Source organism: Candidatus Eisenbacteria bacterium, assembly GCA_018831195.1.
Taxonomy (GTDB): Bacteria; Eisenbacteria; RBG-16-71-46; order CAIMUX01; family JAHJDP01; genus JAHJDP01.
In genome coordinates this window covers 1-115,343 of the sequence record JAHJDP010000018.1, presented here as the reverse complement: position 1 = coordinate 115,343, position 115,343 = coordinate 1, and the positions used below count along the sequence as shown (strand labels likewise).

General features: G+C 55.1%; 95 protein-coding genes (1 of these 95 running past the window's edge). 22 read left to right on the top strand and 73 right to left on the bottom strand.

Features of this window, described 5'->3' with window-relative positions; genetic code table 11:
• The 38 genes from KJ970_02850 to KJ970_02665 all read right to left on the bottom strand — a co-directional run.
• Positions 1-56, bottom strand: partial view of a DNA translocase FtsK gene (locus KJ970_02850; GenBank protein ID MBU2689839.1) — the 5' portion only. The gene continues 2,266 nt to the left of window position 1, outside the view; the window shows 56 of its 2,322 coding nt (coding positions 1-56); the start codon lies at positions 54-56; its stop codon lies beyond the left edge, outside the window.
• Positions 57-130: 74 nt separating this feature from the next.
• A complete protein-coding gene (gene ahcY, locus KJ970_02845; GenBank protein MBU2689838.1) occupies positions 131-1,387 on the bottom strand; it encodes an adenosylhomocysteinase in 1,257 nt (418 codons plus the stop codon).
• Positions 1,388-1,466: 79 nt separating this feature from the next.
• On the bottom strand, positions 1,467-2,615 hold the full coding sequence (metK, locus tag KJ970_02840) for a methionine adenosyltransferase (protein ID MBU2689837.1): 1,149 nt from the start codon (positions 2,613-2,615) through the stop codon (positions 1,467-1,469).
• Positions 2,616-2,753: 138 nt separating this feature from the next.
• Positions 2,754-3,749 (bottom strand): NTP transferase domain-containing protein, encoded by a 996-nt coding sequence (locus KJ970_02835; GenBank protein ID MBU2689836.1) that lies wholly within the window; start codon positions 3,747-3,749, stop codon positions 2,754-2,756.
• Positions 3,750-3,812: 63 nt separating this feature from the next.
• A complete protein-coding gene (locus KJ970_02830; protein MBU2689835.1) occupies positions 3,813-4,904 on the bottom strand; it encodes a hypothetical protein in 1,092 nt (363 codons plus the stop codon).
• Between the two features lie 39 nt (positions 4,905-4,943).
• Positions 4,944-6,752 (bottom strand): phosphoenolpyruvate--protein phosphotransferase, encoded by a 1,809-nt coding sequence (ptsP, locus tag KJ970_02825; protein ID MBU2689834.1) that lies wholly within the window; start codon positions 6,750-6,752, stop codon positions 4,944-4,946.
• Positions 6,718-7,023, bottom strand: a complete 306-nt coding sequence (locus KJ970_02820; GenBank protein MBU2689833.1) for an HPr family phosphocarrier protein — start codon at positions 7,021-7,023, stop codon at positions 6,718-6,720. The genes ptsP and KJ970_02820 overlap by 35 nt, the downstream gene beginning before the upstream one ends.
• Before the next feature lie 39 nt (positions 7,024-7,062).
• Complete coding sequence (locus KJ970_02815) at positions 7,063-7,788, bottom strand: hypothetical protein (protein MBU2689832.1); 726 nt, start codon at positions 7,786-7,788, stop codon at positions 7,063-7,065.
• Positions 7,785-8,549 (bottom strand): PTS sugar transporter subunit IIC, encoded by a 765-nt coding sequence (locus KJ970_02810; GenBank protein ID MBU2689831.1) that lies wholly within the window; start codon positions 8,547-8,549, stop codon positions 7,785-7,787. Before KJ970_02810 ends, KJ970_02815 begins: the two co-directional genes overlap by 4 nt.
• Complete coding sequence (locus tag KJ970_02805) at positions 8,539-9,045, bottom strand: PTS sugar transporter subunit IIB (GenBank protein ID MBU2689830.1); 507 nt, start codon at positions 9,043-9,045, stop codon at positions 8,539-8,541. Before KJ970_02805 ends, KJ970_02810 begins: the two co-directional genes overlap by 11 nt.
• Positions 9,018-9,431 (bottom strand): hypothetical protein, encoded by a 414-nt coding sequence (locus KJ970_02800; protein MBU2689829.1) that lies wholly within the window; start codon positions 9,429-9,431, stop codon positions 9,018-9,020. The genes KJ970_02805 and KJ970_02800 overlap by 28 nt, the downstream gene beginning before the upstream one ends.
• Positions 9,432-9,433: 2 nt before the next feature.
• The gene (gene hprK, locus KJ970_02795; protein ID MBU2689828.1) at positions 9,434-10,465 is read right to left on the bottom strand and encodes an HPr(Ser) kinase/phosphatase; all 1,032 of its coding nucleotides are present in this window, start codon (positions 10,463-10,465) and stop codon (positions 9,434-9,436) included.
• Positions 10,434-11,006, bottom strand: coding sequence for a ribosome-associated translation inhibitor RaiA (raiA, locus tag KJ970_02790; protein ID MBU2689827.1), 573 nt, complete (start codon positions 11,004-11,006; stop codon positions 10,434-10,436). Before raiA ends, hprK begins: the two co-directional genes overlap by 32 nt.
• A 40-nt stretch (positions 11,007-11,046) precedes the next feature.
• Positions 11,047-12,444: an RNA polymerase factor sigma-54 gene (gene rpoN, locus KJ970_02785; protein MBU2689826.1), complete on the bottom strand. Its 1,398-nt coding sequence runs from the start codon at positions 12,442-12,444 to the stop codon at positions 11,047-11,049.
• A gap of 18 nt (positions 12,445-12,462) precedes the next feature.
• A complete protein-coding gene (lptB, locus tag KJ970_02780) occupies positions 12,463-13,254 on the bottom strand; it encodes an LPS export ABC transporter ATP-binding protein (protein MBU2689825.1) in 792 nt (263 codons plus the stop codon).
• Positions 13,226-13,915, bottom strand: coding sequence for an LPS export ABC transporter periplasmic protein LptC (gene lptC, locus KJ970_02775; GenBank protein MBU2689824.1), 690 nt, complete (start codon positions 13,913-13,915; stop codon positions 13,226-13,228). The genes lptB and lptC overlap by 29 nt, the downstream gene beginning before the upstream one ends.
• Before the next feature lie 178 nt (positions 13,916-14,093).
• Positions 14,094-15,107, bottom strand: a complete 1,014-nt coding sequence (locus tag KJ970_02770) for a KpsF/GutQ family sugar-phosphate isomerase (protein MBU2689823.1) — start codon at positions 15,105-15,107, stop codon at positions 14,094-14,096.
• Complete coding sequence (gene kdsA / locus KJ970_02765; protein ID MBU2689822.1) at positions 15,104-15,904, bottom strand: 3-deoxy-8-phosphooctulonate synthase; 801 nt, start codon at positions 15,902-15,904, stop codon at positions 15,104-15,106. The genes KJ970_02770 and kdsA overlap by 4 nt, the downstream gene beginning before the upstream one ends.
• A gap of 46 nt (positions 15,905-15,950) precedes the next feature.
• Positions 15,951-17,588, bottom strand: a complete 1,638-nt coding sequence (locus KJ970_02760) for a CTP synthase (protein MBU2689821.1) — start codon at positions 17,586-17,588, stop codon at positions 15,951-15,953.
• A complete protein-coding gene (gene kdsB, locus KJ970_02755) occupies positions 17,581-18,363 on the bottom strand; it encodes a 3-deoxy-manno-octulosonate cytidylyltransferase (protein ID MBU2689820.1) in 783 nt (260 codons plus the stop codon). The genes KJ970_02760 and kdsB overlap by 8 nt, the downstream gene beginning before the upstream one ends.
• A 233-nt stretch (positions 18,364-18,596) precedes the next feature.
• The gene (rpmA, locus tag KJ970_02750) at positions 18,597-18,854 is read right to left on the bottom strand and encodes a 50S ribosomal protein L27 (protein MBU2689819.1); all 258 of its coding nucleotides are present in this window, start codon (positions 18,852-18,854) and stop codon (positions 18,597-18,599) included.
• A 1-nt stretch (position 18,855) separates the two neighbouring features.
• Positions 18,856-19,218, bottom strand: coding sequence for a 50S ribosomal protein L21 (gene rplU, locus KJ970_02745; protein ID MBU2689818.1), 363 nt, complete (start codon positions 19,216-19,218; stop codon positions 18,856-18,858).
• Between the two features lie 146 nt (positions 19,219-19,364).
• On the bottom strand, positions 19,365-20,906 hold the full coding sequence (locus tag KJ970_02740; protein ID MBU2689817.1) for an Rne/Rng family ribonuclease: 1,542 nt from the start codon (positions 20,904-20,906) through the stop codon (positions 19,365-19,367).
• Between the two features lie 275 nt (positions 20,907-21,181).
• Positions 21,182-21,685 (bottom strand): hydrogenase maturation protease, encoded by a 504-nt coding sequence (locus tag KJ970_02735; GenBank protein MBU2689816.1) that lies wholly within the window; start codon positions 21,683-21,685, stop codon positions 21,182-21,184.
• Between the two features lie 62 nt (positions 21,686-21,747).
• Positions 21,748-21,972: a sulfurtransferase TusA family protein gene (locus tag KJ970_02730; GenBank protein ID MBU2689815.1), complete on the bottom strand. Its 225-nt coding sequence runs from the start codon at positions 21,970-21,972 to the stop codon at positions 21,748-21,750.
• 2 nt (positions 21,973-21,974) lie between these two features.
• Positions 21,975-23,435 (bottom strand): Ni/Fe hydrogenase subunit alpha, encoded by a 1,461-nt coding sequence (locus tag KJ970_02725; protein ID MBU2689814.1) that lies wholly within the window; start codon positions 23,433-23,435, stop codon positions 21,975-21,977.
• Positions 23,432-24,448: an oxidoreductase gene (locus tag KJ970_02720; GenBank protein MBU2689813.1), complete on the bottom strand. Its 1,017-nt coding sequence runs from the start codon at positions 24,446-24,448 to the stop codon at positions 23,432-23,434. The genes KJ970_02725 and KJ970_02720 overlap by 4 nt, the downstream gene beginning before the upstream one ends.
• Positions 24,445-24,972 carry a hydrogenase iron-sulfur subunit gene (locus tag KJ970_02715; GenBank protein MBU2689812.1) on the bottom strand — a complete coding sequence of 176 codons (528 nt, stop codon included), beginning with the start codon at positions 24,970-24,972 and terminating at the stop codon, positions 24,445-24,447. Before KJ970_02715 ends, KJ970_02720 begins: the two co-directional genes overlap by 4 nt.
• The gene (locus tag KJ970_02710; protein ID MBU2689811.1) at positions 24,866-26,824 is read right to left on the bottom strand and encodes a CoB--CoM heterodisulfide reductase iron-sulfur subunit A family protein; all 1,959 of its coding nucleotides are present in this window, start codon (positions 26,822-26,824) and stop codon (positions 24,866-24,868) included. Before KJ970_02710 ends, KJ970_02715 begins: the two co-directional genes overlap by 107 nt.
• A gap of 9 nt (positions 26,825-26,833) precedes the next feature.
• Complete coding sequence (locus KJ970_02705; GenBank protein MBU2689810.1) at positions 26,834-27,001, bottom strand: hypothetical protein; 168 nt, start codon at positions 26,999-27,001, stop codon at positions 26,834-26,836.
• Positions 27,002-27,134: 133 nt separating this feature from the next.
• On the bottom strand, positions 27,135-27,956 hold the full coding sequence (locus KJ970_02700; protein ID MBU2689809.1) for a hypothetical protein: 822 nt from the start codon (positions 27,954-27,956) through the stop codon (positions 27,135-27,137).
• Positions 27,957-27,997: 41 nt separating this feature from the next.
• The gene (locus KJ970_02695; GenBank protein MBU2689808.1) at positions 27,998-28,873 is read right to left on the bottom strand and encodes a hypothetical protein; all 876 of its coding nucleotides are present in this window, start codon (positions 28,871-28,873) and stop codon (positions 27,998-28,000) included.
• A gap of 17 nt (positions 28,874-28,890) precedes the next feature.
• Positions 28,891-29,703, bottom strand: coding sequence for a prolipoprotein diacylglyceryl transferase (gene lgt / locus KJ970_02690; protein MBU2689807.1), 813 nt, complete (start codon positions 29,701-29,703; stop codon positions 28,891-28,893).
• 42 nt (positions 29,704-29,745) lie between these two features.
• Positions 29,746-30,966 (bottom strand): rod shape-determining protein RodA, encoded by a 1,221-nt coding sequence (rodA, locus tag KJ970_02685; GenBank protein MBU2689806.1) that lies wholly within the window; start codon positions 30,964-30,966, stop codon positions 29,746-29,748.
• On the bottom strand, positions 30,963-32,888 hold the full coding sequence (mrdA, locus tag KJ970_02680; GenBank protein MBU2689805.1) for a penicillin-binding protein 2: 1,926 nt from the start codon (positions 32,886-32,888) through the stop codon (positions 30,963-30,965). The genes rodA and mrdA overlap by 4 nt, the downstream gene beginning before the upstream one ends.
• On the bottom strand, positions 32,852-33,340 hold the full coding sequence (gene mreD, locus KJ970_02675; GenBank protein ID MBU2689804.1) for a rod shape-determining protein MreD: 489 nt from the start codon (positions 33,338-33,340) through the stop codon (positions 32,852-32,854). Before mreD ends, mrdA begins: the two co-directional genes overlap by 37 nt.
• Entirely contained in the window at positions 33,337-34,140 is an 804-nt protein-coding gene (gene mreC / locus KJ970_02670; GenBank protein ID MBU2689803.1) for a rod shape-determining protein MreC, read from the bottom strand. The genes mreD and mreC overlap by 4 nt, the downstream gene beginning before the upstream one ends.
• Positions 34,141-34,164: 24 nt before the next feature.
• Positions 34,165-35,199, bottom strand: a complete 1,035-nt coding sequence (locus tag KJ970_02665) for a rod shape-determining protein (protein MBU2689802.1) — start codon at positions 35,197-35,199, stop codon at positions 34,165-34,167.
• Between the two features lie 353 nt (positions 35,200-35,552).
• On the opposite strand from KJ970_02665, the gene KJ970_02660 reads away from it, so the two are divergent.
• The 7 genes from KJ970_02660 (at position 35,553) to thrS (ending at position 41,553) form a co-directional block, all read left to right on the top strand.
• Positions 35,553-36,065 carry a carboxypeptidase-like regulatory domain-containing protein gene (locus KJ970_02660; GenBank protein ID MBU2689801.1) on the top strand — a complete coding sequence of 171 codons (513 nt, stop codon included), beginning with the start codon at positions 35,553-35,555 and terminating at the stop codon, positions 36,063-36,065.
• Positions 36,066-36,146: 81 nt separating this feature from the next.
• The gene (locus tag KJ970_02655; GenBank protein MBU2689800.1) at positions 36,147-37,691 is read left to right on the top strand and encodes an SUMF1/EgtB/PvdO family nonheme iron enzyme; all 1,545 of its coding nucleotides are present in this window, start codon (positions 36,147-36,149) and stop codon (positions 37,689-37,691) included.
• A complete protein-coding gene (locus KJ970_02650; protein MBU2689799.1) occupies positions 37,688-37,879 on the top strand; it encodes a hypothetical protein in 192 nt (63 codons plus the stop codon). The genes KJ970_02655 and KJ970_02650 overlap by 4 nt, the downstream gene beginning before the upstream one ends.
• Positions 37,880-38,036: 157 nt before the next feature.
• Positions 38,037-38,639 carry a sigma-70 family RNA polymerase sigma factor gene (locus KJ970_02645; GenBank protein ID MBU2689798.1) on the top strand — a complete coding sequence of 201 codons (603 nt, stop codon included), beginning with the start codon at positions 38,037-38,039 and terminating at the stop codon, positions 38,637-38,639.
• Between the two features lie 5 nt (positions 38,640-38,644).
• Positions 38,645-39,091, top strand: coding sequence for a zf-HC2 domain-containing protein (locus KJ970_02640; protein ID MBU2689797.1), 447 nt, complete (start codon positions 38,645-38,647; stop codon positions 39,089-39,091).
• Positions 39,088-39,402, top strand: coding sequence for a YbjQ family protein (locus KJ970_02635; protein ID MBU2689796.1), 315 nt, complete (start codon positions 39,088-39,090; stop codon positions 39,400-39,402). The genes KJ970_02640 and KJ970_02635 overlap by 4 nt, the downstream gene beginning before the upstream one ends.
• 279 nt (positions 39,403-39,681) lie before the next feature.
• On the top strand, positions 39,682-41,553 hold the full coding sequence (thrS, locus tag KJ970_02630; GenBank protein ID MBU2689795.1) for a threonine--tRNA ligase: 1,872 nt from the start codon (positions 39,682-39,684) through the stop codon (positions 41,551-41,553).
• 10 nt (positions 41,554-41,563) lie between these two features.
• Here thrS and KJ970_02625 read toward each other — a convergent pair whose 3' ends face one another.
• The 3 genes from KJ970_02625 to KJ970_02615 form a co-directional block, all read right to left on the bottom strand.
• Positions 41,564-42,496, bottom strand: a complete 933-nt coding sequence (locus KJ970_02625; GenBank protein ID MBU2689794.1) for a C40 family peptidase — start codon at positions 42,494-42,496, stop codon at positions 41,564-41,566.
• A gap of 37 nt (positions 42,497-42,533) precedes the next feature.
• Positions 42,534-43,064: a GWxTD domain-containing protein gene (locus tag KJ970_02620; protein ID MBU2689793.1), complete on the bottom strand. Its 531-nt coding sequence runs from the start codon at positions 43,062-43,064 to the stop codon at positions 42,534-42,536.
• 867 nt (positions 43,065-43,931) lie between these two features.
• Positions 43,932-45,023 carry an ATP-dependent 6-phosphofructokinase gene (locus tag KJ970_02615; protein MBU2689792.1) on the bottom strand — a complete coding sequence of 364 codons (1,092 nt, stop codon included), beginning with the start codon at positions 45,021-45,023 and terminating at the stop codon, positions 43,932-43,934.
• Between the two features lie 206 nt (positions 45,024-45,229).
• Between KJ970_02615 and KJ970_02610 the strand changes: the two genes are divergently transcribed.
• A complete protein-coding gene (locus KJ970_02610) occupies positions 45,230-46,501 on the top strand; it encodes an AAA family ATPase (GenBank protein MBU2689791.1) in 1,272 nt (423 codons plus the stop codon).
• 139 nt (positions 46,502-46,640) lie between these two features.
• Here the strand turns inward: KJ970_02610 and hflC are convergent, their stop codons facing one another.
• The gene (hflC, locus tag KJ970_02605) at positions 46,641-47,588 is read right to left on the bottom strand and encodes a protease modulator HflC (protein MBU2689790.1); all 948 of its coding nucleotides are present in this window, start codon (positions 47,586-47,588) and stop codon (positions 46,641-46,643) included.
• Complete coding sequence (gene hflK / locus KJ970_02600; GenBank protein MBU2689789.1) at positions 47,585-48,583, bottom strand: FtsH protease activity modulator HflK; 999 nt, start codon at positions 48,581-48,583, stop codon at positions 47,585-47,587. Before hflK ends, hflC begins: the two co-directional genes overlap by 4 nt.
• Before the next feature lie 162 nt (positions 48,584-48,745).
• Between hflK and KJ970_02595 the strand changes: the two genes are divergently transcribed.
• A complete protein-coding gene (locus KJ970_02595; GenBank protein ID MBU2689788.1) occupies positions 48,746-50,683 on the top strand; it encodes a family 20 glycosylhydrolase in 1,938 nt (645 codons plus the stop codon).
• Positions 50,684-50,706: 23 nt separating this feature from the next.
• Here KJ970_02595 and KJ970_02590 read toward each other — a convergent pair whose 3' ends face one another.
• Positions 50,707-52,080, bottom strand: coding sequence for a right-handed parallel beta-helix repeat-containing protein (locus KJ970_02590; protein ID MBU2689787.1), 1,374 nt, complete (start codon positions 52,078-52,080; stop codon positions 50,707-50,709).
• Between the two features lie 254 nt (positions 52,081-52,334).
• Here KJ970_02590 and KJ970_02585 point away from each other — a divergent pair, with 254 nt between their 5' ends.
• From KJ970_02585 to KJ970_02575, 3 genes are all read left to right on the top strand, one after another.
• Positions 52,335-53,096, top strand: a complete 762-nt coding sequence (locus KJ970_02585; GenBank protein MBU2689786.1) for a hypothetical protein — start codon at positions 52,335-52,337, stop codon at positions 53,094-53,096.
• A 222-nt stretch (positions 53,097-53,318) separates the two neighbouring features.
• Positions 53,319-54,413 carry a class I SAM-dependent RNA methyltransferase gene (locus KJ970_02580; protein ID MBU2689785.1) on the top strand — a complete coding sequence of 365 codons (1,095 nt, stop codon included), beginning with the start codon at positions 53,319-53,321 and terminating at the stop codon, positions 54,411-54,413.
• Positions 54,414-54,736: 323 nt separating this feature from the next.
• Positions 54,737-57,067 (top strand): carbohydrate binding family 9 domain-containing protein, encoded by a 2,331-nt coding sequence (locus KJ970_02575; GenBank protein MBU2689784.1) that lies wholly within the window; start codon positions 54,737-54,739, stop codon positions 57,065-57,067.
• A gap of 39 nt (positions 57,068-57,106) precedes the next feature.
• Here the strand turns inward: KJ970_02575 and KJ970_02570 are convergent, their stop codons facing one another.
• Positions 57,107-57,394 carry a hypothetical protein gene (locus KJ970_02570; GenBank protein MBU2689783.1) on the bottom strand — a complete coding sequence of 96 codons (288 nt, stop codon included), beginning with the start codon at positions 57,392-57,394 and terminating at the stop codon, positions 57,107-57,109.
• Positions 57,378-58,688, bottom strand: coding sequence for a beta-lactamase family protein (locus KJ970_02565; protein ID MBU2689782.1), 1,311 nt, complete (start codon positions 58,686-58,688; stop codon positions 57,378-57,380). Before KJ970_02565 ends, KJ970_02570 begins: the two co-directional genes overlap by 17 nt.
• Before the next feature lie 298 nt (positions 58,689-58,986).
• On the opposite strand from KJ970_02565, the gene KJ970_02560 reads away from it, so the two are divergent.
• Positions 58,987-60,015, top strand: a complete 1,029-nt coding sequence (locus tag KJ970_02560) for a T9SS type A sorting domain-containing protein (protein ID MBU2689781.1) — start codon at positions 58,987-58,989, stop codon at positions 60,013-60,015.
• Between the two features lie 122 nt (positions 60,016-60,137).
• On the opposite strand, the gene KJ970_02555 is transcribed toward KJ970_02560, so the two are convergent.
• Complete coding sequence (locus KJ970_02555; GenBank protein MBU2689780.1) at positions 60,138-60,326, bottom strand: hypothetical protein; 189 nt, start codon at positions 60,324-60,326, stop codon at positions 60,138-60,140.
• A gap of 24 nt (positions 60,327-60,350) precedes the next feature.
• Here KJ970_02555 and KJ970_02550 point away from each other — a divergent pair, with 24 nt between their 5' ends.
• Positions 60,351-61,475 carry a S41 family peptidase gene (locus KJ970_02550; protein MBU2689779.1) on the top strand — a complete coding sequence of 375 codons (1,125 nt, stop codon included), beginning with the start codon at positions 60,351-60,353 and terminating at the stop codon, positions 61,473-61,475.
• A gap of 37 nt (positions 61,476-61,512) precedes the next feature.
• Here the strand turns inward: KJ970_02550 and KJ970_02545 are convergent, their stop codons facing one another.
• The 10 genes from KJ970_02545 to KJ970_02500 form a co-directional block, all read right to left on the bottom strand.
• Positions 61,513-63,486 carry a VCBS repeat-containing protein gene (locus tag KJ970_02545; protein MBU2689778.1) on the bottom strand — a complete coding sequence of 658 codons (1,974 nt, stop codon included), beginning with the start codon at positions 63,484-63,486 and terminating at the stop codon, positions 61,513-61,515.
• Positions 63,487-63,658: 172 nt separating this feature from the next.
• Positions 63,659-64,852, bottom strand: coding sequence for a hypothetical protein (locus tag KJ970_02540; GenBank protein MBU2689777.1), 1,194 nt, complete (start codon positions 64,850-64,852; stop codon positions 63,659-63,661).
• Positions 64,853-65,042: 190 nt separating this feature from the next.
• Positions 65,043-66,881 (bottom strand): VCBS repeat-containing protein, encoded by a 1,839-nt coding sequence (locus tag KJ970_02535; GenBank protein MBU2689776.1) that lies wholly within the window; start codon positions 66,879-66,881, stop codon positions 65,043-65,045.
• A gap of 161 nt (positions 66,882-67,042) precedes the next feature.
• Positions 67,043-68,461: an efflux transporter outer membrane subunit gene (locus KJ970_02530; GenBank protein ID MBU2689775.1), complete on the bottom strand. Its 1,419-nt coding sequence runs from the start codon at positions 68,459-68,461 to the stop codon at positions 67,043-67,045.
• Complete coding sequence (locus KJ970_02525; GenBank protein MBU2689774.1) at positions 68,458-71,637, bottom strand: efflux RND transporter permease subunit; 3,180 nt, start codon at positions 71,635-71,637, stop codon at positions 68,458-68,460. Before KJ970_02525 ends, KJ970_02530 begins: the two co-directional genes overlap by 4 nt.
• Positions 71,638-71,649: 12 nt before the next feature.
• A complete protein-coding gene (locus KJ970_02520) occupies positions 71,650-72,855 on the bottom strand; it encodes an efflux RND transporter periplasmic adaptor subunit (protein MBU2689773.1) in 1,206 nt (401 codons plus the stop codon).
• A 112-nt stretch (positions 72,856-72,967) separates the two neighbouring features.
• On the bottom strand, positions 72,968-73,606 hold the full coding sequence (locus KJ970_02515) for a TetR/AcrR family transcriptional regulator (GenBank protein MBU2689772.1): 639 nt from the start codon (positions 73,604-73,606) through the stop codon (positions 72,968-72,970).
• A 133-nt stretch (positions 73,607-73,739) separates the two neighbouring features.
• Positions 73,740-76,247 (bottom strand): glycoside hydrolase family 3 C-terminal domain-containing protein, encoded by a 2,508-nt coding sequence (locus KJ970_02510; protein MBU2689771.1) that lies wholly within the window; start codon positions 76,245-76,247, stop codon positions 73,740-73,742.
• Between the two features lie 148 nt (positions 76,248-76,395).
• A complete protein-coding gene (locus tag KJ970_02505; GenBank protein ID MBU2689770.1) occupies positions 76,396-78,642 on the bottom strand; it encodes a DUF4838 domain-containing protein in 2,247 nt (748 codons plus the stop codon).
• A 2-nt stretch (positions 78,643-78,644) separates the two neighbouring features.
• Positions 78,645-80,096 carry an alpha-L-fucosidase gene (locus KJ970_02500; GenBank protein MBU2689769.1) on the bottom strand — a complete coding sequence of 484 codons (1,452 nt, stop codon included), beginning with the start codon at positions 80,094-80,096 and terminating at the stop codon, positions 78,645-78,647.
• A 281-nt stretch (positions 80,097-80,377) separates the two neighbouring features.
• On the opposite strand from KJ970_02500, the gene KJ970_02495 reads away from it, so the two are divergent.
• The 3 genes from KJ970_02495 (at position 80,378) to KJ970_02485 (ending at position 87,010) form a co-directional block, all read left to right on the top strand.
• Complete coding sequence (locus KJ970_02495; GenBank protein MBU2689768.1) at positions 80,378-84,280, top strand: response regulator; 3,903 nt, start codon at positions 80,378-80,380, stop codon at positions 84,278-84,280.
• Positions 84,281-84,522: 242 nt separating this feature from the next.
• Positions 84,523-85,572: a DUF5123 domain-containing protein gene (locus KJ970_02490; GenBank protein MBU2689767.1), complete on the top strand. Its 1,050-nt coding sequence runs from the start codon at positions 84,523-84,525 to the stop codon at positions 85,570-85,572.
• A gap of 295 nt (positions 85,573-85,867) precedes the next feature.
• Positions 85,868-87,010 carry an AAA family ATPase gene (locus KJ970_02485; protein ID MBU2689766.1) on the top strand — a complete coding sequence of 381 codons (1,143 nt, stop codon included), beginning with the start codon at positions 85,868-85,870 and terminating at the stop codon, positions 87,008-87,010.
• 139 nt (positions 87,011-87,149) lie between these two features.
• On the opposite strand, the gene KJ970_02480 is transcribed toward KJ970_02485, so the two are convergent.
• Positions 87,150-89,702, bottom strand: coding sequence for an AsmA-like C-terminal region-containing protein (locus KJ970_02480; protein ID MBU2689765.1), 2,553 nt, complete (start codon positions 89,700-89,702; stop codon positions 87,150-87,152).
• A 370-nt stretch (positions 89,703-90,072) separates the two neighbouring features.
• Here KJ970_02480 and KJ970_02475 point away from each other — a divergent pair, with 370 nt between their 5' ends.
• The 3 genes from KJ970_02475 (at position 90,073) to KJ970_02465 (ending at position 91,973) form a co-directional block, all read left to right on the top strand.
• Entirely contained in the window at positions 90,073-90,291 is a 219-nt protein-coding gene (locus KJ970_02475; protein MBU2689764.1) for a hypothetical protein, read from the top strand.
• A gap of 46 nt (positions 90,292-90,337) precedes the next feature.
• Entirely contained in the window at positions 90,338-91,576 is a 1,239-nt protein-coding gene (locus KJ970_02470) for a hypothetical protein (GenBank protein MBU2689763.1), read from the top strand.
• A 172-nt stretch (positions 91,577-91,748) separates the two neighbouring features.
• Complete coding sequence (locus tag KJ970_02465) at positions 91,749-91,973, top strand: hypothetical protein (GenBank protein ID MBU2689762.1); 225 nt, start codon at positions 91,749-91,751, stop codon at positions 91,971-91,973.
• Between the two features lie 259 nt (positions 91,974-92,232).
• Here the strand turns inward: KJ970_02465 and KJ970_02460 are convergent, their stop codons facing one another.
• From KJ970_02460 to KJ970_02410, 11 genes are all read right to left on the bottom strand, one after another.
• A complete protein-coding gene (locus KJ970_02460) occupies positions 92,233-94,632 on the bottom strand; it encodes a hypothetical protein (GenBank protein MBU2689761.1) in 2,400 nt (799 codons plus the stop codon).
• Positions 94,633-95,244: 612 nt separating this feature from the next.
• Positions 95,245-99,192, bottom strand: a complete 3,948-nt coding sequence (locus KJ970_02455) for a T9SS type A sorting domain-containing protein (GenBank protein MBU2689760.1) — start codon at positions 99,190-99,192, stop codon at positions 95,245-95,247.
• Between the two features lie 540 nt (positions 99,193-99,732).
• Positions 99,733-100,779: a Fic family protein gene (locus KJ970_02450; protein MBU2689759.1), complete on the bottom strand. Its 1,047-nt coding sequence runs from the start codon at positions 100,777-100,779 to the stop codon at positions 99,733-99,735.
• A gap of 522 nt (positions 100,780-101,301) precedes the next feature.
• A complete protein-coding gene (locus KJ970_02445) occupies positions 101,302-101,718 on the bottom strand; it encodes a hypothetical protein (protein ID MBU2689758.1) in 417 nt (138 codons plus the stop codon).
• A gap of 64 nt (positions 101,719-101,782) precedes the next feature.
• Complete coding sequence (locus KJ970_02440) at positions 101,783-102,241, bottom strand: hypothetical protein (GenBank protein ID MBU2689757.1); 459 nt, start codon at positions 102,239-102,241, stop codon at positions 101,783-101,785.
• Between the two features lie 33 nt (positions 102,242-102,274).
• A complete protein-coding gene (locus KJ970_02435; GenBank protein MBU2689756.1) occupies positions 102,275-103,042 on the bottom strand; it encodes a hypothetical protein in 768 nt (255 codons plus the stop codon).
• 157 nt (positions 103,043-103,199) lie between these two features.
• Positions 103,200-103,862, bottom strand: coding sequence for a hypothetical protein (locus tag KJ970_02430; protein ID MBU2689755.1), 663 nt, complete (start codon positions 103,860-103,862; stop codon positions 103,200-103,202).
• 212 nt (positions 103,863-104,074) lie between these two features.
• Complete coding sequence (locus KJ970_02425) at positions 104,075-104,491, bottom strand: hypothetical protein (GenBank protein ID MBU2689754.1); 417 nt, start codon at positions 104,489-104,491, stop codon at positions 104,075-104,077.
• Between the two features lie 59 nt (positions 104,492-104,550).
• Positions 104,551-105,000, bottom strand: coding sequence for a hypothetical protein (locus KJ970_02420; protein MBU2689753.1), 450 nt, complete (start codon positions 104,998-105,000; stop codon positions 104,551-104,553).
• Positions 105,001-105,379: 379 nt separating this feature from the next.
• Positions 105,380-105,586 (bottom strand): hypothetical protein, encoded by a 207-nt coding sequence (locus tag KJ970_02415; GenBank protein ID MBU2689752.1) that lies wholly within the window; start codon positions 105,584-105,586, stop codon positions 105,380-105,382.
• On the bottom strand, positions 105,573-106,142 hold the full coding sequence (locus KJ970_02410; protein ID MBU2689751.1) for a hypothetical protein: 570 nt from the start codon (positions 106,140-106,142) through the stop codon (positions 105,573-105,575). The genes KJ970_02415 and KJ970_02410 overlap by 14 nt, the downstream gene beginning before the upstream one ends.
• Before the next feature lie 403 nt (positions 106,143-106,545).
• Here KJ970_02410 and KJ970_02405 point away from each other — a divergent pair, with 403 nt between their 5' ends.
• Positions 106,546-108,486: a serine/threonine protein kinase gene (locus KJ970_02405; GenBank protein MBU2689750.1), complete on the top strand. Its 1,941-nt coding sequence runs from the start codon at positions 106,546-106,548 to the stop codon at positions 108,484-108,486.
• A 228-nt stretch (positions 108,487-108,714) separates the two neighbouring features.
• Here the strand turns inward: KJ970_02405 and KJ970_02400 are convergent, their stop codons facing one another.
• The 4 genes from KJ970_02400 to KJ970_02385 all read right to left on the bottom strand — a co-directional run bounded on the left by KJ970_02400 (position 108,715) and on the right by KJ970_02385 (position 114,717).
• Positions 108,715-111,096 (bottom strand): DEAD/DEAH box helicase family protein, encoded by a 2,382-nt coding sequence (locus KJ970_02400; GenBank protein MBU2689749.1) that lies wholly within the window; start codon positions 111,094-111,096, stop codon positions 108,715-108,717.
• Positions 111,093-112,274: a restriction endonuclease subunit S gene (locus KJ970_02395; GenBank protein MBU2689748.1), complete on the bottom strand. Its 1,182-nt coding sequence runs from the start codon at positions 112,272-112,274 to the stop codon at positions 111,093-111,095. Before KJ970_02395 ends, KJ970_02400 begins: the two co-directional genes overlap by 4 nt.
• Positions 112,274-113,731, bottom strand: coding sequence for a type I restriction-modification system subunit M (locus KJ970_02390; GenBank protein MBU2689747.1), 1,458 nt, complete (start codon positions 113,729-113,731; stop codon positions 112,274-112,276). Before KJ970_02390 ends, KJ970_02395 begins: the two co-directional genes overlap by 1 nt.
• A 230-nt stretch (positions 113,732-113,961) precedes the next feature.
• Complete coding sequence (locus tag KJ970_02385; GenBank protein MBU2689746.1) at positions 113,962-114,717, bottom strand: hypothetical protein; 756 nt, start codon at positions 114,715-114,717, stop codon at positions 113,962-113,964.
• Between the two features lie 440 nt (positions 114,718-115,157).
• Here KJ970_02385 and KJ970_02380 point away from each other — a divergent pair.
• The coding region (locus KJ970_02380; protein ID MBU2689745.1) for a hypothetical protein at positions 115,158-115,343 on the top strand (186 nt) is incomplete at its 3' end.

Sequence of the window (115,343 nt, the reverse complement as noted above, 5' to 3'; positions counted from 1 at the left end):
GCCAATGTCAGACTGCGGCCCCTGTCCCCCTCTCTCTTGGCATTTGATCTGGCCATCCCGGCGTTCCCTCGCCCACGTGATATCATCCCCAGTCAAATCTCTCGGCGGCGATCGCCCGGTCGGGAGTGTATCAGGTTCCCATATCCCATGAGGAGAGATACTTTACCTGTTCCGGTGTCAGGGTGTCGATTTCTATCCCCAACGTCTCCAGCTTAAGACTGGCGATATACCGATCCATCTCCTTTGGGACAGGGTAAACCTTCCGCTCGAGTTTTTCGTGGTTTTTGATGATATATTCGGCGGACAGCGACTGATTAGCGAAACTCATATCCATGACGCAAGCAGGGTGTCCTTCCGCCGCAGACAGGTTGACCAACCGCCCCTCAGCAAGAACAAAGATCGTTCTTCCATTGGCAAGGGTCATTCCCTCAACAAGTGGACGAGCCATTTCTCTTTTTACCGCCATCTCGCCGAGTTGCACAAGATCAAGTTCAACATCGAAATGGCCTGAGTTGGCAACCACGGCGCCGTCTTTCATCATTTCAAAATGTTCTTTCCGGATAACAGAACAATCCCCGGTCACCGTGACAAAGAGATCCCCGATCGGCGCAGCCGCTTTCATCGGGAGAACGCGGAATCCGTCCATCGAGGCTTCCAAGGCCCGGAACGGATCGACCTCGGTGACGATAACATGCCCCCCCATCCCACGGGCTTTATAGGCCAAACCCCGTCCGCACCAGCCATATCCGGCCACGACCACCGTCGATCCGGCGATGAGCATATTAGTGGCCCGCAGGACGCCGTCGATTGTCGATTGCCCGGTGCCGTAACGATTGTCGAAGAAATGTTTGGTAATCGCATCATTCACGGCGATGATCGGGTACTTCAGAACGCTGTCCTTCTCCATGCTCCGAAGACGGATCACACCCGTTGTTGTCTCTTCGGTGCCCCCTAGAACCGACGCGGCATACTTGGCCCCGTCGCTGTGAAGTGTGCTGACGACATCCGCGCCGTCATCCATCGTGACATGACATCCCGCGGAAATAACCGATTGTATATGTTTATAATAGGTGTCTCGGTCTTCGCCTCGGATAGCAAATACTTCGATGCCATAATCCTCAACCAGACTCGCCGCGGTGGAATCCTGCGTGCTGAGGGGATTGCTGGCGCAAAGCAGAACCCTGGCGCCTCCCGCCTTCAATGTGCGCATGAGGTTGGCCGTCTCTGTCGTAACGTGGAGACAGGCGCCTATTGTATAACCATCGAGCGGCTTTTCTTTATCAAACCGTTCACGGATCCGTTTGAGAACGGGCATGTTACGGTCGGCCCAAAGAATACGCTGACGGCCTGCGGAGGCCAGTTTTGGATCATGGATATCACAATTCATGCTTATCTCCTGCAGAGTGATCGTAGCTTTCCATCAGTGGTTCAGCCGGGGATCTTTGATCCCCGGCGAGAGAAACGTTTCAACCTTTCAGGGCCTTGACCCGATCCAGCTTCTCCCAGGTAAACTCCGGTTCGTTGCGTCCGAAGTGCCCGTATGCCGCCGTCTTCCTATAAATCGGTCTTCTCAGCTTCAGATCGCGGATAATGCCGTAAGGCGTCAGATCCCAAACCTTGCGGATTTTCGACTCGATTTCTGATACGGGGATCGTCTCGGTGCCGAATGTCTCTACCCTAACGCTGACCGGTTCACAAATCCCGATGGCATAGGCCAGCTGGATTTCACAGCGGCTGGCCAATCCGGCGGCGACAACATTCTTTGCCACCCAGCGCGCGGCGTAGCTCGCGCTCCGGTCCACCTTCGAGGGATCTTTGCCGGAGAAGGCGCCGCCGCCATGGCGTCCGACACCGCCATAGGTATCAACAATGATCTTCCGGCCGGTCAAACCGGTATCGGCATGCGGACCGCCCAGAACAAAGCGTCCCGTCGGGTTGATATGGATCTTCATCTTGGCATCAACCAGCTTTTTGGGAAGAACAGGGTCGATCACGAGCGCTTTCATGTCCTTGCGCAGCTGCTTGATGGATACCGTCTCATTATGCTGGGTGGAGAGAACAACCGCCCCAATTCTCACCGGTTTAAAACCATCATAGATCACGGTGACCTGAGCCTTGCCGTCAGGCCGTAGATAATCGACCTTCTTCTGATTCCGGATCTCATTCAACTTGCGGATCAATGCATTGGAAAGAACGATGGGCAGAGGCATGAACTCTGGTGTTTCATCACATGCGAATCCGAACATCATCCCTTGGTCACCGGCGCCCTGTTTTGATTCATCTTTTTTGACAACGCCCATTGTGATATCCGGGCTCTGTTCATCGATGCTGATCAAGACACAACAGCTATCCGCCTCAAAGCGACAGAACGGATCGGTATACCCGATTTCAGCAATAGTCCTGCGAACAATCGCTCTGATATCCACCTGGGCGCGTGATGAGATCTCCCCGGAAACCAAAACCATTCCGGTCGTCACCATCACTTCACAGGCGACACGACTATGATCGTCTTGGGCGATATAGGCATCGAGAATCGCATCACTGATCTGATCGGCTACTTTATCGGGGTGGCCGGCGGCGACGGATTCACTCGTGAACAAGTTGTATTGCTTCATCAATTCCTCCTCCCAATTCTTACGACAGCCAGTTAATCAGCATACCGCGATAAGGAGGTTCGGTTCAAGGGGGTTGAAAATCCCTTTATCGGCCGGGAGGGACTTCTTCATTCCGCCGGGAAAAGAGTCAGAGGGGCCTCATGAGGGTCTGATCTCCGAGGAATCCCCCACATTGAGGCTCTGGCAGGTTCCTTGGACCACCGCATTTTCGCCGATGACGGAGTTCTCGAGAATGATATCTTCCACCGTCGCATTTTCGGTGACGATCGAATCACGGAGGATCGAGCCCCGGACGATGGCGCCGCGGGCCACCGAAACATAAGGACCCAGGATCGATTGCTCCACGACCGCTTTGCTATCCACAAAGACCGGGGGCACAAAGACAACGCCGGGGCGCGGAATCGGCGGGGTGACCCCCTCCAGCAGATGCCGGTTGGTCTGAAGCAGCGTCTCCGGCTTTCCGCAATCAAACCATCCGCTCACGAGTTGGACCGTCATCTTCGCCCCATCCTGCATCATCTTTTCGAGGGCATCGGTCAGTTGGAATTCACCCTTGGTCGTCTTTCCGTCCTCAATGAGCCCGCCCAGGGCCTTGAAGAGCCGGTCCGTGTGGCGGATTCCATAGATGCCGACGATGGCGAGGTTGCTCGTCGGCTGTTCGGGTTTCTCGACGAGGTGTTGGACATATCCGTCGGCGATTTCGACAATACCGAACCGCCGGGGGTCTTCCACCTCCTTCACGCCGATAACGATTTCATTGGGATTCAGATAGGCGGCGTAGTCCGTTTGTACAATCGTATCGCCCAAAACGATAAGCGACGGATGGGAGCCTACGATATCTTTTGTCATATAAATCGCATGCCCAAGACCCCTGCGGGTTTCCTGTTCCACAAATTCCACATCGATTTCGTAACGTTCATCAATATACTCGCGGATCCGATCACCCATATAACCGACAACCAGGACATAGCGTTTAATTCCCTGTTGGATCAGCGCATCCAGTATGTGAGCCAGGATGGGACGGCCCGCGACATTGATCAGCGCTTTGGGAAGAGTGTGTGTATGGGGCCTCAGTCGGGTTCCAATACCGGCCGCGGGAATAATCGCAATAAAATCCTTGGGTGCCAAACTCATCTTTGTTGAACCTCCATCAATGTTAAAGAGTGCCGCCCCCGGAAATGAACAGCGGCTCTTGCTCTATCTTTCCGCCTTCAGCCTTTCAATTGCGGGAACCGGTGTCGCGGCCACCCGCCGGCGGCGGGCCGACAAGACACTCACGGCGTCACCCAGCAAGACCTGGCGCAAGGAACGGGACAGCAGGGATCCGCCGGCGGCCGGGATGGACCAGGCTTCGATACCGGCCCCTTCCAGTTCCCGCCAGACACGATCCCACGGGGTGCCGGCCGCATCGACCACCGGCCGAGCCTCCGTGTCGATCCGCAAAAGGACCGGCGCCGGCCGCAGGGAACCCCATTCCTTCCACGCCACGATTTCGTTGTGGAGGAGTTCAGGAAGCCGGTGGGCATGCGACGGAACCTTCGCATTCTCAGCCATCTGGCACATCCAGCGATAGGCCACGGCCTCTCCCACCATTCCCCAACCGTAGAAGAGCGGGAAACGCGATACCAGCAAATCGGCCAAGAGGTGTGGATCACGCGGAAAGACCGGCCACGCGCCGCATTTTTCCGGCGGCGAGAGGCGGGATCGGCCCAGAAGATCCCAATCCACCATATCCTCCGCCATCTCCCGGCGCGTTTCCTCGATCTGGGATGAGAGCGAAGGGAGAAGATGGTGGAAGAGAGCGAGGAGCCCCGCTAAGGCGGCCAAGCTCATCGATCGTGGTGGCAGGCCGGGTTCGAGGGTATGGATGAGGGCTCCCGCTTCCCGCGCCTTGGCGGTTAATGATCCGCCAGAAGCCAGGCCCCGCCAAGGAAGCCCCAGGGCCTCGACTTCCTGTAGTGTCTTCAATGTTTCCCAGGTATTGCCGGAATAACTGACGGCGACCACCAGCCATCTCTCATCGAGATAGGCCGGGAGAAAGAGATCGCGTGACCAGATCAGGGGAACCGGGCATTCCTTCACCATGAGCGTTTGAAGAAGAAGACCCGAGATACCAGAACCGCCCATTCCCAATATAAGGAGTCCGGCAGGCCACTTCTCCAAAGACCAGCCCTTCAGGCCGGTTGCTTTATTGTAACTAAGGAGAAAATCATCCGGTGTACGTCTTACAAGGTCGATCATCGGTTCCTGCGGCGGGAGGCCGTTTGAACCGCGGGAATTTTCTACCACGACTTTCTCATTTCAACGGTTTCCTCATCCGGCCTCTTCTCATTTTTGAGGAGAGGGATCGTACAATCCGTTCGGTTTGCCCCAGGTCGCCGCCGCCGTATCCGGAAAGGCTTGAATCAGCGCCGTCCGCAACTCAGAGGGTGTGGCGCAGGTCAGCGCATCCTGCTCAATCACATGACGCAGGTGGCTGATGCTCGATGCCCGTATGATCTGCTTGACCGGTTTGATGCGCCAGGGAGCCACACTCAACTGGTCGATGCCCAAGCCGAGAAGCACCAACACGCCCATTGGATCCCCCGACATCTCACCGCAGGAAGAGACCGAAATGCCGGCCCGGTGCCCGCTTTGCACCGTTGTATAGATGGCCCGCAAGACAGCGGGATGGAAAGGATCATAGATATGCGCTACGTTTTCATTCCCTCGATCCGCCGCCAGTACATACTGAATGAGATCATTGGATCCGATACTGAGGAAATCAACTTCACGGCTCAAGAGATCGGAGAGGATCACCATGGAGGGAACTTCCACCATGACACCGAGCGCCAGCGATTGAACAGCCACCCCTTCCCGTTCCACTTCGCGGCGCACCGATCCAACCAGTTGCTTGGCCTCCCTGACCTCATCCAAATTGCTGACCATCGGCAAAAGAATGCGGACATTCCCTTGATCAGCCACACGCATGATCGCCCGCAGCTGGGTGCGGAAAATTTCGGGATGCATGAGTGAGAAACGGATCCCCCGGACACCGAGGAAGGGATTACTCTCACGGCCGATACCGCTGAGGGCCGCAAATTTATCACCCCCCACATCCATCGTGCGGATGATGACGGGACGTTTCCTCATCTTTCGAACCACACGGCGGTAGGCTCGAACCTGCTCCTCCTCCGAAGGCCATCCGGTATGCCGGGAGTAAAGAAACTCGGTTCGATAGAGGCCGATCCCCTCAGCCCCCTCTTTCAAGGCCAGCTCCGCATCATCTGGAGCTTCAATATTCGAGAAGAGGGGTATTCTCTGCAAATCAATCGTGTGGGAAGGCAGCCTGACTTGCTGCCCAAGGGCGGTCCGAATCCTCAATTCCCTGGTCTGTAATCTCTGAAACGCCTTTAACTCGGAACGGGCCGGGCGGAGGGTGACGCGGCCGTGGCTGCCGTCCAACAATATCATGTCGCCGGCTTGGACCCGGGTCGTAATGTTCACAAGCCCGAGAACGGCGGGAATCCCCCTGTTGCGGGCCATGATCGCCACATGGTTTGTCGCTCCCCCATGATCGGTGGCAACACCCAGGATCCGTTGCGGGTCGAGGCAAGCACTCTCGGACGGGCTCAATTCGGAAGCGACCAGGATCACACCTTGGGGGATGGCGGCCGCCGACCCGAGTTCCCAATCTTGAAGCTGTTGGAGGATCCGGTGCATGACATCCCGCATATCCTCACCGCGGGCGCGAAAATACTCGCCAGGGGTGCCCTCCATATGAGTGATATACTCCATGAAGATGCGATAAACGGCTCCATCGGCGGCGATTCTCTCATTTTTGATGGTGTCGATGATGCGCCCCTGCAGGGTGTGGTCTTCAACAATCAATCCATGGGCGTTGAGAAGCTGAAGGCCGGCGTCCTCGGGCGATTCAATACCATTGCAGATGGCGGTAATTTCTTCCCGGGCCAGGCGCAGGGCCTTGCGAAAATGGCGGACCTCGCCGGCGATTTCATGCGGTTCGAGCGATCTCTCTTTAACAATAATACGGCTGGGACCGTCCAGCAGATAAACAGGTCCGGCTACAAAACCGGGAGCCGCCGGAACACCGATCATATGCTCAGTCGGTGGCTTTGGTTCCGCCTTCCGGGGCATCCTCCATCTCCTCTCCAAAACCCGATGAAATCAGATCGACGACACCCTGAACAGCTTGCGATTCATCGGGTCCCACGGCGCGGACCTTCAATATCGTTCCGGTGACGGCGGCCAGCATCATGACACCCATAATCGACTTCGCATTAATCGTCAGATCGTTTGCCTCCAAGAAAATCTCGGAGGCGAAGCGCGCGGCATATTTGACTAATTCAGCCGCGGGCCGGGCGTGGATTCCTGGAATATTTGGTACGCGAACTTCCGATTCAAACACGAATGCGTTACCTCAACCTTACCGCTTTCCCCATGAGACTCAAGGAACCACACTTCCGGGTCCGATGAAAAGGCCGAATCCCAGAGCGAGGAACAGGGCCACAATCCCCCATCTCAATGGAGGAACCTTCCAAACGAGAACGAATATCAATCCCAGCACGGGGGCGGCATAGCGGTAGGGTTCCATCCCCGAGCCCTCGCCACCTGCGATCCAGTAACCCAGCACGGCGCCGACGGCGATCCGGCGGAGTCGGCCCATCCGTCGCTCCCAGATCGCCCAACGGGGAGATCCGATGAAGCCGATAAGCGCTTCCATTGGCCGCTGATCGGATTGGCGCCAACCCCACACCTGCCATCCTATCACGAAAACGATCCAGAGAATCGGCACCGCCAAAGGTGAACCCGATCCGCCCAAGAGCGCCAGCATCAGCGCCACCGAGAAAACGGCCGGTTGAACAGAGCCCCAGAGCAGACGGTCGGCCCGGGCGCTCAAAGTACTGGATAACGTCTCCACTGGGAAGGGGCCACCGCCCTTTTTCGGGCCCCCCATGAGATCTTTTCGCCACATCCCAAGAAGAAGCCCTGCAAAGGGGGGTGTGACATTGAGCCGAGCTGGAGCCTGCCGATTCGCATCACTCCAGGCGGCCCGCTCGATGGAGCCCTCCAGGATATAGAACCAACCCCGGCGCTGGCCGCTTTGATGATTGAAGAGGGCTTCCAGGGCCAGGAGTTTCCACAGCAAGATGAGGCGGTTCGGTTTTCTCATGAGAGAACCCAGCCTATGACCAATCCCCCCAGGATCCCCGCGGCGATCCATCCCCATCCCCTGGGCTGAGATCGAATCAAACGCCCCACTTCACCCCCCAAGCCGATCCCCAATAGAACCCATAGATAGATAGGAAGAAGGCCCCCTTCCATTGAAGGAAGGTCTGAAATGACGCTGACAGCAGGCTCCTTCCCTCCTATCAACAAGCGGATTAGGAGGATGGGGCCGACGGACCCGATCACAGCGAGAATCGCAGCAAGGCCGGGAAGAGCGAGACCGATGGCGGTGATTCGAAAGCCCGGGTGCCCGCGGGTACCGGAACGGTCCCCTTCCTCGTTTTCCAAACGCCAATTGATCTTTCGGATCTTTCCTTCGAGAAAGACTCCCAACACCGCGACCCACAGGATGATCAGGGGCAGCGGCGCCACCACCTTCAAGAGATCCAGGGGCGATCCGTCACCCAGCCAACCCGAGCCGGCGGGGAGTATGGTCCGGAGCCAAAGGATACCGGCACAGGCGGCCGGACCGGTCGCCAAGGGAATAACCCCACCGAGTGTTAAAGGTTGCAACCAAACGGCCTGAAGGGCGACCCCCATGAGGCATCCCATTTCCGGAAGACCGACGATAAGACCCGAGACGGTGCTTGCGATGAGAGGCTGATGAAGTTGGAAATTGCCAAAGGCTCGCCGGTCAACTCCGACCCAGAAAATCCAAAGGATGAGAAGAATCCAACGCAGGGTCTCCATCTGTTCAACCGGCACGGTTCGGCTTTCTATCTCTCAGGGCAACCCATCGATGGGAAGGCCGGCCGGGCAGTTCCTGCGCATAGAGCTGGGCGCCGGAGGCCGCCACCTCCTCCAATCCGTCCCAGTCTTCATGGCTTAAAAACAGGTAGGGCAACACTTCCGTGGCCCCCGCATGCCGGTGAATCCCGCCGAGATTGATCTCCGGCGGATGAAATCCGCCGCGGATGAGTGCGAGCAGAGCCGGGATATCCCGCAGAATGAGGATCGCCCGGTCCCAGACTGATTCCTTTCCCATCTCTTCAAGAAACGCCTTGGGTGAGAAAATGTGAACATGGGTTCCTTCGGGCGCCACGAGCCTAAAGAGTTCAGCTTCCATCGGGCTGAAGGCCAATTGGTCATCCACAATGAGATATTGCCGGGGCGCCAATTCGTTTCCCCAACCCAGGGTGACCTGGCCATGCATCAATCGGTCATCGACCCGAATCAGCAGGAATGTGGAAGTGAGAGACATTGGATTCCCTCGCGCCCTTTTCGTGCAACCTCCGCCGCCAATTCGACCGGCTCCAAAAGCCTCCGTTTATAAGCAAACTCGAGCAACATGGGTAGATTGACACCGGAGAAGATCACGGTCGAGGGATGTTCTTGACGAACCAGCTGGCAGACCTGGCTGCAGGAACCTCCGAGAAGATCCACAAAGATAAAGAGATCTTCTGCTTGTATGGACTCGATCTGCGTCCGGATCTTTCGGGTCAGACTCTCCATCGAGGTTCCGGTATTTGAAACAACGGCGATATCTTCTTGTGGACCCAAAATCGACTCCACGACGCGGATGAGCTCAGTGCCCAAAGCGCCGTGGGTCACCAGCAGACCGGCGATCTGTGCGGGGGAGTCCGCCACGGCTACTCCGGATCATCACGGGCCAATCTCTCCAGATTGGCTTTTCGGCGCAGCACCTCAAGGAGATTATCGCTGAAATGTTCAGCGGGATTGTACCCGTAGGCCTTTACCAAATAATTGAGCGCAATCGTTTCAGCGATCACGGAAATGTTCTTTCCTGGGATAATGGGAACGATCACCATGGGTATCTTCACACCGAGGATCATCGTTTCCTTCTCTTCCAGCCCAAGCCTCTCGAAATCTTTGGCGGCCTCCCACTCTTTGAGAACGACTTGAAGCTCGATCCGCTTCTGCGCGCGGATCGAGCGAATACCATACATCGCCTGCACATCGATGATGCCGATGCCGCGAATCTCCATGAAACTGCGGGCCAGCTCGACGCCCCGTCCGATCAATACGCTCTTATGGCGTTCTTTGACGTGAACAACATCATCCGCCACCAGGCGATGGCCCCTTTCGACAAGATCCAGACCGCATTCGCTCTTGCCGATTCCGGAACGTCCCGTAAAGAGGAGACCGACTCCATAAACATCAACCAGCGTCCCATGAACACTGGTAAAGGGAGAGAATTGCTCGTTGAGAATCGATGCCACGACCTGAATGAAATCGGTCGTGGGCAGCTCGCTTTGTAAAACAGGGATTTTGTTCGCTGTGGCCAGTTCCAAAAGATCATCCGGTGGATCCAAGGATCGGGAAAGGATGATGCAGGGAATGTCGAATCGACACAGATTCGCCAGAGCCTTCCGGCTCTCTTCTCGGCTGAGTGTCTTCAGATAGGAGACTTCCGCCTTCCCAAGGATTTGTATCCTGTCCTTTGGAAAGTGAGCGTCATAACCCATCAGTACGAAACTGGGACGGCTGATATCCGTTGTGCCGATATCCCGGTCGGTATCATCCAGAGGCGTCAGAGGATGCAACTTGAGCTCATCACGGGATTTCTCGTAGAAATCCCGGATCTTCAACCGCTCCTGTTGAACCCGTCCTTGTAACGACGACAGATTATCAGAGGGCTTCTGCGAATCCGACATTTCCATCGGGCCTCATATAGACAAGGCTTACAACGCCTGTTTTCTCATTGCGGAAAAGGAGGACATCTTCCTCTTGCAGACGCAATTCATCCACGGCTTTGGAAACCGTGGTCGGCTCCGTCCTGAAAATTTCCTGCCGCGGGACGACAACCGGAGGATAGGATTCATCTTCCTGGACCTCATCGACCGGCTCTTCCTCTTCGACAAAGCCGGGTTCGGCCGATGTCATCACGCGACGGGACGATTGGCGCCGCGCCTTGCCGCGATCCTTGAGACGCGCCCTGATTTTTTTGACCTGCCGCTCCACTCGATCCACGACACGATCAATCGATGTGAGGAGATCGCTCGATTCGTCGCTGCTGACAATATTTGTTCCTTTGGCCCTTAGGGTGACCTCTGCAACGTGCCGGTACTTCTCCTTGTTGATGATGAGATGCACTTCCTGGAGGTCGCTTACATAGCGCTCCAGCTTCCGGAGTCTCTTTTCTGCGTGTTCACGAATCTCCGGGGTCAACTCGGTATGCCGGGCAGTGGTAATGATATCCATTGATTTTCCTCCTCCTGATTACGGGGAATCCCCCGCTTGGCTAAACCCGACGTCTCATCCGGGCATTCAAGACGCCCATCTGATCCCGGTACTTGGCGACGGTCCGGCGCCTTATTTGAAACCCCTCATCGTTCAAAATGGCTCCAAGTTTGTCGTCGCTTAGCGGATGAAGCTTATCCTCTTGATCAATGAGCGTCTGAAGCCTGGCCTTGACGGCCTTTGAAGAGGCATCGCTGCCGGCATCCGTCTTGATTTTGGATGAGAAGAAATATTTTAAATGGAAAACACCACGCGGCGTTTGGACATACTTATGGCTCGTCACGCGGGCCACGGTGGCTTCGTGCACACCGACAATGGTCGCGACATCCTGAAGCACCATGGGCTTGAAATGCGATATCCCCTTATCGAAGAAATCCCGCTGCAGATCGACGATGGTCTTCATCACTTCGACCATCGTTTTCCTCCGCCGCTCAACGGCGAGAATAACCCACCTGGCGCTCGAGAGCTTCCTCTCGACATAGGTCCTGGTCTTGTCTCCCCGGTCTTTGTCCCCCCTGAGGATGTCCGCATATGCGGAGGAAATTCGCAGGCGGGGAACATTGCGATCATTGAGGAAGACTTCATAGTCGCCGTCCACTTTTTCAACAATCAGATCCGGATAGATATAGGGGGAATCCGCCACCGCCAGATCCCGTCCGGGATGGGGATCCAGGTGAGAGATGACATCCAATGCGTCTTGTACATTCTCAAGTGAAACGTGCAATTCACGGGCGATTTCGTTGATCCGCCTTTTCGCCAGATGATCGAATGTTTCCGCCACAATCCTATAGGGCAGTTTGCCCTCTCCGCCCCTTGCCCTCAGCTGAATCATCAGACATTCTTGGAGATTCCGGGCCCCAACGCCGGGAGGCTCAAGATTCTGGATCTTGCCGATGACAGACTTGACCTTTTCCGCATCTAGTTTCAGCAGTTCAGCCAATTCCTCGGCCTCAATGGTAAGCCTGCCGTTTTCATCGATCGATCCAATGATAAACTCTGCTATTCTACCTTCTTCAGCGTCCACCGTGACGAGCCGGACCTGATTGAGAAGGCTTTCATGCAGGGTCGGGGTACTAACGGGTGTCTTCTCTATTCGTTCCAGCTCCTCGCGCTCACGGCGAGGGCTTTCCCAGGAGTCGCGGTCATTGAGAAAGTCCGACCAGTCCGGGGCCTCCACCTCTTCTTCTTGTTTGTCGTTGGACGGCTCCTCAACCGCGGTCTGTTCGGTGAGTTCGACATCTTCCTCTTGTTCGAGAAGCGGGTTGCTTTCGAGGTATTGTCTCAGCTCGTGCTGAAGTTCCAGGGTCGGCAGCTGGAGAATCTTCAGCGCCTGCTGGATTTTCAGCGTGATGATCGGTTTCTGCTGCAACCTCGGCCCGAGATGTAATCCCTGTCTCATCTCCATCAACATCAATCCTCAAAGTCTGAAATTCTCTCCCAAATAAATCTTCCTCGCCCAGGCGTCATCGATGAGATCCTGAGCCCGGCCGCTGATGCGGATCTTTCCCTCATACATGAGATAGGCGCGATCCGTGGCGCTAAGGGTTTCGCGAACGCTGTGATCCGTGATCAGGATTCCCAAACCACGGGCCTTCAACCGGAGAATAATTTGTTGAATCTCCTGAACAGCGATCGGATCGATCCCGACAAAAGGTTCATCAAGAAGTATATAGGATGGATTCGTCACCAGCGCCCGGGTGATCTCAACACGGCGTCGTTCACCGCCGGAAAGATGATAACCCCGGCGATCAGCCAAGGGAGTGAGATCAAGCTCGCCCAGAAGTTCTTCACAGCGACTCTCCCGTTCCTTTCGGGAAAGCCCGCGGGTCTCAAGAATGCCCATGATATTTTCCCGCACCGTCAGCCGTCTAAAAATCGACGCCTCTTGTGCAAGATACCCGATCCCCAAACGCGCCCGCCGATAGAGGGGTTCATTCGTAATATCCTTTTCGCCGAAGTGGATACTTCCTGACTTGGGACGGAGCAGGCCGACGATCATATAGAAGGTTGTCGTCTTTCCCGCGCCGTTGGGACCGAGCAGCCCTACGACTTCCCCGGGCGCCACATCGAGAGAGACGTCATCGACAACCCTTAACTTTCCATAATATCGGACCAGATGACGGGCCTCAAGGACCGCTCCCTTGGGAGCCTGAATCCCGCCGGCCGTCTCGTGCGTTATCTCAGTTGAATTCGCGCTCAAGACTTCCATCCTTATCTCGAAGCGTTCCTTTGACATCCTTATGGATGACATACGAGTTGAGATCGATATCCGAAGTGATCCCAATGCCGGTTAAAACACTTTGCCCTTCCGTAATCTTCACCGGCGTCTCTGTATGGATCTTTCCCGATAGGCGATCCCATCTCAACTCGGGTGTCTCCAAACGTATGCTGTCAGCGGTCACAACAACAACATCGCCCTCAGCCAACAGGTCGCGCGTCTTCTCGTCGACCGTTCCACCCAAAGAGGTCAAAACGGATTTTTCCGTATGGTCCTTTTCATCGTAGAAAACGATGCGGACCCCCTCCAACTGGGTCGGTTTATTTTCGAACTTGAGAGCCCGATCGGCCCACAGGGTCCATCGCAGAGCGCCATTTTCCGTCTCCCGGAGGACCAGGCCCTCGATCACCTGATCGGGGAGGTTTTCGGGCCTGGGAATGACATCTTCCCTTTCCTTGGGGCCACAGGAAGTGAGAATTATAGCGACAAGGAAAGCCCCAAAAGGCAGGGCGCGGCTCCATCCATTCGAAAGGGCCATCACTCGTGGTAAACCATTGACCATAAGACTCGATTCCTTCATTTCTAACCGGTTCCCCGGCAAGAAGGTACGGAGACCCCGCAGCGCCCCGGCGGGACACGCAACGGGAGCCATTCCTATCAATCATGACGGTAATCGACCTATAGGAAGGAAGCAAGCAGGGCTCATGCCAATTCAACGATTCGTCTTCCCCGAGCGATCTCATACTCTTTCATCGGCACGTTGGTGGTCTATCTCTCGTGGGACCTTGCTCTTGGAGGAATAAATCCAGCCGGGAAGGGATCAAAGGTTCCTAAGACTCCTGATGCGGGGAGGTCCGGAGGATGTCATGGATATGAAGGATTCCGATGGGCCTCAGCTCGTCATCCACGACCACGAGGGATGTGATAGCGCCCTCCGGATTGTTCTCCATCCGGTTGAGGGCGGAAAGAAGAAGTTCATCATCACGGATCGTTTTGGGCTCCTTGGTCATGACCTCCGCTACCATGAGAGCCTTAATATCTCCATAGCGATGCAAAATCCGTTTGATATCTCCATCGGCGACAACTCCAGAGAGCCTGCCCGCCTCATCGACGACGCAGGTTAAACCGAGACGTTTTTCAATGATGACGACAAGGGCTTCCTTCAGGGAAGTCTCTTCAGTCACAAGGGGCATGGCGCTCCCCGAATGCATCACATCAGCGACTCTGAGGGTCGCCTGGCGCCCGATCACACCGCCGGGGTGCAGAAACCGAAGATCTTCGAGGGAGAGCCCACTGCGTTGAAAGATGAGAACAGTGAGAATGTCACCCAAGACCTGGAAGACGGTATTCGAGACGGTCGGGAATTCGCCCAACTCGGGAATCTCTTCCACATCTCCGAGCGGGAGATGGCAGTCGACCCGTTCGGCCAGAGAGTTTTCATTTCCGCAGGTCGCCGCAATAATCGGGATGCCGATCCGCCGGAGTGTCGGGATGAGAGCGAGCAGTTCCCCCGTTTCGCCGCTTCTTGACAGGAGTAATGCCACATCGGAGGAGGTCACGAGACCCAGGTCGCCATGAATCGCCTCAACCGGGTGCAGGAAAAAGGCCGGCCGGCCGGTGCTTCTCAAGCTTGCCGCGATGCGCTGCCCAATGATGCCCGGTTTTCCAACGCCTGAGACAATAACCCGTCCGCGGGACAGGCACAGCAGATCCACTGCAGCGCCGAGATCCGATTGCTCGAGCAAATGGCTCAGTTGTTCAATCGCCCGGATTTCCGTCCCCAGAATCGCAGTGACTTTCTCCATTTCGGAAAGATCCAGACCCTTTGAAAAGGACCGCGTCATTCTTCGTCCTCACTTTGGGTTTCTCTGTCCCACAAAAAGCGGCGGAGTTCCGCCATCTCATCGAGAAAGGCGGGAACAGATTCCAAGGGCAGCTGGGTCGTTTGGTCACTCAAGGCCTGTTCGGGATCGGGATGGACCTCCAGGAAGATTCCCTCGGCGCCGGCGGCCAGGGCGGCGCGGGTCAGCGGACGCGCGAATCGGCGATCCCCACCCACTCCGGGATGCTGCAAAGAATGGGTCGCATCATAGATAGTCAGCGCCGGCATTTGCCGGAGAAGGACGAGGCTTCTCATGTCGACGACAAGATTCCGGTAGCCGAAACTCGCCCCCCGCTCGGTCAGTAGAACCTCGGCGTCGGGCCGGATCCTGCGGATCTTTTCCACCGCTTCCAGCATATCTTCGGGGGCAAGAAATTGCCCCTTCTTGACGTTGATTGTCCGGCAAGCCCGGGCGCAAGCCTGCAACAAGGGAGTCTGCCGGCAGAGAAAAGCGGGAACCTGAAGTATTTGTACAACCTCAGCGGCGGCCGACGCCTCATCGGCGGAATGAACATCGGTCAGCAAATCGACACCGAGCCGCTCCCGAACATGAGAGAGGATGCGCAGCCCGTCCTGAAGACCGGGTCCCGATGGGGATTCGGCTTTTGTCCGGTTTGCTTTTGTATAAGAGCTCTTAAAAATGTACCGAATCCCTCTTTCGAAGCACCATTGCTTCATCTTTTCCCCGACTTCCATCATAAGATCGGGCGCTTCGACAACGCAGGGGCCGGCGATCACCAGAAGCTGCCCGGGATCCATCGGTTCTCCCAGAAGAGGGAGGTTTCGGCGGTTGGGGTTGTTATCGTTAGGCTGGGACATCGGTCACACAGGCTCCGGATTTGCTATGACATACAGACGCGGCGATGAAGGCCTTGAACAGGGGGTGCGGATCCCGCGGCCGGCTCTTGAGTTCAGGGTGAAATTGAACGGCGACATACCAAGGGTGATCGTCCAGCTCAATGATCTCCACAAGGTTGTTCTCGGGGTGGATCCCCGTCGCCCTCAGGCCGTGAGCCGCCAAAGTGTCAAGATAGGCATTGTTAAACTCATAACGATGGCGGTGGCGCTCCTGCACCTCATCACTTCCATAGGCTTCGCGGGCCTGGCTGTCGGGGTCAAGGCGGCAAAGGTAACCGCCCAGTCTCATCGTGCCCCCCTTGGGCAGATCGGGACGCTGCTCCGGCAGAAGCGAAATGACGGGGTAAGGAGTATCGGGATTGAACTCCGTTGAATTAGCATCCTCCATCCCAGAGACGTTGCGGGCGAACTCGATCGTTGAACAATGCATCCCGAGGCAGATCCCGAAAAAAGGAATGCGGTTTTCGCGCGCATACTGAATCGCTTGAATCATCCCCTCAATGCCCCTTTGTCCGAAACCGCCGGGCACGAGAAGCCCATGAATGCCCAGCAGGTTGGCCTCGGCGCCATCCTCAAGGATCTTATTGGATTCAACCCAGCGGATGCGAACCCGCGTTCGATTTGCCGTCGCTCCATGCACCAAAGCTTCAACAAGACTTTTATAAGCATCGTGCAAATAAGTGTACTTCCCGCAAACGGCGATTACAACTTCTTTGTCGGCGCCCTTGATGACGGATACGAGTTCCTCCCACGATTCAAGCTTCGGTTCGCCCGCTGAGATTTGGAAGTGACTCAAAGTCAGCCGGTCCAGCCCGCCGGCGTGGAAATGCAAGGGAACCTCGTAAATCGATGCAACATCGACGGCGGGGATAACAGCCTCGGAGGAGACATTGCAGAAAAGGGCGATCTTTTCTCTCAGTTCCCTCGATATCATCTCTTCACACCGGCAAAGGAGGATATCGGGCTGAATACCAATCTCCCGCAGACCCTTGACACTGTGCTGTGTCGGTTTTGTTTTATATTCCCCGGCGGCTTTGATGTAGGGAACCAAAGTCAAATGTATAAAGAGCGTGTGTTCTCTTCCCAAATCCAAACGGAGCTGCCGGATCGCTTCGAGGAAGGGCAGGGATTCGATATCCCCGACGGTCCCGCCGATCTCAATGATCGACACATCGGCGTCGGACGCCGCGGCATTCTCCACCATCCGGTGTTTGATTTCATCGGTAACATGCGGGATCACCTGCACGGTCTTGCCAAGATAATCCCCCCGCCGCTCCCGGGTGATAACGGTATCGTAAATCTGCCCCGCCGTGACATTATTCGCCTGCCCCAGATTCAAACCGGTGAACCGCTCATAGTGGCCGAGATCGAGGTCGGTCTCCGCTCCATCATCGGTTACAAAAACCTCACCATGCTGATAGGGGCTCATTGTGCCGGGATCGACATTGAGATAGGGATCGAATTTCTGCAGCGTGACTTTCAGCCCCCGCTCCTTGAGAAGCAGTCCCAGTGAAGCGGCCGCAATACCCTTCCCCAGTGATGAAACAACACCGCCGGTGATAAAAATAAAATGTCGCTCACGCATCGATTGAGCCACTTCCTCCTCCTCTTCCATGTTGACTCCCATGGCGATCCAATGCCGCCAAATCTTCCGGAGTATCGACCGCAATCGATTTCCAGGACCCGATCAGGACCCTGATCTTCCAACCCATTTCCAAAGCCCTCAATTGCTCCAAGCCTTCGGCCCTCTCCAGCGGCGAAGGTTGTGCTTGTACAAAAGACCGGAGGGCCTCCCGGCGGAAGCCGTAGAGCCCGACATGGCGGTAGACAGCCACCGTTTCGTTCCACCCCGCCCGATCATATGGGATCGGGGCCCGGGAAAAATACAGGGCGTTGCCCTCGGCGTCCAGGACCACCTTGACGACAGATGGGTTGCGCCACTCCTCCACATCCTTCATCGGATGGGCCAGCGTCACCATCTCCACCGGCGTCTCCCGCAAGGCGGAGGCCAGCAAGGAGAGGGATGCCGGATCGACGAGCGGTTCATCCGCTTGGATATTCAACACGGCATCCGGGAGCGGCCGGCAGCCTTCCACGACCTCCCCCACCCGATCGGTTCCACTGGCATGGGCGGGCGATGTCCGGCAGACTTGCGCTCCGATGGAACAGGCCTCATCAAAAACCCGGTCATCATCAACGGCGATCCAAAGATCGTCCAATTCTGCGACGGATGCGGCGCGGCGGTAGACATGCTCGAGAATGGTGCGGCCCTTCCATCTCGCCAGGACTTTTCCGGGAAAGCGGGTGGAAGCAAAACGCGCGGGAATAACGCCGATGACCCTTTGCTTTGTTAAACTCATTCCTCCGCACCTGAATGTGAGATCCACGACGGATGGAGAGTAGGATGCCCTCCGGCACCTGTCAACGACAAGGGTCCCGGGGCACCGGCTTCTTTTAATCCCCCAAGAGAATCCCTGGGCGGCTCTCTCCCCTCTCGTATTTCTGAAGACCGAAATTCCTGAAAAATAGAGGAAACCCGCCCAACGGTGGGCGGGAATCTCTTGGAAGAACCTGAATTTCTGAGATTCGGCGTTTATGCCGCGGGAACAATATGGACCACCTTCCGCGATTTTCCGGACCTCTTGAATTCAACAACACCGTTGATGAGCGCGAAGAGCGTATCATCTTTGCCCCGGCCGATATTCTTTCCAGGGAGAATCCGCGTTCCGCGTTGCCGGATGATAATGCAGCCGGCCGTGACCTTCTGGCCACCGAATCTTTTCACCCCTAAATATTGGGGATTGGAATCCCGACCGTTCCGGGAAGATCCAACACCTTTTTTATGGGCCATCCTATTCCCCTCCCTCGGTCTCTTTCGCGATGGGCTTGGCCACGCGCCCGGATCCGACATTGATATCGAGGATCCTCAATTCGGTGAGATCGGAGCGGTATCCGTTTCTCCTACGGTAAGCCTTACGCTTCTTATACTTGGCGACAATAATCTTCTTGCCTCTGAGATGGGAAACCACCTCTGCCGCAACGTGCGCGCCGGCAACCGTAGGCCGGCCGATGAGAACCTCATCGCCGCCGCCGACAAGCAAAACATCGCTAAGGGTCACCGAATCCCCAACTTCCGCCTTGTAGCAGGGCACCTGAATCCGATCATCAGGGCTGACCCTATATTGAAAACCTTGAAAAGCGACAACCGCATACATCGTTATATCTCCGTTATTTCTCTCCTGGCACAAAAAATCGATACTATCGAAGAGCTTGATAAAGGTCAAGGGGTCAAATGGGATGGAATTCCGAATCATCCGCCCCGAAACAGGATCCCACGGGGGCCGGCCGGGGCCTCATCCCCTTATTTCGATTTGGGTTGGAAATCCTCGGTCACATCTTTCTGGGTCCGCGGGAAGAAGATCCGAATCTCATCCCGTTTCAACCGGGGATCCTCGCGAATATCGAGGCGCATCCCCCAGTTTTTCTCGAGCTCCGCCATCCGCTCCGCCCGTTCATCCAGCAGGTAGCCGGCTACCACAGGGTGAATGCGGATTTGCACCTGCCGCTCGCCCGATTGGGCATGGATCCGTTGCAGAAGGCGCTCGAGTTTCAAAGAGGTGGTGCTCAAGGAAAAGATCTTTCCCGCCCCTTCACAGGTTGGGCAATCCTGTGTGAAGTAATGGTAGAGACTGGGCCGCTCCCGCTGCCGCGTCATCTCGACGATCCCCAGATCAGAGATCGGATAAACCTTTGTCCTGGCGCGGTCACCCCGCAGGGCCTGGCGGAAGGAGTCATAGACCTGGCGCTTGCTCGATTCCATCTCCATATCGATAAAATCGATGATCACGATACCGCCCATATCCCTCAGGCGGAGCTGGCGGGCAATCTCTTGCCCCGCTTCGAGATTCGTCTTTAAGATCGTTTCTTCCTGATTCTTCTTGCCGGTGAACCGCCCTGTGTTCACATCGATCGAAACGAGGGCTTCTGTATGATCGATAACGATATATCCGCCCTTTTTCAGCCAGACCTTATGCTGCAAAGCCCGCTCGATCTCGGTCTCGATCCCATATTCATCAAAAATCGGCCCCTCACCTTTATAGAGCTTGATCCGGCCCTTCAGCTCGGGGGTAAACGATTTGAGGTACCCGAGAATCGATCGATAGATCTCCCGCGAGTCAATGACGACGCGGTTGACCTCTTCCGTAAAGAGATCGCGAATCAGACCGGTAACGAGGGTCATCTCCTGATGGACCAGGGCGGGGGTTTCCATGTCGGCGGACTTTGTTTCGATATCGTGCCAGAGATCGACAAGATATTGGACATCCTGCTCGAACTCCTTGTGACCCTTACCCTCTCCTACCGTGCGGCAGATAAGGCCGGCATTCCCGGGTTTGAGTTCCCGCAGGATAGTCTTGAGACGGTACCGTTCTTCCCGATCCTCGACCTTCCTGGAGACACCTATATGGTCCATGCCCGGCATGAGAACGAGATAGCGGCCCGGCAAGCTGATACGCCCGGAGACTTTTGGCCCCTTGGTTCCGATCGCCTCCTTGACGATCTGGACGAGGATCTCCTGCCCCTTCTCCAAGACATCTTGGATCTCGATATTTCTGGCCGTTCGGCGATAGTTGGCATCCGCTTCGTCATCCAATTCGAATTCCTTGAAATCAATCATCGCCTGGAGCATGTCAGAGGCATGTAAAAACGCGGTTCGACTGAGGCCGATATCGATAAAAGCAGCCTGCATTCCCGGAAGGACGGCTGTTACCCTGCCTTTGTAGATATCTCCGACGATGCGCCGCTCCGTCGTCCGCTCCACGAGCAGCTCAACCAGCGTGGCGTCTTCCAAAACGGCGATCCGGGTCTCCATCGGCTCGGCGTTGATAACAATCTCACGAAACACAACTCTTCTCCTCTAGTAATGTAGGCGCCCGATGGGCCACAAATTATCACAGTCTTCTGATTCCGTCCATGGATGGTACCCTCAGAGGTCAGGCATTCTCCATACCACTCTACCAAATCGTAAAACTCTATGAAATACAATGTGTAACGCAGTATCTCGAAGAAAAAATGCCGGCGCTGGAAGATTCATCTGTGAGGTACAGTGGTCCTCGGAACGGATCGCCGGAACCCGTCCGACTTTCCCAGGCGGCAGGTGTGGAAACCCTGGAGGTTATCTCAACATTTTGAAATGTAATCCGTTACCAATTTCGACACCATTTCAGCGGCGATGGGAACAGCGGAGGAAACCTCGGGGGTCAGAGACTCCCCGAAATCCTGGCATGTCTCGCCCACCTCAATAGCCACCACCCCGATGAGATTCGGGGTTCGGTAGCCCAATTTCCGGCCCATCCTAAGGGCTGAGGGCAGATTCAGCATATGGGCCGAGGGAGGGGCGGCGTCACCGGAGATCAGGTCGTCCCCTTGCAGGAAGCGAACATGCCCCGGAACCGATTCGGTGGAGAAAAAAGCATCCACAACGAGAAGGGCGTCATATCCCTCAACTTCGTAAAGGAGATCATATCCACCGATGCAAAGTGTCCGGAAGTTCACGGGGATATCACCGGCAAACCGAGCCCTGTCCTCTTGGACGAGTTCTACAGTCCTTATTCCCGCGCCGTCATCGGTCAGAATCGGATTGCCGAGTCCAAGGACACACAATCCCCTAGATTGAGTCTTCATTGGACCCGGCATCTCCTTCCTGTCGGACTCCGGACTCAGGCGCCGACTCGACCTAGGCGAAATTAGAATTGAACCTGAGCCTTGAATTGACCGCCCCCCAAAGCGTTGCAGGCAATGAGGACCTTGCCCTGCTTCTCGCACCACTTTTTAATGTCGACAGGAAATTCAGGGCAATCGGCGCTTATCTCGAGCACCGTACCCGGTGCCAGCTTTCTCGACACGATCGCCATCTTGAGAACAGGTTGAGGGCACTTCATACCAAAGCAGTTGAGCATTTCGGTAGCCATTGTTATCTCCTTTCCAATCGCTGTACTATTACACCTTTTGAATCGATGATCTCCACCGCCAGCGGCATTTCTCCGGGTAGCGCATGGGTTGCACAGGACAAGCAGGGATCATAGGCGCGGAACGCCATTTCAACCATATTTAACAATCCTTCGTTGACATTGCCGTTTTTTATTAGCTTCTTCGCCGCGCGATCGATTGACATGCAGATAGCCGCGGAATTCCCGACCGTGGCCACAATCAAATTGCAGCCCGTAAGCACACCCCGTTCATCAGACTTATAGTGATGAATCAGGGTGCCGCGGGGCGCTTCAACAATCCCCACACCTTCCGATGGAATGCCGAAATCGAGATTGCGGATATCGGGTGATGTCAGCTCAGGAAGGTCCGCCAGCTCAGTGATCCGCTCTGCGGCATAGAGGAGTTCGATCAGACGAGCCCAGTGATTCGCCAGGGTATGGTGGACCGGCTTGCCGCCGAATGTCTCATAAAGACGCTCGTATTCGGCCTGCGCCAGCGGGGTCGCCATGCCATCGGCGACATTCAACCGAGCCAGAGGTGCGACCCTGTAGAGACCGCTGTCGGGTCCGTCGACAAATCCCCTCCAACCGACATCCCGCAAATACGGGAATTTAACATAGGTCCACTCCTCGACATGCTCCGCGATATGCTTGGCATAATCCTGAGGTTTGAATTTCAGACGCTCCTTGCCGGCAGGATCGACGACGCGCACATCGCCATCGTACAGATTGAGGCGGTTATCGGCGTCCACCAAGCCCATATAATTCGTCTCATTATAATAGATATCCCCCGTTACGAGTTCGAGGAGATCTTTATTTCCGAGAACGATTTTTCGGAAGAGATCGAGTGAGAACTGGGCGAATTTGACGGTATCGCGGCCCAGTTGTTGTATTTGCGTTCTTTCACTTTCTGGGATGGCCTTGGCCACTCCCCCCGGAAGACCGAAAACGGGATGTATCGGCTTGCCGGCGCAGAGCGCCATCAAATCACGCAGACGGCGGCGGATATCAATCACCTGTCCGGCGATTTCTTTGCCGACGACGCCGACGACGCCCAGAATATTGCGCTGCTCCGGCGGGGCGGAGGGACCCAGCACAAAATCGGGTCCGCCGAGAAAATAGAAATGCAAGGCATGATCTTCCGTCATGAAGGCGCAGTTCACCAATTCGCGGATGGCTTTCGCCGCGGGGGGTGGTGTCACCTTGAAGAGATCATCCAGCGCCTTCGTTGCGGCCATATGGTGGGCTGTCGGGCATACTCCGCAGATCCGGGATGTGATCTGAGGCATATCCTCCGCAGGGCGTCCTATCGCAAAGGCCTCAAAACCTCTCAGTTCCGGAACTTGGAAAATTGCTTTTTGTACATTGCCGTCATCATCAAGAAAAATATTGATTTTGCCGTGGCCCTCGAGGCGTGTAATCGGATCCACAGTTATAGTTTTCATGCAGCCTCCCTATCCATCCTGCCGTCTGCGGGCATCGCGGCCTTCTTATGGATCCGGCATCCCAAGAGCGAGGACGGAACGGTGTATCGGTGGAAGGTTCCGGCGGGATCCACAACCTGGCGGGCCATTTCCATCGCCTCTTCTTTTGTCTTCGCGTTGAAAAGGGAGGAGATTGCCGAAATGAGTTTCGCCCCCTGATCGATAACGCCCGGGGGTGGTCCAAAACAACCGGTACAGGGCATATTCCCGTTAATACAGACCTCACCGCACCCGCTGCGTGTAGCCGGTCCGCAACAGATAATGCCTTGTTCGAGGAAGCAGATTTCAGGATCGGCAATGATCTCATGAGGCCGGTGGATTTTGGTGATTTTCGTATTCTCCGACTTTGTTTTACGCCGCGGACAGGTATCACAGAGAGCTTTAGCGGGAGCCAGAACGGATCCCTTCTCTGGGAGTTTCCCTTCCAGAATCGCCGTCACGGCGCTCAAGACCAGAGCAGGCGGCGGCGGACAACCGGGAATGTAATAGTCCACATCGATCCATTGATCGAGAGTGTGCACCTCTTCCCAGAAAGCCGGCAGGCGAACCGGCATCCCATCGGCCAGCGAATCCTCCTGCGGAACCGTTCCCGATGCGTTCACGACCGTCGGTGATTCATGAAAGGAAGTCCGGAAGATCTCTTCCCGCGATGTCAAATTCGCCAGGCCGGGTATGCCGCCCGTATGCGCACAGGACCCAAAAGCAACCACGAGTCCCGATTTTTGGCGCAGCAATTTCGAGATGTGGGCTTGTTCATTGGTTCGAATGGCGCCATTGATGAAACTGACGGCGATATCGCCGTCTTTGAGCGCTTCAATGTGGTGATACTTGAAATCAAGCGCCACAGGCCACAGCACAATGTCCACGGCATCGGCGACATCAAGGATCGCCGCATTGAGATCAACCACCGTTTCCTCGCAGCCGCCACATGATGCACACCAATAAAATGCGACTTTGGGTTTTTGTTTTATCATCGCATTGAGCCCTCCACCTTCCGATCAACCAGTTCAAGAGGGCCGAGTCGGGCGACATTGTCATACATCGCATTCACCACTTTACTGAACCGCTCTCCTTCCCCGGCAGAGACCCAATCAATCCGGAAACGTTCCCTCTCAATACCGAACTGTTCCAGCATTCGGGCGAGCAACGGCGCGCGCTTCTGAGCCACATAATTTCCTTCCTTATAATGGCAATCGCCGGGGTGGCATCCGAGAACCAATACCCCATCCGCGCCGGATCTGAACCCCTCGAGTATCAGTTGTGCATCCACCCTGCCGGAGCACATCACGCGCACGAGGCGCACTCCGGGCGGACACTCGAGTTTGAGACCGCCGGCGGTATCGGCGCCGCCGTAGGAACACCAGTTGCAAACAAACGTAAGGAGTTTTACGTCAGTCACTGAGCACCTCCGAAATCTCCACCCGAAGTTGGTGATCGGTGAAATGCCGAGCCTCAGCGGCGCCGCTGGGGCAAGCAGCGACGCAGGTACCGCACCCATGGCACAGAACCTCATTGATAACGACACGCTCGCGTTCGGCATCATATTCACAAGCCTTATAAGGGCATACGGACACACATATGAGACATCTGCTGCACAAGTCCTCATCTGTCTGGGCGATCATTTCCTCCAGGGTGAGTTTCTTCCCCGGTTGCAACCGCGCCAGCAGCGTTCCCGCGGCGGCTTGGGCCTGTTTGATACTCTCGGCGATGCTCTTCGGACCGGACGAACATCCGGCCAGATAGACCCCCTCAAAACTGGCCTGCGCCGGTCTCAGAATCGGGTGGTCCTCCGCGAGGAAACCGGCGTCATCATGCGTGAGGGCAAGCATCTTGATGACATCCTTGGCGGCGGAATTCGGCTTCATGCCGGTGACCAAGACAACCATATCCGCATCATGAAATTGCGGAACATTGCCGCCGTCTTTATATTGAATCCGCAATCCACCCCCCTTGGCTTCTATCGTTGTGGCGGCGGGATCACCGATTCGTTGGAATTGGGATCCGGTTTTCTTCGCCTTGTCGAGGAGGCGTGCGCCGAGCCATCCGCTTGAGACAAGATCCGTATGAAAGTGCATCACCTTCGGCGTTTCGGTGGATTCTTCATCCGCTTTTTGAGCCAGAATTCCAAGTTTGTAGGAAGCCTGGCAACAGGTGCCGCTGCAATAGCCGAGCTCTTCCCGGCCGGCACAATGTATGAATGCGATACTCTGGGGGCGGCTGCCATCCCTTTTTACTATCTTCCCGCCGGTGGGACCATTGCTGCTGGCCAGTCTTTCGAATTGTTCAAGCGTATAGACTTCCGGCAGGCGGCCGAAGCCCAATCGGCCGATCGACGACGGATCATGGGATTCGAATCCGGTGGCAATGACAATACCCCCCGCCTTAATTTCGAAATATTCATCCTGCTGATCAAAGGCCACGGCTTCCAGCGGACAGGCATCCGCGCAGGCGGTGCATGATTCGCCCTTCGATCTCAGGCAACTTTCTCGATCGATGACCGCACAATTCGGCACCGAACCGGGGAAGGGAACATAAATCGCCTTCCGCTCTCCCAAGCCCCGATGGAAATCGCTGGGTACCGAGACGGGACAAGCATTGATACATTCGTCGCATCCCATACAGAAGTCTTCATTCACCTGACGGGCTTTCTTTTCAACTTTGATTTCATAATTCCCAAAATAGCCGCGAATATCCGTCACCCGGGCATGGGTGAGAATTTTAATATTCTCAGCCTCTGAGATCGCGGATAACCGTGGCGAGATCAAGCAAGGAGCGCACTCCATATTGGGAGCCACCTCTTCAAATTCCGGCAATCTTCCTCCCAGGGTCGGCCCTTGTTCGACGATGGTGACATTGCGGTTGCCGGCCGCCGCGAGAAGCGCCGCCTCTATCCCGGCGATACCTCCCCCGATAACAAGAATATCCGCGTTGCACTCGATCTCTTTGTGCTCGAGCGCTTCATGCAAATGAACACGGTGGATGGCTGCTTTCAGCATGGCCAGTGATTTTGTAAACGCTGCATCCCGGTTCCTGGTCACCCAGGCGCAGTGTTCACGGATGTTTGCCATTTGCACCATATACCTGTTCAGGCCCGCTTCTTCCAAACCACGTTGAAAATCAATTTCATGATCCTTGGGAGAGCAGGCCGCGACGACTGCATGTGTTGCGCCATGCTTTTTCATCTGTTCGACAAAGAAAGCTTTGCCATCAGGCGAACACAGCAGGTTATGAACAATCGAAAAACAAACATCCGGCTGACTTTTCACCGTTTGCGCCAGCTTCTCCGCATCGACGACATCGGCAATATTCCCCCCGCATCCGCAAACGAAAACGCCGATTTTATATTTCATTGCGTCTCCTCATCCGCCTATCCAGGCCTCTACTACACGTACTTGTTCCGCCGCTGATTTGTGGTCTTGCAACAATGTATTTAACAACTCCAGGGTCGCCCAAAGGGAATGGGCAAAGGAAATGCCGGCGCCGGCCAGATCACTTGCGGGGCCGAATCTGAAGTTGGAGAGCGTCATGCAGTGCATTGAAATACCCAAAAGTTGAGAAAATGCGCATCTCGTTCTCCGATAAAAAATCAGAGGCAAGATGTAAATTGGATGCCAGAACTCTTCAATAGGATGTTCGATTCAAATCCCAGAGATCCTTAGTTCAAAGTGAGTTGGGGTTTTGAGGCGATGAGACCTGTTTCCGTCGAGGAAAGGAGGCTGAACGTGTTTGCGAAACAAACCGCCGCGGTGTCCAGGCGGCGACGGCAACCCGAATCAGCGGCGGTTCCAGCGGCTCCAGTGCTGTCAAGCAAGCCGTCAAGGTCGCTCCTGTCGTGAAGACATCATCAATGAGAAGCAAGGGACGGCCCCGATACCGTCCGGCCAGGCGGGTCAGGGCAAAGGCCCCGGCGACTTCCATCCTCCGCTCGTCCTCACCGAGTTTTGTCAGGCTGGAGGTCCACCGCTTCCGGCAGAGCAGCCGGCGTTGTGGAAGATTGAGACGCCGGGCGACAGAAGATGCCAGCTCTCCGGAATGATCCCAGCCCCTTTCTCGGACCCGGGCCGGGTGGGGCGGCACCGGGACCACGACCATCCCATCGAGGTCCACCCCCCCCATGCCCATGACATGCTGTGACCTTTTAATCTCCTCGGCCAATTTTCCCGCCAAGACCTCCCGCGCTGAGGCCAATCCCTGATACTTGAAGATGTGAATGAGATCCCTGACCGGCCCGCGGAACTCAGCTCCATAAATAAGAGGAATGGCGGATGGCAGCGGATCGGATGCGGCGCGACAAAAGGCCGCATCGCGGACCCCGCCCGGCGGCAATGAGACACAGGAACAGGGCGCGCCTAAAGTATCGAGTTTGGTTCTGCAAAGCGGGCATTGTGGAGGTAATACGACATCCAGAATGGCCTTCAGACACTTTGTTATGGTGTCCCATCCATTGTGGAGAATCGATGTTGCCTTCCCGTCAAGAGTCATATGGGGAATAGGTCCATGCAAGATGCGGGCCGGACGATGTTCTATGGGATCGATTTCAACCCCAGGGCTTCTTGCATGACCTCCAGCGGTGGAGATTTCCGGGTCCAGATCCGGAATGAGAGCAGGGCTTGATAAAGGAGAAACCCGCGCCCGTCGTAGGCCGGATGGCCCCCCTTGCCCGCCCATGTCGCGAGTCGGCTGCGGCCTCTTCCGTAATTCAGATCGATCACCGGTGCGGAGGGCGCCAGCTGCGGCAGTAGGCGGTGGAACACCTCGCTTGTCACGGCTCCGGGCGGCACGGTGGACACGAGAAGATCCCATCTTTCACATTCGTGTGGCGATCGCCCTGGATTTAACATTGTGAGGCGAGAGAGATCAGCGCATTCCCAAAGGCGGATTCGACGGCGCATCGACTCGGGGCGGCGGGTCATCAGCCCGATCTCTTTCCACCCCGACTGCATCAGATGCCACAGAATATTTCCCGCCGTGGCGCCTGCGCCGAGGATCAATATTGAATTTTTCGGCTTGAAGCCGAGACGTCGAAGATACTGAAGACCGCCCTTCCCATCGGTGCTTCCACCCGTGAGACGATCCCCCATCACGAGAGTATTCGCCGAACGGGTCCGGCGAACCTCATCATCCGCCTCCCCGGCATTCATCAAGAGCCGGGCCGCCGCCCCCTTCAAGGGTGTTGTAATGTTTAACCCCCGCAATCCCATCACCGGGGCGGCCTGGATCAACCGGAGAAGGGCTCGGGCGTCGGAACAGGGGAAAAGCTTATACTCGAAGGGGAGCCCAAGATGGCGGAACGCCGCATTATGAATCTTGGGGGACAAGGAATGCGCCACAGGATCCCCGGCGATACCCAAAAGCCTCGGTTTCGGCCGCCCTTCAATGCGTGTATGCCGTGGAGGCATGAACTCCCCCTTTTGGATTAAGCGCCCTTCCGGTACGCCTTGACCATAATCCAGAGACCGGCGAGGACGAGAGGTATCGCCAGCAACTGGCTGTGAGCCAGACCAAGCAAGGGACGCTCCGCCTCCGTGTAATATCTAAAAGAGTCGACAAAGAACCGGATCGTTGAAGAGAGGAAAAGATAAGAACCGAAAATCAGACCGGAGCCTGTGCTGCGATGCGCTCTGGCCGGTTTCCACCGCTCCATGGCAAGCAGAAAGAATCCCAAACTCCCCTGCAAGAGGACCAAGTAGAGCTGGGTCGGATGCAGGGCCTGGGCGCTGAAGAGTTCCGTCGAAAGGGATCCCTCCGGGAAATGCACACCCCAGGCGCAGTGGGTGGGACCACCAAAACAACACCCATTCAAGTAACAACCCAAGCGGCCTAGACTCTCGCCGAAGGCGAGGGCCGGCGCGGCGACATCGGCCAGGATTCCGATGCGCCAGCCGATGCGGTGGCTGTACAGCACCGATGCCAGGATTCCGGCCAGAAGGCCTCCCTGGAGCACCAGCCCCCCACGCCAGATCGCGATGACATCCCCCCAGCGGCCGGCATAATCATTGCAATGGCCCACGACATAATAGATCCGGGCTCCGGCAATGGATGAAACGAGGATGAGGCTTACCCATCGTGTGATATCCGCCTCATCCAATCCGTGCCGCCGGCCGCGCCGCGTGATAATCCATGCGCCTAATAAAAAGGCAAGAGCAAGACAAAGGCCGTAGGAATGGATTTTCAGCGGTCCGATGTGCCAGAGAATGGGATACACCCGCTGTTCCTCCGTGGCGGCCATGGTGTTATACAATAACCCGGCAGGGATGAATCCATCCCTTGATCAATACTCCAGCTTCCGGAAACTCATCCCCAGCAACAACCCCGCGGCGGCCATGCAGGAAATAAGAAAGGATCCGCCGGAACTGAAAAATGGCATCGGCAATCCGGTGACGGGAAGCAGCCCGACGGTCACCGAAATGTTCACCGCGGTGTGATAGAAATAGAAGAGGCTGACCCCGGCGGCCGTTGCGCCGACGAAGGGATCCCGCGCCCGCCGGGTGACTTGACCACCCCTAAAAATGAGGAGTCCGGAGAGAAGCAGAATGCAGGATGTGGCAAGAAATCCCCCCTCCTCCCCCACAACTGAAAAAATAAAGTCTGTATGCTGGCGCGGCAGGTAAAGCAGCTCTTTCAGCGGACCCTTGCCATAACCCCACCCCGTCCACTCGCCGGAGCCGATGGCGATTTTCGATTGCCGGACTTGGTAACCGGCCCCCTGGGGATCTTTCTCCGGATTGACAAAGGCGTTCAACCGCGCCTTTTGGTAGGGTTCTAAGTGTGAGATCGCTTCATGTGCAGAAAAGGCGATGCCAATTTGTACAAGGAGATAAAGAATCACTGCGAGAAGACTGATCCGCCGGCGGAGAAGAGTATAAGAGGAACCACCGATCCAGAGAGCGGCTAGAGGCCAATAGAGGGCCGTCAAGGTGGTCACAAAGGGCGATAGCAATAGAAAGAAGAGCATAATCGGCATCCCGGCGATAAGCATCATCCCGATTCCAATGACGGGAAAGACCGATGCCGTGCCGAGATCGGGCTGCCGCAGAACAAGAAGTGTGGGAACAATGATGATCAGCAAGCCTTGGAGCCAGGGCCAAATCCTATCCCAACGCTTGCGGCGATGGCTGAGAAACGAAGCCAGCGTGAGAATCATGGCGATTTTAGCCGGTTCCGATGGCTGGAACCGAATCCCCGCGATCGAGATCCAGCGCCGCGCCCCATGCGAAAGCTCCCCCCGGAGCAGCACCGCGATCAGCAGCAGAATGGCGAGGGCGAAAAAGACCGGGGACCAGCGTTCCAGGATCCTGGGCGGCAGAAAGACACAGAGGGCCAGAAAAATCATCCCGATCGCTCCGGCCCCCATCTGGCGCAATAGAATATGGTGGCCCGCGCCACCCATTGGTTGCACCGCCGATGAGAGGGCCAGGAGGCCGAGACCCCAGAGGGCGAGGAGGCCCAGGGTCAAGCCCCAATCCCAACGTATGAGGAACCGGTAGTTCAAGGCAGCACCTCGCGGGCCGGGTCCGGGTGGACCAACAATTGTTCAAGTATAGCTTTTGCGATCGGAGCCGCCACGGACCCGCCGTGACCTGCCTCTTCTACAACGACCACGACGATGAACTGCGGATCATCGATCGGTGCGATCGCCGCGAAGAGGGCGTGATCCCTGCCATGGGGATTCTGTGCCGTACCGGTTTTCCCGCCGAGACGGAAGCCCTTGATGCGAACCGATCGGGCCGTCCCCCTTTCTCCTTGTATAACCTCCTCGAGAGCCTCCAATGCCATCTTGTGCCCGCGCTCAGATAGAGAAAGCCGCCCACGGATTTCGGGGCTCGGACCCCTTTGCCAGATCACGGCTCCATCGGGCGCCAGGCATTTCAAACCGATCCGCGGCGTAAGAATGTCTCCACCATTGGCCACGGCAGCGTAGAGAACCGCCAGTTCCAGAGGCGTGAACAAGAGTTCACCCTGCCCGATCGAGAGATTCAAGGCGACCCCCGGCCCTGGTGGATCGCCGTAAAGCCGGATATAGTCTTCCCGCCTTGGAATCCAACCCGCCGCTTCACCCTCGATATCTATGCCGGTCACCTGATCCATTCGAAAAGCCCTGGCCCCCTCGGTGAGCCTTTCGAACCCCAGCATCCGACCCAATTGATAAAAGTAAATATCGCAGGATTGTCCAATGGCTTGTATAAGATCCAATATTCCATGGCCGAATTCGTTCCAACAACGGAACACCCGGTTTCCAAGGAGGTAGCTGCCCGTGCAAGCGGAGAGCTTTGTCGAGCGGTCGACCAGTCCCTCCTCAAAAGCAACGAGGGCCGTGACGATTTTAAAGACGCTTCCCGGCGGATATTTGCTTTGCAGCGGCCGGCAGAGCAGCGGATGCCGCCCGGAACGGATCTTCTCCCAAGCCTCTTGCGACAGCCCCCGGGTAAACTGCCCCGGATCGAAAGCCGGGCGGCTGACCAGTGACAGAACATCTCCTGTACGACAATCGAGGACGACAATGCCCCCGGCAGGCTGTGATGTGTCGGCGGCGCCGCCCTCCCGCAACCTTGGAACCAGTGAATCAAAGGCCGCCTCGGCGACCCTTTGCAGCTTCAAATCGATCGAAGTGACGAGATCGAATCCCATCTCAGGGGTTCGTTGGGGGCTGCCCTCATAGAGATCTCTTTTCCTCCCGATAGCATCGACTTCAACATAAGTTTTGCCGTCTTGATTCCGCAGATCATTTTCGTAGGATCGTTCCAATCCAGCGCGCCCGAGCAGCGACCCACTATGATAGATATTCTCTCCCTCCAATTCTTCCCGGGTGACTTCACCTAGATACCCCAGTAAATGGGATGCCAGTATGCCGTGCGGATAGTACCGGAGAGGATGACTGTCGACACTAACACCAGGTATCAGTTCCTTCCTCTCCCAGATCCTTGACCTCTGCTCAAAGGTGAGATACTGGAAAAATCTCATTGGCGCGGGCCCCGTTTGGAGAAGCTCCAACCTGCGTTTCAACCTTTCCAGGGAAACATCCAAAACAACTGACAATGTCTCCAGCGTTTGCTGCAGACGAAGTTCGCCTCTCGACGGCAATCCGGCGCCGGCGGAACGCCTGTCACGATAGGCGGAGTGGAGGGGATCTAATGTTAAATAGAAGGAGGGCCGGTTCCCGGCGATAATCTCGCCCCGCCGGTCGAGTATCCGGCCGCGCGGCGCAGCCAGAATTTCAGGACGGATACGGCTGTTGGTTGATTTATTTCGCAGATCTTCACCGCGAAGTCCCTGCAGAAAAAAAAGCCGCCCGAGAATCACCAAGAAAACGATGAGCGCCGCGGCCCCGACGACTCGAATCCTTATCTCCTTGGATTCCGCCGAAAGGATCACCGCCGTCACCCTTTGATCTGGTAACCGCGGCTGGTTTTCCACGTCATTACGATTAGTGGAATCGTCACGGCGGTGAGAAGAAGTGCCGGGATTTCATAACGCCAGAGCCAATCCCAGGTAGAATGCCCTTGTAAAACTTGAATGAGGAATGTTTCGAATACGCGGGAGAAGAGACCTAGGACCAAAAGGATCAGCGCTTGTACTTTCCAGCTATTGCGATCGACGCTGTCGGCAAAACGGCCGGCGCAATAGCCGATGGCTCCCAGACTGAGCGAATTCATTCCAAGCAATGCCGGTTGATTAAGATCTCTGACAATCCCGATGATGAAACCCAGCCAAACACCCTCTTTCGGCCCCCGGTCCATCGCGGTCAGCACCAGGAAGGCGAGCAGCAGATCAAGCCTCGCCCCTTCCCAGGGAACGATCAATCCAATCGTCCCCTCAATAGCGGCGAGCAGCAGAGCGACAAGGATGAGACGCAGCCATCGTATCATCGGCGCCCCCCCCTCGTGCTATCCGAAGAGGCCATCAGTAGGACATCATCCAATCGCGAGAGATTGACAAAGGGACGCACCCGGATCTCTTGTATAAGACGTATCGAATCGGGTTGCACCGCCACAACACGCCCCACGAGAATCCCGGGCGGAAAGACCTCCCCCAATCCCGAAGTGAGCACCGTATCCCCCAGGGCGATCGATTCCTCGAGATCCATCCCCTCGAGCAACAAATCGGGACCCAACGAGGGATCCCAGCGCAGGATTCCGCCGGGCCCCGGCTGTCCGACGCGGATGGAGACACGCAGCTGGAGATTCCAGAGGGTCAGGACTCGCCCCCGGCCGGGCTCCACATGATCAACCTTGCCCACCAATCGAGCCAGCGAAATCACCGGCATCCCCTCGGTGAGACCATGCGTCGATCCCCGATCGACATAGAGAACCTCTCCGCTCTCTGATTGCTCCCGCGCCAGAACCGAAGTGACGATGAGGCTCTCCGGGGAGGAGTGTGTCATGTCGAGGAGATACCTCAATCGTTGGTTCTCATCTTCAATATAATGGATCCGCGCTCCATCCCAGGCCCGTTCCTCCAGCTGATGGCGCAGCTGGCGATTCTCAAGCCAGAGAATGCCAAGGCGGGGACTGAGGGTCAGGGCGACTTGAAAAGGTTTCAGAATCGTGCTGGCGAGGACGGAGGCGATATGCGATTGAACATTATCCCCGCCGGCCAGCAGCGCCATGGAAAGGATCGCGCAAGCGAGCAGGGATTTCAAACCCGGATGGGGACCGGGACCTTTCATACCAAGGGCCTCCGGATCCGTTGATTAGGTGTTGCTCCGCATCAATACCTTTTCATACATCTCCAGGTTGTCCAGGATCTTCCCGCAACCGAGCACAACGGCGAGAAGGGCGTCCTGCGCGACACGGATAGGGAGATTCGTCGCCTCCCGAAGGTACTTATCAAGACCCCGCAGAAGGGATCCGCCCCCGGTCATGACAATTCCACGATCGACGATATCTGAGGCCAATTCCGGTGGCGTGCGTTCAAGTGTCTGACGGAGGGCGTCAACGATGGCCGTGATCGGCTCCCCCAGCGCCTCGCGGATCTCAACCGAACTGACCTTGAGGGGGCGGGGAATCCCCCGTACGAGATCGCGCCCTTTGATCTCGATGTCGAGTTCTTCCTCAAGCGGGAAGGCGCTTCCGATGGCCTGCTTGATCTTTTCAGCCGTCTGATCACCGATGAGAAGAGAATAGGTCCTGCGAATATACTGCTGAATCGCTTCATCCATCTTGTCGCCGCCGACGCGGATGCTGGTCGCATTGACAACACCATTCAGCGTCATCACAGCGACTTCCGTCGTCCCGCCGCCGATGTCAATAACCATATTCCCGGTTGGCTTATCGACAGGAAGCCCCACGCCGATGGCCGCAGCGATCGGTTCCGCGACAAGGTAGACCTCGCGGGCGCCGGCATGCTCCGCTGAGTCCCGTACCGCCCTTTTTTCAACTTCAGTGATACCGGAGGGAACGGAGATGATGATCCTCGGCCGGACAAGGAAGGACCGCTTCTGCGCCTTGGCGATGAACTTGCGAAGCATCTCCTCGGTTCTTTCAAAGTCGGCAATGACACCATCCTTCAAGGGACGGACCGCCTCTATCCCCTCGGGTGTCCGACCCAACATCTCTTTGGCTTCTCGCCCAACCGCTACAGGTTTGTTGGTGGACCGGTCGACAGCCACAACAGAAGGCTCGTTGAGAACAATCCCTTGTCCCTTCACGAAGACCAACGTATTGGCGGTGCCCAAATCGATGGCGACATCGTTGGACATAAATCCCATAAGACGGGATAGGAACATGCGGACCCTCCGTGCGGACTCCCTGCCGCGCCACGATCCCTGCGCCTAGATATCTCTGCGGTTGAGCCGAGGAGGGCTCCGACCGCCTTGCAGAACGGACAGACCCTGAGATGAGTCATCCATGAATAAAACCGCCTGGCCCGATCGGACCGGAACGTACCAGAACAGTACGGTTTACTCAAGTTTTTCATCAACTTCCGGGAAGAGCGTCCGGTTGAGAAAGAAGCTGGACCGGGAAAGGCGTCTGACGGTCTCTTGACCCGGGTAACATGCATTGCTAGTGTGAAATAGTTCCTAGGGGAATCGGATCCCTTCCGGGATCCCAAGGGAGGATTTTTAGGATGGATTACAAAATGGCACCCCCCACGAGGGGGGCGTGTTTTCTTTGCCCCATTTTGATAGTCGCCGCTATCACGGCGCTCTCCTTGGGCCTGTGGGGAATATCTGATACCCCTTATGCCCAGACGGAAGCGGCCAAAATGGTCAATGCCGTTTTGGAAGGCGAGGTCACTGATGTCGGCGGCTTCGGGATTTCCGGCGTTACGATCAAGCTTTTCCGGGATTCCTTTTTTGTCAGCGAGATAACCTCGGATACAGAGGGACATTACCGTCTGCCTTTTTCCTACAACGCGAATCTCGACAAATCGATTGTCGTTTGGTTCCTGCCCCAGGAGCCGGACCTCGTTCCCGAGATCATCGTTCTGCGTGAGAGTTATCAATCCAAAGAGTTGAAGTTGTTAAGTCCTTGTCTACCCAGACTCACACTGAGCGAAAACATTGTATATGATATCGAGCTTCTCGATGAAAAGGCGAAGCTCAAGACGTTATCGGAATCCGAGTGTTTCAAAGGGAAGGAGAAATCCTAACCCTACCAATATCTGATAAGCCGTAACTCTCCCGCATGCGCCGGGGTGGCGGGGTAGGTCTGATAAGGGAGGTTTGCAAAGATGTCCTCACGCATGGCCTGGAAGACCATGGTTCCCGTCCTCCTTGCCGGACTCGTCTATTGGGGATGTTCCTCAGATAACGAGACGACGGTGGTTCCCAATACGAGCGAGAAACCACATCCGCCTGAATTCCTCATTATCACTGATACGAATCCGACATTTCTGAGGCTTCACTGGGAAGATGTGAACAACAATGAATTAGGATTCCGGATTGAACGATCTCTTCAACAATCGGGAGGGTTCGCTGAGATCGATACGGTGGGCCAGAATATAACAACCTACACCGACACGGTGACAGCCGGAGGTCGTTACTATTACAGGGTTCGTTCTTATACAGCACAGGCTATCTCGGATCCCACGGAAACAGCCTGGGGAGATGCCGTCGACAATGACACTCCCGCGACGCCGACTGTTGTGAGCCCTCCGAACAGTGAACTCGACGTGCTGCCGGGAGCGGGTTTAAATTGGAGAGGCTCTGATCCGAACGATGACGCCATCATTTATGATGTCTATCTGGGAAACTCTCTCTCCCTGCTGAAGAAGGTGGCGACGACAACGGACACCTTTTATAACCCGGCGGACTCTCTCGAAATCAACAAGAGTTATTTTTGGCGGATCAAGGCCATGGATCCATATGGCGCGACCGGCCTCTCCCCTGTCTGGCGATTCGCCATGCAGGTCGACCGGGTCGTTGTCGAGCAAGGGTATTTCATCATGGGGAATACCGCCATCAATGAACATCCCGGCAATCCGATCCGTCTCAATGCCTTCTCCATGGATAAATTCGAGGTGACAAACCAACAATTCGTCAACTTCCTCAATGAAACTTGGGAGCGAAACCTGATCCGGCGGGTCGGCGGCGTTGTCTCCGATCTTGCCGGTGTGCATGTCTACTGCGAACTGAACCGGCAAGATACGGACACCAAGATCGACTTCGACACAAATCGCGGCATTTTTTATGTCGAGGCCGGATGGGAGGATCACCCGGTCGTCGAGGTCACCTGGCATGGCGCCAAAGCTTATTGCGACTTCTTCCATCGCCAATTGCCGACCGAAGCCCAGTGGGAGAAAGCGGCCCGCGGGACGGGAACAGCGTATGGTGACACGATCATTTATATAACCGCCGGATCCGATACGGTTGACATTATCCAGGTCGGCCTCGGCAATCCATACCCCTGGGGCAATACGATTTCGTCTCCCTATGCGAATTATATGAGCAGCGGCGATCCCTATGAATCAACGATCGAGGTCGGCACAACCCCGGTTGGATTCTACGACGGATCAACCCATGGCGGCTTCAGCACGCGGAATAACGCGAGCCCCTATGGAATCTTCGATATGGGTGGGAATGTCCTCGAGTGGACGGCCGATTGGGAGGGTCCTTATAGCAACCCCCACTCACCACCAACGACCGGGCAGCTCAAGGTGATCCGGGGTGGTTCCTGGCGCTCTCTGCCGGGTGGGCTGAAGACCTGGCTTCGGAACGCGACCTTCCCCGATTCGACAGATAATGCGATCGGTTTCCGGACGGTGGGATCCCCATGAGCCCGGTCAGTAAACCTGAAAAACCGCGCCAGGGACGGCTCGGTCTTCTCTCGGAATTCTTTGAATTTATTCGGGTACGAAGGAGCTGGTGGCTGGCGCCCCTTATTGTGATCCTGGTTCTGCTTGGGGTCTTGCTGGTCTTCGCCCAGTCTTCGCCCCTAGCGCCCTTTATCTATGCTCTCTTCTAGATTTGGCCCTGAATAACCTCATGCCGATTGGAAACAAAAAACTCGACCTCCTTGTATTCCAAGGGGGTCGAGCTTCATCAAGAAAAATGACAGGACTCTCTCAAAGCCCTGAATAATCGTTCCTGATCCCCGTATTCATTCCGAAGGGAGGGGAGCCATGGAAGCATGTGCGCTGGATGGCCGTGAGGAAATCAACATTCGCCTCTGCCAGCGTGGTCAAAGAGAAGCCTTCGAGCCGCTGGTTCGTCAGTACGGCCCTTGGGCTTTCCGGTTCGCGCTGGGGATGGTGCGGGATGAGGATACGGCGAAGGATCTGTCGCAAGAAGCCTTTATCCGGGCCTACCGGGCGATCAAGACCTTTAATCCCGACCTGCCCTTTTATCCGTGGTTCCATCAAATCCTGCGAAGGATCTGTTTGGACCACCTTCGGCGAAAACGCCCCACGGTCGCGGTTGAGGAATTGGATAATATCCTATCCGACACCGACGGAAGGGATATGGCCCGCGCTCGAGAGACAGCGGAATGTCAGGAGCGTGTGCGGATCGCCATGAACTGCCTTCCGGCAAAAGATCGTGAAATTTTGGTTCTACGGGAGTTTCAGGAGATGAGTTATGTAGAGATTGCTTCACTCCTCGATGTCCCTCGCGGAACTGTCATGTCACGGCTGTATTACGCCCGGCGACGCCTCCGGGATGAATACAACCGCCTCATCGGTCGGGAGGAAACACATCACCCGAGTGCCGAATCAGAGGAGGAATGAGCGCCATGACGTGTAATGACTTTAAGCCGCTATTGGCCGGCTACCTCGATAAGGAACTCACAACCGAGGAATCGGTCCGCCTGCGCGAGCATCTCTCCACCTGTTCATCGTGCCGGACGGAGCTTCTCCAATTTGAGGAATTGCTGGAGGTGACCCACTCGATGAAGCCGGAGCAAGTGCCTGATCGTTTTTGGGACATTTACTGGCATGGTATCTACAACCGGCTTGAGCGAGGCATTGGCTGGATTCTCTTTGCCGCTGGTGTCGCCATCCTCATCGGTTATGGGCTTTGGTCTTTCGTCCAAATGTTGCTGACCGATTCCAGCACACCCCTTATACTGCGGATTGGATTGGGTCTGGGTGCGGTGGGTCTCGGTGTCCTCTTATGGTCTGTTGTGCGTGAGCGCTGGATCCTCAGGAAAAAAGATCCTTATCGGGAGGTTCAGAGATGATTTTGGCGACAACGGAGATGATCCCCGGTCACGAGATTGTTGAGGTTCTGGGTCTGGCGCGGGGCAATACGATCCGGGCGCGTCACATCGGGCACGACATCATTGCCCGGTTCAAGGGAATTGTCGGTGGTGAGATCGGCGATTATACGAAACTCATGGCCGAATCCCGGGAACAAGCCATCGACCGGATGATCGTTCACGCCGAATCGATGGGTGCCAACGCGATCGTCTCGATCCGGCTTGGCACCTCCATGATCATGCAATCGGCCGCCGAAATCGTCGCTTACGGCACGGCGGTGAAATTGCGCTAACGAACCCGCGCACCGCAAACACGAAAATCCGCCATCCGGTTTAAAGAAGGGAGGCCCCCCTCCCTTCGCTTGACACCCACCAAGACCGGCCCCTAGCATGTAGGGTTCCAGCTCTTATGAACAGGATCGATTCGGCCGAAAATTTTTAGAGCGATCTCCCAATCCCCATTATAACCAAATGACCGGGGAGAACCGGCAGAGGTGAACAATCATAGAGAGGCGGAGGGCGTGCCCTTGTCATCAGACCAGATCCATATTCAATTGCCTGACGGGAACACCATGGATGTTCCGCGGGGAACCACGGCACTCGAGATCGCCGAGAAGATCTCTCCACGCTTGGCAAGGGTCGCTATCGCGGCGCTGGTGAACGGGCAGCCGAAGGATCTTTCCCTGCCCCTTAATGCAGATGTTGAACTCCGCATCCTGAAATTCGACGATCCGGAAGGAATGGATGTTTTCCGCCACTCCTCCGCCCATCTTATGGCGCATGCGGTCAGCGAGCTTTTCCCGCAGGCGCAGCCGACCATCGGTCCGGTCGTTTCCGAAGGCTTCTATTACGATTTTGCGCACGAGCCCTTTACCCCGGAAGATCTCGAGAAGATCGAGAAAAGGATGAAAGAGATCGTCGCCAGGAACCTTCCCGTGGAACGCCGCGAGATCTCCCGCGAAGAGGCGCTGGAAATTTTTAAGGACAATCCCTTCAAGGTGGAGATGATCCAGGAGCTGCCGGAGGGCGAAATCGTCTCCGCGTATCAGCAGGGTGACTTCATCGATCTCTGCCGCGGGCCGCACATCCCCCACACCGGAATGATCAATGCTTTCAAATTGACCAAGCTGGCCGGCGCCTATTGGCGCGCCGACGCCCGCAATCCACAGCTTCAGCGGATCTACGGTATCTCCTTCACCGATCCCAAAGATCTTCGCAAGCACATGAAGCTGCTGGAAGAGGCGAAGAAGAGGGATCACCGCTTGATCGGCAAACAACTTGATCTCTACTCTTTCCATGAAGAGGGTCCCGGACACTGCTTCTGGCATCCCAAGGGAACCACGGTCTATAACAAAATGTCCGAGTGGATCAGTCAAGAGTGCCACCGGCGCGGCTACCAGGAGATCCGCACTCCCCTCATTCTGCACGAAAGCCTCTGGCATCGATCAGGCCATTGGGATCATTTCCGCGAAAATATGTACTTTACCGAGGTGGAAGGCCGCCGCCATGCCATCAAGCCGATGAATTGCCCGGGTTCGATTATCATCTACAACTCAGGGCTGCGTTCCTATCGGGATCTCCCCATCCGTTTCGCCGAATTGGGATTGGTCCACCGGCATGAATTATCCGGCGTGTTGCACGGCCTCTTCCGTGTCCGCTCCTTCACCCAGGATGACGCGCACATCTATTGCACCCGGGAGCAGATGAAAAAAGAGATCGTTGATATGGTGCGCTTCACCCGTGAGGTGTACGCGGTCTTCGGCTTTACCGAGCTGGGTATCTATGTCGCGACCCGTCCCGAGAGCGCCCTCGGCGATCCCGAGATATGGGAGGAGGCGCAGGCGGCTTTGGAAACCGCGCTTAAAGAGGTGGACCTCCCCTACCGCATAAAACCCGGCGAAGGCGCCTTTTACGGCCCAAAGATCGAGTTCAACATTAAGGATTGCCTCGGCCGGGATTGGCAGTGCGGCACCATTCAGGTTGATTTTTCCTTCCCGCAGCGGATGGATGTCACCTATGAGGGCTCGGACGGCAACCGCCACCATGTCGTTCTGCTGCACCGGGCGATTCTCGGATCCCTCGAGCGCTTTATCGGGATCCTCATCGAACAGACCGCCGGCAAACTCCCGCTCTGGCTTTCACCGATCCAAGCGGTCCTTATCCCTGTCGCCGACCGACATCAGGAGTATGCAACACAGGTCAAAGGACATTTAGAGGAAGCTGGTCTGCGGGTAGAGGTTGATTCCCGTTCCGGATCGGTCTCCAAGCGTGTGCGAGAGGGGCAACTTCAAAAGATCCCTTATATTCTTGTTGTGGGTGACAATGAAGAGAAAGACGGCACCGTCGCCGTGCGCACCAGGGATAATGTCGTCCACGGTCCCCGGTCTATCGACGCGCTGTTGGAAGAGGCCTTGGAGAGAATCCGGACGCGGGTGATGGATTAGCGCGGACGGTTCAGCCGGAAACAACCCACCGGCATCGGATGAGAAGCCGCCTCCCTTCTTCATCCGGCTCGGGGTTGAGAAGGGTCCGGTGAACATTTCCCGAGGCATGGATCATTCCGCCGTCGCCATCCAAAAAGCCGACATGATCGATTTTATCGAGCGCTTCGCCAAAGAAGGCGAGCCCGGGCGCCGCATCCAGCGTCGCATCAGGCGCGTTGCCCCATCCCCTGTCACAAAACCAGCGGCATTGATCACCGGAATCACGCGGCAGCCGCAAACCTTCCATCCCCACACAGAGATTCACCAGGCCTGAACAATCAAAGCCGCCGGGACTCACACCACCCCAGAGATAGGGTGCCTGCAGAAGGAGGCGGCTTCTTTCGAGGGCGCCTTCCAGTAAGGCGAATAACGCCTCTTTGGAGAGATCCTCTTTCCGCTCCAACCTCCCGGCTCCGCCATAGAACCCCGACAAGAAAGGTTTCGCGGCGGGAAGAAGACCGATGGAGGGGAGTTTGACACGGCAACCCCACGGTGTTTCCACAGCGGATCGCGCCATCGAGCTCACGGAACCCAGGCAACGGGTCCCCATCCCCAAACAGACCGGGGCTTCGCCTTCCTCCTCCGGAACGGATGATAACCAGCGATCCCTCACCATGACACCGGGTTGTGCGCACCAGGGGCTGGAGGAATCCACCGGTTCGCACATCCAGCTTCGGAGATAGCCGATCGTGCCGTTGGGACATTGCGCGTGGATCCATTGCGCGTGAATCCCTTGGGCCTGAATCCAATCCGCCCCTTCCAGGCCGCTTATGGCGGGAGATGTTTTGGGGGGTGAGACGATACTGAGGATCATTCCCCCTAAAACCTGGTCGATCATCTCACTCGTATGCGCCGGCTCTCGTCGCACCGGTTCTACCAGAGTTTTGACCAACGCAAGGTTCATAGAGATTTCCCAAGGGAGAAATTGTTAAAGATCGGGCTTAGAACCGGCCCGGCTCATGCAGAACATAACGGCCGAATCCGTCGTAATCGACAAAGATAAAGCGCAGGCGGAATTTGTAGTAATCCCAAATCTCATAAGGGTATCTATCTTGGTTTTGCGGAAAACTCTCGATCTGATCGGGAGCGCCGTATTTGATGTAGATTCGGCCCCGGTCACTTCTCCAACCCGGTTCCATGACACCAAAATGCTCGTTTGCGTAACGGACCCTTATAAAGAACTCCTCTTTGAATTCATTGCGTTCGGTTTCGGGTTCCGGATCGCGGCTATCCCAGAACTCATCCCAGGCTTCCTGGCGATCTTCGGGCGGTGTTTCGCGTAGTTTCTTCAGCTCGTCCTCGTCGGCGATCATTTCGATCATGTCGATCGCGGAATCGTAACCGGCTCCCAAACTGACCCGCGTTTCATCCAACTCAAACTGCGCGCGCTCTGTTTTTTCCTTGCCGTCGAGACGGCAGCGAACGGTGAGGAGGTAAGATCCCATCCATAGCTTCTCGAGAAAAAGGGGCATGACAACACTGGTAACACCCGGCCCGAGGGGAACGGAACTCTTATCCCGCCGCAACTCCTGCCCGGCATGTGTGCTGAGAAACCATTCGACATGCAGGGAATCGTCCTTCGGCTTTTCGGCATGAAAAACCTGCGTGTAAAAACAGGTGGGAAAACGTGTGCCGCCGAAGCGGCGCCCCAGTACGGGCGCTTCAACCAGCGGATGGAAATCATCCCCATCAGAGGAGCAAATGCCGAAGAGGATCTCCCCCACTTCCAAACCTTTTTCATAGGATGAGATAACCTTGAGGGGGATTCGTTTCTCATTTCGCGTGCCCGCCTCGGGTTGTGACACTTCGACCGTCACATTATAATTGCCGGGTTTGATTGGAAAACGAATCGTCTTGCGGAGCGTGCGCGAGGAATTTCGAACCTTACTCATTGATTCAGCCCGTATCCGATGGCGCCAGACATCCCCGGCAATCTGAAAATTTCCGTCATAAATCTGTACCGTTATGTCCAAGACGGCTTCGAGATCTCCGGAGGTTCGAGGCGCGAAGAACAATCGATTCACCGGGATTTCCACATAGGTAAAGGCTTTGAGGGTATCGTCCTCCATGTAGGCCGCCACCTCAGCGACGAAGTGGGGGGTTCCTTGGCGCATCATCATGCCCTGCGGCTCCGCGGGATGGCTTTGCAGGGCTAGACTCAGGAGGACAAGTCCCGGCAGGACGAACTTGAGCCGAGCGCGCCGCAGTGAGGTAAGCTGATACCTGACAAACCGATGCGGGAACGGCAGAGGAGTTTTCTCCACCGGACCATCTTGCTGTGGGGAGAGTTTGTTTGGAAGCCGACTCATTGACTCTCCCCTCTCACATGTCTTAGGAGCCTAGTCCCCGAAACAGGTCCCAACGGCGCGGGCGGCCATCACGAGTTCGGAATTTGGGTCTACCCGACGCAATTGTGACACAGCTTCGCCCAGAGGAGCATTAACAATTTCAGTCCCTCTCAGCGCAACCATAATCCCCCACCCCTCTTTCACGGCGGCTTCACCCGCGGCCACACCAAACCGTGTGGCCAGGACACGATCAAAGGCTGTCGGACTCCCACCCCGCTGGAGATGACCCAAGACGGTTACACGGACCTCGGCTTCGATCCTTTGTTCCAGCTCGTTTGCGAGCCATCCACCGATTCCGCCCAACCGAACCGGATCTGTTGATTCTTTGACAACCTGTTTAACCACAGCGCTCCCACCGGCCGGGATCGCCCCCTCCGCCACCACGATGATGGAGAAGGTGCGGCCTCGGTAGGTACGCTCCCGAACCGCATCGATCACCCTGTCGATGACAAAGGGAATCTCGGGAATAAGAACGATATCCCCCCCGCCGGCTAACCCCGACTGAAGGGCGATCCATCCGGCATAACGGCCCATAACTTCAAGGACCATAATCCGGTGATGGCTCTCCGCCGTGGTGTGCAGCTTGTCGACCGCCTCGGTCGCTGTCACCAGGGCCGTATCAAAGCCAAAAGTGACATCGGTCGAGCCGAGATCGTTGTCGATAGTCTTGGGAACGCCGATAACCATGACACCCTTTCCCATGAGTTGACTGGCGATCGCCAGCGATCCGTCACCACCGATAACGATCAGCCCATCCAATCCATGCCGCTCCAGAGTCTTTATCGCTTCATCGGATCGATCTCGAAAAATCAATTCGCCGTTTTCCATCTCTGGAACACGGAAGGGATTATCACGATTGGAGCTTCCAAGAATGGTGCCACCGCGGGGAAGGATGCCGGAAACCTTATCGCCGTCGAGACGGATAAAATTGTCTTTGAGGAGGCCGGCATAACCGTCAAGAAATCCCAAAACATCCATGTCATACTTATAAACGGCCGCTTTTACGACCCCCCTGATCACGGCATTCAGTCCAGGACAATCCCCACCTCCGGTCAAGACACCGATTCTTTTTGCCCGACTCATAAACCGATCCTCCTAACTTGCTCCCTGACAGAAGACTACTACAGCCCTCAAAGTATCGTTATGAAAGTCTCGCTATGCCTATGGATCGTCACGGCCTTCGTCGATCCTTATCTAGAGGACTTCTAGACCCTCCGCATTCGGAGTGATAGGCTCACTCGGAGTGATAGGCCATCAAAGATAGAATAGGCATTGAGGAGATCCAGTCTATGAGAATTCGGAGGGTCAGCCGGCAAGTGAAGAAAAGATCGAGCGCGCCATCAGCCTCATCCATATCCTCAAAGAAAAAGACAGCGAGCCGGATGACCCAAGACAGCTCCATCACTGCCAAGAAAGAGCCTTCCGCGCCCGCCTCAACGCCGGAGAAAAAAGGGACCGGGTCGGCAAAGAAGAAACAAACAGCAAAGTCCACCAAGCCACCCCGCAAGCAAGGCCCGTCAAAAAAATCCAAGGTGAGGCGCCAGAACCCATCGACTTCTGAGAACAAGCCGGATGGAACCACCGCGCCCGATGCGGTGACCTTTGCTCAGGCCCGGCCGGCGCGCAGAGCCAACCTCTCTTCACGCGAAGCCCACGTTCTCCTCAACCTGGAATCATTGCTCCATCAGAGGATCGTTGGGAAAGACGAGGCGGTGAGACGGGTCGCCAACACCATTCGGACCCGCCGCGCGAATCTTGATTTCCGGCCCGATCGCCCGGACGGCGCCTTTTTGCTGGTCGGACCCGCCGGTGTCGGAAAGAACGAGTTTGCGCACGCCGTTGCTGAAGTCCTGCTCGGCGATGAGAACCAGGTTGTCTCCTTGGATATGAATGATTACCAGGAAGAGGAGTCGATTGCGAATCTCATGGCGACGCCGGTGCTCGGCCGCGACGACCTCATCCTTGTCGGAACCCTCACCTCAGCCGTTCGGGCCAATCCGAATATTGTGATTTTATTTCGCGGATTGGAGAAGGCGCATTACGCCGTGCAGCGATTGATCTATCAGATCCTAGAGGAAGGGACCTTTACCGACGCCGCCGGACAGATTTCGTTCCAGCATACGATCATCTTCGCCACGACCCGCTATTCGGAGGATGACCTCAAACCAGGGGCGGGAATCGGTTTCGCTCATGCCGGAGATACGCTCGAGGACCGCCTAAAGCAACTCCTTAAAGATACGGTCTATCCTGAACTGGTGAGCCGGTTTAACGAAGTAATTTTCTTAGGCAATTTGACCTCCGACGATGTCCGGTCGATCGCCCGCTACAAAGTCGAAGTCGTCTTGGAGAGACTCAAACAACAACGACGGGCCGTGCGGGTCAGCGATCGTGTTCTGGATACCTTTATCAAAGAGGACGAGGTCCACAGGATGGGTGCGACCCGCCTGAACCGGACCCTTGAAGAGAAACTCTTCCACCCCTTGGCGCTCTATATCCTTGAGCATCGGAAAGCCCGCAACATCCAGGTCGATCTGGAGGGCGGACGCCTCGTCATTCAGTAGCGCGGGCGCCGTCCAGGGCCCGGGTAAACGATGGGATACAGAAACGGCGGCTCGGATCTAAACTGAGCCGCCGTTCATTATTCTGCAAAGACCCGCCAGCGGAGCACCGCCGGCCAACAACCATCAGAGCCGCAAAAACCTAACGTCCATCCATGCTCTTCAGATATTTATAGAATTCCCCTCCCGTGGAGAGGATCAGCCACGTTTCGGGATCGATCGTGTTGCGATACGACTCCATCGTCTTGAGGAAAGAGTAGAAATCACGCGTCTGGCCATTCTGATTGTAGGCATTGGCGTAAATCTGCGCCGCTGTCGAATCGGCGCGGCCGATGATGACCTCCGCCTGCCGGTAGGCATCAGATTGGATCGCCTTTAGATCCCTCTCCTTATTACCCCTAATTCTGAAGGCTTCACCCTCTCCCTCGGAGCGATACCGGTCCGCGATCCGCTCCCGTTCGGCGATCATCCGTTCATAGACCTTCCGGCTGACCTCGTCGACATAGTTGATCCGCTTAAACTGAAAATCGAGGATCTCAATGCCGAGGTCGGAGGTGCGGGCGGCCGCATTCTGTAAGATCTGCAGGCGGATCTGATCCCTTCCGATCGCGATATTCTCCAAGGCGGTTTTCTGCTCATCATCAAAGATAAGGGAATCGGATTCGGTCCGGTTTGTAGAGCGAACGAGTTCCAACAGAAGATGATTGGCGATCGCGTTTCGCGTTTCTCCATCCAGAATGTCATCGAGACGGGTTTGGGCGCCGCGTTCATCCTTCAAACGCTGGAAATAGAGCAGGGGATCGGTAATCCGCCAGCGGGCGTAGGCGTCGACCCATATGAAGCGTTTGTCCCTCGTCGGCAGTTCGTTGGCGTCGCCGTCCCATTCCAGGAAACGTTTATCAAAACGGTGGGCCTTCTGTATGAAGGGCACCTTCATTTTCAGACCCGGGGTCGTGATCTGCCGGTCCAGCGGCTTCCCGAATTGGGTGATGATGGCCTGCTCCGCCTCACCTACGATAAAGAAGGCGCTGTTTAACAAAACAAGGACCGCCACGCCGAGGATCGCGAGTGCAATCAGTGTCGGTTTCATCGCTGCGCCTCCTTTCCCTGGTCCATCCCCAGCTGGCCGGCGCCCAGATTCAGGAGCGGCAGGATCCCTTTCACATCATCATCAATGATGAGTTTCTTGCCGGCTTTGGGAAGAATATCGTTCATCGTCTCGAGGAAGATCCTCTTGCGTGTCACCTCCGGCGCCTGCGAATACGCCTCATAAAGGGCGACGAAGCGGGCCGAGTCGCCGCGGGCCCGGTTGATTCGGTCGAGGTAGTACCCCTCGGCCTGCTGGATCGTCTGCAGCGCCTCTCCCCTCGCGCGCGGGATGACGCGGTTGTATTCCGCCAGGGCCTCGTTGATCAGGCGCTCGCGTTCCTGCTGCGCCTCATTGACCCCGTTAAACGACGGCTTCACCGGGTCGGGTGGATTCACATCTTGTAGAACAACCTGATCGACACGGATCCCCGTTTCATATTGATCGCAGAGGATCTGCAATTTCTGCTCAACATCAATGGCGATCGCCGTTCGCCCGACGGTGATCACCTCATTGACCGTCCGGTCGCCGATCACCCCGCGGATCACCGCCTCCGTCATCGCCCGGAAGGTGCTCCGGATTTCGCGGACACGGAAGATGTTCTTATAGGGATCCACAATCCGGAATTGAACAACCCACTCCACCTGAGCGGCATTCAAATCACCGGTGAGCATGAGCGATTCCTCATCGTAATTCCGCGTCGCATATTGTGTGCGAACACCCCCTTGCAGGGTGCGGAATCCGAATTCCTCCTTGTGCTGGCGTTGAACGGCAATCTTCTCAACCGCCTCTATGCCAAAGGGGATCATCATGTGCAGTCCGGGTTCCGTCGTGCGAACAAAGGCGCCGAACCGAGTGATGACGCCGTTCTCCTCAGGTCCCACGGTATAAAATCCCGTTCTAACCAGAACCAGAACGAGAATCGCCATGATGATATATTTAATGAGCCGTCCGGAGGGCAATCGCAGGTGAATATCCCTGATCTCCGGCGAATCCATAGTCACCTCCTTGCGTGTTATTCTAATTGGGTCAGCATGATACCGTACTCAGGGGCACTCTCCCCTGCACCTTAAAGCCCTGGTCCCACGAGGTCCAGGATGTTCTACCGGGAACGAACGAGCTTCATGGACTTGGAACGGGCCTTTTGGGAGAATGCAGGCATGAGCCTTGACCTCCTCCATCCCAGACCCCAGCAGATCCGCGACCTCGGATCGCACTGGACCATTCCTCGGCGGGTGCCGATCGTTCCACCCCTTGCCGGCGCGGTCGATGGTACCGCTGATGCCCTTGACGCCACGGTTGCCGGCGGCGGCGCACCCTGTGATCTCCCCCTCCGCCGGCTTTCCGACGGATTGAAAGGCCAGGGGATTGAGCCCTCTTTGACCCCCTCCTCAGAGCGTCTCGAGGGCGGGATCAGGCTTCAGATCGATCGTTCTCTCTTTTCCAAGCCCCAATCGTATGAAATGGCGCTCATCCCCACCGGTTTGGAGATCACGGCGGCCGACGACGCCGGCCTCTTCTACGGAATTTTGACCTTTTGCCAGCTGCTTCAGCTCTATCCCTCTTCCGGCGCCGCCTTGACGCTCCCTACCCTCTTCATACGCGACGAACCCGACTTTATTCACCGGGGCGTCATGCTTGACGTGAGCCGGGACCGCATACCCACGATGCCAACGCTCTATGAATTGGTGGATCTTCTGGCCGGATGGAAAATCAACCAGCTTCAGCTTTACATGGAGCACACCTTCGCCTATCGGGGTCATGCAGTGGTCTGGAAGGATGCCGATCCCTTCACGCCTGAGGAAATCCAGGCGCTGGACCGGTACTGCCGCGAACGCTATATCGAACTGGTTCCCAATCAGAACAGCTTCGGCCACCTGCACCACTGGTTGATTCATGCACCGTATCGTTCCCTGGCGGAATGCCCCGATGGGGTCGAACATCCCTTCAGCCCCTCCCGCGAGCCGTTCAGCCTCTGCCCGATCGATCCGAGGAGCATCAGCTTCCTCCGTGACTTATACGATCAACTCCTCCCCAACTTCACGAGCCGGCAGTTCAATGTGGGATTGGATGAGACATTCGATCTTGGGATGGGGCGTTCCGCCGAAGTTTGTCAAAGAGAGGGCCGGGGCCGTGTCTATCTCGAGTTTTTAAGAAAGATTCACCAGCTGGTTGCTGAGCGGAGCCGGAAAATGCAGTTCTGGGGGGATATCATCCTCCATTATCCCGAGCTGATCGGCGAGTGCCCGTCGGATGCGATCGCCCTCGAATGGGGTTACGAAGCGAATCATCCCTTTGAAGAGCATCTGGAGACGTTCGTACAGGCCGGATTGGAATTCTATGTGTGCCCCGGGACCAGTTCCTGGAACAGCCTCGCCGGCCGCACAAAGAATGCCCTGGGCAATCTCAGCCGCGCGGCCGTCGCGGGCCATGCCGCCGGCGCCTCCGGTTATCTCATCACCGACTGGGGCGATCACGGTCACCTGCAACCCCCTCCGGTCAGCACTCTCGGTTTTCTGGCCGGGGCGGCCTATTCCTGGAATGTCTCATCCGCATCGGATCCGAAACACTTTGACATCCCTCGGCTCCTGGACGCACATGCCTTCAAGGACCGCACCCTCGCCATGGCCGATGTCGTCTACGGACTCGGGAATCTGTACCGGACGGCCGGATCCCAGGTGGCGAATGGGTCGGCGCTCTTTTATCTCCTGCTGTTCCCCGATCTTCCCCTCAACGATAACCGTTTCCAGGGGCTGACCGCCGCGAGTTTGGGGCGGACGATAGATCAGATCGAAGATCTCTTTTTAAAATTGAGTGCGGCGGAGATCGCCCGCACGGATGCCGGCCTGTTGATCTCCGAATTCCAGTGGGTCGCGTCGATGCTGCGATTCAGCTGCCGGATGGGACTCGCGCGGTTCGAGCATCCATCCGGCGGATCGCTCGGCGCCATCCCCGGCGCTGAACGGCTCCGTTTAGCAGGGGATCTCAGGGATTTATTGAAAGAACATCAGCGGCTGTGGCGCTGCCGAAGCCGCCCGGGCGGTCTTCGGAATTCGAGCCGGCGGCTGGAGCGGGTCATCCGGCTCTTAGAAAAATGAGTTCGCTGCGCCAGGCACGCCTCCTAATTATAAGTCGCCTTGATCTTGCCCCAGGTCGTCAGCATCGTTGCTGACGGGGGATTGCAGCCCACGGGAAAGGCGCCGATCAGATCGCACTCCTCATTCGGTGGAGAGAACGGGGCGCATGGGGAATCGCTGCGAATGGCAAAGTCACCGTTTTCCGGGTCACAGAACAGCGGATCTTCAGAGATATTGCCATTAACTCCATATTGATCCTCGATACATCCGACCCAGTCACCGTCCGCGTTTCCATAGATGTCGCAGCAGACCAGTTCGATCGAGCTGGGACACCTGACGGCCGCGCCCTGCTCTCCGAAAACAATCTGCGTCTTCTCCATTGAGAGGGCATTCTCTCCGCCTCCCCATACTCCGCTGCCGCCTCCAGGCGCGGCATTTCCAACGAAGGTGCAAGCCGTGACCACCACCGGCCCATCGGAAATCATCCCCCCGCCGTACTGGCCGGCGGCGTTGCCGACAAAGGCGCATTGGTCGACGGTGATCTCGCCGGCGCCGTGCAGCCCGGCTCCGGCGGGAGCGGAGTTCTCTCTCAGAACGCATCTCCGAACGATGGAGCCTTCCACATCCTCGATGCTCATGGCGCCGCCGACTTCCCCTGCGCTGTTCCCTTCACAAACCAAATCCTCAAGGATCGGGGCGTCGTAATGAAAGCGGATGGCCCCTCCCGCCTCGCCGGCGGTATTGCTTGAGAAGCTGCAGTTCGACACGTGCGAGGAGGAACTCTGGCCCGCGATCGCTCCCCCGGTCAACGTCGCCGCATTTCCCACAAAGCTGCATCCGGAGATTGTCGGTGAGGCCCACTGGCAGAAGAGGCCCGCTCCCACGAGCGCGGTGTTCTCCTCAAAGACGCAGTCGGTGATCGAACCGCTCGAGTTGGCCCAATTGATGCCGGCTCCTCCGAAGTCCGAGGCATTGTTGAGGAATTGACAGCCGATGATTGAGGATTGCGAATGGTTCAGTCCAAGGGCGCTGCCCAGATTATCACGGAACCGGCAATTATAGAGGGTCGGGGAAGAGCTGTCGCAGATGATGCCCGCCGGGTAAGCCCCCCTGATGGTTATCCCTTCCAGAATCGAGGAAGCCCCCTCGCCGCCGGAGAATTCGATCGCCCCGTGCGGCTCGCTCTGGCTTCCCTCGCAGTCGATGAGGCAAGTTTCCGGATTTCCGCCCTGCGATCGCACCGTGATGGCTTTCCCAAGATAGTCCATGTCCCGATTGCCGTCCCCGGTGAAGGTCCCATCCGTCAGCTCGATGATGTCTCCTTCTAGCGCGGCATCAATAGCCGCCTGGATCGTTGGGAAATCCCCGGTCCCGTCGGGTTTAACAATGGTAGTTGTGGCCTCGCCGGCAGCGGGCATGAGTAAAATGAGCATAGTTATAATGCAGAATCGGACTATCATAAATCCCCCCATGTCGCATGAAAACGGGTCGCATGAAAATGGATCCCATAGCCACAGATGCATGATAACATTGATGGGGAGTGAGTTGGAACGAGATTCCGGCTGCTGACATGAAACCGCATCCCAACTTCAAGTCTGACAGTCGGATGAAATTAGCTGAAGCGCCAGGAAGAGAACGACCTCTCCTGATGCCGTGGATGAGGAGACTCTTGATGAAGCATACTTCGAACATAACTCGCACTCATGCCGGGGCAAGAGTGCTTGAATCAATGATCTTCGCCATCGTGTTCTGGGCCGCTTCAGCTTCGCCGGCGATGTGTGAGGAATACCTCCCCCTGTCGGTCGGCTTTGAATGGGAGTACGAGGGTCTCGAGGGACACCACGAAGTCCAACGTGTGGAGGGGATCATCAATATATGGGGCGCTGATGTGTACGCGATGCGCTACGAAGGCAACCCTCTCAACGAGGGCCTTGTGAACTATTGGACATGCGATGAAGCCGGATCCGTACTGCTCTGGGGCTTCTACATTATTCCGGATTCCTTTGGCATTCTCTATGATCCCCCCATTCGCATGGTGGACGCCCCCTTGGAACTTGGCAAAACTTGGTCTTGCACCGTGAATGTGTTCGAGTGGTCCGATTCGACCTCATCCACCTCGCTTACGTTGGATTTCACCGTGGAAGAGGAAGGCCTGATCGTCGTTCCAGCTGGGGAGTTCTACACCTTCGGTATTGGATACGAGTTCCCTCCCAAGCATCTGGTCCCCCTCTTGCAGGATCGGGACATCTTCGGCACGCCTCTGGGCGGAGACGAGCGGCCACCGGCGTCCGATTGGTGGACCGATGGAATAGGCAGGATCCAATACGTTGGCGCGTATCTAGAACTCTTTCAACTCGCGCCGTTTTCGGGTCCGACGCCATGCAGAAAGGGCACCTGGGGTTCGATCAAGACGCCCTTGCACAATAAGCACTGACCCCTCGCCGAGATGAAGGACCACCGCTCATTTCCACGGCACAACTTGCAGCGAATCCGGCCTCGTTATGAATTTTCAGGACGAGGCCGGGCCATGCTAGACTGTCGAAGCAAGCAGAATCCGCAAAAATGTTTTGCGCCTGAACCACCACAATCCTAATGGAGCCAGAGCGTGTTCGAGTACCAGAAATACGGCCGCTACTTCGCCCAGGGCGCCCATGCCATGGAGGAACTCATCGCCGATGAGCTCAAGGAGCTCGGCGCCGCCGAGATCCGCCCGGCCTACCGCGGCGTCTACTTCAAGGCGGACCCCGCCGTTCTCTACCGCGTCAACTACTGCTCGCGCCTGGCCAGCCACGTGCTGGCGCCTCTGATCACCTTTGCGTGCCACTCGCACAAATACCTTTACAAAACCGCGCGCAAGCTCGATTGGGAATCCCTTCTCGGCTTGGACCATACGTTCGTCATCGCCGCCAATGCCTCCGATAGCAATCTGCACCACTCGCAATTCGCCGCCCAGCGCCTCAAAGACGCCATCGCTGATCACTTCGTCGAGAAGCGCGGCGAGCGACCGAGCGTGGACCGTCGCGAGGCCGATCTTTGGCTGAACCTCAACATCCATCGCAACAAAGCCATCATCAGCGTGGATTGCTCCGGCGGTTCCCTGCACCGGCGCGGCTATCGCATCGACGCGCGCGAGGCGCCGCTCCAGGAAACCCTGGCTGCCGCCCTCCTTCGTCACAGCGGCTGGCGGGGCGAAACGCCCCTGGTCGATCCGATGTGCGGCTCGGGCACAATTCTGGCCGAGGCGCTGATGCTGGCGAGCCGGTTGCCGGCCGCCCATGTGCGCATGGCCGGCAAGCCGCCCTTCGCGCATCTGCCCGACTACGACGCTGCCGTTTGGACCCGGGTGAAGGCCGCCGCCGATGCTGAGATGCGTGAACTGCCCGCCGGTCTGATTCAAGGCGGCGACATCGACGCACAGGCCGTCCGCGTCGCGCGGGGCAATCTGGCGCGCCTGCCGGGGGGGCGCGGTGTGCTTATCACCAAACGGGACTTCCGCCAGGGCGAGCCGATCGATGGAGCCACCATCGTCACCAACCCGCCCTACGGCCGCCGCCTCAGCGACACGGCCAAGGTGAAGATCCTCTATGGTGAGTTGGGGGATTTCCTCAAACGCCGCTGCACAAACTCCACCGCTTGGATCCTGGCCGGCGACGTGGAGCTGGTGAAGTCGATCGGCCTGCGGCCGAAGCAGCGTATACCGATCTTCAACGGCCCGCTGGAGTGCCGCCTGGTGGAAATCCCCGTCTACTAGGGGTTGTGCTTCGGAAATTGCATCTGAGGTGGTCAAGAGCCCGGCGGTCCATACGGCCGCCAGGCTCTTTGCATGCCTTCCTCGGGTCTAAGAATGGATTCGACATTTCAATGTACCTTGCCAGGGGGCGCAGGAAACACGCCAGATGCAATCTTCGAAGCACAACCCATTCTTTTGAACGAAAATGGTCCGGCGACCGTCATAGAGATATGCAGGGATTATAGATAAGCCCTTCTGGTCGATCTCCATCCCCTGCGGGCGAGTTCGAGTAGAAATCTCTTGTTGTGGAATCCGGAATTTCCAGTTTTTTGGGGGGGATGATAATGGCCGAACAACCTATCTTGTCGTCGCGATGGCGGCAATTGAGATCGATACTCGCACTTCTTCCGGCACTCATACTGGCGTCAGCCTTTGCGCCCGCCATCGCGCAAAGCGATTATACGCCTGCTTTTCACCCCGAGCTGAAAATCACCCGAATGACGGGAGAGATCAAGATAGATGGTTTTCTTGAGGACTCGGGTTGGAAGGGGGCGGCGGTGGCGGACCACTTCCACGAGGTTGAGCCCGGTGACAACCTACGGCCGCCGGTGGAAACCACCGTCTTCGCGACCTACAATGACGACCATCTCTACCTATCAGCCATTTGCTATGACAACCCCGCCGAGATCCGCGCGACCTTGAGCCAGCGAGACCACATGGGCGGAGACAATATCGGGTTCTTTATTGATACCTATCATAATGCGACCTGGGCTTATACGATCAACGTCAATCCCTTTGGTGTTCAGGCGGATGCCTTGTGGAGCGACGGCTATGGCGAAGACGGCATGTTTGACCTTGTCTTCGAATCGGCGGGGCGAATTACCGATTCAGGTTACCAGGTGGAGCTGGACATTCCGTTCTCCAGCCTGCGCTTCCCCAATACGGAGGAGCAGACCTGGGGGATCCAGTTCTGGCGTCATCACTATCGGGATACACATTACAGCATTACCTGGGCGGCTCAGGATCGAAACGAGTCCAACTGGGTGCGCAATTGGGGAAGCCTGACCGGAATCAATAATGTCTCACCGGGAAAAGGGATCGAGATCATTCCGGCATGGACCGGCTCCATGGCCGGGGCGCTTGGAGTGGATTCTGACGGCGATTTGAAATTTAAGGATAACGATCCACGCGGGGAGCTCTCCCTTTCGGGCAAGTATTCAGTTTCATCAAACATCATCATCGACGCCACCGTGAACCCGGATTTCAGCAATGTCGAATCGGACGCCTTTCAGATCGATGTGAACTCCGCAACAGCCCTATCCTATCCGGAAAAGAGGCCGTTTTTTCAGGAAGGCAGCGATCTGTATCGCACCCGTCTTAGCCTTGTCTACACCCGTTCAATCAATGAACCGGACTTTGCGGCAAAGGTGACCGCCCGGGCCGGCAAGACATCGATCAGTTTTCTCAGCGCCCATGATCTGCATAGTCCCTTCATCGTGCCCTTCGAAGAAACTTCTTCTGGGCTTATCATTGGCGGTAGCAGCTTCTCTAACATTCTGAGAGTACAACGGACACTTGGATCAGGCACCCAGGTGGGTGCGATGATAACAAACCGATCATGGGAAGGAGGAGGCAGCGGAACAACCTATAGTACAGATGCGACATTCCGATTCTCGCGCCGTGTTACTCTTAGAGCCCAAGCGGTTGGGAGTCAGACCGTGGAACCAGACAACAGCGGGCTGACGTCAGGTCTAGAGGGTTACCTGTTCGACAACGGCAAGCACACGGCAATGTTTGATGGCGAATCGTTTGGAGGCTACGCCGGCTCCGGAAATCTCAGCTACAACAGCCGCAATTTCTATATTAGCGGGACCTATTCCGAAACGGGTCCCACCTTCCGGGCCGATAATGGCTGGATGCCGCGCAATAACCGCCGGGATGCGAGTCTTTATTCCTCCTATCATATACGATTTGATCAGGGACTTCTTGAGAGGATCTCGCTGGAACTTAACCCCATGAGGGTCTGGAACACCGACGGCCACAAGAAGGATGAGGCTATATTCGCCACCGTGTCGATGCCGCTGAGGTTCTACCAGGTCCAGCCGTCATATCAATATATGATCAGTACGGAAGAGTTCGCGGGCCACTATTTTGATGACATCTGGAACCACTACGTAGGTTTCAGAGCCTCACCGAGCGAGCTGCTGACCTTTGGAGGGTCATGCAGTTACGGCAATCAGATCGCATATGGCTACCGGGCGATCGGCAGGCAAACCAAGTGGGGCGCTTGGGTGGATCTCAATCTGTTCGACCGTTTATATGTTGAGAATTGGATCGATCATGTCAAGAGTTACGATACCGAGACCGATGATGAATTGTTCAACGGTTACATTTACGGATCCAGAATAAGCCTTCAGTATGATCGACGGCTTTCCCTAAGGCTATTCTCCCAATACAACAATTTTAGTGACACCTGGGTGTTCGATCCGCTGATCACATATCAGCTGACCCCATTCACGCTCTTCTATGTGGGCTCTACTTATAATATCCAGGCGTATGACAACCTCGACCGGCACGGCGATCGATTCGTAGCTGAAAATGAAGAATCTTTCAGCCACAGGAAACTGGATTACCGCCAGTTCTTTATGAAGGTGCAGTACCTTTTCCAGCCGTAGATTGCCGGGTGGTAGCTTGGCCGGACATGCCGGATGGTCTTATCGGCCAAGCCGAGTGAACGCCATTTCACGCCAGGCAAAGAGCTCGTCGGTTAGATCGAAACCGGTCACGGCCCCATCCGCATTGCGATTAAAAGCAAGGAATCCCCATCCACAAAAGAATCTGTCCTGGTCAACACAGTAGAGATTGATCGTATCATAGCGCCGATGTTTCAAGACCAGACGCCCATCCTCAATGGCGATATCACAAGAGCTGCCCAGTGCCGGGCAGATGTACTGGCCGCCGGCCTCACGCGCAAACTCATCGGCATCAAATGCGAAATTCACGCGGCGCGCCGACTGAGTTTCGCCATCCATAGCCAAGGTCAGCCCCACCACATCGCCCATCCCATCCATTGTGAAGGTCATGACCGCCATCCGGCTGCAGACGATACCCACCGGTGTAGCTGTCCAAGAGCGCAACGTCCGGAGTGAAGGATTCGGGTTCCAGGGTGGGTTCTTCTGTGGTTTCGCCGGCAGGTCTCGGCGGCTCGAGTCCCCTGCAGATGTCCAAAATCTCAAAGGCGAGCCCGGCCGCGTTGATGGAGCGCGCATTGGCCAGGATCACGACACCCAACTCTTCTTCCGGGCAGTAGATCAACATCGTCTTGAAACCGCCGGTCTGGCCGGAATGCTGGATCGTCTTTGTCCTCTTCCGCTCGCTGACGATGAGTCCGCCGGCGTAGTTCATTTGAGTCCCATCATTCAACACGCCGGGCTTGGTTATACATTCAAAGATGCGATCGCCACCCAGCCGCTTGTCATGGAAACTGGAAAGCCAGCGAGACATATCTTCAAGGTTGGTAAAGGCGTGGGCAGACCCGGGTATCTCGACGTTGCTGGGCCTCGCCAAACGATACCCCTCAGCGTCTGACAAGTAGGCGGTTGCTCTATGTGGGATGAGTTCTGTGCACTCGGTTTGAATCAGCGTGCCCGTCATGCCGAGAGGAGTGAAAACATGATCGCGCATCCAGATACCGAACCGGATCCCGCCGGCGCGCTCGATTACCAGCGAGAGCAGAGAGTAGTTGGTGTTTGTATAGGCATAGCGTGAGCCTGGGGCAAAGTTCAATGCCGATTGGCCCGCCAGCAAGGTCAGCACATCGCTCAAACGGAGATAGTCGCGGCCTTGGAATCCCGAATACTTATTCAGTATTGTCCAGAATTCCCAGAATCCACTGGATTGATGCACCAGGTGCCGCACCAGCACGGGCTCGGCGCAGAGGGGCAGTTCGGGCAGGTATCGCCGGATGGGGTCATCAAGGTTCAGCCTGCCCTCCTCGGCAAGCAGGCAAAGTCCGAAAGCTGTCAGGTGTTTCGAGACCGAGGCGAGGTCGAAGCAGGTCAGCGGAGTGATTTTGATGCCCTGTTCTAGATCGGCCAGACCGATACATCGCCGGTAAATGTCGGTGCCGCGACTCTGCACCAGCACCGCCATACCCGGGGCGTCGGATTGATCCCAGGGGACAAGCAGAGTGTCTAACTTTGCCCCCAAATCTTCTTCAGAGATGGCGAGACCCGGTTCGGCGACTGAACTCGAAATCGACGCCACCAGCAGGGCCACCGTGAGAAGGCTCCTCATTATATCTATCCTTTCCGGTTGGGAGGCTGTTACCCAAAATATGAGTGGCGCCGGATCCTGGTTGCGCCCGTCGTTGATCCATCTGGTTCACATTGAGCGATCAAGTAGCCCCGTTGGTACACGCATCCGATCCCGGACCGAGGGCAAACACAGCGGCATTCGCTCGGAAACCCCGCCGTGTCTCGGTCAAAAGGCACACCGGATGGTATCTATCCTCCTGGCATGTAGATTGCTAATCTAGTTTAAGTGGGAACATGGCAAACATCCTGGATGCCTGAAGCAATCATGGAGGATAAACATGAAGAATCGACCGACTTTATACCTGCTCTATTCCGTCATTTTCGCGTTTTTTCTGGCGGGAAGCGCCGTGGCTGAGTTCGTTCTGCTCGAGGACTTCCAGAACCTGAATCTTGGACCGATCGATGATCAGAACGGGTGGTATGCCGCGAGTGATAGCTCTGCCGTGGCAGTGGATCCTCTCTTCGAGGATAATCAGGTCCTCTCGGTGATTACCAACTCGACTCACCTTCACAAAGATCTTTTGATCCAGGACGGAACCGTGCGTATGCTCTTCCTGAGATTTCGCTATGCAAGCCAGCTCAGCTGTTCCTTTGGATCTTCCTTCGCCTCCTATCCCACTCAATTTGGTGATTTTTCAGTTGAGCTCAGTCTGACCAGCACCACAAATGAGTTACGTATCAACAACGATGGCCAATACGATGTTTTGACAATTTTGGAGCCGAATATCTGGTACAATTGCTGGCTATTGATAGACAATCTCGATAACACGACGCAAGTCTGGCTGCACTCCCGGCCTGGAGAAGATGCCAACTCTTTTGATCAACTGGAGGTGGAGGGAGAATTTGATTTTGGATTTAGAAATGGAACCACCATTGATTTAAAGACATTCTTCGTCAAGACCGGAGGCGGAAGCGGGGTTGCCGGCCCCCTCTACCTGGACGACATCCACCTTGAGACCACCGACGCCTTGAACCTGACAAATCCCTCCCCCGCCACCCCAGCAGCCGTCACAACAAGTACCGTGCCCGCGGTTTTACATCTCGCTCCGTGCCGGCCCAGTCCATTCAATAGCGGCACCAAGATCAATTTCTCTTTGTTAAAACCGGCTCATACCAGTATCGCTATCTTTGACACGCGCGGACGCATGGTCATCGAGCTAATGTCCGAGGATCTGAATGCCGGGAACTATCAGAGGATCTGGTCCGGCCGCGATCGAGGTGGAAGGCGAGTGGAAAACGGCGTCTATTACATTCGAATGGAGGCGGGGTCGACAATAACAACCGAACGGGCGATTTTCCTGAGGTAGCACTTGAGCCAAAAGGATCACCCAAGAATTTTCAGGCTCCCAGTCTCACCCGGTTCTCCGGGTGAGACTCTGCTTTAAGCCCTCCTTTTCGTTTTGCGCAATGGGTCCGACGGCTCTCATCGTTATTGAGGCATTCTTCCAAGCGGGGTTAGACTTCGCCTGAATGCCGGTTTTGCCGGCGAGGGTTTTTCAAGAGAGCCGGCGGCGATAAAAATTGCCAAGACCAGAGTGAGTGATGCTAAAATGCCGGGCAGGTGGAATCCGCTGATACCATTTTTCATCAGCAAGGCCTTTTGCTTGTCGCCCGTCAATGACGGATAGGAGATCCAAAAGAAATGAAATGGCCGTATCTCATTCTGTCGCTAGCCTGCTGCCTATTCCTCTCCCCGGCGATCGCCCAGGAACCGATCGATCCAGAAATTCTGGATAGCTTCTTGAATGCACTCGACGAGCCTGGAGATTCGATAGGATCGGAATCCGCCGGTCCTTTCGATGAGAACTGGGATCCCCTTCAAGAAGAGACGCCGGCTGCTTTGGGACTATTCGATCAGGTTTGGGAAGAGTTCGATCGGACATATCCATACTTCGACTACAAAGGGATCGACTGGAACGATTTGAAAGAGAGCCACCGCTCAGACTTCGCCGGGGACCTCGCCCCCGACGAGTTCGTCGATAAGTTGGCGATCCTTTTGAGGGAGCTGCGCGACTTTCACGTTTCGATTCGGAAGCCGGATGGCGGCTTCGCCGAAGTTTATAACCGGCAGATCGAGCGGAATTATACATCCGACCCGCGCAATCGTTACAGCGTGTCGGGTTACGAGACCATGGGCGACGGGGTGATCCGGCATGGTTGGCTCGCCGACGAGATCGCCTACATCCGCATTGACACCTTCGCCCGGGAGGCCTATGCCCCATTGCGGGAAAGCGATATCGATAAATTGTTCACTCAATATGGGAATGCGCGGGGCATGATCATCGATATCCGCCCGAACAACGGCGGTGATGAGACGATCGCGGCGGGTATCGCGGGATGGTTTACCGATAAGCCTCTGACCTATGGATACACGGCGCGACGAAACGGTCCGGGTCATGATGAGTTTGAGCCGCCGCAGAAGAAGGTTCTGGAACCGCATGAGGGCGGCCGCTACGCGGGACCCGTGGCTTGTCTCATCGGAGAGCGGTGCATGAGCTCGGCGGAATGGTTCACCTTGATGATGAAGGCGTGCCCCCAGGTGACTTTGATCGGCAGCGCGACGCGTGGAAGCTCAGGCAATCCGGCGGAGCTCCGGCTGCCGAACGGCGTCGTTTGTGGGATCCCGAGCTGGATGGCCTTTACTTCGGAGATGAAGCCCTTCGAAGACGTGGGTCTCCCACCCGAAATCACGATTCCCGCGGAGGAGAGTTTTGACGCCGAGCACGATTTCGTCGTCGAGAGGGCTATCCGAGAGCTCTTGAATTGAAACCTTGATCTTTTGCCGGCGACGGGGAGATCCCGATCTACTGAACGCGGATGAGCTTGATCGTCTGCTTCATTCCGCCGGCCTTCAGGCGGCAGAAGTAGACCCCGCTGGCCATCTCCGGATCGGCGGCGCCGCCTCGGCTCCACTCGAACGCGTGGCGACCGGCGGGCTGAATCCCCTGAGCGAGCTGGCGGACGCGCCGCCCGGACGCATCGAAGATCGCGAGGTCGACCGGCCCGGCTTCGGGCAGGCTGAAGGTCAGGGTCACGGCGGATCGGAATGGACTCGGATGGACCTGCAGGCGGATCCAGCGCGTCAGGGGCTCGCCGTCGGTCGGGAGGCTCGCAGCCGGACTCGTGTTCTCGAAGTAGTTGAAGGTGCCCGAGTAGTTACCGACGGTCAGGTCCAGGTCTTCATCGCCGTCCAGATCGCCGAACGCGGGCGCCGCGTTCTGGCCCACCACCAACCCGGCGACCACGGCCGGGTTCTCATTCCAGATCCCATTGTCGTTTCTGAAGTATTGGAGTTCGTGGGAGATGTCGCCGGTCAGGAGATCCTGATCCCCATCATGGTCGTAGTCGCCCAGCGTGGGTGAACAATTGCTGCCGACATCAATGCTGCCGAAGTAACCGGCCACCTCCTGCCACTCCATCGAGCCCGAGCCGATGTTCTCGAAGTAGCGCAGACGGCCGACCTCGTTGCCCGCCACCAGATCGAGATCGCCGTCGTTGTCCATGTCCACCAGCCGGGGAACAGACCATCCGCCGAGGTTGATGCCGGCGAAGACACCCGCGTCGTAGTCGAAGCCCGAGCCATTGTTGTGGTGATAGAAGAGGTCGCCTGAGAGATCGCCGACGACGGCGTCGGGCAGATCGTCGCCATCAAGCTCGCCGACGGCGATGGCGGAATAGATCGAGTGATCTATGCCGGCGAAATAGCTATGGTCGGTGTGCCACGCCGGGGCCGCGCTGGTGCCGATATTCTCGAAGTATTTGATATCGCCCAGCTGAGTGCCGCTGACCAAGTCCAAATCCCCATCGGAATCGAAGTCGAACAGGAAGGGCGAGCTGGCCGCCCCCACGTCGATCACCCCGCCGAAAAGTGTCGTATTGGCGGTCCAGACCGGGTCGGTCGGCGGGCCCTGGTTCGTGTAGTACTGCAGCGGCCCCGCGCTGGTGCCATAGATAAGATCCCGGCGGCCATCTCCGTTGAGGTCGACGAGACACGGCGAGTTCCAGTAGCTTGAGAGGCCCAGACCCTCGAAGACCGCGGCGTCCTCCACCCAATTCCAGGTGGACGCGGTGCCGTCATTGCGATAGTAGACGAAGCCGTGCACATCCCGCCCGGAGGCCAGGTCGATATCATCGTCGCCGTCCAAGTCGACGAACCAGGGATAGGCGTAGAGACCGACATCGAACCAGGACTCCGACTGCGATTCCTCAAACGAGGCCGCGGATGGAGTTCCGGTGTTGGGGTAGTACTTTAACATTCCGTTCTCACTGATCCCGATCAGCAGATCGAAATCAAGATCCCCGTCCAGATCGGAGAGTGTCGGGACCGGATTGGAGCCGGTCGCCAACCCGGAGAAGAAGCCTTGCTGCTCGGTGAAGACGGGCGCCGCCGCGGTGCCGGTGTTCTCGAACAAGACCAATCCATTGTATCCCCCGGTGACGAGGTCCAGGTCCCCGTCGCCGTCGAGATCGGCGCAGACACCAACCTCGGCATCCAGCGGATCGACGCCGGCGAAGATCTCCGGCCCCGGTAAAAAGGCGGGGGCCATTGCCGTTCCGGTGTTCTCATAGTAAAGCAGCGTGGACTCGGAACTCCCCAGCATCAGGTCGACGTCGCCATCCGCATCAAGGTCGGCGAAGCGCGGCTGGGAAAAGAAAAGCGAAGCGACCCCGCTGGGATTGAAGATCTGGTCGTTCTGGACCCAGTTCTGGCCGTGACTCGGAGATGCGGCCAGACTCAGGAAGATGCCGAGCATGATGAGGATCGCCTTGGTTCTCATACTTCGCCTGTCCCTTCTTTTCATTGCCTCCGACCGGAGATCATTCTCGCTTGCTCGACCTGACCCGCGCTTTGAGACCGATTCTATGATAGCAGATCGAGCAACACAGATGAAGGGAGCAATCGTTGTGGGCTAAATTGGGAGGAGAGCAACGGATCGTTCTCCGGCAGCTTCATTCTTTGTGGCCGGCTTCCCGTTTCCGAAGGTGGAAGGCTGCATAAACAGGAACGCAACTGTTGCCGGCAGTTGAGTCAGGGAGGGAAGCATCGTCTTCATCAACTTGAAATCGTACAAGGGCAAAAGGCCAGTCCAAGGCGAGCAATTCCCCCCCGGCCATTCCCTCCGGCAATAACATTTCAGCCATCCCCAACCAAGAGCCATCAGGACCATGAACCTCCGCTTCAATCAGAGCATCTTTCCTTTTTTCCTTATGATTACGACTCGTAACCACCCAAATTTGTTCTGAGGGGCCCCGCAATAGTTTTATGATGACGGGCTCTGCCTTTTCAATCACGGCTTTAACGTTTTGGAAATACATACGAACATCGGACTCCCAATCCTCCTTTAGTGAGTCCACCATTGCATCTGAACGCGCCCAGCCGGGGTAATCACGGTGGGCAAAAGATTCCCGCGAACCAATGGAGCTGGAAATTGAGAGGGAATACTGATCCCGATCATCCACCCAAATAAGTTCACCATTTTCACGGCACACCCACTCCGCCCAAGGTGGCGTGAGCAGCTTCTCGTCCATAATGAAATTTTCTGTATTCTGGGTCAGCTCATATTCCATCACTATGCCCAACTCTTGTCCCTTGCGGTCACAACGCACCAACTGTTTTTCCCTATTTATAATGGTGCCGTTGCTCATGCTATAGGATGCTTGAATAATAAACCCATCAGAATAAGGCTCGACACGCTGTATTCCCGTCGTCAGGCGTTCGCCCGAACGCGAATAATGAATAGCGCCGCCCGGAACACCTTCTGTTGATATTAGCGTTAGGCGGCCTGGTGATGCCTGGGCTACGGCAAGCATGCCATCGCCCCACCAAGCGATGCTTGACGGGCGCACAAATTCCCCCGGTCCTTCGCCTTCTCTTCCTAGAAATCCAACAAATCCCCCGGATTGATCCACAACACAAATCTGGGAAAGTTGATGGTCGAGCATATAGAATCGACCATGTTCATCTGCAACCGCGTCGTCGATAATCCCAATAATAAATTCATCCTCGTTTCCCTCAATCCGCCACATTTGTTCCAAGTCATAAACCTCACGATCAGTCGCACCGGCGACAACATCAGATCCATACAACAGAAGGCCAAGGAAAAATACAATGAACCAAAGGGAGGATTTGAGGATATGCTCCATCTTACGCCTCACAATTATTAAGCGACTCACCAATGACGAAAGCAATCAAACACGTGATCACAAGCCGAAACCTATCACAGGCCTTATTAACTTAGACGTTTTGGGGCGAAAGAAGGTTGGATGGTCAAGCCGGGCGGTGGCCCGGCTTCATGACCGAAGACTCCCATGCTATATAACAACTTCGGATATCTTACTCGATCCGCACGATGCTTCTGGTCTCGCTCCGCCCCCCCGTTTCCAACCGGCAGAAATAGAAACCGGATCCCACGGGGCGGTTTTGATCGTCGGTTCCGTCCCAAGCGAGATGGTGCGGGCCGGCCGAAACGGTCTCTTCAAGAAGCACCCGCACGCAGCGGCCCGACGCATTATAGATCGCCAGCCGGATCGGTTCCGCGGCAGCCAATTCATAGGAGATGACCGCCTCGCTATGGAAAGGATTCGGTGCGCTGGGATGAAGCCGAAGACGCTCCGACGACTCCGGAACGACCACATCGGCGATCGAGAAACTATGCTCAGCGGCAAAAACCGATCCGGCGAAGGCGCCGTCGATCGACTGGACGCTCCAGTAGTACTGCTCGGCCTGAGCATCCAGTGACCAGGAAAGGCACTGCTGCGCATTGCCGAGCGCGGGGATCGTTCGGTGGCCGGTGGCCGGGATCACCATGGCCGACATGATCTGGGATCCGCCCGAGGAGGTGCCGACCCGCAGGTTGTATGAAAGCCCGGCCGTCGGCGTCTCGGCATCGGATGCCGGAAGCCAGCTCAGCACCAGACGATCGTCGGCGAAGGTCGCGGCGAGTCCGGTCGGGGCGACGGGCGGCGTGTTGGCCGATGCGCCGTAGTTACTGTAGATGGTGGAGTAGAGCATGCCTTCTCTGCGGCCGGCTACGACCAGGTCGAGGTCGCCGTCGTTGTCATAGTCGCCCCAGCCGACCGATCCCTCACCCACCTGCAGCAGGTTGTTAGTGGTCGGAACGAAACTCCCTCCGCCGTCATTGCGGTAGAAGATGGTAATGGGGTCGCTTATGGCCTGCGACCCGGTCAGCAGAAGATCCAGATCCCCGTCGTTGTCGCCATCTCCCCACGCGACAGCGCAGTTGTTGGCTCCTACCAGGCCCGCGGAGATGTCGGTAAAGAGGGCCTCGCCATCATTGCGATAGATGATCGTGAGGCGTGCCTCCGTTTCGTCCAACCCTGCAATCACGACGTCGAGGTCCCCGTCGTTGTCATAGTCACCCCAGGCGGAATAACCATATCCGCACGCCTGGAAGTCGGTCGGTATCTCTGTGAAGGTGCCACCATCATTGCGGTAGAGGTGTGTCTGGGCTGAAATCGTTTTTTCGAAGGGCAATAAATCGACGCCCGTGAACAGGAGATCCATATCCCCATCGTTGTCGTAGTCGCCCCAAGCGCCGAAACTCCCTGAAAGATCGGGAAATCCGGCGGCCATCTCGGTGAACGTGTTGACTCCGTCATTGCGGAAAATCCGCGTGATATCGACAGGACCATCAGGCCGGCTGCCCGTCGCAAAGATGTCGAGGTCCCCGTCGTTGTCGTAATCGACCCAGCAAGTCGATCCGCCAAGCATCTCCGGGAGTCCGGCGTCGATGTCGTGGAAGCCGAACGCACCGTCGTTGCGGTACACGCGGTGCACCACGGAATCAACGCTTTCGCGACCGTGGAGCACCAGGTCGAGATCCCCATCGTTGTCGTAATCGCCCCACGCCGCCGCGGCAAAGATGAGGTCCGGCAGCAGGTTGGACAAAAAAGTAAAGGTCCCTCCGCCATCGTTCCGGTAGAGGCGGGTGATGGGACTTGAAGCTGAGCTACCCCCGGTCACCAGGAGATCGAGATCCCCGTCGCCGTCGTAGTCCCCCCAGATCGTATCACCGTAGTAGGTGCCGACCAGACCGGCATTGATGTCGGTAAATGTCACGACGGCCAGGGCCGCCGAGTGAAAGGAAAGGATAGCTATCCAAACCAGCCCAGTGATGAACGCCGCTGCTGCAAACCCTCTTGATGACGCCATGATCGGCCTCCTGCTTGTGTTGCCCCGGGGTGATCGCTCCACCTCACCGCATCCCTTAATTATAGCCGGGAACGGAGCTAAGCAGAAGAGGGCGCGCGGGCCTCTTCTTCATAAAGAAAGGTTGCCGTTACCTAATGATCGTCTTCGTTAAACCGCCACGGTCATCGGCCGGCACCGTTGCCTCCACCCAATACAGCATAAAGTTGCACCTGATTGGTGAGTTTGGCCAAGCGCAACCCCACCAGCCCCTGCTGGGATCCATAGAGCGAGCGCTGCGCATCCAGTACACTGAGGTAACTCTCGATTCCACCGGTATAGCGTTTCTGCGCCAGACGATAGATCTCCTCAGTGGCCTCGACCAAAGATTCCTGGGCGGCGACCTGTTGATCGATCGTACCCTCGACCGCAAAGGCATCCGCGACCTCCTTGAAGGCCGTCTGGATGGCTTTCTGATACTGGGTCAGCGCGATCTCTTGATCGGTATGGGTGAATTGGAGCGCCAGAAAAGCGCGGGCATCGAAGAGGGGTATTCCAATCATGGGATTGAGCGTCCAGGTTTCCGAGCCGGAATCAAAGAGGCCGGAGATCCCCTTGCTCGCCGTCCCGATGAGTGACGTTAAGGAAATTCGGGGGAAAAAAGCCGCGCGGGCCACACCGATATAGGCGTTCGCCGCTTTCAGTTGATGCTCAGCCGCCATGATGTCGGGTCTGCTCAGAAGGACGGAAGAGGAAAGTCCCATCTGAAAATCGCGGGGTAAGGAAACCTTGCTCAGACGCTCCGGGAGCAACTCGGCGGGAACAGGGCTTCCAACAAGAAGATTCAATGCGTTCTCTCCCTGCGCGCCCCACTGCTGGTACTGTGCGACATCCCGTTGGGCAAGATTTACCGTCGTCTGCGCCCGGCGCAGGTCCAACTTTGTGGCCAGTCCATTTTGATATTGCTTCTCGATAATCCCATAGAATTCTTCCTGGGACTCGAGCGTGGATTGTGCAAGTAGGAGTTGTTCGCGCGCCGCCGCAAGCGCCAGATAGGCCGAACCAACAGCGGACACCAAAGAAATCTGTGCGGCGCGCCGGCCCGCGTCGGATGCTAGATATTTTTCGATGGCCTGGTTCTTCTCGCTTCGAACGCGACCAAACAGATCAATCTCCCAGGCGGTGATGCCGACATCGATGCCGTATTCCTCGCTCGTTGAGGGTGCGTCCGATGAGGAAAGATCCGCGGATGTCCTGTGTTTGTACCCGTGGGCGGACGCGCTGATCGCCGGATATAGATCCGCCTGCTGGATCTTATAAAAAGCGCGCGCCTTTTCAACGTTCAGAACGGCCAGGCGCAGATCCAGATTGTTCTCCAAGGCCAGGTTGATGACCTGTTGCAAACGCGGATCCAGGAAAAACTCCTGCGGACTCAAATCGGCCGCCGAAAGGAATGCGGAAGAGGCGGGACGTTCCGCATAGGCGGGACCCTCGGGCCAATCCACTGGAACGGTGGCCGCGGGACGGGTGTACTTGGGGGCCATTGTACAACCCCCGCTGAATATGATGAGGGCCAGCAAGAGGGCTTGACTCAGCCGTTTCATTTCGACTCCCCCTTCGGCGGGTTCGGGCCAGCAGGCACGACCGACGCGCGTTCTCTGTACTTGCCGAGGCCCTTATAAATAAACACATAGAACAAGGGCGCAAAGAAGATGACGAGGATGGTGGATGTTATCATGCCGCCCAGCACGCCGGTGCCGATGGCGGTTTGCGCGCCCGATCCGGCCCCGGCCGCGAAGGCAAGCGGAAGGACGCCGAACCCGAAGGCCAAGGATGTCATAACGATCGGGCGCAGCCGCAACCGGGCCCCTTCAAGTGTCGCCTCGATCAACTCCATGCCTTCATCCACCCTGCCCCTGGCGAACTGGATGATCAGGATGGCGTTCTTGGTCGTCAGACCGAGGACCGTCAGCAGCCCGATCTGGAAATAAACGTCGTTTGTGTAACCCCGCATGCCCGTTGCTATCACACCTCCGATAATCCCGAGGGGCATGGTCAGCAGGATGGCGAGAGGAATAGGCCAGCTCTCGTACAAGGCCGCCAGGGTGAGAAAGACCACGAAGATGGAAAACCCATACAGCAGGCCTGTCTTGGACGAGGCCATGCGTTCCTGGTAAGAAAGCCCTGTCCAGTCATAAGAAATTCCCTTGGGTAATCTTGACGTGATCTCCTCCATGGCCTTCATGGCGTCGCCGGTGCTCTTCCCGGGTGCAGGTTCACCCCAGATGTTCAGAGAGGGGAAGCCGTTGAAACGCTCCAGCAGCGGCGAACCGGATTCCCAGTGCCCGGAAGCAAAGGAAGAAAATGGGACCATCTTGCCCACGGTGTTGCGCACATACAGCTTATTTATATGCTCCGGCAACATGCGGTAGGGGGCGTCAGCTTGAACAAAAACCCGTTTGACCCGTCCACCCTGAATGAAATCGTTGGCATAAGCGCTGCCAAAGGAGGCGGCGATGGTGTTGTGGATCGAGGCGATGGGAACACCCAGGGCGCCCGCTTTGCCCCAATCCACATCGAGCCTGTATTCAGCCACATCCTCCATGCCGTTGGGGCGAACGCGAACAAGCCGCGGATCCTGGGCGGCCATGCCCAGCAGCTGGTTGCGGGCGGCCATCAAGGCCGCGTGCCCCAAGCCACCGCGGTCCTGCAACTGGAAATCGATCCCTGTGGCATTGCCTAGTTCGATCACCGCCGGCGGCGCGAAGGCAAAAACCATGGCCGAGTTGATCTGAGAGAGGGCTCGCATGGCCCGGCCGGCCACGGCCTCGACCTTGAGATCTCGATGGCGACGCAGATCCCAGTCCTTGAGCTTGGCAAAACCCAAGCCCATGTTCTGCCCCTGGCCACCGAAACTCATGCCGGGAACACCCATGAAGGATTCGACGGCATCCGATTCCTGGGTCAGGAAGTACTCCCTGACCTGGTCCATGACCTCCGCGGTCTGCTCCAGGGTGGAGCCCGAAGGCAAAATGGCCTGGACCATCAGCATCCCCTGATCCTCATCTGGGAGATACGAGGTCGGCATCCGCTGGTACATGTACCCCATCGCCGCCACAATCAGCAAATACACGACGAGAGAGATAAGGCGGTGCCGCAGCATGCGCCCCGTCAATTTCACATAACGATCCCTGAGATTGTAGAAGCTGCGGTCGAACCACCGAAAGAAAGGACGGAAGATCGGCAACGCCTGATCCGAGGGGGCGTGCCCGGGGGGCACCGGCCTGAGCAAGGATACGCAAAGGACCGGCGTGAGGATCAAGGCCACGGCCACCGAAAGAAGCATGGAGGCGGCGATGGTCACTGAGAACTGGCGATAGATGATGCCGGTGGAACCGGGGAAAAAAGCCATGGGCCCAAAGACGGCGGCCAGCACCAGCCCGATGCCGATCAGGGCGCTGGAGATCTGGCCCATGGACTTAACCGCCGCCTCCCGGGCGGAGAGGCCCTCTTCCGTCATGACCCGCTCAACATTTTCCACGACAACGATAGCGTCATCAACGAGCAGTCCGATGGCCAGCACCATGGCAAACATGGTCAGCATATTGATTGAAAATCCGAACAGCCCAAGGACGCCGAAGGTGCCCAGGATGACCACCGGAACGGCGATGGTCGGGATCATGGTGGCCCGGATGTTGCCCATGAAAAGGTACATGACAACGAAGACGAGCAGGATCGCGATGATGAGGGTCTTGACCACCTCGTTGATGGCCACCACGGTGAAAGGGGTCGTATCGTAGGGATACACCACCTTCATCCCCGGCGGAAAATTCACACTCATTTCTTCCAGGGTCGTCTTGACGGCATCGGCCGTCTTCAATGCGTTGGCGCCGGCCGCCTGGCGGATGGCCAATCCGGCGGATGGATGGCCGTTGTAACTTGCCAGCACATCGTAGCGCTCGCTTCCCACTTCCGTCCTGCCGATATCACTGATCTTTACCGTGGAGCCGTCGGGATTGGTGCGGATGGGGATCGCGGCGAATTCGTCCGTGGTCTGGAGCAGATGCTGGACTACGATGGACGCGTTCAAGCGCTGGCCTTCCTCTGCCGGCGCCGCGCCGAACTGCCCAGCGGAAACTTCTACATTGTAGACCCTGAGCGCCATGACAACATCTTCGATGGTGAGATTGTAGCTGGTCAGTTTGTCGGGATCGAGCCAGATTCTCATGGCATACTGGGACCCGAAATTTTCGACTTCGCCCACGCCGGGCACACGGGACAGGATCTTTTCCATATTCGACTGGGCGTAGTCCCGTAGCGCGTCGCCGTTTTGGCTGCCATCCTCGGAAATGAGCCCGACGATCATCAGGTAATTCCTAGTGGACTTGCTGACCTTGACCCCTTGGCGTTGCACCACATCCGGCAGGTTCGACATGGCCAGTTGAAGCTTGTTTTGAACTTTGGCCCAGGCGAGATCGGGATCGGTCTCGGGGGCGAAGGTCAACTCAAGACGAGACATGCCCGACGAAGAACTCATGCCGGATATGTACAACATGTTGTCGAGACCCGTCATCTTCTGCTCGATGATCTGGGTAATCGTATTTTCAACGGTCTCGGCCGAAGCCCCGGGATAGAACGCTGTTATGGAAATGGACGGCGGGGCGATGGGGGGATACTGGGAGATGCTCATATTGTAGATCGCCAGACCGCCGGCCGCCATCATGGAGATAGCGATGACCCAAGCGAAGACAGGACGCTTCAGGAAGAATCTTGATAACATCTTACGCCTCCGTTAATTCGATTGAGTCGCCGGCTGATGTGAATGTTCATCCAGCCCGCCAGGCGAACCACCCTCTTTGAAAGGAACAGCTTTCACTGCTGCACCGGGTCGTCGCAGGCTCATCAATCCCTCGACGACAAGCTGATCCCCGGGGGCAAGACCTTCCGAAACCAACCATTTGTCGCCCATGGCCCTATCAATAACGAGTCTCCGGATTTGAGCATGACCCTCCGCATCCACGATCCAAGCAAACGGATCACCCTTGGAATCACGGGCAACACCCTGCTGGGGAACCAGGATGGCCTGCTGGTTGATGCCTTCGGTCACGATTCCGCGAACAAACATGTCCGGGAGAAGCGCACCGTCGGGATTGGGGAAGAGCGCTCGCAGAACAACCGAACCGGTGCTTGGATCCACCGAGATGTCGCGGAACTGCAGGGTGCCCGCCAAGGGGTAAACCATCCCGTCTTCCTGGATAAGCCGGATATTTCCCTGGTCTGCGCCATCCTGTTTGACGCTCCCGTCCAGCAGATGCCGTTTCAGGCGCAGCATTTCGGTGGTGGATTGAGGCAGGTCCACATAAATGGGGTCGAGTTGCTGGATCGTTGTCAGATTAAGGGGTTGATAGGCCGTAACGATGGCGCCCTCGGTTATATTGGATCTTCCGATGCGGCCGGAGATAGGCGCAATGACATCGGTATAGACCAGATTGATGTCGGCCAGCTTTACCTGCGCTTTCCAGGATTCGACTTCGGCCTGGGCCTGCTTCAACCCCGCGGTCACATCGTCGTAGTCCTGTTGGCTCACCGCATTATCCGGTAGCAGTTTTTCGAAACGATCTTTTCGCAATTGAATTGTGGTCAAGTTGGCCTCCGCCCTGGCCAGAGCCGCCCGCGCATTGTCCAGGGCGGCCTGGTAAGGAGCGGGGTCAATCTTGTAGAGCGCTTGCCCCGCCTTCACCTCGGAACCCTCCTCGAACAGACGCTTCTGGATGATGCCGTTGACCTGGGGCCGGATTTCGGCCATGCGGTAGGCAACCGTACGCCCGGTCAACTCGGTTGTCAGAGCTGTGCTTTGAGCCTCGATCGTCACCACAGAAACCACCGGTTCGCCGGGTGGCGGCGGAGCCTCATTCTTGCCGCATCCCGCAAGCATTAGAACGCTTGCGAAAGCGCCCAGAACCACATTTCTCGTGAATTTCATTGCACGGGACAGCATGGAACTTCCTCCCTGTGGGCGCATGCGCCCAGCACGGTTCCCAATAGCCATGAAACAAAAACCTCCTCGAACAAGGTGTTCAAAAGCACATCTGTTCACATTATTACCTTAATCATTTTGAGCGAAGGCCGCTCCAGATAATTTGTCGAATGGTCTTCGCCTCGTTGACAACGGGATAACGATAGCGCGCAAGCGCCCACGCTCCCAGAAAGCCATTCAGAAGCTGAAAGAACGCAATCCTCATATGTTCGGGGTCAATTTCAATCACTGATCCCTCTTCAAACGCCCGCTTAAAAAGCGTTACAATTTGTTTTTGGAGGCGTCCCCGGAGACGAAGCACACGCTTCGAGAAGTGAGTATCGATCGCCGCCAGCACGGCCCCGGTCTCATTGAGATAAATTTGAAAAAGCGCGGGACGTTCTTGAAAATAGCTGAGGATCTCCACAATGAGTTGATCGAGGATTTCAATCGCGGGCTGCTGGGATAGTCTTTCGGTCAAAGAAAGCAAGACCCCCTCAAAATCACAACCTTCCTGAAGGAGGAGTTGATCGAATAATTCCTCCTTCTTGCCAATAAGGTTGTAGATGTGCCCGACGCTGAATCCGGATATCTCGGCTATTTCCCGGACCGATGTTCCCTCGTAGCCATTCCTGGCGAAAACGTCTAACCCCGCATCCAGTATCTTCTTACGCTGCCAGTTGCGCTCATCTTTTTTCCGAGCTTGACGTCGCTGGGATGGAATCTTATCCACGTCATCTCCTTAGTGAACGATTGTTCATATCATGAACGAGTTTTCAGAATAGACCGCCCCTCAAAGGGAGTCAAGATGAGAAATGTCGGCAAGTGATATAATGAGCGCCAGGCAGGCCGGGTGGGATCCTCTGCTACTCATTCTCCCTGGCGACGGTAAGGGTTTCCCGCAAACGAATGTCCTTGCATGAAGCACCAATCATGATGCGGAAATCACCCGGCTCGACCACGGGCTTCAGATCACGGTCGAGCATCGAAAGCATGTCGGGGCCGATGATGAAGTGCAATGCCCTGGTCTCGCCCGCTCTCAGATGAATCCGTTGGAAACCTTTGAGTTCGGTGACAGGGCGCGCCATCGAAGCGAGCTCATCGCGAATGTACAACTGTACGACTTCGTCACCTTCCATCGCACCCGCATTCTTCACGATGAAATGTACGGCAGCGGCGCCGCCTGCGGATATTTGGCGCTCCACCAATCGCAGATCGCTGTACTCAAACTGTGTATAGCTCATGCCATATCCAAACGGGAACATCGGCTGACCCGTGAGATCCAGATAGTCATCGCCGCGGCCGGTGGGTTTGTGATTGTAGACCAATGGTAATTGACCTACTGACACGGGAAAGGTGATGGGCAAGCGTCCCGCGGGATTGTAATCGCCGAAGAGCACGTCGGCGACGGCATCCCCCCCGGCTTCGCCCGGATACCATACATGCAGCAGGGCCGGCACACTGTCAAGCCAGCTGGTCATGGTGACGGCGCCGCCGCCGACCAGTACGACGACCGTCGGCTTGCCGGCGGCCGCGACGCGCTGGATCAGCGCCTCCTGGCGGCCGGGCAGATCAAGATTCGCGCGATCCCGGAATTCGCCTTCTTCAATGCCCACCACGACAACCGCGGCATCACTCCGGGCAGCAAGCGCGACGGCCTCGTTGATCGCGGAATCGCCGCCGGTCTCCATGCCGTAGTTCCAAACCAGCCGAAGCCGGGCATTGCCGGTCGGCTCGAAATACTCAATGCGCAAATCATATTCCCTGCCCTCTTCGAAGTGATGTTCGGCGGCCAGGCTGCGGAAGGAAACCTTGTGCCAGTTATCAATCACCAATACGCCGTCAATGGTCAGCCGATAGCCGTCATTGCCTTCAACGCCAATCTTGACCCATCCTGTCGCGGGCGCCCTAAGCTTGCCGATCCAGCGCACAGAGTAAAAATTGTCGGGAAGCCTATGTGGGTCAGGAGAATTCAACGTCCATTGGAATTGAATCTGCGGGTCGACGCGGGTGAAGACGGGATCTCCGGAGAGATTGATATTGTTATAGTAAGATCCAATCAATCCATTTCTCAGGGTATCGTCTTGAACGCAGGACAGAAACTCCGGCGGAACGGTTGTATAGTCTGGGGAAACCCGGGGGCAACCCTCGGCATACACGATTTGGGTCGATGGACCGATCTTGTTCTTAATCCCATCGATAATGCTGACCTTATCATTGCCGGGACCGCTGTATCCGCCCAGTCGCGCCTCGGCGGCATCCGGACCCAAAACGGCGATCTGCTTGAGATTCCGGTTCAGGGGCAGCGTCTGCCGGTCATTTTTGAGCAACACGATCGATTCCTGGGCCGCCCGGCGGGCCAGGAGAACATGCTGTTTCTGTTCCGGCGCTGAGATGGCGTCGCCGGTGTCGATATAGGGCTGATCAAACAATCCCAGTTCGAACTTGGCCCTTAGCACACGCGCCACCGCGCTATCGATCACTTCCGGCGGTATTCGTCCCTCATGAAACGCCGGAAAGAACAGCCCGGCATGGTCGAAGGAAGTCTGGAAGATAACATCGAGTCCGCCTTTGATCGCTTGCGCCGTGGCATCAGTGTAATCACGCGCGGTGCCATGGAGGCCATTGGCGCCGCCGACCGCGCAAGCATCGGAAATGACGAAACCTGAGAAACCCAGCTCATGCTTGAGCCATTTATCGTTCAACCAATCGCCGGCGGTACAGGGAACGCCATCAAGGGAATTGTACGAGGTCATGATTGATCTGGAGCCGCCCCGGCGGATGCACGCCTCAAATGGAGGGAGATAAATCTCGCGGAGCAGGCGTTCACTATAATGTATGGGATAGCTGTCGCGGCCGCCGTTTCCCACATTGGCAATAAAGTGCTTTGGGGTGGTGATGATTCCCTGCTGTTCGAATCCCGACGTAAAGGCCACGCCCATGTCCGCGGCCAGCAACGGATCTTCGCCGTAGGTTTCTTCCACCCTGCCCCAGCGAACATCATCTGCAATGTTAACGACCGGCGACAGCACCTGGCGGATGCCGAGGGCCCGGCATTCCCGTGCTATGGCGTGTGAAACCTCGCGCATCAGGTCTGTATCGAACGTCGCCGCCAGCCCGATGGCCTGCGGGAAGGATGTGGCGCCCGGTTGAACGACGCCATGCAATGCCTCCTCGAACAGGATCACCGGGATGCCCAGCCGGGTCTTCTCGACAAAATGCCTCTGCAGATCGTTGGCACAGACCATTGCACTCGCGCTGTCACAGTAGTTCCGCGGCTGAAAACCGAAGGCGCCGTGTTCATACCTCGCGACGCCTTCGTCAAGACTTCCGGCCAGCATGAAGAGCTGCCAGAATTTTTCTTCGAGCGTCATGCGAGAGAGAAGATCTTGGACCCTCGTCTCGACAGGGAGACGCGCATCCCGGTAGGATTGTGCCGCCGCGGGAGTGGCTATTGAAATAATCACCACGATGAATGCGAGCAGCGGCCCGATCGAACGAATATTCCTCAATGTCCGGCTCCTATTGTACCGATATCTCGTCGATGAAGATCCATGCGGGCCCTCCGGATCCCTTGTGCCAGGCCGGACAACTCTTCACGCTGACCGCCTTGACCCGGATGTAGCGCGCCCGGGATGATTCGAATGTGACATTGTACGGCGCGATGATGGCGCCCCATTCTTCCGGCGCTGTCGTGTTCTCGGTCTTCCCCACCTCGCGATAGCCCATTCCATCCTTTGAGATCGAGAATGTTACCAGAAGCGGCATGAAGATCCAGGAATTTATGTCTTGCAGGAAATCGGTGTTGATGGCCGAGATCGATTTGACCGCACCGAGGTCAAGGGTCGCTTCCATATCCTCCCCCTCGAACCCGAGCCAATGGGTGTGATAGTCATCCCAGCCCTTGCATCCATCGGTCAGAGCCGCGGGATCGCCCTGGTGATACTTCTGGCTGGCGGGCCGGGTCAGCACGACCGGGCTGGACAGAGCGAGATGCGGTCTCGTGCTGCCCTCAAGAAACTTCCGGGTCGATGCGAAGTACTCATCCGGAGAAGTACCATGCTCCCACAGCCTGGGAATGTCTGCTTCCCGGCAACGCTGGACGAACAGAGCCAGAAGCGACTCTATTTCCGGTTTTGTCTGTAGTACGCCTGCGCTGGTCCTCACAAAGCATCCCCGCTCGGCATCCCCGGCGACCTTGGCCTGTTCCAGTATTGCGAACTGCACGGGCAGATGAGCGGTGCGCACGCGCGAAAGTATTTCCAAATCATCATTCACCGCCGCTTCCGCTTTGGCGAAAAGATCGCTGTAGCTCTGCATCATGCGCGGGGATAGGTATCCGTCGCTTGAAGTCAGTGGATATCCGTAAATGGAGAGGTCCTCGCCGGATGCCGCCAGCGCGTCATGCATGATATCGATGTACTGTCTGATGAATGGCGCGGCCCGGCCGTAGTATCCCTGCAGGAAGTCGTTAATGATGGCATCAACATCGGCATAGGGGTTCCACAGCAGCTTAGAGATCAAGTAAATCCGAAGCTCGGCGAACTCACCATGCATAACGGGCAGTCCCTGCTCGAATATCGATGTGATACCGCTTTCCACAAAGAATTGAATATTCGGTTGCAACACGCGCAAGTTCGGAAATGGACTCACAAGATTGCGGAATTGTATAACGTAATCCCACAGGAAAATGTTATGCGTGAGTTTGCCCCAATCCCTGACATCCTTCACAAAGGATACGCTGCCCGGATCATCAGCAAGCGGCTTACTGCGGTTACATTCGATGCTGCAGAGCATGATATTCACATTGGGCCTCGGCTTGATGCGCCGCGGCGCGGAACGTGAATACTGGTATGCCAGCGTCGAGATTGTTTGATCGGGGAATTTCTCGGCAACCCGGTTCACGAAGGCCAGGATCGATCCGGATTGAGCGCCTTCGGCCTGGCCGGCGGCGCGGCAGAATTCACATTCGCAAGGTGCGTAGGTATCATTCTGCGAAACCGACCAGAAGCTCGAGCCCGGCTTTTCACTCATTCGAGCGCGGAGTTCCTCGACGACAATGTTAAAAACGTCGGGATTTGTAAGGCATAGCTGGCCCTCGGGTGTACGGCTTCCATTCAACATAGAAAAGTATTCCGGGTGCTCCTTGAAGTATTTATCCGGTGGAACCAGCTCCTTGAACGTATGAACGAACAAGCCAAAATCGTCGTTGGTGTCCAGTTTGTGCCAGGCGACATATGCAGCATCGCGTATGTCCTGCATGCGAAAGCTCAGTTGTGGAATTTGCTGGTCGTCCATGCCGGGGAGTATAATTGTGGTCTTCTGCGGCACCACCTCCACCGTGAAGCTGTACTTTCGACAACCGAGGTAGGATTCGAGAAAGGTGTACACGGCGTTTTGAAATCCGTCGGCGGTCTTGGCCGTAAAAACCAGGTCCTTGCCAGTGGTTTTGAGGCGGAAGCCGTCGTTACCGAGATCCGCCACGCTCAATTTGGGATCGCGACTCGCGCCAATCTCGACGATGATCTGAGGACTCTTCTCGGATAGGCTGTGGATTAGCGGCAAATCAACGCCGGAAATTTCTCTGATGTACCGACGGAGGATATCGATGCTTGCATATACCGGCGCCGGGACGTCGGTACCCGCACAAACGCCAACCTCGCTCTTTCCGTCCTGGACCAAGATGAAATTTCCAGGTGCGGCGCCAACTTGCGTCACGCCGCACAAGAACGTTACGAGAAGAGTGAGTCGCCGCCAAGAGCGCCACATCGTTACTCCACCGAAAAGTGGAAAGCCCAGGCATACCTGCAGGGCGGATTGATATGCGCCGCTTCCGGGACACGAATAGTAAATCCTACGGCGGCTCGCTCCCACGCGACCGGCGCCTTCACGCCATACATCGTGACCGTACTCCCTGCTTCAGGAATGAAAGCGTTGATGGTTATCTTCTCCGGAGGCTGCAGCTCGTCTTCATCGGCTAGATAGATGGCGTTGATGCTTCTATCCGGCATTCGAGTGAAACAGATCTTGCCCTCTTTGTAAGGCGGCACGGCCCGCGTGCTGTAGATGGCGTTGCTATTCACCTTCATCCAGGCGGCAATGCCCTCAAGACGATCCAATGCCGCCGGTGCGAATTCGCCTTCAGCGCTGGGACCAATATTGAGCAGCAGGTTGCCGCCTTTGGCGACGATTTCGACGAGATAATGTATCAGTTGCGAGGTCGGCTTGTAGGTGTCGGTTGCGACGTATGTCCAGGCCGTGGCCATCGTCATGCAGGTTTCCCAGACGTGGTCGAGCGCGGTGTCGGGTATCTCCTGTTCTGGCGTGCGATAGTTCTGATAGTTACCCTCTACCGCCCGATCCACGATGATGAGGCCCGGCTGCTTGGAACGCGCCATGGCTGCAATCTTCGGCATATCGATGTTTTGGTCACAGGGATTTTTACCCTCACGCGGCGAGGTCGGCGTCATGGGCTGCACCCATCCCCCGTCAAGCCAGAGGATATCGACGCCGCCGTAATCGCTCATCAACTCCTTAATCTGATTGTAGGTAAACTCCTTGAAGCTCTCCCATTTCTTGGGATACTTCTTGATATCGTAATTAACGTTTCGGTCGAACGGCGGAAATTTGGGCCACCAGTAGTCGGGGCAGTGCCAATCCGCTTTTGAGAAGTAAGCGCCGATTCCGAATCCACGTTTACGGAACGCAGAGAAGATTTCCCGGGTAATGTTAGCCCTGGGATTGGAACTGAAAGCGCAATCATCAGCGGTGACTTTGTAATTGGTCTCCTTGGTATCAAACATGCAGAAGCCATCATGGTGTTTGGTCGTGAAAACGACATAGCGCATGCCGGCGGCGCTGGCGGCTTCGGCCCATAAGTCAGGATCGAACTTGATGGGGTTGAACGTAGTCTTCAGGTTATCGTACGCGGCCTTGTACTGGCAGTAATCTCCAGCATATTCGCCGCGTCGCTCACACCAGTTTTCGTCCTCGGGGCAGAGACTCCAGCTTTCGACAATTTGCCACTGGCAGTACGGACCCCAGTGCATCAACAAACCAAATTTCTGATTCTGAAACCATTCCAATTTCTCGAGGACCATGGGATCGGTCTCCTTTATGGTGGTGGCGTCACCCGGTGCCTGGCTTGCCGCGCCAAGGAGCAGAACCAGCGCGACCAGGAAGGCAAGCAGGCGCGAGTGATTTGCTGCGTGACCTGGAATCATGACCATAAGATCCTCCGGATGGTTCGCTCGGGTCATCCCCGTGCTCGGTCGAGGGCCGGTCCGGCCCATGCCCTGAAACAGGTTCCATGATAGCAGATTGTGCAGCGCCCTTGAAAAGGGGGAATGAATAGCATCTCCGGCGCGCGGCCGGTTCTATTCAGAAGATGAATTTTCCAATCAAGATTATCCAAAATTAACCCGATATAGATCAAAATACCGTATTTCGGGAAAGACAAGAATACCCATTGGATAGGGGTCCTTTGCTGTATGATCACTCTACAATGCGGGATATCAAGATGGCCTCGTCTAACGAACTGAGTGGCTCAGCCAAGCAATGGCGCAAATTGTTCGTCTTTATTTTCATTTCCATATGCGTCCTGCTCTGCTCAAACAATCCCTCAATGGGTATCCAGACCAATTTCGTACAGATTTCGCTCAATGAGGGTCTCTCGCAAAGCATCGTAAAATGTATTATCCAGGACCAACGAGGATTTATGTGGTTCGGAACCGAGGATGGACTGAATCGCTACGACGGTTATGATTTCCGCATTTTTAAGCATAATCCGGATGACGCTAACAGTCCGAGCTATAGTGACATCCTCACTATCATGGAAGATAGCCGTGGCTTGCTCTGGATCGGAACCTTTCACGGCGGTCTGAATTGCTATGATCCGGCAACAAATACGTTTACACGCTTTCAAAGCACCGACGGAAGCTCCGGTTTTTTGAGCAATGAGATCGTGCATTCTCTCACCGAAGATCGATCTGGAGCGATATGGATAGGCACTGATCTCGGCTTGAACAGGTATGACCCCGCAGCTGGAACATTTAAGCAATTCCTCAGCGACTCCGAGAATCCCAAAAGTATCAGCGGTAACACAATCAACGCATTATTTACGGATCGGTCAGGAACTGTCTGGATCGGTACGGATAATGGCCTCGACATCTTGCATACGCCTGACGTGACAGAAACCCGTGGGTCGTTCGATGCCGTACCAGCATACAGCTTCAAACGCGTTGGAAATACAAGTGAGACTTCCAAATTTCCACAAAACATTACGGTGCAAGCGTTGATCGAAGACGATGACGGCGTCCTCTGGGTCGGAACCGGAGAAAGCGGCTTGATTAAGTTTGACAAATATAACAACCAAGTCACATCTTACACATTTGATCCTTCGGATCCAAACAGCATAAATTCCGACAATATCCAAGCCATTTGCTTAGACGCATCCGGAATTCTCTGGATCGGAACAAATAACGGCCTCAACCGTTTGGATCGGCATACCGGCCATTTGACTCGCTATAATCGCTTGCAGAACAGTCCGGGCAGCTTGAGTCGAGATGATGTTCGCGCACTGTATGCGGATCGCTCCGGAGTTCTCTGGATCGGAACTTATGGCGGTGGCGTCGATAAGCTCGATCTCGAATCCAAGGCTTTCGTCCATTACAAGCCCAATACAATTACAGGAGGAATGCTCAGCCATAGCATCATTTGGTCGGTCATTGAGGATCATCAGGGGATCCTCTGGATTGGAACCCACGGCAATGGTCTTGACCGGTTGGATCGAACCACCAATAGCCTTGAGAATTTTCAGCCGGATCCATCCGACCCCAATAGTCTGAGCAACGCTTTCGTCCGCTGCATCTATGAAGATCGTGCGCATGTTCTCTGGATAGGAACCAATGGGGGCGGTTTGAACCGCTTCGACAGTGAAAGCAAATTATTTACGAGTTTCCGCCACGATCCGGATGATCCAAAAACAATCAGCGCGGACCAGATCCGCACTATTTATGAGGACCGTGGTGGAGTTTTATGGATTGGAACATATGGCGGCGGGCTCGACAGTTTTGACCGTCAAAGCTCAACATTTTCTAATTATAAAAACGACACAACGAATCCACATAGCATCAGCAATAACTACATCCGCAGTATCTATGAGGATGAAGATGAAGCAGGACATGTGCTTTGGATAGGAACGGAAGGAGGTGGAATCTGCCGGCTCGACCGTGAAACCGGGATGTTCACCCGATATCTAAATGATCCTGATAATCCGAACAGCTTGAGCGAAAATCATGTGTTTTCAATTGTCGAGGATTCTTCCGGAATCTTGTGGATTGCAACTTATGCCGGTGGTTTGAATCGATACGATCGGCAAACCGGCGCGTTTACCAGTTATACGATTCAAGACGGCCTGGCCAGTAACGCCATTTATGGCATTCTACAGGACGATCACGGAATCCTTTGGTTGAGCACCAACATGGGTCTGTCGAAATTCGATCCGCGAACCGAAACATTCAGGAATTTTGATACCAGAGATGGCCTGCAGAGTAATGAATTCAACGGAGGCTCATTTTACCGAAGCGCACGAGGAGAAATGTTCTTCGGGGGCATTAACGGATTCAACGCCTTCTTCCCGGATGATATCATGGATAATCCATATCTATCGCATGTCATAATCACGGATATTCTAATATTCAATAAAAGCGTGACAATAGGTTCTGAAATCAATGCTTCAGTAATTCTTGATCGTGCAATTACAGACACAAAAGATATCGTCCTATCATACCGCGAGGATGTATTCACTTTTGAATTCTCAGGGTTACATTTTGTCACTCCGGAACGCAATCAATACGCCTACATGATGGAGGGTTTCGAACGCGATTGGAACTATGTAGGTTCACGGAGATTTGCGACATACACCTGCCTGCCGCCAGGCGATTATGTCTTTCTTGTCAAATCTTCCAATAGCGACAATGTGTGGAACGAAAACGCACTTTCACTTAATATTTCCATAACCCCGCCATTTTGGCAAACCCTTTGGTTCAGATCAATTGTCATATTAATAGCGCTATTTTTCATCATTGCATTCTATAGGTTCCGGACATATGGCATAAGAAAACAAAATCGAGCGCTTCAACAGGAAATCAAAGAACGCGAGCGTGCCGAAGTAGCGATGCAACACGCAATGGCCATTGCCAACGATGCAAATCAGGTTAAAAGCGAATTTCTGGCGAATATCAGTCATGAATTCCGGACACCCATGAACGGAATCATCGGCATGACAATGCTGACCCTGGACTCTGATCTCGACGAAGACCAGCGCGAGAATCTTGAAATCGTCAAGCATTCAGCCGATTCGCTTCTGGAGATAATGAACAATATTCTCGAGATTTCAAACATTATAGGTGGCGACCATCCGCTTGGTCAGCACGACTTCAAACTAACCGACTTACTGGATGAAATCGATTTTATCAAGGGAACTCGTATTCGCGACAAAGGAATAGAATTTCGAATTATCATCGATTCCGATGTCCCCATCAACCTGAAAGGAAATAGAAATGCTCTGCATCAGGTGCTTAAGGAAGTCGTTGGAAATGCAGAGAAATTCACCGATAAAGGTTCGATAGAGCTTCACATTCGGCGAAGCAAGTCAATCCCTCCAAATCAAGATACGATCTTGATCGAATTTACAATTTGCGATACGGGAATCGGCATTTCTTCAGAAAATATGGATTCTATTTTTGACAGCTTTCGCCAAGCAGACGGATCCCATACAAGAGAACACGGCGGCACGGGAATCGGTCTGACAATTTGCCGTCAGCTTCTCAAAATGATGAAAGGATCAATCTCGGTAAAAAGCGAAGTTGGACAGGGAAGCACATTCCAATTCAATGCATGTTTCGGGCCGGGCCAATCCGTCAAGAAAGAAAACCTTTCGCTTGAGATATCTGAGTATAGCGCTTATTCACCAAAGAAATACCAGGAGACGCAACCGCAGGAATCGAACAGTTTGGACATTCTTCTGGTAGAAGATATCGTCGTCAATCAGATGGTTGCGTCGGCCATGCTGAAGAGGGCCGGCCACAGCACTAAAATAGCAGAAAATGGTGCTGTTGCTTTGGACAAGTTGGCATCAGGAGAATTCGACCTCATCCTGTTGGACATTCAGATGCCTGTAATGAATGGCTTCGAGGCCACAAGCATTATTAGACATTCCGATAGTTGGTATCGTGATATACCAATAATAGCCGTAACCGCGCATACCTTGGAAGAAGATCAGAAAAGGTGTCTAGAATCCGGCATGAATGGCTATATTGCAAAACCGATCAACAATAATGATTTGAAAAATGTTATTGCGAGCGTTATGCATGCCCATGCCTGTAATGTCCGAAAAGCGGCGTAGGGTAACCTTACCCCATTTCATTGCTTTGCATTGTTACACAAAAACTACTTATACAACCGCAACCTCCTATTTAGTAGTCAGTTATGGGAGACTACGCCTTCCATTTGACGGCCGAGCCCAATTGGCCTTATACTATTGGCGAGGTCGAGTGACTAGTATTGAGGGAGCCGCAAGCGAGGTGTGAAATGTATGTGAATCGGTCTTTTGTACTGGTTGCCATGGCTTTTGCTTTGCTCCAATCTATGGTACAGCCTTCATACTCTGAAACATGGCATGTCTACGAGGACGGGAGTGGTGACGCACCGACCATCCAAGCAGCGATCGACTCCGCCTCGGCGGGGGATGATGTCCTGATCCATCCCGGTGTGTATTCCGATTTGCATCCCGACCCGTGGGGAGATTGGAACACAATCATCACAATGAAAGACAGTATCTGGATTCACAGCTCCGATGGCCCCGAAGTCACGATACTCGATGCTCAGGACCAGGGAAGAGTTGTTGTCTGTTGGGCAGAATATGCGGGGAATATCAGCTCTGAAGCCGTAGTGGAGGGCCTCACACTCACGCATGGCAGAGAAGGAGGTTATGGCGCCCCCGGCGGTGGAGCGATCAATGTCGAGGGGTCGCCGTCTCCCGATCTTTGCACCCCGGTCTTTAAGGGTCTTCACATTGTCGAAAACAACGCCTTGTCGGGAGCCGCATTGGAGATTCTTTTTGCGTCCCCCACCATAAGTGGGTGTTGGATTGAAGGCAACTTCAGCAGTATAGATATCATTGGAACATTTGACGGTACTCTTACATTTAGACAAAATGTGGTCGTCAACAATACCTGCTCTGACTTCCCGCTCTTCCGCTTTCACAGCAATACTGCATTCATCGAAGGCAATACCTTTGCGTTTAACGAGAGTGGATCCTATGGTGGAATCATCGAGCACACCGGATCTGGGACCTACAAGAATAACATTATTGCTTTCAATGTGGGGAGTGGGAACGCTAGCTTGGAGCATCTTGAATGCTCCTGCAATGACGTGTATGGAAATTTGATCGATTTTGGCCCCTTCGGCGTAGACGGGCATATAAGCGCCGATCCTCAATTCTGTGATCCCGACAACGGCGATTTCACCCTGACTGCCAGCTCCCCCTGCTTGCCCGGTCACCACCCGGATAATACCGACTGCGGGTTGATAGGCGCTCTTCCAATTGGCTGCCCAATTTCCTCCGTTCCGACACCAGCCCCTATTCCGACCACGTGGGGCCTATTAAAACTCAATTCCCGCGAGAATAAACGCTAGATACCTTCCATGACACTTACACATATAGCGAATCCCAGCAGCTCTCACCACCGGGGTCTCCGTTAACAAAACAAACCGCCCCGTTTCGAGGCGGCTTCCGGTGGCTCCCCGTGCGGGACCATTTTCTCATCATTCTCTGATTCCAGCTCACGTCGAGTTTCTGGTTTCGCATACCTAACCGATAGCCCCCCAAATAGATAGATAGAATAGTTGCTTTGGGTTGAATACCAATTGACAATATAGTCGTCATTTGGCATCCTGAATGACGAAATAGACGACGATTCTGGAGGCCGACATGGTAGAAGTAACGCGTACCCTGGATCTAAATGCTCTCCTGCAGAAGAAATCTCATTTCTTGTTCGGACCCCGTCAGACCGGCAAGACCTTCTTAATCCGCCGCTCTCTGGCCGACGCCCGAATCTTCGATCTCCTCGATTCTTCCGTCTTTCTGGCGCTCAGCAATAATCCGGGCCGATTGGAAGAGGAAATCTCCCCAAAGGACAGCGTCATCGTCATTGACGAGATTCAGAGACTCCCGGAACTTTTGAATGAGGTTCACCGCCTGATTGAATCCCGAGGGCTTCGATTCTTGCTCACGGGGTCAAGCGCACGCAAACTCCGACGAGGAGGGGTCAATCTATTGGGAGGTAGAGTCCGCACGAAGTTTCTTCATCCATTGACTTATCAAGAGCTGGGTGATCGTTTCGATCTGTTGAAGATGGCTTCGCGGGGTCTCCTCCCTTCAATCTACTTCTCCGACGATCCTGCTGCAGATCTGGAAGCCTATGTGGGCTCATATCTGCAGCAAGAAATTGCCGCGGAGGGCGCTACCCGCAATGTACCCGCTTTCAGCCGCTTCCTACGCATCGCCGCCCTTTGCAATGCCACTATTGTGAATTATACAAAGGTCGCAAACGACGCGCAGGTGGCAAGGACAACCGTCTACGATTACTTCGATATCTTGAGGGACACACTCATTGTTCATGAGCTTCCGGCATGGAAAAAGTCTCTTAAACGAAAGCCCATCGTGAGTTCGAAGTACTACTTTTTCGACGTTGGAGTCGTGGCATCCCTGCAGGGCAGGGCATTCAGGATCGGCACGCCGGAGTTCGGTGAAGCCTTTGAAACTTACATTTTCCACGAGCTTCGCTGCCAAAGAGATTCTGTATCCGGCGAAATCTTGAGCTATTGGCGATCCACCTCAGGTTTTGAAGTTGACTTTATCATTGGCGATCACACGGCCATTGAGGCGAAAGCTAAGAAGAATATTACTTCTGATGATCTTAGGGGTTTGCGAGCCCTCTCAGAGGAGAAGAAACTCAAGCAGATGATCTGCGTGAGTTTAGAACCACGTGTCCGGCAGGTCGGTGGGATACGGATCCTACCATGGCAAGTGTTCCTGGATGAACTCTGGAAGGGAAAACTGGAGCGGCGGTAGCCGGCGCGGAACCCGCCCGTGGATACGGGCAATGATCATGCTTTCACAAAACCGCACTTACACATTCTGAAGGATCAGTCAATCCTGATCCCCTTTCCTCGCTTTTGTGGCACACTTATCGGGATGCACATCTCTCAGCTTACGGTTTCTTGAACAAGTCCTTCAGCTTGTTCTTGATCTTCTCCTCCGCTTCTTTCTTTTTCTTCTCAAGCTCCAGTTTCTGCTTGGCGATTTCCTCTTGCGCCTTCTTCTCTGCCTCGAGTTTCTGTTTGTCCACTTCAGCCGTGACGGCGTCTTTGAGTGGATCAGTGACCGCACCCTTGATGATCTGCGCGAGTGAAGTCTTGACACTGGGACTCGTCAGGGTGCCCCCGATGGCCACATCGATCACAATCGTTTCATTGGTCAGAGCGGCGATGTCCTGACCCACCAGTTGTGAGATGAAAGAGTTCGTTTTCGATTTGAGTTCAGATGCGGGGACATGGATTGTCAGTTTGTAGTCGATTGACTTATCGAGTCCGTTCGAACCCGAGACTGTGATCAGGTAATTGTCTATGGAAAAGTCGATCGGCTTGAGTCGGAAACGGCCGCCCTCGATTAGATAGGCCGGATCCAGGTTGTGCATTGAGGGATTCTTGAGTTTGGCAAGCTGGAGGTTGTCGGCTACCATGTCGAGCGGTGCGAATCCCTTCAAATCAACCTTGGGAATACGGAGTTGACCTTTGCTGAAGAATTCCTGCCACATGGGCAGCAATGCGGCATCGAGATCGGAGTCGATATTGATCTCGCCGCTAAATGAACCCACCAGATGATGTGCGATGGGCGCGAAACGCTGTACTGCTTCCAGCTTTTCAAAGGTGGTCGGTATGCTCAGTTCGGTTACCTTGGCATCGAGGAAGAGATGAGGTCGTTTCGGCGGGATGAAACTATAGTTGCCGCTGGCAACGACCGTTCCTCCCAATGTCTTCGTATGCAGATCGAGCAAGCTCAGTATTTGATCCTTCAGTTGAAGATTGCCGGCAGCATCGGCCAATTCCAGGTTATCGTAAAGCACGCGTCCGAAATCAGCCTGCATCAGAATCTCAACACCAGCCGGGAGTTCCACTGCCTGCAACTTTTCACTCTCGTCGGTCACCCAGGGATTCAGATCAAGGAAGCTCGACTTGACAACAAGCGTACCTTTGAGCGTCTTCTTGGCGAAGATGTAACCGACAACATCTTCCAGCAGCCCATTGGCGCTGACATCACTCTTGCCGACTTTGGCTATTAGCTTGTCAAGTGTGATTCGCTGCGGCGAAAAGGTGATCTGAGCGTTGCTCACTTTCAGACGTTCGGGAAGCTGCGCGGAGCCATAATCCACATCGGTGAAGACCAGTACGCCGCTGACACTGAACTTGTCGGCGTGGCCCTTCTCGGCATCCGACAAATTGCCCTTCAGATGCAACTCCGACCGCAGGTCGCCTTTGAGGTCGGGTACCTGCTCGAGCGGGGCGATATTGACGGCAGTTCCCAGATCCACGGAGCCTATGATATTCAAGTCAAGCAGGGGATCGGACAGCGGCGTTTTCACTGAGCCGGTGATGTCAACCGCCTTGCCGAGGATCTCGAAATGAAGGCTGTCAAGTTTAACCACGACATCATCAGGTTCTTTACCGCGGTTGCTGATTTGGAGAGTCATTTGCACCTGATCAATTGAGGTCGGCATCTGCGAGTATTTCGCCCGGCCCTCATTGAGATTGACGCTGATGTCGAAGTTCGGAAGCGACGTCTTGCTGCTGACACCCTTGATCTCGCCGGCCAATTTCAGTTGGCCCTCGGCGGAAAGGTCCTCAAAGTCTTTTTGATATACAAAGGGGATCATCGACAGCAGGCTTTTCAAATCAGCCTCAGGGGCACCAAGCCTCAGATCAAGTTCCACCTCTTCCCCACGCTGAGCAGCCCACCCAGTAAATGCAAGCGCGAGATCATTGAGACGTATCTCATTATCAGCGAAAACGTACTTCTTGTTCACGAGGTCCACATTGATATCCGCCTTTGCCACAACCTGCGCTTCGCTGAGATAGGTTGTTCCCTGCATCAAAACGGTCATTGCCGCAATCTCGGTATGGGTCGCCAATAGGAACTGGCTCTGACTGAAATCACCATGCCCCTGATGCCGCAATCCCGCGACAAGCACCTGCACGCCGCCGGCCTCATCCTGGTAACTGAGATGGCCATCCTTAATTTCATAGGTTTGTACTGCCAGATTGAACGGCTTGGTGGACGCGTCCACCGCGGATACATCTTCCGGGGGCGATTCGGCAAATATCTGCCAGTTGTTGCGTCCATCCTGCCCCACCCGCAGATTCATGTGCGGCTCAATCAGGTGAATAGACACGATCTCCAGCGGGCCGCCGCCGATAAGACTGCCGAGATTGACTGTCCCCTCGAATTCCGGCAGCACCAGCAGGGTATCGCCGGCAAATGGCTCCTTGTTGACGATTATCATTTTGTCGATCGTGAGTGTTGCTTTGGGGAAATGTCTGATCAGGCTGAGGCCGATGTCATCGAAATCGAGAGCGGCAGCCATGCGCTTGTTGGCTTCATGCTTGACCATTTCCTTGATCTGCCCCTCAAATACCAGCGGCACTATGAACAGTGCTGCCACGAGCAGGAGCAATAGCGCGGCAATTACGATGAGAGTTTTCTTCATAGCGAAATCCCTTTCATTCCTGCAAACCGCGGTTCAATGAATAGGTGCGTCCGATAGTCAAATCACCAATCTCAGCCTTCAAAACGAGTGCCCCGCTGTCAAAGGGGCCCGGTGCCACAACGTGTGCGTCAATCACTTCCCATATCCGCGAAACTCTATGATACTTACAAATATAGCGAATCCAGATGTCCTAAGCCAACAGGGTCTTTGCTAACCAGATAAACCACCCATTTCGATGCAGCTCATTGCGGCTCCCCGGTATAGTAAGCATAACCACCCGCCGTCGGTAACAGTCTTTTGACTGTGATGCATTATTGATAGTACTATCCCTCCACAGTTTTCGTGTGGACTGTTAACCCGGGGGATGTACATGATGAAATCCAGCGCACTTCCTATCTCCATCGCCTGTCTGACAGCCTTCATGCTCGGCTGTGAGAAGACCGACGACGTGTTGACCCCACAGCCTTACGAGCCGGCAGAACTCAGCGGCACAGCAGGCCCCGCCGGATCTGGGGCTGACGGCTCCCGCCGAGATCAGCTTCAGTTTCTCTGCGCCGCCGGTCCCTCAGACGGCGGGCAAAGCGGATGATCCGCAGGAGTATCCACTGCTTCTTGGCATCGTCAGGACGACCGACGTGAACTCGGCCCCTAGCCAGGTTCTTGTCTACGACCTCGACCCGGACACGGAAAACAACGTCACGATCACTGCCGAGACAATGGGATGGTCTCAACTCGTTATCGGCAATCCCGCGGACCCGAGCGCGAAAGACAACGGGTATACGAAGCTGACACTAGAAGCCGAATTCAAACTCAGTGACGACGCATCGCCTCCCCTGGTCGAGGACAGAGGGAGCCCCTTCGACCTCTTTGTCATATTACGAGGAAGCGGAGGGCTGACACTCGACAACCCGCTGATGGGCTCATTGCCGGGACAGTGGAATTTCTACTCCCTCCTGCTGCCGGGTACCCCCTGGGATCCTGAAGAGGTCGAGGAACTACATGAGAACCGGACCATGTACAGTTGGACTGTCGAATTGTATCCGGGGATGGCTGGAGACGTAAAATTCACCACGAGTCTCGAAGCCGATCTCGAGTTCATGGACATACCGGGGATGCATCTGCCCTTGCCCGACGGAGCGACCATCGGGCAATCCAAGATACATCTGCGGGCAAAGCCCATTCATTTTCTGGTCAGTGATCCGGAGCCCCTGCCACCGGCGATTTCCATCGCGACGGGAATGGCGGCGCTCAAAGGAATCAGTGTCGCCTATGAAGTCCTCAATGACCCGGCGCCGCTGGGCGCGCCGACGGACCCGTGGCTCTACGTTGCCGCCTATGAGGGAGTGAAATATTACCGTCTCGTGAAGAACCAGGATCACTACATCGTATCAGCGGAGCTGGTGGGTACCATTACGCGGGCCAATGCGGCCGGAGTTCTTCCAATATCGGGCCAGGGCAGCGCGATAGAACGATGTCTGTTCATTTACGAGGAAGAGGAATACAACTATATCACGTACTGGAACTCGACCGCGGGCGAATACGGGATGATGCTGGCTCACGCAACCCCGATAGCAGACGCCTGTGACTACGGGAGCATCAATAACTCCCCCGGCTTCAGCTCCGCCCAACGAACACGGGCCGGGTTCCTGGATTTTAATCCGGCGACGGGACGCTTCGAAGGCTCCCCCACCCTCGTCTCTCTGTTCTTCACCAACAGCTTTCCCGGCCTGACCGGCGAGATAGTGAGCTGCATCGCGCACAACACGACCAGAGCTGCGCTGATAATCACCAGCACCGGCCAGATATGGGTACCACGCCCGCCAGGACATCCTGGTCGATGGCACCGCGATCGGCAGCGCGCAATCCTTTCCTAGACAGATACGTGGGGTAGGTGATTTCTACGCGATCAGCAATTCCAGCTCGAGCACGCTGACGACCTTCCTGTGGAGTGGTGGAGCATCGATCAGCAACATCCAGAATACGACTGTCGGCGCCGGCCCGCGCGGCATCGACGTCAGAGAACTGCCGGACGATACGTATCTCGTCGTGAGCACAAGCGCGATCAACAACACGTACACCCTGTCGCACTACAGCTCGGCTGGCAATTACATCGATAAGAAGACCTATCCCGTACCCGAGACGGGCCAGGCGCCGATATACGCGGTCTTCGTCGGCCTCAGCAGTGTCCCTCACGTTGCGCTGTCGTGTTTCGACTCGGGCACGGTGGAGATCATTCCCGTCGACCTGTTGGATTTTGAGGATGAGCCGTAGTGTCTCACCGGTTTCTGAACTGCGTTTTGAAACCGATCTCCCGTTCTCGGGAGGCACCACCGATCTTGGAACAGGACAATCCTTCTCCAATCCGAGATGCGCGCGGGAGATGTGGTAATAGTTAAAGTAATGCGAAAGCCGTCGCACGATGTCCTTGGCTTGATTTTTAAGAAATGTATGCCACGTCTGCGACGGTGGTTTCCGATGACGGTCCCCTGGTTGATGGCGGAGTGCGATGAAGCTTCCGGGTGGACCGTCCTCATCGGATCCAGATGACCTGGCTTGATTTCCTCCAATCTTCCGCTTCAACCTGAAAGAGATAGATCCCCGAGGCCACTGGTCGTCCCGCGTCGTCGCGCCCATCCCATACGAACCGATGTACTCCAGCCGCTTGCGTCCCCTGAGCAAGAATCGCGACGCGGGCGCCGCTGACGTCAACCACAATCACCTTGACCGTTTGCGGCTTCGGCAGTGCGAGAGTCATCGCCGTCTGCTCTCGAGCCGGATTGGGATGAGGTCGCGAGAAGGAAAGCATCGTCGGAAGAGACTCCTCCACCGTCGAGGAGGGGCTGAGGATGACCTCTCCACTCCCCTCGCTCTCGTTGTTATGAACGTCGATCGCCGTCACACGGTAGTGCCAGGTTCCCGGTCCCGGCTCCTCCGTGTAGGACGCATCGTCTGCGCTGCCGACCTGATGCGCTTCATCAAGCGGAAAGTCACTCGTGGTCCCGCGGTATATAATGTAATAGTCGAGATCCTCGTCGTGATGCCCGCTGGCGGTCCACCACAATGAGACCACCTCCCCGTCCATCTCTCCCACTAGGTAGAGCGGCGCTCCGGGAGCCCAGTTATCGACCGAGTAACCTGCCATTGGCTCCGACTCCCAGATCGTTCCCGGACGCGTTCCATGCGCCAGCACCTTGTAGTCCATCCATGCAATACCGTTCTCCGTCGAGTCGCCGAAGGTCGGCGCCAGGGTTGAGTAATCGTGCGTCTGGATTGCGGGCACGGTCACGACATAGGTCCAGCTGTCACGGAGTAGAGCCTCGATACGCGCTGGTTCGAGCCCGCAGACCTCCCGCAGTTCCACGAGCTGCTCCGGAGAGAGCGGAGAGGCGGCCCGAGCCCCGGAGGAGGCGCGAAACCAAAGCGTGTAGTTCTCCACGGCGAAGTAGGGATCGGCATCCACGTAGGCCGAGGTCCAGCCAACGATAACGCTCCCTCCCTGGTCGTCGGGACGGTCCTCGATCGAGGCCATCACGGGATCGGCGACGCCCCAGTAGCCATTGGCATCGAGGCGCTGCGCATAGATGTCCAGCTCGGTGATCTCCCAGACCCTACTATCTGTCCAGGCAGAGATCAGCCCGCCTCGAGCATCGGAGACCACCTCCGGTTTCTCGATGGAGCAAGTCGGACGGGAAATCATGACACCATCCGGATCCCAGCGCAGGTCGCCACCGGCTCCCACGCGCTGTCCGTGTACGGACAAGTGGTCGTTGCCGAAGCGCCGATCGGTCCAGGCCAGCAGCGCGCCGCCGCTGCCGTCCGGCGCCAGGGAATGGCGAACGCTTAAATATACTTGGCAGGCGGGGGAAGCCTGAACACCGTTTGAGCCCCAGAGGCGCCAGCCCTCGCGGCTCAATCTCTGAACGTAGATGTCGTTGCAACCCCCCTGCTGCCACGAGACGAGGACTCCTCCCTCGCCGTCCGGAGCGACTGCCGGACGGTATTGGGTTTCGCTACCCGTCGAGGCGGCCATGCCGAGGCTCGGCCAATCAAGAGTCCCGCCGGATGTCACGTGCATTCCGGTGATATTGTCGTACTCCCCATCGTACCAAAAAGCGAAGACTCCGCCGGAGGCGTCCGACGCCGCGAGAGCGTCGTACTGGACGTCCGTCGTCGAGCAGAGGTGCACACCATCTTCCGTCCAGATCGGAGATCCCACCGAATTGACCCGCTGGGCGTAGACCTGCTGGCCATCGCGGTGATCCACCCATACGACGATGGCTCCCCCGGTCTGATCGTCAACCAGGCCATCAACGTACTCGTCACCGGTCGCGTCGCAGACGAGCACGCCGGTCGATGTCCACTGCCGCACCCCGCTGGAGTTGAGGCGCTGGGCATAGACATCCACGGTTACCGAGCGATAGTCGCCCCAAGCGACGACGACCCCGCCTAATCCGTCCGCGACTGCATGGGGAGACTGCTGCGAGCCGACGACCGTGCAGACGGCCTTTCCGGCCGGATCCCAAAGCAGGGCGCCCGACGGGCCGATTCGCTGCGCGTAGAGATTTGTCTCTCCCGCCGTCACATCACACCAAACGACGATCACCCCGCCTGCTCCGTCGCTCACGATCTGCGGCGAATGCTGTTCGCTCTCGTAGGTGCAGACACGGATACCCTGCGCGGCGAAAGCCCGGTCTCCGTTTGCATCGAGACGCTGGATATAGATCCGCCTGTCATCTGGTCCAAGGCGGTAATCTACCCAGACGACAACGATGCCGCCGCTTCCATCCGGCATCCCCTCCAGCCACCCCTGTTCGAGATCGTAGGTGCAGATGTAGTTGTTTTCGTAAGGATCGGTCTCCCAGCCAGCCAGTGCGGGCGATGCGAGACCCAGAATGAGGATAGCCAGAGCGGTGAGACTCAGGATGCGCATGATTGCCTCCGGCGGTGCAGGAACAGCGCAGTGCGTCCGCCACCGGACAGGAGGCGGGCGCCGTGTTCCTCGTAGTCAGAACTTCGTTCCCCGGCGGTGTCGCTGGGCCACGCCAGGGAGCTTCTCCAATGGGCTGGAAGGTTGGTGGCCCCAAATGCCGCTTCCGCCCGGTCCTCAATTACCAGACTACCAAATAATATCCGCCTCGCCGGGCTAGCGTCAATATCACGCGGGTGAAGAGAATCAGCCTCAATAATCCGCTCCACTAAATCTCTAAGTCACCTGCGGATATAGCGCGACCCGGAAACTCTCACCACCGGGATCAGCGTCAACCAAATGATTCACCCCATTTCGAGGCAGCTCATCCCGGCTCCCGGGTGAAACCGTTTGCGAACCACGCTCCGTTTTTTGGAGACGATAATTTTGAAACATCCCAGTTAACGGCCATCTCTTCAGGTCAGCCTAAAGCAAAGTGATTTCCTGACGCCGGCCTTGCCGGAAACAAGAAAATTGCACATTGCCTTTCTGTATTCTTCGCTCTCAGTGCATGACAATAAAGCGACCGCCCCCAATGCAGGAGGCGGTCACCCTTAGCAAAACATTCGCTCCAGATTACCGCAGAATGATCAACTTGCGAGTCTGGCGGAAGTCACCGCTCTCCATTTTGTAGAAATAGACGCCCGAAGCCGCCCGGTTACCTTCGGTGTCACGACCGTCCCAGCGTAATGTATGTATCCCCGCCGGATAGGGTCCGTCGGCCAGCGTCTTCACCATGCGTCCCGCCACATCGTACACGCGGAGTGAAGTCCGAGCATTGACCGGCTGGCGGAATTCAAAGACCGTGGACTGACGCAACGGATTCGGCCGGTTTTGCCGCAGGGCGAAGGCCGAGGGCAGCCACTCGACGGTTTGAACGCCACTCGTCGGCGGGCCCGATCCGTCGCCATCGGTAATTAGAATTGTATAACCTATGTTGTTATTCTCGTGAATCTCCTCAATCAGCCCGCCGGGCAGCTCGGCGCTGGTCGGGTCAATGCGGGCATAGAGCCGCATTTCCGTATCAACCCACGTCGGCACCTCCCAATCGATAGACACCGCCGGCGCGCGACCCCGTACGGTGATCGTATCGGTCTCGGCCGATCCGAGCACAACCGCCTCATCCCAATCTTCTTTCCAGAGATAGAACTCAACCACCACAGAATCGAGACAACTCGCCAAACTGAAGTTTCGCACATCGGCCGAGATCGTCACCGTCTCCCCCACCTTCGCGAATGGCCGATTGGACAAGATCGAGGGCGCGGTTACCACGACATCCGGGGAATGGTATAGGTTATATCCGTCGTAGAACGGATCCCAGACCCCGTCATACCGGTGCGGAAGGATGAATCCCGGATCGGGGAGCTGGCGGTACTGCTGCTCCCACTTGTAATCCTCAAAGTCGACCTCGTAGTCGACATTGAGAACGCCATTCCGCCAGAAGGCCCTGGGCCGCACCCGGTAATCCCAACCTGAGCGGGCGTTAAATCCGAACCAAACATCGATACTCAAGTTTGTCAGAAGAGATGTGGTATAGGATCCCGCAGTCTTGGATCTATATTCACCGGTTAAGTCGATGAGCCCTCCTGCCAAATCCACCAAGTGTCCGAGGATAAAACCCGAGCTCTGTACGGTGTCCGCTGTCGACTGCGCGTAATCCTCTTGAGCAAACGAGAAATGGTAAGGCGTTCCTCCTCCTGGGTTGTCACTGATCAGACCCGATTGGCCCTTGAGCAGATCGAGTTCGCCCACCCCAAGATCGGAAGGATAGGACATCAAATTACCCGCCTCATGCTCCAATCTGTACCAGTCGTCCTGGGCATTACCGTAATTGTTCATCCAATTGTCAGGTGTAGACCATTCACTGATCTGCGCATCCTGTGGCACGACGACGGCGATCTGTGCGACCGAATCACCAAATGCGAGCATCTGATACTCGTACACATCCCATACCGTCAACGCCGCATGGATCTTATCTCCATTCGTTGTTGCAGAAATCTCCGTGCCGAGTTGTATGGTGCGCGATTCGAACTCACTATTGGCAAAGTCGTCCCCATAATCTTCCACGAAGGTATCATCGACCTTGCCCCAGAGTTTTTCGAGCCAGCTTTCCTTAGCAAACCAGCCATCCGATGGACCCCAGCCCGGCTTGAACTCGGTACTTGTCGAGTAGGTGGAGGATTGAGATTCCTCATAAATCGCAACAAAATCGCACTCGTCGCCGGATAAATAGCAATCGCTCAGATCAACTGTATCGGCCTCGGCCGGAGGAGTTTCGGGTAGGACGTCGAGTAGGATGGGCGGCGCGTTGAGAATAACGGTGGGAACAAGTGCGACCACATTCTCGTGATGCTTATAAGGCCCGATACGGAAGGCATCGCCGTCGATGTCGCCGCCTAAAACGGCGATGCTTCCGCCCACTTCCGTTACGTCGGTATGCTCCAGCTCGTCAACTTGCTCCAGTCCGACCACAACATAAGCCGTGTCTTCACCGGCAGGCTGCGCCTCAAGGACGGGACGGAGAACATGCGTCCGCAGATGCATGGGGGCTGTAGTGCTGCTCCAATCCTGAAAGACAATCTCGGGCTGCCAGTCTTCCGGCGCACTTCGGGATGGATCGGCATCGAGATCAATGATCTGCACTACGCGATGCGACGGATCGTTCAGGGGAGCGACCCGCGGCCAGGTCGCAACTTGATCAAACTCGAGGGTGCCGGCATTATTCACAATGTCGTAGACACGGAGGAGCCCGGTCGCTGCGAGGACAACTTCATCATCGCCATCAAAATCTATGTCACCGGTGTCGATGCCCAGTGATTGCGTTCCGAATTTCCAGTGAGGGAGGCCATCATCCCAATCGGTGTTTCCGAGATTGTGCTGGGTCTGGTAAGTGATGGTCCACTGCGGTTCGGTAGTCGTATCGACTTTGAAGAGCCACCATATAGCGTCATTGCCGCCGGTCCGATCTAAACTGAGATCCCACCAACGACGCCCGGCGGCGACTACAATGTACGGCTGCGACCCGGATTCGGTCTGGACCATTCCGGCGTCACAGACCAGGCGATCGCGATCGTATCGGTTTGTGCCTTGAATGGAAACCTCACGTTCCCAACTCCCTTCAGGCCAGTCCGAGCCACCGTATAAAGATTCAACCGTAGTCCATGTGCCATCGATGAGAGAGGCGATCTGAAGGTGGTGATAAAGGTAATAGTCGGTAGTCCAATTACTGACATGAATGAGTTCGTCCTTTCCATCTCGATCGAGATCGACGGCAGCAATGTCGGCTTGGGCGGACTCTTCAAGCCTTGCTGTGCCCCCCCCCGCAGCCATGACAAGCGTCAAGCTCGGTATCCGAGTTGTCGAGTCGATTTCCATCGTCCACGTGTAAAAAAGGGGGGGTTCTGAACACCACACGTAACTGAGAGCGAACTCCGACTCCTCGTCTTCATCGAAGTTCCCGGAGATGATTCGAAGGTTTCCGGGAGAAGTCGAAAACTCATGTACTATAGTCTGGCAACCTACCTCCGTCCACGTCGTCGCATCAGCGTCAAAGTCGATCACACCGTCCTGAATCGCGGGCACTACGATCCAGAGTGACTGATTGTGTGCTGGACCTGATTGCCGGCTGTAGACTGCGACAACGTCGTCTCGGTCGTCTCCATCAAAGTCACCGTAAGCCAGGTCGAGCTGCTGAAACTGGGGGTACGGTCCAAGAACAGAGTGGGATTGCAGCGTGGCGATCTCGTCTTCGGTGAGAACCCGGTCCCAGAACGCCACGTCATCGATCCAGCCGTCCCAGTTGCGGCCGATCCCGTCACGGTGGCCTCCGATAATGAGACCGCCTGTAATCGCAGGAGGCCAGGCGTCTGTGAACGAGCCAAGATTTTTACCATCATAGTAGACTTCCAGATGCGCTTGCCCCCCACTCTCCTGACAGGTCACAATGATGTTGTGCCAACCTGATGGCCAGGCATCTTCAAACTCGAATTCACTGGACCCACTGCCCGCCCCTTCATGCTGTGTCCAAACTTCGGCATAGTCTCCTCCTGCTCCATCATCTCGAAGTCCGAAGGAGGCTGTTATAGCATAGTCACCGCCTGGGCCAAACGTCTCCAATATGAATTGCCGCGTGTCGTCGGGGACATCGCCGTTGGCGTCGCGATACCACGCCGAGTAGGAATAGTCCTCCCCCGGTGAGATGAGAGGGTAGATTGAGGATATCGTGACATACTCCAGGCTGTCTCGCTCGAAGAAGGCCGCGCCGCCGAACCGACCCCCGGTTGGATCGATGGTGACATCACCGAGCGCAAGGGGCCCGTGTGGATCCCCTTCCCACTCCTCAATGACATGGCTGTAATTTCTCGCGCTGAAATCGGTGTCGAAGCTCCAGTACACCCTCGGAGCCAATCCCCCCATGTTGTCTTTGGGAAACTCGAGGGGCGACCCGGAAGGAGTGAGGGCATCATTATCGAAGTCGACAAGTCCCATCGATACTGAATCGGCGCTGGTTCGGTACAAGCTCACGAGCTCGGCGCGGTTTCCGATGATGTCTTGGCCATAAAACGGATGATCATTTAAAGCGTTGGATGCTGTTGGGATTACTGCGAGGCCAACTACTGCGATTAGTGAAACTAATGCGGAATAGACGGATTGCTTCATTAGAAACACCCCTTCTTTGCTGATACTCGGCCGATACCGCAATCACCCCTTCCGCCCCACCCTACCATCGCGATTACGAGTATCGAAAAGAAGGGAGATGATGATATTTATCGTGGTTGAACCTTCCCCCAAAAAAATCAGATAAGCACCAATCCACGGCTTTGAGTCTACTCTACAATCATCAGTTGCACAAGTTGCTTAAGACTATTTTGTTACATATATGCAAATCCTATTTAATGATTAAGATTTTATGGCCAGGGGCAACTAAACAATCCGCCTGGGTTCGAGGTGGGAAATCGCGGCTCCCCGTTCAACACCCTCTACCATTTCTGTTTTTTGGAGACGGATTGAATTTGAAACTTCCCCGTTAACCGCCAGCATTTTTCGTCCAAATGAGAGATTCAATTAAATCTTCTTGTACCAACTCCCACGTCCCTGCCCCTTCCGCGCCAGATGACCGGCTTCTACGAGTCGAATCAGATGATCCTTAATCGTATTGCGATTAGCACCTGTTAAAGCAGTCGCTTCGCGTACCGTTATGCGCCCGTACCCGCGAACAATCGCGAGTAACTTTTCAGATAGCGGCGCGAGTGGGGCTATCAAATTCTCGTTTTCAATCTTGCGTTCGAGTACCTGCTTCTGCTGTAGCAGGACGAGCAAGAAGAATTCGATCCAGTCGATGAGTTGTGCCTCATCATGGTCGAGCGTAGTTTGGGCGCGGCGTAAGGTTTTGTAATACTCCTCCTTGTTGTCCTCGACTATCCGTTCCAAAGAGGAATAAGGAACATACTCGTAGCCGGCTCGCAGTAGGAGTAATGTGGTCAGGGCCCGAGACAAACGCCCATTACCGTCTTGGAAGGGATGAATCGCAAGAAACCGTACAATAAAGACGGCGATGATCAAAAGCACATGAAATTCACCACTCCGTATGGCTTTAGTGGTCCAAGTTACAAGCTCGTTCATCAAACGTGGCGTATCGAAGGGAGTCGCAGTCTCAAAGATCACGCCGATGCTATGGCCATTCTCATCGAAAGCTTCCACTCGATTGGGCAAGGTCTTCCATGCACCTCGATGGCGTTGGTCTTTGGCGGAGTGCTTCAGTAGTATGCTATGCAGTTGGAGGATCGTATTCTCGGTTAGGATGATTTCCGGATACGACTCGTAGATCATCTCCAGCAGGTCCGCGTAACCGATGACCTCCTCTTCGTCGCGTGATTGAAATGAGGTCATCCGCACACCCGACAACAAACGCTCAATCTGGTCGTCAGTCAGTTTGACGCCTTCGATCCGGGTCGACGATCCGACCGATTCGATGGTGGCAATCCTTCTCAGTGCCGACAGGCGCTCCGGCGCCAGGTTACCCAACGCGGCCCACCGACCCTTAAACTCATCGATCTCACCGATGATCTTGACGAACCGTGTTGGCAATATGAAGTTGCCGAGGGGATCCATATCACACCTCCATGAATACCTCCATTTACCTCCATTTCGGCAACACGTCAAGGAAAATGGATGAAATTGGATGTTTTTATGAAGGCCAAAACTCCGAGGCGTAGTCTGCGAAAAGGCCGTAACTCCCTGGAATTCAATAAGTCCGCAACTGTGATAAACTCATGCCCACTATGAGCACAATTTGCGGATATAGCATGACCTCAGCAGCTTCCACCGTCGAGGCCTGCGTTAACCAGAAAAGCCACCCCGGTTCGAGATGGCTTCAAGCGGCTCCCCGGGTGAGACCCTCTACTAACCATTCTCTGTTTTTTGGACTCAAAACCATGGGCGAAATTCGCAAAGAATCCGACCTCGTCCGAGTATTTTTAACCTAGCGGGCTATTTCAGCGAAACCCATAACCGTAAGCCCCCCAATGCGGACGGAATATTTAGAAGGGACAACTACGTTTTCGCGCGTAACCTCACGTGGCCTCTCCGATAAATGCCTGATCCTTTATCATGCACTGTCAATCTAGCGATCCCTCATGGGGCTCTAAATAATACCTTGCCATCTCCTGCACAGAGTATCAAGAATGGTTCGTCCTCTCCAAAGATCCGGAGAGAAGCTAAGAGGGAGTTGTCGGCATTTCGGAAATGAACGCCAGGGCCGCTGATATTGGCGTCGAGCTTGGCTCGCGTAATTCCATTCTCATCTTGTAGAGAGATATATGGAGCACCGCCGGGATCGAGAGCAAGCTCGATTCGGATTCTGCCCTGGTCGTCGCAGATTGTAATGCTCTCCGGCTCGGGCGTCCGAGGTGCCTGACCCATCACAAGTATGGCGCAAGTGAGTGAGAGCAAAAAACCAGCAAGGATTCTGAGGACCCTCGACTCTCGCTCGAGCCTCTGTATCTTCTTTTCGATTTGACCGTCAGTGTAAGTCATGATCACACCCTCCATCTTTCAGCCCTGGGCAGTACGTTTTTCGGGATCGAGTGTCCTGGATTCTCATTCAGGAGCAAGTTCAGTGCTGCGTGGCACCCCGTCGCACGGAGGCCGTCCCTGCCCACACGAACCTCTCCATGGAAGGTCGTGAGACGTTGCCGTAGCTTGGGGGACCAACGACAATGCGGATCGTGAAAGCCCTTTCCGGCTTTACGGCCAGGAAGTAATTTGGGCACACTACCCAGAATTCACCCGTGTCGGCCGATGGTCTCACATCCATTGGAACCTGTTCGTCACCACTAATGGTGACGTAAAGCTTGTCGCTTAAGCCAGCCCCCCGCCCTTCGACGATGATCCAGCCATCGTCATTCAGGGAGACACCTGTGATACCCGGGTCCGCAACGTCCGGTGCACTCGTCCGTGGCGCAACATACCGTTGGTGAGTAAGATCGCCGAGATCTCCAAGAGCCTGCATCCGGGATGAGCAGCCTATCGCTAGGAGAGAAAGAATCAGGGAGCAGTACACAAGAATTCTCATAGCCTATTCCTTTCTGCGAATGATCAACCTCTTTCAGAACTTGTATATATATTGTCTCTTCCCACCGAAACCCATCTTACGAAGGTCATGCCCGATTAGACGCGTGATGGTTCCTCCAGCCTCAAGTCCAACGAGAACCTGATCTTCCCAGTGTAGTTGGAAAAACAAGTTGTACTCTCGGTCGCTTGATTCGTCGCGACCAATCCAGTGATGAATCGGGGGGAATGCACTGGTACCCGGCATTACCCCCTTTAAGCTAATCACAAGACCAAGGATTTCCTCGGCGGTTGCAAGGGCTCGGTCCTTTAGCTCCTCTTGGTCGGCGCTCGAATCGCGAACCTTTCGCTCGAAGCTAAATGCACGGACACCGTCAAGGAAAAGGTGCAGCGCCCCTTCCAGTTCGCGGCAGGTCAGCACATGGATCGTTGGAAAGAAGTCACGGTAGGTAGCCAAGCGATCCTCCAGGTGGTAGCCCATTTTGTTATTTTTGTCTCGAACCTTCTCGCTCCATAGTGCACAAACGTACTCGACGCTGGACCGGGCAATGCCAAAGGGGACAACAAAAGTCTTTCTTCCGCGGCCGCGCACGCGGTGAGCCGGAAGATCGTACTCTGTCCCGCTTTCGAGGACTGTGCTACAGCCGAGCCACCCGCTACGCTTTTCTTGCATATCGTACTCGCAAAAGATAAGAGAACCTCTTACTTCGACTGTGAGTACCTGTGCTGCCGGGGAGCTGGGCAAGAGAGCCAGGCTGACAAAGACAAGAAGAGAACTTACAAGGAATCTGCGGCTGGGGCTCATGATAGACCTCTTCTCCCACTAAAGGGGCGTAGTGCTGTATCCCGTAGCCTTTCGTGAATACTTGAAATTCTTGCCCTGGAGAGCAAGAAACGCAAGTGTGACCGGCCGGTAAGAGACAGCCAAAAGCGTTTGTGATTTTCTTCGGCTGCAATTTCTGTTACCATCCAAGTGCCTTTTTCACAGAATCCGCTGCTTTCTTGGTCGTTTTTGATGCTTTGTCGAGATGTTTATTCATACGTTTTGAGCTATTCATCAGGTTGTCTCCCGTGCGGCAAAGATCCTTTTGAAACTTCTCATCATTCATTAGCCGGTCAGCTGTACGCTGCGGATCATCGTTTGCTATCTCCCATCCCATTCTTGTTGCTTGATATGTGTCGGAGATAAAGTCCCCTGTATCTTGGGTAAGATTGCTATTCGAGTCAGAAGATTTGGATTCGCTGCCCCGGCTTCCGAAATGGCCAGAGTTTCGATTCCTAGTAGCTCCGGTCCGAGATTGCGAGTGTCCACTATCTCCAATCTTAATTTTCGGTGACGGGTTTCTATGATCACGAGAGAATCGCGAATGATTTGAAGCATGTTTTCTGGTATCAGTTCTCTGCTCGATTGAATTTATCATACTTTTAATGCCGCGCTCTAGCGTACTTTCGGCGACATTTAAAAATGTACTGTTCAAACTTTTAAACTCCGTTTTCGCGTGAGCGAAAAACCGCTGCTTTGAGTTGGCACCTACTTTCTGAAAGCTGTTATTACAGGCAATCGCGCAGATTACCACAATGTATAGCAGAATCATGCGAGAGATGCCTCTGATTAAAGATTTCATTTTCCCATTCTCCTTCCGAACATTGACTACAATAGACTTGTGATTCACAAAACCTTGACTCTGGTTAGTCCGCTTTTCTCAGCTCCAATTTAATAGATCGCTCAAAGAGAGAAGTTGATTTACAAGTGCTCAGTACATTCCATCCCACCCTTGGGTCTGCTTCCAGATGGCTTTCATTACATGTAATGCCCAGGGCGCTCTCTCGGTTATTATCAGCGAACCTCGACGGTGAAGTACCGGCGATCCATCTCTTCTTCCAAATGGTATCCATGCATGCGACACCACTGACATGCCTTTCTCTTGGGTCCATTGTGGCAATCCTCGGCGTCTACCCTCCTGCCCCAGACTGCGACAACTGCGTCATGGTAGCCCCGTGAATGTTCACCCAAGAAGAATGTGCAAACGCTCTCCAAAGCAGACACTTTTTTAGCCGGAAGGTCGACTTCCTGATCCCCGTCCCAGATGGTGCATCCTACCCACACACGCTTCAGCATTGAGGGATCCAGCATAACGAGAATCTGTTCACCTTCTTGACCAATCGAATAGATCGCTCCACTGGCCCAGACGACGGAAACCAGAAGAACCATTATCAGGACGACTGCCCTACTAACATACTTGATCGAGGTCATCGCCTCTCTCCTCTCTGAACTTTTCAATGAATCTGAACTGTGATTTCTTCATTGTGCGTTTAGTCAGGATCGACACCGTTTCTTACGGAGATCCTTCCTTCCCATACAAATCTCTCAGAAGCCTGGGTTGAAATATCCCTCCAACTCGGAGGCCCTATAACAATTCGTACAGGAAAAAACTTATCAAGAGACACCAATAACTGGAGGCTGGGGCTTAAAACCTCGAACCGGCCGCCCTCTCCACACGGGCAAACCCCGATCGGCACCTCTCGGCTGCGCCCAACCTTTACATACACTTTGTCGCCTTGAACGGCTCCATAACCTGCCACGATAATCCAGCCATCTCGGTTCAGAGACACGCTCTTAATACCTTGGCTGCTCGTTCGCTCACCTCCCCATCGACCATTCACATTTCCCTCATCGCCCTTCGCAAGGGCTAGATGTGATCCGAGAATTAGCCCTGCAAGGACGAGAGACAGTCCAAATACGACATATCTATTGGGCTTCATTTGTTAACTCCTTATTAAGCTGTCCCTTTCGATGACAGGATTAACCCTAAAAGAGCTTCTGTTCATCCAGCCATTCTGTTTCGATTGTATAAACTAAGGCTATTCATCTGATCTGAAGGAGGGTATGTGTTTTGTGTATTGAATTGCCACCGGCGAACGAAATTCGACCAATCACCTCGACTGCTTGGATGATATTACAATGCTGGCTTTGTCCTAACCCGTGGCCAAACTCGCCCTCCATTGCTATTTCCTCCTTCTAATAAGTACAACGTAGAAGCTAGTCGGAATTGCCAAGGATCCTCAGGTTATTTTTGAAAAAAATGGCAGGCTATAACAGAAATTGGAGGGGGCTATTCGGAATGACCAATTTGGATCAAAATCAGGATTCAGCTTCATCAAAGCTATCGGCTAGGAAGCTGCAGTTTTCTGTGGCTGCGAGGAGACGTTCTACTTTGACTCGGGTATTTTTGTCGCCGGCGCATTGGTAGGCAAGAAATTGGGCTCGGGCGTCTTCCTGAAGTTCTCGGGCGGCATGATAAAGGTCTTGAATTCGTTTCCAGGCTTTCTTGCGTTCATTTGGAGTCATTGCCTGCCTCCCTTACGTCAAGGTTATCCATTTGGACTCCGCTCTGTATGAGCTCGTTCCTCATCCAGGCGATTGCGAATTGCGCTTCCCGCCGGACAGATGTAATCGAAGAGCCAAGCTCGGCCGCTATTTCGCTCCATTTGAGTCCACCCAGGTATCGCATAGTTAGAATTTGGGCCTTTTGTTCTTCCATCTCCTGGTCCAGCTTCTCTAGTTCTTTGAGTGCCATAATCATTTGTGAGAGTAATTCATCATGGCCCGCGTCTGTACTGCTGTGGTAATCCTCAATCTGTACTTGATGTCCAAAACCATGTTTTTGCGCAGTTTTCTGCCGTCTACGAAGATCATTCAGCACCGAATATAATGCCTTTGTCCACACCGCATATAGATGGTCCCGGGTATTCACATTTGGTAAACCGCCGTTTGGGAACTTTGCGGCAGCACGAAGAGCGAGAGACCGCGTGTCTTCCGGGCCACCTGGTATATCACCGTAGCGACGCCTTAATGCGGAAGATCGCTTGAGAAGCTCTTTCCATATACTGGGTGTGGGATCCAAGATTCAGCCCTTTCATAGGTTGCGCCAAATGCGCCTCGAATGGGATCGGGGAAGGGGGTCTCGTTACCCTGTTCTCTTCCCTCATTATCTACTACGTGTATGATAACCGTTTTTGCCAGAATATGACCACCGCACTTGCGATCCTTTGCCCGAGGCCGAACCCAATAACAGCACCCCATGGATTTATATCGGCGCTCGCAACTATATATACAACAAAAGACTACAAAGTCTGGTCGACTTCGTTTGGCTTAATAGCTATGATTCTCGCAACCAGTGCCGTGGGGAGATCCAGTCACGATGCTGCCATAGCGAGTTCATCCCTAGCTATCAGGATCGTAATCACGATGGTGGGCTCCAATCGAATCAGCGATCCGTTTTCGGAATTCACGATGAGGACGCCTGCGTGAGCAATTTTCCTAAACGCCCAATTAAGATTGGGAACTACGTGATCATCGGGGAGCTTGGGCGCGGCGGTATGGGCATAGTCTATCTAGCCCAGGACCTTAGTCTTGGGAGACAGATCGCGATCAAAGTCTTGCCACCCGAGCTCGCGAGTGAGCAAGAGACTCTGGAACGCTTCAGGCGGGAGGCAAAGCTGCTGGCATCGCTGAGTCACCCAAACATCGCAACAGTCTACTCATTCGATGAATCTGACGACCTCCATTACATCACACTCGAAGTCATCAAGGGCTGCACCCTTGCTGAACGCCTGGCGGCGGGTCCGCTAGACCTGGGCTCGACGCTCCATCTTTGCCGGCAGATTCTCGCTGCTCTTGAAACCGCTCATGGGAAAGGCATCATTCACCGCGACCTGAAGCCATCAAATGTCATGTTAACCGAGGATGATGATGCCAAGGTTCTGGACTTCGGGCTCGCCAAGGTCTCGCCAGGTTTGCCTGGAGCTGAAGATGGACACACTGCTGTTGGGACCACTCTTGGTACTGCCGGCTATGCTAGTCCTGAGCAGCTCCGGGGCGACCCGATCGATCATCGAACCGATCTTTGGTCCTTTGGCTGTATTCTCTATGAGTGCTTAACTGGCGACAGGCTCTTTCGTGGAAACACCCAAGCAGATCAAATTGCCGCCACCTTAGCGAATCGGCCTGATTGGGATGGAATCCCAGCTGACTGTCCTCACTGGCTTCTCAAAATCCTCGAGTCATGCCTCACTATGGACGTCGATGACCGTCCATCATCAGCCCGAGAAATACGCCAACTGCTTTCGAACGAACAGGTTAGTTCACTTAAATCGAGAATAGGGCGAACTTCCAAGCCTATCAAGGGAGTAGAAAAACCGACTACAAGTCTCTGGCGTTTAATCCGACACCCTGCAATCACCATTGGAGTAACCATCTTGGCGTTAGCTCTTTGCACAATTGGGGCGCGTGAGTTGGCGCTGTCTAAAATCCGACTGAACGTGGAGGGAAAGACGATTTCGGCAACAGCCCCCATACTCGGAAAAATCTGGTCCCACACACACGAGTCAAATATTCGATTTTACAAAACATTAAGTTGGTCTTCGGGCCGTAGCGTTGCCTTTGGTTTATCTAATGGGTGGCCAGACGGCGGGAAACTGTTCTTATGTGATTTCAAATCTGGCCACATTCTTTGGGAGTATTCTCCAAATTATCGGGAATTGACACATGTGTTTGGAGAAGAACTGGCCAATGAAGGAGCCTACAACTGCAGAAGCCTCCATTTCGGTGATCTTGATGGCGATGGCATCGACGAACTGATTGCTGAATACGGCCATCACCGAAGAGGTCGAGCCTTCGTCGTCATCCTCAAAGCAGATGGAGAGAGAATGGGATGTTATTATAATCCTGGATTGCTGTACGACATTGTTTGTTCAGACTTAGATGGGGATGACAAAGAGGAATTAATTATAGCCGGGACAAACAATCTCCCTCATTATGAAGGCGGTACCGTTATTCTACTCGACCAGAAACATTGTTATGGCGCAGCCATCGATTCGTCTTTCATGCCAGACTGTTCTCTCAGAGATAACTCTCAAGCACGCATAGTATTTCCGGCGCATGATTCGGAATTTATGCAAAGGCTTGGAATTGAAAGAATCGTTGCATTTGATCTTGAAACTTCTAGGAATGTTGCTGGCGAAGCAGTAATCACCTGTTCGGTTGGACACGAAGGAGCCCCTCACGTTATAACACTTGATCATCAGTTGAATCCCCTTGATTGCTGGGTCTCTGACCCCCTTCATGTGGCCGCGAAATCTTGGTCACCGGATGAAACTGAAAGCTTCCTTGGTGAAATATATTTAGAATCGTGGATGGCAAGATGGCAATTGTTTGGATATGCGCATTCCGGTGATGTCGGCCGCTGATTCTGGTGATGTCGGCCGCGGGTCGGTGTCTGTGTCTGTGACCTGCCCCCGCTCTTTGTACCACCTCCAGAACGCACCTTGCATGAATCCAGCCCACACAGTCGCAGGCGGATGATAGCACTGAATGCGGCTCGCTGGAAGGTTCGGAATCGGTCCTGTATCGCGTTAGGTGGCAAGGGATTGGAAGCTGGAATTAATGATGCCCCAGTTTGATGGACACCTATTCGGTCACGCCGCTGCCTGTCGTGCATACAAATGTTCCTGGAAACCGATAAACATCTTTCGGATGTTGGTTACATTTCCCAGCTCCGCAACGGCATCAGCGATGGCGTCATATTTCAATTCGAGGAGATGAGGCAGTTTTTCCTCGTCGAGTTCTCCCTCACCTTGTTTGATGTATTGATCAAGAACGAAGTCCAAGAACTCCTGCTGTTTATCACCATAGAAAGAAAAGATGGAACTCTTGTGGGAATCAACCCGCTCTTCGCGACTGATGGGAGGCCGGGCAAACGCAATATAGGCAAGCACGTCGTAAAGATCGCTCTTCTCAGCATCGATCATTTGTCTCAATTCGGCCAACGGGGCTTTGCCGTAACCTTTCTCGGCCAGGCCGTCGAGCAGTTTCCGGCGTGTGTCGGGTTTACTCCAAAGCTTCCGAAGCTCGTCCTCATTCTTGAAGAGTTCAGGCAGGTCTCCGAAAAGTCGCTCTATGAATTGAAATGCGGACATTGGTCTACCATCCGGACTCCAGAATGAAGTGGCCATCATGTGCTGGATGGTTCGTTCTTTGCCATCGGCGAGCTTGACTTTGATTTTCTGGGGTCGCGGGGGTGGATCACCATCCCGGATTTTACCATCATCCGGTCCATCGCCCCCAGGATCGTTGCCGCCTCGTGGCTCAATTGGTACCGGCTCTTCCGGCTCACCGTCCCACTCCGGGTCATTGAAATGCTCGTACGCCTTCACAAAATCGTAGATCGTGAAGTAGTCCTTGCCGTCGAACAGCCGGGTCCCCCGGCCGATGATCTGCTTGAACGTGATCATCGAGTTGATCGGCCGCATCAGCACAATGTTCCGCACGTTCCGGGCGTCGACACCTGTTGAGAGCTTCTGTGAGGTCGTCAGAATCGTCGGAATCGTCTTCTCATTGTCCTGGAAGATGCGCAGGTGCTGATCGCCAAGCGCCCCATCGTTCGCAGTCACACGGACACAGTAATTCGGATCCGAACCCGTCTTGACTTGATTGATAAGGTCGCGGACCGCCAGGGCATGGTCCTGCGTTGCGCAGAACACCAGCGTCTTTTGCCGTTGGTCGATATCCTGCATAAAAATCTCGACGCGGTTCCTCTCCCGTTCCCTGATCTCGATGATCTTGTTGAAGTCTGGCTCAGTGTAGCGCCTGTCCACCTCGATTTCGCCCTCGATTACATCGTCATCCGGCGTGTAGACGTAGTCGTCGAGCGTGGTTTGGATCTGCTTGACCTTGAACGGAGTCAAATAGCCGTCGTTGATGCCTTCTTTGAGTGAGTACACGTAGACCGGCTCACCGAAGTAGGCGTAGGTATCAGCGTTATTTGTGCGTTTAGGTGTGGCTGTAAGGCCCAGCTGAACTGCCGGAGCGAAGTACTCCATGATGCTGCGCCAATTACTCTCATCGTTGGCTCCGCCGCGGTGGCACTCGTCGATCACAATAAAGTCAAAGAAGTCGGGCGGATAATCCCCGAAACTTGGCTTGGAATTGCCGTCGGCGTCATGACCTGTCATGAAGGTCTGGAAGATTGTGAAGAAGACGCTGCCGTTCTTGGGTACGCGGCCTTTCTTGCGGATCACATCCGGCGCGATTCGCACAAGAGCATCTTCGGGGAATGAGCTGAAGGCATTGAAGGCTTGGTCAGCAAGGATATTGCGATCAGCCAAAAAGAGTATTCTGGGACGGCGTTTAGGCTCCTGATCCTCGGCAAGACCTTTACTCCAATCGGTAAGGTTCCAGCGGCTGTGAAAGAGCTTCCAGGCAATCTGAAAGGCGATGGCTGTCTTACCAGTCCCTGTGGCCATAGTCAGCAGGATGCGATCTTGCCCCTTGCTTAACGCCTCTAGTGTTTTTGTAATCGCGTTATGCTGATAATAGCGAGGTTGCCACTGTCCGCCTCTATCCTCAAACGGGATTGCTGAAAAGCGATCCAACCAGGTTTTTTCCTGAGCTTCTCGTTCGCCAAAGGTCGCATCCCATAGCTCGTCAGGTTTCAGATACCGACCAACATCCCCCTCCTTACCGGTCTGCATATCAACTTGGTAGATACCGTGGCCATTAGTCGAATAAGCAAAGCGGATCTGGAGCTTCTGCGCATATTTCTTGGCTTGACCTAAACCCTCTGTGACGGCCGATCCCTCGTGCTTGGCTTCGATCACCGCGAGCTTCTGGTTTTTGTAGACGAGGACATAGTCGGCGATGTCCTTCTTCGCTCGGGTGCCAGCGCCCTGGAGGCGGCCGAGGGTGATGACCTCCAACCGCACACGGCTTCCGTCAACGACACCCCAGCCTGCGGCCTTGATTGCCGGATCAATCAGGTCTGCACGGGTCTCGGCTTCGTTGCGGTCGTGCGTTGTCATACACCGGCCTCCGACAATGCGCGGTCAACAGATTTAGAGTCAGCGGTTAACTCACCGGTGAAGGCTTTGTGCAGGATGGATTGCTTGAGTTTTTCGAGCAAATCGAGTTTTTGATCAAAAATCATTCTAAAACTATCCGTTTGCAAACGCATCCCATTGATGCGAGCGACTAGCTTTCCTTGTTCACGAAGATCGGACGGAACGGTGACCAGAACATCATGAACATGATTTCGATTAAGAGTGGGAACTCCAGCGCCACCTGCATAATCCTGCAAACCGAACTGCATTAGGAACCAATAAACGAATTCGGGATCATTGTTTCTAAAATTCTTAACGTACAGAACCGTGTTCAGAGGCCAAAAGTCTTCCTCAACAAAGAAGACACTACCAACACTACCGCTTCGACCAACCACGACTCCAGGACCAGCAACCCTTGCCTCAACATGTGTATCAATCGGACCACTAGAGCTTAATAAAGGATATTCACCGTTATCCCGCAGACGTTTTGGAAGATCAAAACCCCTCTGAAGCACACAGACATCTTCAAATCGCTTTTCGGACCAGCCACTATTTTGAGGCGTGAAATTTGCCTTCAAATGGCTCTTAAACAACTCCCGAGCATTGGCGAGGCTCTTCTCGGCATTCTTTGTTGCTATTTCAATCGCCGCGAACGCCTCGTCGAGAATTGCCACGATCCATCCCTGCTCGGGTATAGGGGGTACCAAAATAGGATAATTCTCTATAAACTCTTTCGGGACACGTTTATGACCTACAGCCCCGGTCATTAATCGTGCGCCAGCGTCTCGAAAACTATCCTGAGAAAGAAAGTAGAACAAAAACTCTGGATCAATATCTCCATTCGATCGAAAAACGATAAATTCGCTAGAGCCAAATCCAATGCCATTTTTCAAGTTACGCGCAATGCCAAGCTTGCCATTTTCAAAACAAGGTGTGATTTTTGCCAAAAGGACATCGTTATCAGCAAAATATGTGTAGCTTCCGTTTACTTCCCGAAGCTCTCGCTCGGCGTTAAGAACCAAATCCTTCTGTTGTTTGCCCAAATTGTTCATAGGGACGAATGACACAAGATCGGTATCTGCGAGTCTTTGCCTAGCCTCCTTCTTTGGAGGCTTGATTTGGCAGACATCTCTGAGTCGTGCCGTCTTCCATCCAACCATCACAGCATCTCCCGAATCCCAGCTAGCACTTCTGCTGCTTCAGCGTCAAGCGCTTCGATTTCATCCAATATCTTTTCCGGTGAGCGAATGGGATCCTCCTCCCGCACGTTCGGGTTTTTAACCGACAGGTCGAAGGTCTCGACATCCACATCCTTCACATCTACCGTCCACGACTGCTCGGAGTCGGCGAGCTTTTTCTGAAGCTTAACGAACTCAGCTAGGTCTTCATCATTGAGCGGATTGGTTTTGCCTAAGCTCCTCCCTGGATCAAGGTGGTAATACCAGATCTTCCACGTCGGTGACCCCTTTTCAAAAAAGAGAACCACCGTCTTTACACCAGCCCCAAGGAAGGTTCCTCCAGGGCAGTCGAGGATAGTGTAGAGTTTGCAACTCTCAAGTAGCTCTTTGCGCAGGGCTTTCGAGGCGTTGTCAGAGTTGGAGAGAAAGGTGTTTTTTATAACCACCGCCGCCCGACCACCAGCCTTAAGACGTTTAATAAAGTGTTGCAGAAAGAGAAAAGCCGTCTCACCAGTCTTTATTGGGAAGTTTTGTTGAACTTCCTTGCGTTCCTTCCCACCGAAAGGCGGATTGGCGAGGATAATGTCGAAGCGATCTCTCTCTTGGATGTCGGCGAGGTTCTCGGACAGTGTATTGGTATGGACAATGTTCGGTGCCTCAATGCCGTGCAGGATCATATTCATGATCCCAATAATGTAGGCCAGCGACTTCTTTTCCTTACCAAAGAATGTTCGTGTTTGGAGTGTCACCAGATCTTTGGTGGTGAGTTTCTTCTTTCCCCGACGAAGATAGTCATGCGACTCGCAGAGAAAACCAGCCGAGCCGCAGGCACCATCATATATCCTTTCACCGATCTTTGGATCAATGACCTGGACCATCGCCCGGATGAGCGGTCGGGGCGTGTAATACTCCCCCCCATTACGTCCAGCGTTGCCCATATTGCGGATCTTGGCCTCGTAGAGATGGCTTAGCTCGTGCTTCTCTTTTTGGGAACGGAATCGAAGCGCGTCCATTAACTCCAGGGCATCGCGGAGCGAGTATCCACTCTGAAACTTGTTCTTAATCTCACCGAAGATTTCACCGATCTTGTACTCGATTGTATCCGGTCCGCTTGCACGCTCCTTGAATCCCTTAAGGTATGGAAATAGGTCGCTATTGACGAAATCGATCAGATCATCACCGGTCAAGGCACTATCGTGGTCGAATGAACCATCTCGTTTCTTCGGCGCGGCCCAGCTTGCCCAGCGATGTGGCTTATTGAGGAGGAATTTATAGCCTTTTCCAACGAGCTTTGCCTCCATCGCCCGCTCCAGCTCCAAGTCGTCAAGATACTTTAGGAAGAGCATCCAAGAGGTCTGCTCTGTGTAATCGAGTTCAGAAGAGCATCCAGCTTCTTTCCAGAGGACGTCGTCGATGTTTTTAAAGGTTTGCTCGAACATTGTCTCCTCAATCTTGTATTTTTCGTCAATATATTGCACCAGCTATACCTCGTATAAGCGAGTACATTTTTGTCTTTTCGGCCACTTCAAGAGCCATTAAAATATTACGATCATAGTAGGAAGTGAATGCAGATAACCCTACTGCCTTCCTCTGAGTGTTGTTTCGCCCATTCATAGGGAAAGTGCCCATTACAAGCGATGGGCATTTTTTTGAGGACCCTTCTTCTGACCTATTCATTGGTCTTTGAATTCGCCGAGTTATTTGAAATTTGTTTTTTTGCGTCATCAATCGCCTTGCTAATACAAGGAATATTCTCTTCTTCTATTGCGGCTGGCTCGAACCACTTATCCGGGGGGAATTCTCTATAATGTGCAAGACAATATTCGAGGCCTTGTAGTGACAGAACATACTGACCTTCTGGCGTTTCACCAATATATCCTCTCCTGATAAGTTTCGTTGCCGCCTCACGCACTTCCATAAATTCCATTGCATTCATGTGTATGCGAAATGTAAACATTACTCCAAGATCTGCATACCGATTAACTTGGTGCGTCCATAGGGTCCTAAGGATCTTATACTCCATTCTCGTCAGATCCTTCTGTGGAGTCTCCATGAGGGAGAGTTGTGTTGCAATGGTTCCAGAAACTGGCGTTCCGAACATGTAGGTATTGCCAACATTAGCGCTAATAGAGGTCGACACAACAGATAGAACTTTTAAGACTTCACTTCGTGTGGCCTCCAGCTCATTTTTTGTTGTCTTCATCTGACGCTCAAGTTCAAAAAGTTTGCCGATTGAGATACGAGTGATGAAGGGAACAAGAAAAAAGAGCACGGCAAGACCAAGAAATACTCCATCACTAATGAATTCTTCAATGTGACCCGGCCAGCCCTTATCAATGTGAAAAAGAACAATGAAATAGACGCCAAGGATCCAAGAGAGATACCTCGACCGATCAGATGGCTCCGAAGCCTTCTTGTCAGCCATTATGATTTACTCCTCATTTCTTTGGATGATTAAGCACTCTATCACTCTTGGCGTCGCCCTATACAGATCACTTTTGCCAGCGTTGTTACTCTCAACAAGACACAATCTACGCAACTCGCACTGCATCTTGGACTCGTGCAAATGGTAGCAGCCGAGAGGAGGCTAGTCCAACGCTTAGAAATAATCCTAAAAATGTACAATCACGTCGTTATTCCATCGAAGGAGGACGTCCATTCAGGACCATTTTGGGGGCAGCTGGGGCCGATTCTGGGCCGCGAGGGGCGGTTTGTAGGCAGATTTAGCGGTTCTGGCCCGCGAAGGGGCGGTTTGGGGGCAGAATTTGGGGGTTCCGGACTCCATAGGGGCATTTAAGGGGCAGGAATTCGCCTGTTTTTTTCATTTCACTGCCCCTCCGGATACACCCCAACAGCGGCAGTGGTATGGGAAATAAAGAGTTAGCGGATTTCGGCTCCTGCCCCATCCTTGCCGTTGGGCCGGATTTTGGCGATTTCGATGCCGCAAAATCGCCCCTTTCGCGGAGGGGCATGCCGCAAAAAGGGCACTTTCAAAAAGGGGGATGCCGCAAAAATGCCCTTTACGCCAAAGCCGATGCCGCAAAATGGGGG

Excerpts from the sequence above, each read along its gene's own strand:
- KJ970_02590 (MBU2689787.1), bottom strand. The coding sequence starts at position 52,080 with ATGCCCGCTGCCGGCGAGGCCACAACTACCATTGTTAAACCCGACGGG.
- KJ970_02655 (MBU2689800.1), top strand. The coding sequence starts at position 36,147 with ATGTCCTCACGCATGGCCTGGAAGACCATGGTTCCCGTCCTCCTTGCC.
- KJ970_02495 (MBU2689768.1), top strand. The coding sequence starts at position 80,378 with ATGCGGGATATCAAGATGGCCTCGTCTAACGAACTGAGTGGCTCAGCC.
- KJ970_02615 (MBU2689792.1), bottom strand. The coding sequence starts at position 45,023 with ATGAGTCGGGCAAAAAGAATCGGTGTCTTGACCGGAGGTGGGGATTGT.
- rpoN (MBU2689826.1), bottom strand. The coding sequence starts at position 12,444 with ATGAGACAGGGATTACATCTCGGGCCGAGGTTGCAGCAGAAACCGATC.
- KJ970_02490 (MBU2689767.1), top strand. The coding sequence starts at position 84,523 with ATGGTACAGCCTTCATACTCTGAAACATGGCATGTCTACGAGGACGGG.
- KJ970_02710 (MBU2689811.1), bottom strand. The coding sequence starts at position 26,824 with ATGAAATATAAAATCGGCGTTTTCGTTTGCGGATGCGGGGGGAATATT.
- KJ970_02420 (MBU2689753.1), bottom strand. The coding sequence starts at position 105,000 with ATGAAGCCCAATAGATATGTCGTATTTGGACTGTCTCTCGTCCTTGCA.
- hflC (MBU2689790.1), bottom strand. The coding sequence starts at position 47,588 with ATGAAACCGACACTGATTGCACTCGCGATCCTCGGCGTGGCGGTCCTT.
- KJ970_02530 (MBU2689775.1), bottom strand. The coding sequence starts at position 68,461 with ATGAAACGGCTGAGTCAAGCCCTCTTGCTGGCCCTCATCATATTCAGC.
- KJ970_02395 (MBU2689748.1), bottom strand. The coding sequence starts at position 112,274 with ATGGTTGGATGGAAGACGGCACGACTCAGAGATGTCTGCCAAATCAAG.
- KJ970_02705 (MBU2689810.1), bottom strand. The coding sequence starts at position 27,001 with ATGACGCTCTCCAACTTCAGATTCGGCCCCGCAAGTGATCTGGCCGGC.
- kdsB (MBU2689820.1), bottom strand. The coding sequence starts at position 18,363 with ATGAGTTTAACAAAGCAAAGGGTCATCGGCGTTATTCCCGCGCGTTTT.
- KJ970_02770 (MBU2689823.1), bottom strand. The coding sequence starts at position 15,107 with ATGACGCGGTCCTTTTCAAAGGGTCTGGATCTTTCCGAAATGGAGAAA.
- KJ970_02735 (MBU2689816.1), bottom strand. The coding sequence starts at position 21,685 with ATGAAGACTCAATCTAGGGGATTGTGTGTCCTTGGACTCGGCAATCCG.
- KJ970_02575 (MBU2689784.1), top strand. The coding sequence starts at position 54,737 with ATGGCCGAACAACCTATCTTGTCGTCGCGATGGCGGCAATTGAGATCG.
- KJ970_02520 (MBU2689773.1), bottom strand. The coding sequence starts at position 72,855 with ATGCTGTCCCGTGCAATGAAATTCACGAGAAATGTGGTTCTGGGCGCT.
- KJ970_02560 (MBU2689781.1), top strand. The coding sequence starts at position 58,987 with ATGAAGAATCGACCGACTTTATACCTGCTCTATTCCGTCATTTTCGCG.
- KJ970_02580 (MBU2689785.1), top strand. The coding sequence starts at position 53,319 with ATGGAGGAACTCATCGCCGATGAGCTCAAGGAGCTCGGCGCCGCCGAG.
- KJ970_02565 (MBU2689782.1), bottom strand. The coding sequence starts at position 58,688 with ATGAGGAGCCTTCTCACGGTGGCCCTGCTGGTGGCGTCGATTTCGAGT.
- KJ970_02645 (MBU2689798.1), top strand. The coding sequence starts at position 38,037 with ATGGAAGCATGTGCGCTGGATGGCCGTGAGGAAATCAACATTCGCCTC.
- KJ970_02505 (MBU2689770.1), bottom strand. The coding sequence starts at position 78,642 with ATGTGGCGCTCTTGGCGGCGACTCACTCTTCTCGTAACGTTCTTGTGC.
- KJ970_02835 (MBU2689836.1), bottom strand. The coding sequence starts at position 3,749 with ATGAGTTTGGCACCCAAGGATTTTATTGCGATTATTCCCGCGGCCGGT.
- KJ970_02700 (MBU2689809.1), bottom strand. The coding sequence starts at position 27,956 with ATGACTCTTGACGGGAAGGCAACATCGATTCTCCACAATGGATGGGAC.
- KJ970_02665 (MBU2689802.1), bottom strand. The coding sequence starts at position 35,199 with ATGTTCCTATCCCGTCTTATGGGATTTATGTCCAACGATGTCGCCATC.
- KJ970_02805 (MBU2689830.1), bottom strand. The coding sequence starts at position 9,045 with ATGTCTCTCACTTCCACATTCCTGCTGATTCGGGTCGATGACCGATTG.
- KJ970_02385 (MBU2689746.1), bottom strand. The coding sequence starts at position 114,717 with ATGGCTGACAAGAAGGCTTCGGAGCCATCTGATCGGTCGAGGTATCTC.
- KJ970_02525 (MBU2689774.1), bottom strand. The coding sequence starts at position 71,637 with ATGTTATCAAGATTCTTCCTGAAGCGTCCTGTCTTCGCTTGGGTCATC.
- KJ970_02510 (MBU2689771.1), bottom strand. The coding sequence starts at position 76,247 with ATGACGCTCGAAGAAAAATTCTGGCAGCTCTTCATGCTGGCCGGAAGT.
- KJ970_02620 (MBU2689793.1), bottom strand. The coding sequence starts at position 43,064 with ATGCCCCTTTTTCTCGAGAAGCTATGGATGGGATCTTACCTCCTCACC.
- KJ970_02480 (MBU2689765.1), bottom strand. The coding sequence starts at position 89,702 with ATGAAGAAAACTCTCATCGTAATTGCCGCGCTATTGCTCCTGCTCGTG.
- KJ970_02460 (MBU2689761.1), bottom strand. The coding sequence starts at position 94,632 with ATGCGCATCCTGAGTCTCACCGCTCTGGCTATCCTCATTCTGGGTCTC.
- KJ970_02440 (MBU2689757.1), bottom strand. The coding sequence starts at position 102,241 with ATGAGAATTCTTGTGTACTGCTCCCTGATTCTTTCTCTCCTAGCGATA.
- KJ970_02595 (MBU2689788.1), top strand. The coding sequence starts at position 48,746 with ATGAGCCTTGACCTCCTCCATCCCAGACCCCAGCAGATCCGCGACCTC.
- KJ970_02610 (MBU2689791.1), top strand. The coding sequence starts at position 45,230 with ATGAGAATTCGGAGGGTCAGCCGGCAAGTGAAGAAAAGATCGAGCGCG.
- KJ970_02545 (MBU2689778.1), bottom strand. The coding sequence starts at position 63,486 with ATGAGAACCAAGGCGATCCTCATCATGCTCGGCATCTTCCTGAGTCTG.
- mreD (MBU2689804.1), bottom strand. The coding sequence starts at position 33,340 with ATGATACGATGGCTGCGTCTCATCCTTGTCGCTCTGCTGCTCGCCGCT.
- KJ970_02485 (MBU2689766.1), top strand. The coding sequence starts at position 85,868 with ATGGTAGAAGTAACGCGTACCCTGGATCTAAATGCTCTCCTGCAGAAG.
- KJ970_02400 (MBU2689749.1), bottom strand. The coding sequence starts at position 111,096 with ATGACAACGCACGACCGCAACGAAGCCGAGACCCGTGCAGACCTGATT.
- hflK (MBU2689789.1), bottom strand. The coding sequence starts at position 48,583 with ATGGATTCGCCGGAGATCAGGGATATTCACCTGCGATTGCCCTCCGGA.
- KJ970_02760 (MBU2689821.1), bottom strand. The coding sequence starts at position 17,588 with ATGCGTGAGCGACATTTTATTTTTATCACCGGCGGTGTTGTTTCATCA.
- KJ970_02550 (MBU2689779.1), top strand. The coding sequence starts at position 60,351 with ATGAAATGGCCGTATCTCATTCTGTCGCTAGCCTGCTGCCTATTCCTC.
- KJ970_02635 (MBU2689796.1), top strand. The coding sequence starts at position 39,088 with ATGATTTTGGCGACAACGGAGATGATCCCCGGTCACGAGATTGTTGAG.
- KJ970_02425 (MBU2689754.1), bottom strand. The coding sequence starts at position 104,491 with ATGACCTCGATCAAGTATGTTAGTAGGGCAGTCGTCCTGATAATGGTT.
- rpmA (MBU2689819.1), bottom strand. The coding sequence starts at position 18,854 with ATGGCCCATAAAAAAGGTGTTGGATCTTCCCGGAACGGTCGGGATTCC.
- metK (MBU2689837.1), bottom strand. The coding sequence starts at position 2,615 with ATGAAGCAATACAACTTGTTCACGAGTGAATCCGTCGCCGCCGGCCAC.
- KJ970_02450 (MBU2689759.1), bottom strand. The coding sequence starts at position 100,779 with ATGGATCCCCTCGGCAACTTCATATTGCCAACACGGTTCGTCAAGATC.
- mreC (MBU2689803.1), bottom strand. The coding sequence starts at position 34,140 with ATGAAAGGTCCCGGTCCCCATCCGGGTTTGAAATCCCTGCTCGCTTGC.
- lgt (MBU2689807.1), bottom strand. The coding sequence starts at position 29,703 with ATGGCCGCCACGGAGGAACAGCGGGTGTATCCCATTCTCTGGCACATC.
- KJ970_02435 (MBU2689756.1), bottom strand. The coding sequence starts at position 103,042 with ATGAGCCCCAGCCGCAGATTCCTTGTAAGTTCTCTTCTTGTCTTTGTC.
- KJ970_02725 (MBU2689814.1), bottom strand. The coding sequence starts at position 23,435 with ATGAAAACTATAACTGTGGATCCGATTACACGCCTCGAGGGCCACGGC.
- KJ970_02640 (MBU2689797.1), top strand. The coding sequence starts at position 38,645 with ATGACGTGTAATGACTTTAAGCCGCTATTGGCCGGCTACCTCGATAAG.
- KJ970_02695 (MBU2689808.1), bottom strand. The coding sequence starts at position 28,873 with ATGCCTCCACGGCATACACGCATTGAAGGGCGGCCGAAACCGAGGCTT.
- KJ970_02475 (MBU2689764.1), top strand. The coding sequence starts at position 90,073 with ATGATGAAATCCAGCGCACTTCCTATCTCCATCGCCTGTCTGACAGCC.
- kdsA (MBU2689822.1), bottom strand. The coding sequence starts at position 15,904 with ATGGATCCCGGGCAGCTTCTGGTGATCGCCGGCCCCTGCGTTGTCGAA.
- KJ970_02535 (MBU2689776.1), bottom strand. The coding sequence starts at position 66,881 with ATGGCGTCATCAAGAGGGTTTGCAGCAGCGGCGTTCATCACTGGGCTG.
- rplU (MBU2689818.1), bottom strand. The coding sequence starts at position 19,218 with ATGTATGCGGTTGTCGCTTTTCAAGGTTTTCAATATAGGGTCAGCCCT.
- KJ970_02430 (MBU2689755.1), bottom strand. The coding sequence starts at position 103,862 with ATGAAATCTTTAATCAGAGGCATCTCTCGCATGATTCTGCTATACATT.
- lptC (MBU2689824.1), bottom strand. The coding sequence starts at position 13,915 with ATGGCTCCCGTTGCGTGTCCCGCCGGGGCGCTGCGGGGTCTCCGTACC.
- KJ970_02390 (MBU2689747.1), bottom strand. The coding sequence starts at position 113,731 with ATGTTCGAGCAAACCTTTAAAAACATCGACGACGTCCTCTGGAAAGAA.
- KJ970_02730 (MBU2689815.1), bottom strand. The coding sequence starts at position 21,972 with ATGGCTACCGAAATGCTCAACTGCTTTGGTATGAAGTGCCCTCAACCT.
- thrS (MBU2689795.1), top strand. The coding sequence starts at position 39,682 with ATGGATGTTCCGCGGGGAACCACGGCACTCGAGATCGCCGAGAAGATC.
- raiA (MBU2689827.1), bottom strand. The coding sequence starts at position 11,006 with ATGGATATCATTACCACTGCCCGGCATACCGAGTTGACCCCGGAGATT.
- KJ970_02415 (MBU2689752.1), bottom strand. The coding sequence starts at position 105,586 with ATGACTCCAAATGAACGCAAGAAAGCCTGGAAACGAATTCAAGACCTT.
- KJ970_02815 (MBU2689832.1), bottom strand. The coding sequence starts at position 7,788 with ATGAGAAAACCGAACCGCCTCATCTTGCTGTGGAAACTCCTGGCCCTG.
- KJ970_02660 (MBU2689801.1), top strand. The coding sequence starts at position 35,553 with ATGGCACCCCCCACGAGGGGGGCGTGTTTTCTTTGCCCCATTTTGATA.
- KJ970_02500 (MBU2689769.1), bottom strand. The coding sequence starts at position 80,096 with ATGATTCCAGGTCACGCAGCAAATCACTCGCGCCTGCTTGCCTTCCTG.
- KJ970_02540 (MBU2689777.1), bottom strand. The coding sequence starts at position 64,852 with ATGGAGCATATCCTCAAATCCTCCCTTTGGTTCATTGTATTTTTCCTT.
- KJ970_02625 (MBU2689794.1), bottom strand. The coding sequence starts at position 42,496 with ATGAACCTTGCGTTGGTCAAAACTCTGGTAGAACCGGTGCGACGAGAG.
- KJ970_02650 (MBU2689799.1), top strand. The coding sequence starts at position 37,688 with ATGAGCCCGGTCAGTAAACCTGAAAAACCGCGCCAGGGACGGCTCGGT.
- KJ970_02585 (MBU2689786.1), top strand. The coding sequence starts at position 52,335 with ATGAAGCATACTTCGAACATAACTCGCACTCATGCCGGGGCAAGAGTG.
- ahcY (MBU2689838.1), bottom strand. The coding sequence starts at position 1,387 with ATGAATTGTGATATCCATGATCCAAAACTGGCCTCCGCAGGCCGTCAG.
- KJ970_02720 (MBU2689813.1), bottom strand. The coding sequence starts at position 24,448 with ATGATAAAACAAAAACCCAAAGTCGCATTTTATTGGTGTGCATCATGT.
- KJ970_02445 (MBU2689758.1), bottom strand. The coding sequence starts at position 101,718 with ATGGAGGGTGTGATCATGACTTACACTGACGGTCAAATCGAAAAGAAG.
- hprK (MBU2689828.1), bottom strand. The coding sequence starts at position 10,465 with ATGGAAATGTCGGATTCGCAGAAGCCCTCTGATAATCTGTCGTCGTTA.
- KJ970_02715 (MBU2689812.1), bottom strand. The coding sequence starts at position 24,972 with ATGGGTGCGGTACCTGCGTCGCTGCTTGCCCCAGCGGCGCCGCTGAGG.
- ptsP (MBU2689834.1), bottom strand. The coding sequence starts at position 6,752 with ATGCCCCGGAAGGCGGAACCAAAGCCACCGACTGAGCATATGATCGGT.
- lptB (MBU2689825.1), bottom strand. The coding sequence starts at position 13,254 with ATGGAAGTCTTGAGCGCGAATTCAACTGAGATAACGCACGAGACGGCC.